Raw genomic sequence first — 114,791 nt, 5'->3', positions numbered from 1 at the left:
GGCCTGCAGCGGTCTGCCGACCGTCATCGGGCTCTCTATGGACGCTCCCGGGGACAGTCGTGAGTAGTCGCCGGAACGCTGTGGCGGACTCGACGATGGACGTCCGATCGCACCGAGGGATGCACGGTCTGGTAGTGGCGTCGTTGGTCGCTTCACTAGCAATCGTCATCGTGCTCAAAGATCAATTAGGAACAAGTGTCCGGGCGGCCTCGGCTGTCGCCGTACTGTGTGGCCTCGGGGCCGTCGGAGCAACTATATCGGTCCGGCGTGGCCGCTTCGTCAATGTTGGTTCCGTCTACGCGTTACTGCTGTTCCTGTTTCATTCCGGCCTATTGATCTTTGTTGCGCTCGGTCTGGAGATTGAGTTCTTCAATGAAGAGGATCAAACTTGGTTCGCCTCGCCAGCGCTGGCGCCCAGTGCAACGAGCATTGCATTGGGGTGTCTTAGCTTTGCTCTGGGCTACGTCACGTGGACAAGCCTGAGGGCCTACAATTCTCCGGCATTGCATGAGCTGTCAGCGAGGCCCTCTCTTTCGCTCGCCGAAGAGGCGGTACCGATTGCGGGCCTGATGGGACTTGTCGCCGGCGTAGTCGCTTTCTATCTCCAGGTTGGCCTGAGTGGGGTGAACCTAGTAGGGGCGAGTTACGGCGCCTACCTTCAAGGCACGCGGGGGCTGACACTGCTTCCGACCGTATACCTCGTGATCGGCCTGAGCTTTGCCTGCGTGGCTTCTGCGCGAACGCCGCGCATCCGCCTCACCGGACTGCTCATCTTTGCTATCTTTGCCATCCCGGCGATGCTGATCGGGCTACGAGGCGAGGTGATCCTGCCGTCCGCGGCGTGGGCAATTGTGGCTGCTAGGAGGCGCGAGATCCGCCCCACGCTCGCCCACGCGGCGGTACTGCTCGGAGTCCTATCCGTGGGCTCGGCGGTTCGGGTCATTCGTCAAGGTGGCGCATCGCTTTCCACGATCTTCGACGTCGCTTTGAGTCCCGTCGCGGGAGTGGTGGAAACAGGCTACAGCATTCGACCGCTCATTATGGTCCACCGGTGGCACGACGCACAACATGAACCTTTTCATGGGTTTGGTTCCTATCTGGACCCATTCGACCGGCTTGTCCGAGGACAGCTTCTGGGATTGCCTGTAACGGACGCCAGCGTGGATGAACGTGCATTCTTGCCGGTCCTTGCTGACCGCGTCGGCCCGATCGGTGGTTCGTCCATCGCGGAGGCCTACTACGCCAGTGGCAGCCTGGGCGTTGTCCTTGTGCTACTCATGCTTGGAATCTTGGCGGCAATCTTGGATGGCGCCCATCGCGGACTGATGCGGGATGCGCTAGTCGGGATGGGCGCCGTTGTCCTCCTGATCTGGCTGCGGAACGACTCCACTCCGATCGCTGGGCAACTGATCATCTTGGCTGCTGTCCTGGTTGCTGCACGCCTCCTCGCCTTCGTGCTCCAAGGACAAACTGCAGCCGCACGCCACCGACCTCGCGGGGTGAACTGACTTGGCTGGTCTGCCGCGGCTTGTGGCGGGCACGACCGTCGCGAGCACGTCGGCGGTGATGCTTGCTGGTGTATCGATGCTGCTGTTCGCTCGCACATTAGGACCCGCCGGGTCGGGCACGATCGCTGTCGCTGTGAGCGTGTCTGCGCTCGCCTCGCTGGTGGCCGGGCTGGGGACGGGAGTCGCCCTACGACTGCTCTCCCGCGGACTAGCGGATCGCACTCTGGTCGCCGGCTACCTGGGCTTCAGCTGCCTGGCAGCCGTCGTCGTCGCCGGAGCGGCGGGTGCGGCCACTGCGCTGCTCGGCGTCGTGGGCTGGCGCGAGTCGATCCTTGTCGCCGCTTATGCGGCCGCCCTCTGCTCTGCGCAACAGTTCGGCGACCTCCTTAATAACCTCGGCAGGACGGTGTCCTCGGCCGGGGGGCTAGCTTTAGGTGCCGCGGCGCAGGCAAGCGGAGCAGGTGTGCTTTTCCTTCAAGGTTCGGGCACCGTTGCCGCCGCTCTCGCGGTGATGGTTGTGGGCAGCGGTGCGCAGTGCGGCTACTACGTCTGGCGGCTGGCGGGTCTGGGGGAGTTGACCCGGCCGGCGTGGGACGGCACGCTAATGCGGCGCCTGGTCCGGACTGGTTACCCTGCCTTGGGGTCGTCTCTCGGTGTGCTCGGTGCCCAGCGTTTCGATCGCGTCGTCCTAGCGCCCATCGCAGGACTCGAGGCCGCGGGAATCTATGCCGTAGCTGCCTCCGTCGCAGAATTATGTCGGCTGATTTTGGGATCAACCGGCCCGGTTCTGTTCTTCCGGGTTTCGCGGCACGGTTGGGATGGCGCGGCCAAGCGGCTCTACGCCTTTGCTGCGATCTGTCTGCCCGCGGCCGGGACCGTGCTGGCCCTAGGCGCGCCGGTGCTGATTCCGCTAGCCTTTGGTGACTCGTTCCGTACTGCTGCCGACGTCGTTCTGTTGCTGCTGGTGGCGGAGATATTCATGGGCATCGCCCTGCTTGAGGTCAGAGTGTTGCTCGCCCTGGAGCAGACCCACTTCGTTGGTCAAGTCGGCGTCATTCTTCTTGTCGCCGCGACAGTCGGCTACGGGCTCGGAGCGCATTGGGGCGGAGCCAGCGGCACGGCGATCGCATCTATCCTGACCTATGCCGCGTTTGCCGCGAGCCTGCTGCTGAGGCGTATGAGGGTGACGCGCCGAATCTTGTCACCGGTCCAGCCAGCTCGGGGTGGCCGCGTCGTCTTATCGACCGAACGAGAGGCGGCAGACGCGTGAGGGGCAGTCGCACACCTTTGGTCATCATCGGTGCGGGAGGGTTCGGGCGTGAGGTCCACGACGTCGTGGAGGCAATCAACGACTCCGTTACGGCGGCCGACCGGACGGAGTACGCCTTCCTCGGCTTCCTCGACGACGGGGAACCGGAACCCGACCTGCTTCGCCAGCGGGGCGCCCCGCACCTCGGACCGACCGAGGCCTTGGTCGGCATGCGGTCGGATGTGCAATACGTCATCGGGATCGGCAACGGTGGTACCCGCCGTCGCATTGACGCGTGGGCCAGCGGACGTGGCCGATCTGCCGCCACTCTGATTCACCCTCGAGCGGTCGTCGGTAAGCGCGCGGTGTCGTTCGGTGCCGGCACCGTCGTGTGCGCGAATGCCGTCGTGACAACCAACGTCCGAGTCGGTCGCCACGTCCACCTCAACCTAGGGGTGACAGTGGGACACGATGCTCAGCTCGGGGACTACGTGACGCTCAACCCGAACTCCTCCATCTCCGGCGAAGTCTTGCTCGAGGACGAGGTCACCATGGGCACGGGTGCTTCGGTGATACAAGGCCGCCGCATCGGTGCACGGGCGACGATCGGGGCCGGCGCTGCCGTCGTCCGCGACATCGACCCGGACGTCGTCGCTGTGGGGGTTCCGGCACGTCCTCTGGCATGAGGCCGACGTGCGAAGCGCAAGGTTGTCGACGCCCCATTGAGCCGCGGCCATTCGACCCGATCCGCGTTCGGTCGTGCGCGGAAGTCGAACGACGATCGAATCACACATGTTGTAGGGAGTATTGGTGTCACACCTCGTCATCACCGGCGGTGCCGGATTCATCGGCTCGAACCTTGCGCGGCGAGCACTGGAGAGTCCGTACATCTCCGATGTCACGGTGCTCGACAACCTGTCGACAGGCTCAGCCGCGAATCTCGAGGGTCTCGATGTGCGCTTCGTGGAGGGGTCGTTACTCGAGGGTGAGCGACTGGCCGAAGCGCTCCACGGTGCCGACGCCGTGGTGCACCTGGGCGCTCTGCCGAGCGTTCCCCGTTCGATCGCGGATCCGTTGGCGGCCCACGCCGCCAACGCAACCGGAACCTTGTTGCTGTTGGAGGAGTGTCGTCGTGCAGGCGTGGGATACGTCTGCGCCGCCTCGTCGAGTTCGGTGTATGGGGCGAATCCGTCGCTGCCCAAGCGCGAACGTGACTGGGTTCGCCCGCTGAGCCCGTACGCGGTGAGCAAGTTGGCGACTGAGCAGTACCTCTTGGCCTACCAGTCTTCCTACGGGCTCGGGACTCTGCCGTTTCGCTTCTTCAACGTCTACGGCCCGGGGCAGCCGGCCGGGCACGCGTACGCCGCGGTGATCCCGGCCTTCGTCGATGCGCTGGTCAAGGGGAACCCGCTCCAAGTCGATGGAGATGGTCGGCAGTCGCGTGACTTCACGTATGTGGGAACCCTTTGCGATGTTCTGCTGGACGCGGTGCGCCGGCAGGTGGTTCACCCCGAACCCGTCAACCTCGCTTTCGGCTCTCGAACGACCCTGTTGGAGCTGATCGGCCATCTGGAGGACGTGTCCGGCCTCCCGGCGACCGTCCAGCACGGCCCAGGTCGCACTGGGGATGTGCCTCACTCGCAGGCAGACAACTCCTCCTTGCGAACCCTTTTCCCGGACGTGGCTCCGGTGGACCTTCGCGTCGGCCTGGCTGACACGGTGACTTGGTTCCGCCAGGAGTTGGCCCAGTGAGCCGTGTCACCGCCGTGGTCGGGCTCGGGTACGTCGGACTGCCCTTGGTGGTCGAGATGGCGAAGCGCGGGCACCGGGTGTTCGGTCTGGACCGCGACGAGGCGGTGGTGACACGGCTCAGCGCCGGCTGCTCGCACGTCGATGACATAGACGACGATGTGCTCCAAGGGATCCTCGGCAGCTTCACTCCGACCACAGACGCTGCATGCATCGCAGAAGCCGACACGGTGGTCGTCTGTGTGCCCACCCCACTCTCCGGTGACGGCGCGCCTGACCTGGCCGCGGTCCGGTCGGTCGGTCGGATGCTCGGGGAGCGACTGACTTCAGGCACTCTCGTCGTCCTCGAGTCGACGACGTATCCGGGCACCACCGAGGAATTGTTCCAGCCGCTTCTGGAGGCGAGTGGGCTTCGCGTCGGCGAAGACCTTCATCTGGCTTTCTCCCCGGAGAGGGTCGATCCCGGCAACAAGACCTTCGGAATCAGGAACACGCCCAAGGTCGTCGGAGGAGCAACCCGGGAGTGCACCCGGCGCGCCGTGAACTTCTACGCCAGCTTCATCGACACCGTCGTTCCGGCCAAGGGAACCCGTGAGGCGGAGATGGCCAAGCTCCTCGAGAACACCTACCGGCACATCAACATCGCCCTCGTCAACGAGATGGCGCGGTTCTCGCACGAGCTCGGCATCGACCTGTGGAACGTCATCGAGTGCGCCAAGACGAAGCCGTTCGGCTTCCAGGCCTTCTATCCCGGCCCTGGGGTGGGTGGTCACTGCATCCCCATCGACCCCAACTACCTGTCGCACACGGTGCGGGCTCGTCTCGGCTACCCGTTCCGCTTCGTGGAGTTGGCGGAAGAGGTCAATGCCTCGATGCCCACGTACGTCGCTCGGCGCATCCAGGACCGCCTGAATGACGAAGGAAAGGCCATGCGGGGATCCCGAGTGCTGCTGCTTGGAATCACCTACAAGGCCGACATCGCTGACGAGCGCGAGTCCCCGGCTGTGCCGCTCGCCGCCAAGCTGCGGGCCATGGGCGCCGACGTGCGTTTTCACGATCCGCACGTCGAGCTCTGGAACGCCGCGGAAGTCGGCGAGGTCGCGGAGCCTCTCAAGGGCGAGCCGGACCTGCAGCAGGCGATCGCTGAGGCGGACACGGTCGTCCTGCTGCAGGCGCACCGGGAGTACCTGATGGGTCCCCTTGACGGAATCAGCGTCTTCGACACCAGAGGTGTGCTCGACGGTGAGTTGGTCGAACGGCTGTGACCACCGGCTGGCCCAACGTGGGCCAGGAAGCGGCGGGGCGGATGAGGCGCCGGAGCAAAGACCTCGCGGGGCACTCCTGCTCGGAGTCGTCCTGCGGCTAGCGTCGTGCGGACCTTGTTAGGCGGAGGTGGGGGATCGGTGGGTAGGCACGGAGCTGACGAGGCGGCGCATGCCGACGATCGAACGGACGTCGGAACAGGGGCAGGAAGCGACACCTCGCTGGCGCGGCGCAGGCGCCGACTGCGGCGGGCGCTCACCGCGCTCGGTGTCGGTGTCCTGGTGGTCGTCCTGCTGGTGGGCGGTGGCGCCTGGTACATGACCGATCGCTACGCCGGGAACCTGGACCGGGTCGACGCCTTCGCAGGCCTAGACGAGTCGCAGCGGCCGGCCGAGGCCACCGCAGGGCCCGCAGGGCAGGCGCCGCTGACCTTCCTGGTCGTCGGCTCCGACACCCGGTCCGACGTGCCGGAGGGGGTGACGCCCGACGGGCGGTCCGACGTCATGATGCTGGTGCGCTTTGCCGGCGACCGGCAGAACGCCCAGGTCATCTCCCTGCCGCGTGACACGTGGGTGTCCATCCCCGGAACTGGCATGGCCAAGCTCAACGCCGCCTACGCCTACGGCGGCCCGAGCCTCCTCGTGCAGTCGGTTGAGACGCTCACCGGCGTGCGGATCGACCACTACGCCGCCATCGATTTCCAGGGCTTCGTCGAGATGACGGATGCGGTGGGGGGCGTCGACGTCCAGGTCGCCGAGACCATCACCAACGGGCCGTACACCTACGAGGCGGGCAACAACCACCTCGACGGTGAAGAAGCTCTTCACTACGTCCGGCAGCGCTACGGGCTCGAAGGCGGCGACTTCGACCGGGTGCAGCGACAGCAGGAGTACCTGCGGTCGATGTTCGCCAAGGTGTCCGAGCAGAACCTGGGCAACTTCGGCGCGCTCGACAGCTTCCTCGTCGCGCTCACCGACGCCATGTCGGTCGACGAGACCTTGTCGAACACCGCGCTGATGGACATGGCCTACGACCTGCGCTCGCTCCGAGCAGGCGCGGTCACCTTCCTCACCGCACCGGTGGCCGGAACGGGCCGGGAAGGCGCGCAGAGCGTCGTATACCTGGACGAGGCGCGCGCAACGCAGATGTGGGCGTACCTGCGCACGGACTCCCTCACCGAGCACGTCGCAGAGTTCGCGCAGGACACGCTGCCCGCGGTCCCGAACTAGACCGGCAAGGGAACCGGCGGCAGGTGGTCGAGCCGCAGGGTCGGCTGCCCGGTGCTGCGCATCTGTCGGCTCATCGCCACAAGCAGTGTGCGCAGGGCGGCGGCGATCTCGTCGACGACGCGGGTGTGCATGGCGGCCGAGCCGTCCACCGGATCGTCGATGTCCTCCTGGTCAGCGCGCCGGCCGGCCCGGGCCTCGGCGAGGGCGGCGGCGAGGGCACGGCCCCCCTCCCGGGACGGCACTCCCGTGAGCCGATGCGCAGCCAGGTCTCCGCACAGGTCTGCGGCCTCACGCAGCGTGAAAGTCCGACGAAGCGCTCGTGGGTCCAGGGTCAGCACGGCCTCCCGGTGCTGCGCCGTCATCGTCAGCACGATGTCCGCCCAGTCCAGGTCCGCGGCCGACAACCGTCGAGCGACGTGGCTTTCGGCGGTCAGCCCGCGCCGCTCGAGCGCCGCTGCCGTGAACGGGTGGGCCGCCCGGCCCGGCCGGGCGTGCGTGCCGCCGGAGCGGACATCGAAGGTCAGGCCCATGTGCCCAGCGGGCCAGGCCGCCGTGAGCACGTGGGCTGCCGCGGAGCGACAGATGTTCCCCGTGCACACGAACAGCAGCCTCATGGTCATGTGTTCGGCAGCCGCGGAGCGCATCTTGAGCCGCTGCCCTGTCCTCGGATGTGCCGCCCGCCTCGTCGCGTGTCGATGCAGGCAACAGGCCCTGCAGGCAGACTCGAGGCGTGCTCCGTTCCGCTCCCGGCTCTGCCTTCACCGTGCTGGTCGTGTGCACGGGGAACATCTGCCGGTCGGCGTTGGCGGAGCGGCTCGGTCGCGCGTACCTGGACGAGCGGCTCGGGAGCAGCACCGCAGACCTACAGCTGGTCAGCGCCGGCACCCGGGCGGTCTCCGGTTCGGGCATGCACCCGGACAGCGCATTGGTGCTCGCCGGCTACGGGGCAGCGCCGGGTGAGTTCCGCGCCCGCCAGATCGACGGACGTATCGCGTCGAGCGCCGACCTGGTGCTCACCATGACCCGCGCCCACCGCACGGAGGTGCTGCAGCTCGCGCCAGCCGGGTTGCAACGCAGCTTCACCCTCGTCGAGGCCGCCACCATCCTCGACGAGATCGCCGGCGAGCTCCAGGGGGCGGATTTCCCGGAGCGGGCGCGAGCCCTGGTCCACGCGATGGCGGCTGCACGTGGACGCCGCGTCAGTAGTCGCGATGACGACGTGCAGGACCCGATCCGACGGTCGATCGAGGTCCATGAACAGGTGGGGGAACTCATCGCCGCCACGCTGATCCCGATACTGGATCGGCTCGTAGGGCTGCTTCCGGCGGCTCTCGCTGATCGAACGCCCTCCCTGCCCGTGGTCTGAGGCGCTTACCTAGCGCCTCAGTTCGATGGGGGAAGGCTGAGGTGAAATCTTCGTTCCACGACCAGCCCAGTGCCCATCGCACGCGTGGTGTAGTCGACGCCACTCGTCGACCGATGCCCTAGGCGTCAGTCGTCGCCGTTCACCTCGTCGACCGACGCCCTTGAGCACCTCGTGGGGGCATTGCGACGATGCCGCCTGCACTGCTCGCCCAGGGGCCTGCGGCAAATGGCGCAGCCGAACCTTCTTCGAGCGGAAGGGGTGAGGGTGCCGCGCCTGCTTGGCATATGCCGTACCAGGCGGCATCTGCATGGCGCTGACCAAGTCGTCGGAGTCCGAGCCCGCGCGGAAGATGGCGATCCTCGGCGCCGGCATCGAGCTGGCCGCGATCCGCGGGGTCGAGGGCAGCGACAGCATCCTCGCCGAGCCGTACCACGAGGGCCGGCCCGGCAAGCTCATGCAGGCGGCCAAGGCGTGCACTACCCGGCCTCGGCTGGCCGTGCTGGGCGGGCACCGGCGGTGGGGTGCCGTCCCGTCAGAGGCGCTGCTCGCGGTGGGTTCGCTGCTGACTCGGTCTGGGGTCTTCCAGGCGGGCATCGACAGCACCTAGGACTCGAAGTACGTCGTCGCCCCTTAGCGGGAGCGGCTGGCCGCGCGTGAGCCGGGCGAGCCCGGCGACGCCACCGAGGGGCGTTCGGTCACGAGCTGACGACCGGCGTGCGAGTCTCACAGGGTTGCAGCAGGCGACGGGCTTCAGGGGCTGAGCGTCGGCAGTGCACGGCTCAATATGCGCCGGAACCACGAATCACCGCCTTCGCCGTCTTGACGAGGATCATGATGTCGAGTGCCAGGGACCAGTTCTCGACGTACCGGACGTCCATCCGGACCGAATCGTCCCACGAGAGGTCCGAACGGCCGCTTACCTGCCACAACCCGGTCAGCCCCGGCTTCACGAGGAACCGCCGACGCATGTCGGCGCCGTACCTCTCGACCTCGCTCGCCAGCGGGGGGCGTGGCCCGACAAGGGACATGCTGCCACCGAGAACGTTGATCAGCTGCGGCAGTTCGTCCAGGGAGTAACGACGCAGCAGTTTTCCGACCCTCGTGACGCGGGGGTCGTCCTTCATCTTGAACAGGACGCCGTTGCCCTCGTTCTGAGGTGCAAGGTCGCTCACCATCCGATGGGCTCCCTGGACCATGCTGCGGAACTTCAGCATCATGAACGGAGCGCCGCAGTGGCCCACCCGCTCCTGACGGAAGAGGACCGGGCCCGCACTGGTCGCCTTCACCGCGAGTGCGATCCCCGCAAGCAAGGGGAAGAGGATGATCAAGCCCAACGCGGCGGTGGTGCGGTCGAAGACAGCCTTGCTGAGGCGGCGGACACCGGCCAGCTCCGGCCGCTCGAGATGTACCAGCGGAAGCCCGGCCACTGGCCGGATGTGGATGCGAGGGCCGACGACATCAGTGATGGCCGGTGCTACGAGCAACTCGGCATCGGTCCCCTCGAGCTGCCAGCCCAGGCGTCGGAGCGTCGGCCCGTCCAGCTCCTGGCTTGGGAGCACCGCGACGGTGTCCACCTGGAAGCGGTTGACGACCTCGGCGACCTCGTCCACGCCGCCGAGCACCGGCAGGCCGTTGAACGCATCGGCCGAGGCGCTCTGCTGGCTGGCCGGGAGGCAGAGACCGATCACGCGGTAGCCCTGGTGCTTCGAGCGCTGAAGCTGCTCGTCCAAGGCGGCGACAGCCGCCCGGTGACCGACGAGGAGAGTGGTCTGCTGGAAGCGACCGCGACACCGATGGCGGTAGATCCAGTGCCGGTGTGCGAAGCGCTGGGTGAGGGTCAGCACGCTCGCCAGAGGCAAGGCCACCACGACGAAACCTCGTGCGATGTGGGTGTCGAGCACCCAGGCCACGGTGGCCACGGTGGCCAAGAGGCACACCGCCGCGTGGAACACCCGGCGGTACTCCTCGACGCCGACCCACAGGTAGCGCTCCTCATATGTGCGCGCGAGGACCATCGTCGGCAACCACAGGGCAGGCAGCAGGATCGTCGCCCAGGCGGGAGGCCGGGGGGTGTCCGGCATCAGCACGTGGAACCAGAGCAGGAAGCCCAGGGCGGCGGCGGCCGATGCGCACGCTGCGTCGAGGACAGCCGCCCGGCGGACGTACTGCAACCGCCAGGCGCGTCGGGCCTTGGTTCCTTCGCCGCGGAGGTCGACGGCGAAGTTGGCCCAGCCGCCGAAGATGTCCTCTGACGTCTTGATGTCCATATCTGGCGTCGACACGAACACTCCCCGTGATATGTGCGGACCTCCCCCAGAGGTTGAGAGCCTAAGCGGTCTAGGACTCTCCCGAGAGGTGAGTCCCGATAAGAGGCCGACGGTGTCCCAGATTCTCTCCCTCAGCGAGGACTGCGTCTCAACGAGTGATCGAATCTGCGCCGGGCGCCTTTGCGGCACGCCCGGCGGTAGCACTCGAAGTAATTGCGAAACACGTTCTTTCGTAATCCTTGAGGTTTCGGCGGGACGGGTACTGCGCGCAGCTCTCACCTGCGTCTCGCCGCGAGATGTTCTTGATGTCTCGGGGGGAGCTGGCACGCGATGCGGAACAGAGGAGCGCGCGGGGCTACTCTGCCCCCGGTTGCGCCTGACGGAGGGATCGAAAATGGCAGCGCTCAGCAAGGGTGTGGAGTCATCCAGGGCGACAAGCACCTCGTGGATGGCGACTTTGGGCGCAGTCGTTCTGATTGTGACGCCAGCTCTTGCGAAGGTCTGCTTTTACGCCGACTACCCCGGCTCGGACGACGCCTTCATCCACATCGCTGTCGCACAGCACATCCTGGACGGTGAGGGGTGGGGAATCGACTCCAGTGATCGCGTGAACATGTCGTCCAGTCCGGTCTTCACGGTGCTGCTGCTGCCGCTGTTGGCCATGGGGGACATCGGTCTCATCCAGCTGGTGACGCTCGCATTCGCATCAGCCGCTCTAGCCCTGCTCTACGTGACCGCACGCCGGCTCAGCGGTTCTACAGGCATCGCGCTGGTCGCCCTGGCAGTCGGCGCGTTCAACGTTCACCTGTGGCGCTGGTCCGGCACCGTCATGGAGACGTCCCTCGGCTTCCTCGCAGTGGCGTTGATCGTCTGGCTCACCGTCGGCTCCGACCATCGCCTCGAGTCGGACCGCCGGCTCTTCTTAGCCGGTCTGGCTGTCGGTCTAGGCACCCTCGTGCGCTTCGAGATCGGCATCCTCCTGGTGCTCATCGTCGCCACGCTGTTCTTGGGGGGATCGCGGGTTGTTCCCCGAGTGGCGATAATCGTGGCGGGTTTCGCAGGACCGGTGCTGGCGTGGGTCGCCTTCGCGCAGGCGTATTTCGGTGATCCCGTCCCTACGACCTTCAGCGCCAAGGCCAGTTCCTTCCACCTGGTGAACGTCGAGATCACGCGGCAGATCGTCTCGGTCGTCGCGTCCGGCTATCTCGTCTCGCTGGTGGCCGCGGTCGGGTTGAGCGTCATCGCGATCCGTGGGGGGACGCAGCCCGCGGACCTGGCAGGCCTGCGCCGCGACGGGCTCGTGCTCATCGGCTGGCCGCTGGCGCTGTTCGCCTTCTACTACCTGAAGACCGACTTCCTGCAGAGCGCAGCCCGGTACTACCTGCCCGGGATGTACACCTGGCCGCTCGTCTTCGCTCTGCTGCTCTCCCTCCCCGCGGTGCGCCGCGCCGCGGGGTCCCCGGCGCTCATCGCCGTCGGGGCGCTGAGCCTCGCCGCCGCGCTGGTCTTCAACGCCGTACAGGTCGCACCGGTGCTGCAGCAGTTCAACGACGGCTACCGCTCCACCATGGCCGAGGGGGCGGCCTTCCTCCGCGGGGCGTGCCGGCCCGGTGACCGGGCGCTCATCTCGGTCGACATAGGCGTCATGGCCGACGAGGGCATCGGGAACTGCGAACTCCTCGACGGTGGAGGCCTCGCTACTCCGCGGCTGCAGCAGATGGACCTGGATGAGCTCGTCGAGGCGACAACGCCCACCTTCGTGGTTCAGAGCATCGCTGAGGCGAGCGGAGATCTCCTCACCGATCACCCGGAGTGGAGAACGGTACTCACAGTCGAGTACGCCTCGCACGGCGTCTCCACCGCCGGCGCCCGGAACTTTCTGAACATCTACCGAACCGGCGACTGAAGCCGAACACGCTTTCGTGGCGTCATCGAAGCGAGTCGAGCTGCGTCCGGGAATGGAGAGCGACCGGCTCCACGGCGACGATGGTGGCGCCTCGCGGGATCAGGGGTTCCGCATAACCTGTACATTTCCGTCGTGCCACGGCCCGGTGCGCTCCCGCGCCTGACGTCGTTGCGCATCTTCGCTGCCCTCGTCGTCGTGGCCTTCCACCTGAGCGTGTGGCAGGTCCTGTACATCCCCGGGGTCGCGTCACTCGGTTACGTGGGTGTCGGCTTCTTCTTCATGCTGTCGGGCCTCGTGCTGGCATGGGGTACGTCGAAACTCCCGGCCCGCACCTTCTACCGCCGCCGCTTCGCGCGGGTCTGGCCGAGCCACGCGGTGATGCTCGCCATCGTGGCCGTCCTTCCCGTGGTGGCTGTGGGTAGAGGATGGAGCGAGGCGGTTCCGAACCTGCTGCTCGTGCAGACCTGGTGGCAAGACCCGTCGGTCGTCTTCGCGTTCAACGGGGTGTCGTGGTCCTTGGCGTGCGAGGCATTCTTCTACCTCACCTTCCCGTTCGCCATCGCGCTCCTCGAGCGACTGCGGCAGTGCTGGCAGTGGTCACTCGCCTGCCTGGCGCTGGCCGGGGGTGCGGCTTTCGGGCTCGTCACGCCCCTGCTGGGTTATCACCACCCTGTGGCTCGCTACGGGGAGTTCCTCCTCGGCCTCGTCGCCGGGCTGGCACTCCGCTCGGGCTGGTGTCCACGCGTCGCGGGACCGCTCGTCGGCGCTGCGCTCGCCGGGGGCCTCGTCCTGAGCGCCCTCGTCCCTTTCCCGCTGCCGAACATCGTCATGGCCGGCCCCTTTCTGCTCGTCTTCCTCTGGGCCGTCGATCGAGATGTCCGAAGTGTCGGTGGCTGGCTCCGCGCTCCGTTCATGATCTTCGCAGGGGAGGCGTCCTTCGCGCTGTACCTCGTGCACGAGGTAGTGATCCTGAACCTGGGTCGGGTGCTTCATCTGCCGACGTATCTGAACGCCGCGATCATCGTGGTCGTCGCGGGGGTTGCGGCGGTGGCGCTGCATCTCCTGGTGGAGCGACCGGCGAACAGAGCGCTGCGCGGAGGCACCCCGTCGATCGCTCTCGCCGAGCCAGAACGACTCGCGAAGGAAGGCGAAGGAGATGTTCCATCGGCCCTCGACCCATGAGGCGGCCCTCGGCTGAACACGGGCACGCATGTGCTGGCTGGTCGCCGGTCCGGACTCGCGGGAGTCCGCCTACCTGGCAGAGTGCGTCCGGTCCACCCGCCGTCCGGGCCGGCGATCCGCTTGTCCGAATACCTGCCACTGGGGAGTTCATGCCTCGCCTGCTGTTGTACTCGGATGCGGTCGGCTGGGGAGGCGCAGAGCAGGTTCTGCAGACGCTCGCCGCGGGCGTGTCCAGTGAGTGGGACGTCATCGTCCTCGGCCGTTCGGAAGAGGTGTGCGCACGCATCGCGGCCGCCCGGCCAGGCAGCCGCTCGCTCGCTCTGACGACGGGACCTCGATGGGATCCCGTCTCAGTTCTCCGCCTCCGTCGACTGCTCGTTCGCTTGGCGCCGGATGTCGTGCACGTCAACCTCACGTGGCCTCTGGCGTCCTGGCACGCGCAACTGGCACTGCTCTCGTACCGTCGACCAGTGGTGGTCCTCCACGAGCACCTACCTACTTCCTTCCGGTTCCGTTTCTACCGGGTGCTGAAGCAGGTCCTCACCCGCAGAGCCGACCGGCACGTCGTCGTCAGCGCGGTTGCTGCAGATCGGCTGGCGGAAGAGACAGGGCTCGACCGGCGACGTCTCACGGTGGTACCCAACGGCGTCGAGGTGCCGCCGGACCTACCACCCGCGCAACCCGTGCGCGCCCGCCCGGTCGTCGTCAGCGTCGGCCGGTTCACCCCGCAGAAGGGCTTCGACGTGCTCGTCGGTGCACTCGCGCTCCTCCCGGGCGTCGAGCTGCGTGTAGTCGGGGCACGTTCGGTCGATGAGACCGCATGGCTCGAACGGCTGGCCGCCGAGTCGGGCGTGTCGGATCGCGTGCATGTCCAGCCTTGGACTGATCGCCCGCACGACGCGCTGGTGCAGGGGGACGTCGTGGCCGTCGCCTCGCGATCGGAGGCGGCGCAGCTCGTGCTGCTCGAGGCGCTGGCAGCAGGTCTGCCGGTCGTGTCCACCCGCGTGGGTTCGGCCGAGGAGGTGCTCGGGCGTATCGACGACAGGCTGCTGGTGCCCGTCGAGGACCCGCAGCAGCTGGCCAGCGCCCTGCACCTGGTGCTGTCCGATCCTGTTCTCCGCGCCCGGGTAGCCGCTCGCGGGCGGGAACTCGTGCTGACCGAGTACACGACGGACGCGGTCTGCCGACGGTTCGAGGCCATCTACCTCGAGTGCCTAGCGGAGTAGGTCGGCTCCCGCGAGCCCGCTCCGCTTACAGCAGGGGTGGCACTTCGGGGCGCTCTGATCGGATCCCTGCATGGGCGGGCTCCGGCCCGGCCGTAGAGGTCTCACGCGCGGGCCGGTGGGAGGAGGCGGTCGTCAACCCGATCAGGAGGCCGACCAGGACCGAGTTCTCGCCCTCGAACGGTGTGGGGGAGGTGACCATCTGCGCTGCCAGCGCCAGCATGGCGAAGCCCAGCAGGACCGTGGCCGCCGGCGGTCTGCTGCCGCGTCGGGCCAGCGCCACCAGCCAGAGGTACACCAGCCACAGGGCGACGACGGAGCCGAGGACGCCGAGCTTCGTCAGGATCCAGATGTAGCTGCTGTGGATGTAGGTGAGGCCGTCCCGTCCTTGGAAGATCTCACCGGGCAGGATCGGCCGGTAGGGGGCGCCGAACCCGACACCGAGACTCCAGTTCTCCGAGAAGGCCTGCAACGCCTGGTTCGTCTCGCGGAACCGCCACGTCGTGCTCGTATCCGCACTGATGGTGCCCGGCTGGAGACCTGTCAGCACACGGCCGGCAAAGGCCTCCACCGCCCCGTCGACGAACGCCACCAGCGGCTGCGGGAACCACGCCCTGAGATTGCTCACCGCCGTTCCCACCACTGCAATGACGGCGGCGGTGCTAACCGCCCGGATCAGCACCCGACCCCGGAAGGCAGCCGATGCCAGACCGGCCAGGCTGATGACGATGAGGACGACGAAGTAGCCGCGGGTGAAGCTCAGCGCCACGACCACCATGCTCGCCGTCAGGTAAGCGATCCCCAAAGGCAGCCGGACACGGCACGGGTTCCCGCCGACGGTGGCGGACCAGCCCATGAGCAGGCAGGCGACGAGCAGGCCACCGAGCACCCCGGCCAGCACACCCGCGGGCGCGATGACGCGCGTGGACGAGTACACCTGGCTGGCCTGGCCAACGTAAAGCGCCGCGGACTCGGCGCGGAATGCGAAGAGCTGCACCCCCAAAGCGGCGAGCACGACCCCGACCGCTGTCACGGAGACGACGGCACCGGCCCCGTGCACCAGCAGCCGCAGCTGCCGTGGACCGTAACTGCGGTTCACCAGTACGGCGGCGACGGCGAGGTGCAGCAGGCCACGGACATCCCGCCACCAGAACGATGCGTCGGCGTAGTTGAGGAAGCCGACGGTCGTGAACAGCGCGACAGCGGCGAGCCCGATGACGGTCCACATCGCTACCCGTCGTCGGATGACGGCCCGGAACAGCCAATAGGCGATCGCAGCCAGGCAGACGAGGCTGGTCCAGGTGACTGTGTTCCCGGCTACCGAGACCCCGACGGGTACACCCAAGGGCAGGGGCATAAACGTGACCACGAGGAGGACGACGAGGAGCCCCTCGTCCACTGAGAGGCGCGACCTCTCCAAGCCAGCGTGGAGGAAGGGGACAGCGGCCAGCAGGACGAGCGCCAGCAGTACCTGTGTCCAGCCGAACGCGAGGGACAGGCCGGCCGCCGCAGCCGTGACCACTACCCCGATCGTGACCTGTGCGGTTCCCCGGTGCACGCTCGGTCCCCCCGTCGCAGTCAGCTACGGGATCCTACGGCTGGTCCTCCACCGTAAGCGTGTCCCGGTGGGCATGCCGGGCGATGAAGCTCGGCAGCCGCGGCGTGGATCCATGGTCGGGGATTCGACCGGGTTCGGCTGACCAATTCGAGTGCTGTAGCAGCGCCCGCTCGGTTCATGGAGCAATTGCCCCGGATTATGACCGAGTGGCCGACACAGGGCTGATGCAGGCTCGCCGGAAGAACGCCGGCGGTGTGCATTCTCGTCGATCCGGAGCGTCGAGCTGGCAGTGTGCAGCAGTCAACTGCGACGTGCCCGCTCACCACAAGATGTGCGTGGTGGGATCGCCCGTGCAGGATGAGCCAGAGCCGCAAGGGTTCGCGGGGAGGAAGCCGATGAGCACGTCACTTGCGGCGCTCTGGCCCGAGATCGAATTGAAGTCGTCCCGGCCGATGCTGCTCGTCGCGTCGACCGGCGGGCACCTAGCGGAACTGCATGCCTGGGAACAGCGACTCGGACTCTCAGGGCGGAACACGTGGGTGACCTTCGACACTCCGCAGAGTCGCTCCCTCCTCGCCGGCGAGGAGGTCGTGTTCCTGCCGTACATGGGTCCGCGGGATCTCAAGGGCGCCGTGCGGGCGCAGCCCCGGTTCCACGCAGCGCTCGCGGAGCGGCCGGGCGTGGCCGGCGTGATAAGCACGGGGGCCGGCATCGCCCTGCCGGCGTTCCTGGTGGCCCGTCAACGGCGAGTGCCGGCCTTGTACATCGAGAGCATCGCGCGGGTGAGTCGGCCCTCGATGACCGGGCGGCTGGTGCAGGCGTTCCGGCTCGCCGCTCTCCGAGCCCAGTCTCCGGGAATGGCCGTTGGCCGCTGGAAGTACCGGGGTGGACTGCTGGACCAGTTCCAGGTCCAGTCGCGAGCTCGGTCACCGAGACCGCGGCTGCTGGTAACGCTCGGCACCATCAGGCCCTACCGGTTCGACACCCTGGTGGACTCGGTCCTGAGGACGGGACTTGCCGACGAACGGACGGTCTGGCAGCTGGGATCCACGACCAGGCAGGACCTCCCCGGTCGTGTCGTGACTGAACTTGCGCCGGACGACCTGATGCACCACGCCCGGGACGCGGACGTCGTGGTGACGCACGCCGGGGCAGGCACCATTCTCGATTTGCTCCGAGCGGGGATATGTCCTGTCGTCGTCCCTCGTCGCCGGGTCCGAGTCGAACACGTCGACGACCACCAGGCGGAACTCGCAGGTCTCCTTCGTGAGCGAGGACTGGCGCACGTGCGGGAAGCGGATGAGGTGGACGCCGCCACGGTGCTGGAGGCATCGGGCACGATGGTCGCCGCGACAGACGGGAGCGATGAGTGGTCTTCGTGAGCTGGGTGGAGCACGGCAGGAGCCATGGTCTGGCTGCAGCTCTCGGATTGCGCACCGTCGACATCCTGGCCCGGGACCGGCAACGTTCGGCGCTGCGCCGGCATGTGGATCAGGCAGTCCGCACGGTGTCCTTACTGCGGCGTGAGCGGCCCTCCGCCGTGGCCGTCATGCTGCCCCCGCTGCCTGCCCTACTGGCGGCTCTGGTGGGACGACGACGAGGGGCAGCGCTGATCGCGGACCTGCACACAGGGGTGTTCAACGACCCCAAATGGTCATGGGCCTGTCGGCTCACGCTGCGGCTGACCCGTCCTCATGCCGTCATCGTGACCAACCGGCATCTGGCAGAGGTCAGCCGCAGCCTTGGAGTCCGTGCTTACCAACTGCACGACGTCCTGACTCCCGAGCCAGGCCCAGGATCGCCAGGCGAACGCAACATCTTGTGCCCCCTCAGCTTCGCGTCCGACGAGCCGGTCGACGAGATCCTGGGTGCGGCGCGCGCCATGCCCGACACGCAGTGGTGGATCACCGGTCGGGCTCCTGTCGGTCTGGAGATCCCGCCAAACGTCCGGTTGACCGGATACGTATCCGATTCCCGGTTCTGGGACCTCATGGGTAGGGCAAACGTCGTACTCGCTCTCACGACCAGACCGCACACCATGCAACGTGCGGGATACGAGGCCCTCATGCGGCTCAGGCCGCTCGTCACGTCGGACCACCTGGTGCTCCGGGAGTTTCACGGTGACAGTGCTCTCTACACCGCGCCCACGGCGCCCGATATCGCCGCGGCAGTCACCCGGGCGCTGCAGGACGAGACCGACATGGTCCAGCGGTCGGAGCGCGTGCTCTCGCGACGCACGGGGGAGCAGGAGAAGTCTCTGGAGGGCATCAGAGAACACCTGGGACTTACCCACTCGGGGACATGAGCGATCGAACATCCCGCCACGGTGCCTCCGTGGGTGCTCCCGACTCGGGCGCCGGACCGGGTCGACTCCGCAAGAACGTGCTGTTCAACGCCGCCGGAGGTCTGGCCAACATCACCGGTCAGATCGTCGCGCTGCCCCTTGCCCTCGCGGCCGTCGGAGCCGAGAGCTACGGATCATGGGCAGTGTGGATGGCGCTGTTGCAGATCGTGCTCGTGACGGACCTCGGCCTCGGCCCTGCGCTCGTGCAACGGCTGGCGTCTGAGCCGGGCGGGACGTCGCACGCCGACCTCAGCCGCACTGCGCTGTGCGCGTTCCTCGGCTGGGCAGCCCTGGTCGGAAGCACGACCCTCCTCGTCGCCCTTCCCCTCGCTGCCGCGGGAACTTTCGGCGACCACGGCACCGCGCTCGTGCTCGTGGCCGTCTTCGGCGGTCTCCTGCCCGCCCTCGTCGGACGATGGGGGCAGGCGCGGCTCTACGCCGCCCAGCTCTTCGGTCCTGATCGGGCCTTCCAGGTACTTGCCCTGGTGCTGCGCCTCGGAGGACTGGGTGCCGTGCTGGCGCTCGACGGGGGCATCGTCGCGGTCGCGGTCGTGGAGGCCGTGACCTTCGGCCTGCCCGGGATGCTCGCGGTCACCCTCGGTGGGCGATACCCGGGCGTCGCCACCACCGGAGGCGGGCGGGCCTCCCGCGAAGCGCTTGCTTCGCTGCTGCACTTCGGTCTCCGCGCCTTCTCGCTCGGGCTCGTCCTGACGGCGGCCGTGCAGCTGCCGGTGGTCATCGCGGGCGCCGTTGCGGGGAGCACCGCGGCGACGGCCTTCTCTGCGGCGGTGCGAGTGCAGGGGGCGCTGCGTCAGGCGCAGAGCTGGCTCACCGAACCTCTGCTCCCGAACATCGCGGCGGCGACCGATGCCCGGGTTCGTCAGGCGATGAACCGCGCGACCTTGGCGCTCCTGGCGCTCACCATCACGGCGGCGGCATTCGTCACCGCGTTCGCCGAGCCCCTGGTGTCCTTGTGGCTGGGTGAGGATCTCGCCGGTGCCGCTCCGCTCGTGCTCGCCCTGGCCATCGCCACCGCGATCGGCAGCGCGCACACCGCGCCACAGGTGGTCGGCAATGCGCTGGGCGAACCCTGGGTCTACCTGCGACCCTCGATCGTCGCGCTGGCGGCACACTTGATGGGCGTCACCGTCGGATTGCACGCCGCCGGCCTGAAGGGTGCCGCCGTAGGGATCGTCCTCGCCGCCGCTGCTGTAGAGGCGCACTACGTGGTCGTCACCGCACACCGATTCGGAACGAGGGTCGTCCGGCGAATCGTGTCGACAGCAGCGATCCTCGGCACGGTGTGCGCGGTAGCGGCCGGAGCCGCGTTCGTCGTGGCCGGTGGAATGCCGGATGTCCTGGCCGTGGTTCTCGGAGGCGCGGTCTACGGTCTGCTGGCCAGTGCGGGGGGAGTCATGGTTTGGAACCGGCTCATGGAGCTGTCGGGCAATCGCGCATGATTCGACGCCTGTTGCTCTTCTTGGCATCCCTTTCTGGTCCACGGCTCATCCGAGCCCTGCTGCTGCGCGCGGCCGGCGTCCGGACGAAGACGACGAATATCCAGAGCGGTGGGTTCTTCGGCGGCCCGGACATCGAGATCGGAGCCGGAGCCTTCATTAATCGTGAGTGCTTCTTCGACGTGAACGCCCCGATCTCCATCGGCGACGGCGCCCATGTCGGCCCCAGGGTCATGTTCCTCACGTCGGCGCACGTCATGGGTGCGCAGGGCATCATGCCCAACGTGCAGGCTCAACCGATATCGGTGGGCAGGGGAGCCTGGATCGGTGCCGGCGCCTGCCTCCTCCCGGGAACCACGGTCGGTGAGGGGGCGGTGATCGCGGCCGGCGCAGTCGTGCGCGGAGGCGTGCCCGACTTCGAGACCTGGGGTGGGGTGCCCGCGCGGCGGTTGTCCCGCTCGCACGCTGACGAGTAGGACCGAGCCCCGGCCGACGGTGGTCCTAGCGAGGACGGCTGAGCCCCCGTGCCCCGATCGTGTCGTGCTGTGTTGGTGCGGACAACGGTGCCCTAAAGTCGCTCCTCGGAGAGCAGCTGCGGGGGGACCGCTCGACGAAAAGGGATACAGATGGACTCCCGAGCAGTGCGTGCGGCACTTCGAGCGGCCTGGTGGCTCCCGGTGCTGGGAGCGTTGATCGGAGCAGCGGTCGCCGCGACGGCCAGCCTTCTCCAGACACCGCTGTACACGTCGTCGACTCAGCTCTTCGTCTCCACCACCGAATCGGCCACCACTTCGGACGTCTACCAGGGCGGGCAGTTCTCGCAGCAGCGTGTTGCTTCATACGCTCGCCTGCTGACCGGTGAGGAACTGGCCCGGCGGGTCATCGACGAACTGGGCCTGGACCTGAGCCCTGCGGAACTCAGCGCGACGGTCACCGCAACTCCTGTCCCCGAGACGGTCCTCATCGATGTGTCCGTGACGAGCCCCGATCCCGAGCGCGCTCAGGACGTGACCGCTGCGCTGGGTACCGAGTTCCGCGGTCTCGTGGCGGACCTCGAATCGGCACCGGGGACCGAGGCGTCACCGGTGCGTGTTCTCGTGGTGGACAGGCCGGAGCTGCCGATCTCGCCGAGCACGCCGCAGATCCCACGCAATGTGGTTCTCGGTGTCCTTGCAGGCCTCTTCCTGGGCGCAGCGGCGGCCCTTGTCCGCGCCCGGTTGGATCAATCCGTGCGTGACCAGGATGAGACGGCGAAGCTGGCCGCCGCCCCGGTGATCGGCACCATTCCCCGGGATCCGGCGCTCCAGACCACGCATCTCGTGGATCACCGGACCAGCGCCGCCGGCGCCGAAGCGTTCCGGCAACTGCACACCAACATACAGTTCCTGCAGGTGGACGAGCCGCCGCGCGTCATCATGATCTCCAGCTCCATCCCCGGTGAGGGCAAGACCACCTTGGCCGTCAATCTCGCGGTCACCTTGGCGGGCTCCGGGCAGCGCGTCGTCTTGGTGGAGGCGGACCTCCGTCGCCCTCGGGTCACCCGTTATCTCGGTCTGGTGGGCGGAGTGGGGCTGACCAACATCCTGGCCGGCACGGCGACCACCGACGAGGTGCTCCAAATGCACGGGGAGAACCTCGCCGTCCTGGGCGCGGGCCCCACCCCACCTAATCCAGGTCAGCTGTTGGCCTCGGGGCAGATGGCAGCGCTGCTGGAGGAGTTGAGGGACAAGAACGACATCGTGCTGGTGGATGCGCCGCCGCTCCTGCCGGTTGCGGATGCATCGGGGCTGGCCGTCCTGGTGGATGGCACCGTTCTCGTGGTGCGCTATGGCGGCGCAACGACCCGCGAGCAGCTCCGGCAATCCGCAACGACCCTGCAGCGCGTCGGAGCGAAGACCTTGGGCGTCGTCCTGAATTCCGTCCCGCCAAAGACCGCGGTCGCGTCGGCCTACGGATACGAGTACAGCGATCGCTACTCGCCTGACCTGCCCGAGGGCTGATCTCGGACTGGAGCCGCAGGAGGGCAGCAGTCGACGGCCGGGCTCTGAAACGCGGGGGTGATGTCGGGGATTCTGTGCGCCGTCGCGTGACCACGATCGGGACGCCGCATAATTCGGCAGTGCCTCGCCTGCTGCTGATCAACGAAGCCTCGATGGGGGTCGGTCACCTCGGGCACGGTCGGGTGACCGATGTCCTGTCCGCTGTCCTGCCGAGAAGAGGCTGGACCGTCGAGGTTCTCCCCCTCGCTCCCCTCGGACGCCTGGGCCGCCTCGCCACCCGTGGATGGCCGGTCCTGCGGCGATGGGACGCCGATCTTTCGCAGCTGCGGTGGCACCTCGCCTTCGGCTGGGCGGTGAGGCGACAAGCCCTCCATCGGCTGGCGACCGGTCCGGAAGTCGACGCCGTGCTCGTGCACACCCACAGCGTCGCCTTCCTGCTTCCTCGTCAACGAGGCGTGCCGGTCCTCCTCAGCGTCGACGTGGGAACGCGGGCGCTGAGGCAGTACGAGCTTTGGCGGCCGTGGCGGTGGGGGACCAGCGTGTCCCAGTGGATGACCGATCATTGGGAAAGGCGCACCATCGAGCGCCACCGGATCACGTTGCCGTGGACCCACTGGACGCAGGCGGGCCTCCCTACGACCACCAACACCCACGTCTGGCATCCGGGGATCGCCCCCGCGAGCACGTGTAACGGACCCCGCGAGCGACGGCGCTTGCTCTTCGTCGGGGGCCGCTTCGAGGCCAAGGGTGGGCCTTTCCTACTCGAGGTTCTCGGGCCGCTCCTTCGCGCCGGCCGCGTGCAGCTGGACGTCGTCACGCAGGACGACGTCTCCACAGAGCTCCCGAACGTGACTGTGTGGCGGCTGAGCCCCGGGCGGGAGCTGGACGAGCTGTTCGCCCGTGCCGGACTACTCGTGCTGGCCAGCGTCGGAGAGGGGGTGCCGTGGGTCATCCTGGAGGCATTGCGGGCGGGCGTTCCCGTCATGGCGTCGGATGTCGGAGCGAATCGGGAAGTCATCGGTGAGGACTGCGGTTGGGTCCTGGCACTCGGGGATGTCGCGATCTGGCGGGCAGCTGTCGAGGAGTACCTGGATCTCGATGACGCGGAGGGCCGGGCCCTCAGCGACCGCTGTGAGGCGCGGGTGCTCGAGCGATATGACGCCGAGGTCAACGCGGACCGCCTCGACGAGCTCCTGAGGGAGCTGACGAGTCACTGACGCGGCGCCGCGCTGGGGCATCCCCCACCTCGGCAGCTGATCTCGCCGCGGGTGACCGTGGGGTGTGGCCACGGCTCTCCGCGGGTCAAGACCATACTGACCTGGGAGCATCAGGTCGTGTCTCGCCACCGGACGCCCGAACCGGTCTTCCGGGTTCTGGTGGTCTGCACGGGGAACGTGTGCCGATCAGCTCTCGCTGAACGCCTCGGTCGGGCATACCTGGCCGAGGCGGCCGGGAAGGACGCGGAGGCCATTCGCCTGACGAGCGCGGGCGTGCGGGCCGTCGCTGGGTCTGCCATGCATCCCGACAGTGCCCTGGTGCTCCGCGGCCTCGGGGGAAACCCCGCTGGCTTCCTGGCCCGCCAGTTCCACGCGGACATGGCCATCGATTCCGACCTGATCCTCACCATGACGCGTCAGCACCGGAGTCACGTCCTGAGGAGTGCACCTCGTGCGCTGAATCGGACGTTCACACTTCGAGAGGCTGCTGGACTGATCACGTCGTTGTCAGCGGAGGAAGATCTCGCGGGAGCTGGCCTGGCTGATCGGTCCCGTGCGCTCGTCCAGCGGATGTCAGCCACCCGATCGAGTCGGCACGGGAGCCCAGCGGACGACGTTCCTGATCCGATCGGACGGCCGGTCGAGGTGCACGAACAGGTCGGGGGTGCGATCGCGGCGGCTCTCCTCCCGGTCCTTGCGCGCATCATCTCCCTGCATCCGCAGGCGAGGGACGCAACCCGAAGACCTGTTGCGTCAGACCATGGACGGACTCGGAAGTCGCGCTCGAACACTCGTGAAGAGCACGTCGGTGAGCGGCCGTAGAGAGGTGGCTATGACACCGGCCACCTCTTCGTGGACAGCTGGCCGACGTCCAATCGGGTCGGCGACATCGTCCATGTCGGTGCTCGCGCGCCATGCGCGAGCGGCATGCAGCCGATCGGCGAGCTCACCGACCCGGGCCGGGAGGGACTGGAGCGAAAGGCCCGTCAGATCGGCGTTCTGCAACAGATCGGCGGCCTCTCGCAGGGTGAACGTCCGACGCAGGCCTCGTGGCGTCGATTCGAGTACCGCGCGGCGATGTCTTCGAGTCATGGTCAAAACCAGATCGGCGCGCTCGCCCATGTCGGGTGTGTAGATCCGCGAGGCGAACGCGACGGGATCACCTCCAAGGGCGACCAGGGCGGCTGCCGCTCGACGGTCCATCGGCAGATCGGGTGTCGCGAGCAGACCTGCGCTGTCGATCTGCAGTTCGTGCGACTCCGGGCTGCCGTCCAGGGCTTCCCGGGCCCAGGAGGCGGCGAGACGTTCAGCCATTGGTGAGCGGCAGATGTTGCCCGTGCAGACGAAGAGAATGCGCACGAAGAGCAACGTATGCAATGCGTTCGCTGATCCGAGCGTGAGCGGGGCGGCGCGTAACTCGTGCGAGTGAGCGGGTCGCCCAGACGTCGGTGGCCCAAGGCGTCACCTGTGCGGGCCGTCGCTGTGACACGGCGGGCCGTAGTCCGTACGGTCAGCGCTCATGACCTGGTTGATCACTGGGGGAGCTGGCTACATCGGTGCTCACGTCGTCGCGACCATGCGCACCGCGGGAGAAGACGTCGTCGTCCTCGACGACCTCTCGACCGGCGACGAACGGCGTGTGGCCGGCGTGCCACTCGTCGTGGGGTCCACGCTCGACCGAGATGTGATCAGCCGAGCCCTACATGACTACCGGGTACGCGGGGTGGTGCACCTCGCCGCCAAGAAGGCGGTGGCCGAGTCGGTCCGGGATCCGCTGCTGTACTACAGCGAAAATGTCGAGGGCCTTCGTGTCCTCCTGGAGGCAGTGACCGTCGAGGGCGTCGAGGCTTTCGTCTTCTCATCGAGCGCAGCTGTGTACGGTGCGCCCGAAGTCGAACAAGTGCGCGAGGACTACCTCTGCCGACCGGTCAACCCATACGGGCGGACAAAGCTAATCGGCGAGCAGCTCGTGACGGACGTCGCCGCCGCCACCGGCCTCCGCCACGCCAGCCTCCGCTACTTCAACGTCGCGGGTTGCGCGCACCCGACTCTCTCCGACCGAGGAGTGTCCAACCTCGTGCCGATGGTGTTCCGGCGACTTGACGACCGGGAGGCGCCGGCGATCTTCGGGGGCGACTACCCGACGCCGGACGGTACCTGCGTGCGCGACTTCGTCCATGTCCAGGACATCGCTTCCGCGCACGTCGCGGCCGCCGCAGCCCTCTCCGATGGCCGGGTCGACCAGCTCGTGGCGAATATCGGACGTGGAGAAGGAGTCTCGGTGCGGGAGATGATTGAGACCATCCTTGACGTCACAGGGGCTCGGAAAGAGGACTGGGCGCAGCCGGTGGTGCTCGAACGCCGAACAGGAGACCCGCCGCGCGTCGTGGCCTCCGCCGACACGATCGAGCGCGTGCTGGGATGGCGGGCGCGACTGGATGTCAGGGACATGGTGGAGTCCGCCTGGGCGGGGTGGCGGCTCGCCTGAGGTGTCGAGAAGTGTGTGACGACACCTGCCTGAACCGCTCACGCCGCTGCTCGCGAGTGGAAAGCGATCGACACGCGCCTTCTCGAGGAGCCCGGGTCGACGGTGGCTGACCGGGTTCGCCCCTGAGGTGCAGACGCTGGTGCCGCTGTGCGTTCTTGGGGCGACCGTGGACGTCGGAGGATTCCGCGGGACGTCGGCCAGCCGAAGGTCAGCGCGGGACGTCGGGCAGCGCCTGGTCGCGGAAGGCGCCGGCGTTCTGCGCCAGCGAGTCGTTGCGGAGGTAGGCCCACATCCGCTCGGCCGCGGTGCCGTCGAGGTAGACGACGCTGGCCGGGCCCTCCATCCCGGTGCCGAGCACCGGTGCCGTGAAGAAGTCGACCTCGTCGGGGCGCAGGTCGCGCATCGACAGCGCGAGCCGGACCAGGTCGGCGTTGGACAGCGTGTCGTCGACGCTGACCGCGCTGGTGACCGCGCGCAGCGCGCCGTCCAGCCGGCCGGGATCGGTGAACGTGTCGGAGCTGAAGAGCTTGCCGAACATCGCCTGCAGGTACTGCTGCTGCCGGCGGACCCGGTCGAAGTCGCCGCCGGGCAGCCCGTAGCGCTGGCCGAGGTACCAGCGCGCCTGATCGCCGTCGAGGTGGTTCTCCCCGGCGGGGAAGGTGTAGGGGCCGTTGCTCGTCGTCTCCGCGACGACCACGTCCACCCCGCCGAGGTCGTCGGTGACCTGGATCAGCCCGTCGAAGTCGATGGCGACGTAGTGGTCGATGCGCACCTGGGTGAGTTCCTCGACCGTCTGGATGAGCAGCGTCGGGCCGCCGAACGCGTAGGCGGCGTTGATCTTGTCCAACCCACGCCCCGGGATGTTCACCCAGGAGTCGCGGGGGATGGAGATCAGCTGGGCATGCCGCCGGTCGCCGGCGAGCCGGGCGATCATGATCGCGTCCGAGCGGCCGGAAGGGTCCTCGCCCTCCTCGGCGGCGACCCGGGTGTCCGACCCGACGAGCAGGAAGGTCACCGGGTCCTCGGAGGTCTCCGCGGCCGGGGTGGCCGGGGCCGGGCGTTCCTCCTCGTCCAGGTCGGCGAAGACGTCGGCGACCCGGTCGACGTTGCCGGCGTAGCGCTCGGTCAAGTACCAGGCGCCACCCCCCGCGATCAGGCCGACCACCAGCGCGAGGATCCCGAGCGCGATCAGCACCCGTCGCAGCGTCCGGCCCCGGCGCTCGCCGCGGTCGGCGACGGCGTCGTCCTCCCGCTGCTCGTCGGTGCCGGTGCCGGCAGCGTCGGGCGCGGCCTCGTCGGCGTCCGTCCCGGACGCGTCGTGCTCGTCGGCGCTCACTGCGACCCCCGTCTGCGGACTGACCCGGCCGAGGTTACGGCGGCACCGGCCCGCTCGGGGGCCTGGTCACCCCGCGGAGGGGGGTCGGCGCCGCGCCTCCCTCGACGTGCGCCGCACCCCGGTGCGTGATCGACTTCCGGGTGGCGCAACCAGGCGCCCGGCCGCACGGGAGGTGGGCGTGCGCATCTCGGTCATCGGGTGCGGTTATCTCGGGGCCGTGCACGCGGCCTCGCTGGTCGAGCTCGGCCATGACGTCGTCGGCATCGACGTCGACGAGCGCAAGGTCCACGCGCTCGGCCAGGCCCGCAGCCCGTTCTACGAGCCCGGGTTCGAGGACCTCCTCCGCTCGTCGGTCGCGACCGGCCGGCTCACCTTCAGCACCGACATCGCCGCCGCCGCGGGCGCCCGCGTCCACTTCGTCTGCGTCGGCACGCCGCAGAAGCACGGCGAGTACGCCGCCGACCTCCGGTTCGTCCAGGCCGCGGCCGAGTCGCTGCTGCAGGTGGTGGAGCCGGGCGACGTCGTCGTCGGCAAGTCCACGGTCCCCGTCGGGACGGCGGCCCGGCTGGCCGCCATGTTCGAGGAGAAGGTGCCCGGCTCGGCGGTGGCGTGGAACCCGGAGTTCCTGCGCGAGGGCTTCGCGGTGCGCGACACCCTGTACCCCGATCGCCTGGTCTACGGGGTGCCCGACGACGGCGAGCGGATCGTCGGCGTCCTCGACGAGGTCTACGCGCGGATCGTCGCCCGCGGCACCCCCAAGGTCGTCACCGACTACGCGACGGCGGAGATGGTGAAGACGGCGGCCAACTCCTTCCTGGCGACGAAGATCTCCTTCATCAACGCCATGGCCGAGCTGTGCGAGGCCACCGGCGCCGACGTGAAGCAGCTCGCCGACGCGATCGGCTACGACGACCGGATCGGCCGCAAGTTCCTCAACGCCGGGCTCGGTTTCGGCGGTGGCTGCCTGCCCAAGGACATCCGCGCCTTCATGGCGCGCGCCGGCGAGCTGGGCGCCGACCAGGCGCTGACCTTCCTCAAGGAGGTGGACAACATCAACATGCGGCGCCGGATCCGCATGGTGGAGCTGGCCCGCGAGGTCTGCGACGGCTCACTGCTCGGCAAGCGGGTGGCGGTGCTGGGTGCGGCGTTCAAGCCCGACAGCGACGACATCCGCGACTCCCCGGCGCTCAACGTCGCCGCGCAGCTGCAGCTGCAGGGCGCGGTCGTGCGGGTGACCGACCCGGCCGCGATCGAGAACAGCCGACGGGAGTGGCCGCAGCTCGACTACGCGGGCACCGCGGAAGAGGCGGCCGAGCGGGCCGACGCCGTTCTCGTGCTCACGGAGTGGCGCCAGTACCGCGAGCTCGACCCCGTCGCCTTCGGGGAGGTGGTCGCCCAGAAGCGGGTGCTCGACGGTCGAAACGCGCTCTACCGGGAGGCGTGGACCGATGCCGGGTGGACCTACCGGGCCCTGGGGCGTCGCGCCGGCTGAGCGGCGGCGCCTCGTTCACCCCATCCGACCCGCCGGTCGCCTCGGGCCCCTGCGGTCGTGTCGGGTGCTCAGGTTTCCCGGAACGAGCGCCGATGGTGAGGGCGTGTGGTGGGTCTGGGTGCTGGGTGCGGTCGCCGTGTGGGCGCTCGCCGCTGTCGTGGTCGGTGTCGTCGTCGGCCGCGGGATCCACCTGGCCGACCAGCGCCGCCCTGGAGCGGCCGGCGTCCTCAGCACGGCCGACGTGCCTGGCCTCGCGGCCGCGCCGCAGCGCGCGGTCGGCACCCGTCGCCGTGCCGTCCCGCTGCCTCCCGTCGGCATCGCGCTGGCCGCGCTGGCCGTGGCGCTCGAGACCATCGGGTTCGTGGTGCGCCTGCGCGGCGAGACCGGACCGGTCGCGCGCGCCCTCTCGATGGACGCCCCGTACTCCGTGCCGCGCACCTTCGTGGCCGTCCTCTTCGCCGTCGCCGCCATCGCGGCCGTGGCCGGTGCCTCGCGCATGCCCGGGCGGCGCACCTGGTGGCTGGGCGTCGGACTGGTCGCCGGCGCGATCGCCACGGTGAAGGTCGGCAGCACCGTCCACGCCGACGCCATCGGCGCGCTCACCGACGCCGTCGGTGACGTGGGCGCCCTCGCGGTCAGCGCCGGCGCGGCCGCCGTCGTCGTCGGCAGCCTCTGGTTCCTCAGCCGCACCGAGCGCCGTGACCGCCGCCGGGTGCTGGGTGTGCTCGCCCTGTACGCCGGCGCCTCCGTCGGTCTGTCCGCGATGTCCAGCGTCGCCGCGAGCAACTTCGCCGCGAACGTGGCGGCCGCGGCGACCTACCTGGAGGAGTCCGGAGAGGCGCTGGCCGGCGTCGCCTTCCTCATGGCCGTCCTCCTCGGGGTCGCGCCGCGCCTGGTGCTGCCCGCCGAGTGGGCGCTGCGCCGCACCGCCGACGCCGAGACCCTGGACGCTCCGGTCACCGAGGCCCGGCAGCGGCCGGTGTCCGGCTGACCCCAACGGGTCAGAAATCACGCACACAGGTGTGCGGGCCTACTAGCGTCGGCATCTGCAGTACGGGCAGCCGACGCGCCCGTCACGCGACAGTGGGGAACGATCCATGCGCATGCTCGTCACCGGAGGCGCCGGCTTCATCGGCGCCAACTTCGTGCACCAGACGCTGCGCGAGCACCCCGAGCACTCGGTCACCGTCCTCGACGCGCTCACCTACGCCGGCAACGAGGCCTCGCTGGCGCCGATCCGCGGCGACATCGAGTTCGTCCACGGCTCGGTCGCCGACGCCGAGCTGGTCGACCAGCTCGTCGCCCGGCACGACGTCGTCGTCCACTTCGCCGCCGAGTCGCACAACGACAACTCGCTGCGCGACCCCTCGCCGTTCCTGCAGACCAACCTGATCGGCACGTTCACGATCCTCGAGGCGGTCCGGAAGCACGGCGTCCGGCTGCACCACATCTCCACCGACGAGGTCTACGGCGACCTCGAGCTCGACGACCCGGCCAAGTTCACCGCCGAGACGCCGTACAACCCGAGCAGCCCCTACTCGTCGACCAAGGCGGGCTCGGACCTGCTGGTGCGCGCATGGGTCCGCTCGTTCGGCATCCACGCCACGATCTCCAACTGCTCCAACAACTACGGGCCCTACCAGCACGTCGAGAAGTTCATCCCGCGGCAGATCACCAACGTGCTCTCCGGCCTGCGGCCCAAGCTCTACGGCGCCGGCGAGAACGTCCGCGACTGGATCCACGTCGACGACCACAACGCCGCCGTCCACCTCATCCTCGACAAGGGCCGGTCGGGGGAGACCTACCTGATCGGCGCCGACGGCGAGAAGAACAACCGCGAGGTGCTCGGCCTGATCCTCGAGCTGACCGGGCAGCCGGCCGACGCCTTCGACTCGGTCACCGACCGCGCCGGCCACGACCTGCGGTACGCCATCGACGCGTCCAAGCTGCGCGACGAGCTGGGCTGGGCCCCGCGCTACACCGAGTTCCGCGACGGCCTGGCCGCCACCGTCGACTGGTACCGCGAGAACGAGGCCTGGTGGCGCCCGCAGAAGGACGGCGTGGAGGCCGCCTACGCCAGGGCCGGCCAGTGAACGCGGTCATCCTGGGCGCCAAGGGGCAGCTCGGCCGCGCCCTGCACGCCCGGTACCCGCAGGCCGTCGCACTCGACCTGGACGAGCTCGACATCGCCGACGCCGAGGCCGTCCGCGCCTACGACTGGTCCGGCGCCGACGTCGTCCTCAACGCCGCCGCCTGGACCGCCGTCGACGCCGCGGAGGACCCGGCCAACCAGGCCGCCGTCCGGGCAGCCAACGTCGACGCCGTCGCCCACCTCGCCGAGGCCGCCGGCAAGCACGGCTTCACCCTCGTGCACGTCTCCACCGAGTACGTCTTCGACGGCCGGCACGACGGGCCGATCCCCGAGGACCTGCCGCCCTCGCCGCTCAGCGTCTACGGCCGCAGCAAGGCCGACGGCGACGCGCACGCCACCTCCGCCGAGCGCCACTACCTGGTCCGGACGACGTGGGTCGTGGGTGCCGGGGGCAACTTCGTGCGCACCATGGCCGGCCTGGCCGACCGCGGCGTCTCGCCGTCGGTCGTCGGCGACCAGATCGGCCGGCTCACCTTCACCGAGGACCTCGCCGCCGGCATCGGGCACCTGGTGGAGACCGGCGCGCCCTTCGGCACCTACAACCTGACCAACGGCGGGGAGCCGGCGTCCTGGGCCGACGTGGCCTCAGCCGTCTTCGCGGCGCGTGGCCGTTCCGCCGGTGACGTCAGGCGGGTCAGCACCGCCGACTACTTCGCCGACAAGCCCGACGCGGCGGCGCGGCCGTTGAACAGCGTGCTGGATCTGAGCCGGGTCACGGCCACCGGCTTCGCGCCGCGCGACTGGCGGGTCGCGCTCGACGAGTACCTGGCCCGGCTCCAGCCGTAGGTCAGGAGCGGGCGGAGGCCTGCTCGCGCAGGAACGCCTCGACGTCGTCGGTGCGGAAGGGCTTGGCGGCGGTGTCGTCCGCCAGCCGGATGCCGCGACCGACGAGCACCGCCACCGGCACGGCGAGCAGGGCCCACGCGCTGCCGAGCGCGATCACGAACGTCATGCGTCATGTCTACGGGCGTGATCGTGATCCTGTGTCACGCAACGCGGGCAGAAAGTGACGAACCGGTCCGCCTGCGCTGGCGGTCAGAACCCGGGCCGGACGTGCCCGCAGCGGCACCGGTAGAGCGAGGCGCTGCTGAACGGGTCGTCGCCGAGCCGGCGGAACCAGTGCACGTGCCAGGGCGTCGCCCGCTGCCCGATCCGCACCTGCTCCCGCACCGCCCCAGACTGCCACGTCCGGAGCGGCGACGGGAGGCCTCGATCAGCGGTGGGCGTCGCGCAGCGGCGCCACGCAGCAGCCGTCGCACGCGTGGGCGGTGACCACGCCGCCGACGGCCTGCCCCCGGACGACGTCGTCCGGGTCGGGGTGCCCGAGCCCGTGCGGGCAGAGGCGGTCGCAGTAGCCCAGCCGCGGGCGCCACACCAGCGGCCAGGACCGCATGTGGTGCCGGCCCGGGTGGGCGCCCGGGCAGCCGGGGATCGCGTGCGGTCCGCGCTCAGGAGGGAGGCCGGTGGCGCCCATCTCCTGCCAGTGTGCGCCTCGCGCCCGGGACGCAGGTGACCGCCCGGGTCACGCGTCCGGAGCAGCAGGTGAACCGCGGCGGGACAGCAGGTGGCCGACGAGGAGGACCGCCGCGGCGCCCCCCACGACGATCCTGGTCAGCTCACCGTCCCAGGTGGGCGCCTCGAACATCTCGGCCTCCAGGCCGGCGGCGGTCAGGGTCCGCCGCAGCTCCTCGGTCACCCCGGTGACCCCGGCGGCCCACCGTCCGGCGTTCATCGCCGGTTCCACCTCGGCGGTGATGATCTCCCCCATGTCCTCGTAGGAGAGAGGGAAGTTGTCGCCGAGCCACCACGAGTACTCGTAGGTCTCCTGCTCGATGGCGACCGCGAGCAGGGCATCGGTCGGGCCCAGCTCCGACCGGCGGGCGGTCGCCTCCGCCCAGTCGACGTCGCCCGTCGGCGCGAACTCCTCGACGACGACGACGTGGAGGTCCACCCCAGTGTCGGCGGCCAGCTCCGCCAGTGCGTCGTCCACGGCCGAGGTGCTCGGGGCCAGCGCACCGACCGCGTCGGTGAGCCGGTCCCCGACGTCCGCCGGGGGCGCGGCCGAGGCGACGCCGGGGGTGAGCAGCAGCAGCACCGGAGCCGCGAGCGTCGCCAGCGCCCGGGCCGCCACGGCCCTCACGCGGACACCGGCGTCGGGAGGGAGCACGTCGCTGTCCGGGAGCCGACGCCGGAGCCGGCGACCGCGAGCACCGCGCCCAGCCGGTGGTCCACCCAGTCGACGACGTGCAGGCCCCGCCACGCGCTCGTCCTGGGCCCGTCGTCCCGGGAGTCGGGTTCGGGGTCGACGGAGGTCAGCGTGTCCAGCGTGGCCAGCCCCGCCTTGACCAGGGACTCCTTGCGGACCCAGTGCCGCAGGAACTCGACGTCCGGCCGCCGGGCGCCCTCGACGCGGACGGTCTCGGCGGGCGTGAGGGCGATGGACATCGCGGCGTCGTCCACCCGCGCGCCGGCGAGCGACTCCACGTCGACCCCCACGGGGCGGAGGTCGGCGGCGGCGACGACCGCGCCCCGCGTGTGCGCCAGGCTGACGTGGACCTCCGGGAGGTCCGCTACCCAGGGCCTCCCGTGCTCGGGGGAGCCGCAGGCGGAGCACCGCTGCACCAGCTGCACGCCGTGCGGGCCGCGACCGGTCAGGTGGGCGACGCACTGCCGGGCGAGCAGGTGGGCCGCCGTGTAGCCGGCGCGGTCCGCCGGGTGGCGCAGGGCCCGGCTCCTCCGCCGCTCGCGCGCGCTCAGCACGTCCGGGTCCCACCGCCCCAGCACGTCGGCGGGGCGCTCGACCAGGACGACCGGACCGGTCGTCCCGGTGACCGCTCGGTGCTGCCGCACGGGGCCTCCTCCGGGTGCTCGGCCGGCCTGCGCGGCCCCGCCACCGGCCCTCGCCTCGTGCGGGACCGGCGCCAACGTAGCGACCCCTGCGGCACCGGACGGACCCCGTCCGCGCGCGGAGCGGCCCTCGGACGGAGCCGGGTGCCGGATCACAGCGCGTCATGACGACCACCTCGCACTTTCGTCACGGAGAGTGAGAACCCGACGTCGGAGGCACACGCGGCGCGCGACAGAGGTGGTCCGGCCGTCCGCCAACCCGTTGACGGTGCGTGGCGAGCCCGACTTCACTGCGGCAGCACCCGAGCCCACGGGGGAGAACCGATGCCCACGCCCGAGGACGACCTGAGCCTGTTCGCTCTCCTCGACGAGCCGCTCACCGAGGAGATCATGGACCCGGCCGCACTGCTGCGCCGCGAGGTCGCCCCCACCTACCGCCTGCACGAGAACGTCGCCGACGAGCTGGGCGGGCGGCCCTCCGGGCTGACCCGGCTGAGCCGCTTCTTCGAGCGGACGTGCGACGCGCGACCGGAGGCGATCGCCCTCGAGTGCGACGGTGCCCGGGTCTCCTACGCGGAGCTCGACCAGCGCGCGAACCGGCTGGCCAACCTGCTCATGCAGCTCGGGGTGGGCGCGGGGACGCGGGTGGGCATCCTGCTCCACCGGTCCCTGGACACCTACGTGGCCCTGCTGGGGATCACGAAGACCGAGGCCACCTTCGTCCCGATCGACCCCGAGGCGCCCGCCGACCGCCTCCAGTACATCGCCGAGGACTCCGCCCTCGAGGTGCTGGTGACCCACTCGTCGTTCGCGGAGACGTGCGCGGGTCTGAGCTGCCTGCCCCTGGCCCTGGACGAGGCGGTCCCCGACCTGGCCGTCCAGTCCAGCGCGCGTCCCGCCGTCGTCAGCGACGGCGACCCGGTCTGCTACATCATCTACACGTCCGGCTCCAGCGGCCGCCCCAAGGGCGTCGAGATCGCGCAGTCCAGCATCTGCAACTTCATCGGCATCGTGCCGCCCCTGTACGGGGTGACGCCGTCGGACCGCGTGTACCAGGGCATGACGATCGCCTTCGACTTCTCCATCGAGGAGATCTGGCCGACCTGGGCCGTCGGCGCGACCCTCGTCGCCGGGCCCACCGACGGCCGGCGGGTCGGCTCCGGGCTCGCGGACTTCCTCGACGAGCACGAGATCACGATGATCTACTGCGTCCCGACCGTCCTGGCGACGCTGGACCGCACCCTGCCGCTGCTGCGCACGATCAACGTCGGCGGCGAGGCGTGCCCCCGCGAGCTGGTCGAGCGGTGGGGGCCGGGGCGCCGGATCCTCAACACCTACGGGCCCACCGAGACCACGGTCACCTGCACCATGGCCGAGCTGCGCCCCGGCAAGCCGGTCACCATCGGGCGGCCCCTGCCCACCTACCGGATCACGCTCCTGGACGACGAGCGCCGCCCGGTGCCCGCGGGCCAGGTGGGGGAGATCTGCGTCGGCGGGCCCGGGGTCGCCCGCGGGTACGTCAACCGGCCCGAGCTGACCGCCGACCGCTTCCTGCCCGACCCCCGCGGCATCCCGGACGAGCGCATCTACCGCACCGGCGACCTGGGCCGCTTCCTGCCCGACGGCGAGCTGGAGTACCTCGGCCGCGCCGACAGCGAGGTGAAGGTCCGCGGCCACCGCGTCGACCTGCAGGAGATCGAGAGCGTGCTGCTTGAGCACGAGCGGGTCACCGGCGCGGTCGTCACGCTCCTGCAGGCGCCCGACACCGGTGGCGAGCTCGCCGGGTACGTCATCCTGCCGGGTGCCGACGACGACGCGGACGTCGACGCGGTGATCGCCGAGCTGCACGAGAAGCTGGCCGGCCAGCTGCCGCCCTACATGGTCCCGGCCTACCTCGAGGTGGTCGGCAGCATCCCGATGCTGCCCAGCGGCAAGGCCGACCGCGGCCGGCTCCCCGAGCCCGTCCGTCCGCGGCTGATGCGCACCTCCGGCGACCACGAGCCGCCGGTGGGCCCGGTCGAGTCCTGGGTGGCGGGCATCTGGGAGGAGCGGCTGCGGCTCCCGGCCGGCGCGGTCTCGGCGTCGGCGAACTTCTTCGAGGAGCTGGGCGGGCACTCGCTGATCGCCGCCAACGTCGTCTCGGTGATGCGGGAGAGCGACCTCGGCTCGGGGCTGTCGATCCTGGACTTCTACCGCCACCCCACGGTCCGCGACCTCGCCGGCTTCCTCGAGGCGGGCGCGGCCGAGGCGGTGGCACCGGTGACGCTGCCGCCCCGTGAGCCCCGGCCCCCGCGGCCCTCGCGCAGACGGGTCCTCGCCGTCGGCTCGGCGCAGCTGGCGGTCCTCTACCTGCTCGTGCTGGTCTTCCTCGTCCCGATCGCCGTCGTCTACGGCCTGGCCGGGGGCGAGCCGTCCTTCACGATGTTCCTGCAGCTGGTCCTCGCCCTGCCCGTGCTCTACCTGAGCTCCCGGTGGGTCCTCCCGCTCGTCGGCTCGCGGCTGCTCTCGCTCGGCCTGCGCCCGGGCACGTACCCGCTGTGGAGCGGCACCCACCTGCGGGTCTGGGCGGTGCAGAAGCTGATGACCGTCTCGCCGCTGACCGTGCTGGCCGGTTCACCCTGGGCGGCGACCTACCTCCGGTTGGCTGGCGCGACCGTCGACGACGAGTGCCACCTGGGCTCGGCCGACGTCTCGCTCCCCGCGTTCCTGCGGGTGGAGCGGGGGGCCACCATCGGCTACGGCACCCAGCTGCACGGCCACCGCGTCGCCGACGGCGTGCTCACCCTGGCGCCCGTCACGGTGCGCCCGGGCGCCGTCGTCGGCTCGGAGTCCGTGCTCGAGTGCGGCACAGAGGTCGGCGAGGGAGCCATCCTCTGCGACCAGACGCTGCTGATGTCCGGCTCCGCGGTGCCCGACGGCGAGACGTGGGCCGGCTCGCCGGCCCGGCCCGCGCCCGACTCGGCGGATCCGGTCGTCGCGGTCATGGCCGCCTGCGCGCAGGCCCCGCGCCGGTGGTCCACCCGGCTGCTGCTCGGCTTCACCGCGGGCATCGTCCTGCTGGAGCTGGTCCCGTTCCTGATCCTCCTGCCCGTCGTCGCCGTCGTCTGGTGGGCGCTGCTGACCTTCGGGTCGACGGCGGCGTTCATCGCCACGGCGCTGTCCGGCCCGCTGTTCGTGCTCGCCTCGTGCTCGGTGCTGCTGGGCATCCGCCGGCTCGTGCTGCCGGAGACGCCGGAGGGGGTGCACCACCTCCGGTCGCAGCGCGGGCTGGAGAAGTGGCTCGGCGACAAGCTCTTCGAGCTGAGCCTGCTGTTCACCAACACGATGTACTCGACGCTCTACACGCCGCTGTGGTTGCGGCTGCTCGGGACGAAGGTCGGCCGGGGCGCCGAGGTGTCGACGATCGCCAACATCGACCCCGACCTGCTCACCCTGGGCGAGGGCAGCTTCGTCGCCGACATGGCCAGCGTGGGCAGCGCCACCTACGCCAACGGGCACGTGGCCTTCCGGCGGACCGAGATCGGCTCGCGCGCCTTCGTGGGCAACGCGGCGTTCATCCCCTCCGGCACCCACATCGGCGACGGGTCGCTCATCGGCGTCCGGTCGATCCCCCCGCCGGGCGGCGTCGCGGACGGCACGTCGTGGCTGGGCTCCCCGCCGTTCTTCCTGCCCCGCCGGGAGATCTTCGAGGAGTTCACCGAGGCCCAGACCTACGCGCCCTCGCGGAGTCAGGTGCGCAACCGGTACGTGATCGAGTTCCTCCGCATCGTGCTGCCGAGCTCGGTGCTGGCCGTCGCGATGTTCGGCACCCTCTACGGCGCCTCCCGCATCGCTGCCGCCTGGGGCACGACCGCGACGGTGCTGCTCGCCCCGCTGGTCGCGCTGACCTCGAGCCTGGGCGTGGTCCTGTTCGTGGCCGCGCTGAAGTGGCTGGTCGTCGGGCGCTACCGGCCGCGGGTCCGCCCGCTGTGGAGCGGTTTCGTCCGGCGGACGGAGTTCGTGACCGGCATCTACGAGGCGGCGGCGGTGCCGGCGCTGCTCGCCTACCTCACCGGCACGCCGCTGCTGGGCCCGCTGCTGCGGCTGTTCGGCACCCGGGTCGGCAAGCGGACGCTGGTCGACACCACCTACCTCACCGAGTTCGACCTGGTCACCATCGGGGACGACGTCTCCGTGGGCGCGAACGCCTCGCTGCAGACCCACCTCTTCGAGGACCGCGTCATGAAGATGGACCGGGTCACGCTGCTCGACCGCGCCAGCATCGGTGACAAGTCCGTGGTGCTCTACGGCTCGGTCGTCGAGGAGGAGGCCTCCCTGGCCGCCCTCTCGCTGGCGATGAAGGGCGAGACCGTGCCGGCCGGCACGACGTGGTGCGGCATCCCGGCGCAGAAGGTCGACCAGGCGCCGGCGCCGCCACCAGGAACGGGCAGGTCGCGGTCGTGGGGCGGGACGATCACGGACGCGGGACGGTGACCCGCACCGTCCAGCCGGCCGCGCTGGCCCACGCCTGCGCGCCCGACGACCCGATCACCGTCGCCGGCCCGCCGCCGGCGCCCGCCCCGGTGCCGCGGAGCCCCGCCCGGCTGATCGGGATCGACGCCGCCCGGGGCGTCGCGCTGATCGGCATGATGGCCGTCCACACGATGGAGCCGCTGACCGACGCCGGAACCCCGTCGCCGGCGTGGACGCTCGCCGCGGGCAAGTCCGCCGCGCTGTTCGCGGTCCTGGCCGGGGTGGGCATCGCGCTGTCCACCGGCGGTCGGCGCCGCCCGACGTTGCGGACGTGGCCGGCCCAGGCCGCCGGGCTGCTCGTCCGGGCGGCCCTCGTCGGAGCCGTCGGGCTGCTCCTCGGGGCGCTGGTCCCGGCCGACTTCGCCTCGGTGATCCTGCCGTACTACGCACTGCTGTTTGTGCTCGCGATCCCGCTGCTCACCCTGTCGCCGCGGGCGCTCGTGGAGCTCGCCGTGCTCATCGGCGTGGGCATGCCGATCCTCAGCCACCTGGTCCGCACCGGCCCCGACGTGCGGCCGACGGTCCCCAACCTGACCTTCCAGGCCGTGGCGGACGACCCGGCGGGCGTGCTGCGCGACCTCGCGCTCACCGGGGCGTACCCGGCGCTGCCCTGGATGGCCTACCTCTGCGCGGGCCTCGCCGTCGGCCGCCTGGCGCTCTCCTCGCGCCGCACGATCGTGCACCTGATCGTGACCGGGGCCGTCCTCGCCGGCGGCGCGCAGCTCCTCTCGTGGTTCCTGCTCGACGGCCTCGGGGGGCGTGCCGAGCTCCGGCTCGCCGCCTCGGACGCGATGTCGGCGTCGGAGTTCGCCGAGCACATGGCCATCGGCTGGTCGGGGACGACGCCGACCGACACCGGCTGGTGGCTCGCCACGGTGGCCCCGCACTCCACGACGCCGCTGGACCTCGCGTTCACGATCGGGCTCTCGCTCGTCGTCCTCGGCGTCGCCGTCCTGCTGGGCCGGGCGGTCCCGGGCTACCTCAAGCCGCTGGCCGCGGCGGGCAGCATGACGCTGACGCTGTACTGCCTGCACCTGGTGATGCTCAGCCATCCCGAGACGCCCGAGGGCCTGGCCGGCTTCGGCCTGCAGGTCGCCGTGGTCGTGCTCTTCGCGCTGGTGTGGCGCCGGTACCACGCCCGCGGGCCGCTGGAGGAGATCGTCGGGCGGGCGGCGTCCGCGGTCCGCCGGCCCCTGCTGCCCGGTGGGAGGCGGCGGGCCCCGGCACCCCCCGGGGCGCCCGCGGTGCCCGGGCCGGAGCCGGACGACGCTCCCGGCCGGCAGGGGGTCCCCGCCGGTGCGACGACTGCGGCGCCCCGGGCCGGAGCACGGCTGCTCGGGGTCGACGCCGCCCGCGGGCTGGCCCTCCTCTTCATCATGGTCGCGCACCTGATCCCGAACATCTCCTTCGACGGCCGGCCGACGGCGTCCTACGTCGTCGGCGGGTACGGGGCGGCGATGTTCGTGCTCCTGGCCGGGGTCGGGATCGCGCTGGCCACGGGCGGGCCGCGGCCGGTCACCGGCCGACGGCGTCGCGAGCAGGTGGTGACGCTCGTGGTGCGGGCGATCGCCATCGCGTCGGTCGGGCTGGCCCTGGGGTACGTGGTCAGCCCCGAGGAGGACGCGATCGTGATCCTCGCGTCCTTCGGCGTCATGTTCCTGCTGGCGGTGCCGCTGCTGGGGCTGACCGCCCGCGGAGCGGCGATCGCGGCGGTGGCGATCGCCGTCGTCGTCCCCGTGCTGGTGCACCTGGCCTGGGACGAGCTGCCGAAGCAGGAGGCGGTCAACCACACCTTCGGGGACCTCGTCGGCGCGCCGGTGGACGTGCTGTCCGAGCTGACGCTGACCGGCACCTACCCGGCGCTGCCCTGGATGGCCTTCGTCTGCGCCGGGATCGCGGTCGGCCGGCTGCGCGACCTGACCTCGGAGCGGACCGCGGCGAAGCTGGTCGTCGTCGGCGTGGCCATGGCGGCGGCGGGCCGGCTCGCGTCCTGGCTCCTGCTCGACCGCTTCGGCGGGCTGGCCGCCCTCGAGCGCAGCGGGGCCGAGGACCTGGTGAACCGGACCACCTGGGGGCCCGGCCCGATCCTGCCGCGGCCGTCCGGGTGGTGGCTCGCCGTCGACGCCTCCTACTCGGGTCTCCCGCTCGACCTCCTGCACAGCACGGGCGTGGCGCTCGCGGTCCTGGGCCTGGTGCTGCTGGTCGCCCGGAGCACCGGATCGCTGCTCCGCCCGCTCGCCGCGGTGGGCAGCATGACCCTCTCCCTGTACGCGGTGCACCTGCTGGGGGTCTCGCTGTGGGCCCCGCCCTGGAGGGACGGCGAGATCCTGCTCGTCCACGTCGCGGTGGCGTTCGTCGTCGCCTGGGCCTGGCTGCGGGCGTTCGGCCGCGGACCGCTCGAGGGGGCCATCGCCGGCCTCGCGTCGTGGGCGGGACGCCAGGTGCTCGGGCCGCCCCCGCCGGGTGGTGGACCGGACACGGGATCCCCTCCTCCGGCGACCGGTCACCTGTCGAGCGCGTGCCCCCGGGCGGAGGGCCGGGCCGAGGCGGCCGGGACCCCGGAGGCCGACCGGCCCGGCTCCTCCCCGCTCGTCGGGCCGCGGGCGCCTGGCGAGGGGTGACCGGGTGCGGTCGCGGCGGGACCTGGCACTGGTGTACCGGGGGCCGGCGTCCACCGAGGGGTGCCCGGAGGCGGTGGCGGCCGCGCTCCGCCGCAGCCGCTGGGACCTCGACGTCCGGTACGTCGGCCCGCGGGAGGAGCTTTCCCTGACCGCGGAGGTGCTCGCGGCCGCCCGGTTGTACGCGCAGCCCGGGGGAGGGGAGCTGGAGCGGGCGCACCGGAAGCTGCGCTCCGCCGCGACCGCCATCCGGGACTTCGTCCGCTCCGGCGGCGGCTATCTCGGTTTCTGCCTGGGCGGCTACCTCGCCGGGAAGACCCCGGGCTTCGGGCTGCTCCCCGGTGACACCGACCGGTACATCGACTCGCCGGGCGCGCAGCCCGACCACGACGGGGACGCCCTGGTGACCGTGAGCTGGGCCGGCCATCCCCGCCGGATCTTCTTCCAGGACGGCCCGTGGTTCGACCTCGACCCCGCCCGCGGCCCGGCCGACGTGCTCGCCACCTACGCCAACGGGCTGCCCGCGGCGGTCGTGGCGCCCTGCGGCCGGGGGGTGGTGGGCGTGGTCGGTCCGCACCCGGAGGCCTCACCCGACTGGTACACCGACAGCGGCCTGCCGGTACCGGGGGACATCGGCGCGGACCTCACCCAGGACCTGGTGGACCGGGTGGTGCTGGCTCAGGCCGGGCGCGTCGGCTGACCGTGGCCGACGCGCCCGGCCTGGGCCGCTACGAGGCGTCGATGATCGCGCCGACGGTGCGGCCGAGCCGGCCGTCCAGCGCGTGGCCCACGCCGGTCGGGTAGTCGTGCGTCGCCACGACCCCGCGGGCGGCGTACCACCGCTCGCCGGCCTGGGCGCCCCACGCGGCTGTCAGCGGGACGGCCGTGTCCGCGGTGCCGGTGAACCAGTGGCCCCTGACCCCGGCCATGCGGGCGGCGGTCACGTTCGCGCCGCCGTCGGCCGGCGGACCGCCGCCGCCGAAGACGACCCAGCCGCCGCCCAGCCGCATGAGCTCCGGGTGCCGCGGGATCAGGAAGCGGGTGATCTCCTGGGCGCCGGAGGAGAAGCCGGACAGCCAGACCTCGTCGACCGGGAAGGCGCCGAGCTGGGTCTCGATGAGCTGGGCGAGGAAGTCCGCGTAGGCCGTGGTGTCCCCGGTGTGCCAGCACTCGCAGGACTGGTTCGGGCTCTCCACCGCGAGGGTGATCATGTTGCGCGCCTTCGCCGTCGCGACCAGGCCCGACGGGCCGCCGAGCGCGTAGGACGAACCGGGGTTGTTCACGCCGTACTCACCGGTGCCGTCGAGGTACACGACGAGCCCGACGGGCCGGGACGCGTCGATGCCGGCGGCGTAGAGCAGGTACTGGCCGACCTGCCCGTTGGCGGCGCGGAACTGCTGACGCGCCTGGTCGGTGTAGGAGCCGCCGGCGCCGGACGAGGCGCTACCCGCAGGGGCAGGGGCAGGGGCCGGAGCGCCCGGTGCAGGTACGGGCGCCGGCGCCGGCGCCGGGGCCGGGGCCGGGCCGGGGGCCCGGCGGCGGGCCGGGCTCGTGGGAGCGGCCTTCGCGGGCTGCGTCGGCACCGGTGCGGTACCCGGAGCGGGCGCGGGCGTGGCAGTGGCCGGCGCGACCGGCGCGAGCGCGGCGGCCTCCCCGGTGCTCGTGGCGCCGGCCGGCGGTGCCGCGGGGGTCCCGGGAACGGGCGCCGGGGGCAGCGGGACCGGCGTGGGCACGGCCGGCGCCTGGGCGCCGGTGGCGCCGGGGGCGGGGGCCGCGTCTCCTGCGAGCGCGCTGCCGTCCAGGGCGGCCGGGTCGCACGCGGTGGTGGCCAGCGACACGAGGACCGCGGCTCCCACCAGGGCGAGGCGGCGTCGGGCGGGGCGGGTGGAGCTGTGCACGAGCTGTTCCTCCGAGCGTCCGTCAGGTCTCTGGTGACGGATGGTGATTGCCGAGTGACGTTTCGATGCTGACAGATCATCTCGGTCACGGGAAGGTCACGGACAGCCAACGAGCCCCACGCGTCACATCCGCCACAGCCGGAACCCACGACCTGCTGAAACGCGGCCATGCCGCTTGTCACGACTTGCCGCCCCGGTGAGACTGGTGCCGCTCGGCCGACCCACCGGCCGCCCCGAGGACGCGTGCGAGGACGGGAATGCGCAGAGCTCGGCCGGCGCGCGTCCTCGTCGTGCTCGGTCTGGTGCTCGCGCTCGGCGGCTCCGCGGTCTCGGCCTCCGGTCCTCAAGTGCCGTGGGCAGACCGGCCCGTCGTGGACCTCCGTTACGAGGTGGCGGCCGACCTCCGTTCGGTGTCCGGCTACGAGCGGATCGAGTTCACCCCCGATCTGGACACCTGCGAGCTGGTGTTCCGGGCCTGGCCGAACAAACCCGCCACGGCGGCCGCGGGCAGCGGGATGGCGGTCGCGCGGGTGCGCGTCGACGGCCGGGACGTCGCGGCCCGCGACCTGCCGGCGGGCGCGCCGGAGGGGGCGCGGGCCGGAACCCTGCTGGAGGTCCCGGTGGCGGGGTGCATCGAGGCGGGGCGGACGGTCACCGTCGAGCTGGACTTCGACCTGGCCCTGGGCGAGCACGTCGACGAGCGGATCGGCATGTCCCCGGAGGCCGGCGTCGCCTGGTTCGCGACCGCCATGCCGCTGCTGGCCTGGGAGCGCGGGCGCGGGTGGGAGCGGGGCGAGGCGGTGCCGGTCAACGGGGAGAGCGCGGTCAGCGAGGACGTCCGGCTGGACCTCAGCGTGATCGCGCCGGCCGGCGCGGCGGTGCTCGGCACCGGGCGGGCCGTGGGCACCGAGGACCGGCCGGACGGCACGACGGTGCACCGCTTCGCGGCTCCCGCGGTGCGCGACGTCGCCGTGGCGGTCGGGGCCTTCGACGTGGTCTCGCGCACCGTCGAGGGCGTGCGCGTGCACCTCGGCCTGGACCCCGCCGTGGACGAGGCCGACGCCGAGGCGTGGCTGGAGGAGCTGGCGGCGTCGCAGCGCCGGTTGGTCGACCTGCTCGGCCCTTTCCCCTACGACGACCTGTGGGTCGCGGTGCTCTCGGCGCAGTCCAGCGGGATCGAGTTCCCGGGGGCGATCCAGTTCGGGGACGTCGACCCGCGGGCGCGGCGTGGGCTGATCACGCACGAGCTGGCGCACATGTGGTTCTACGGACTGGTCGGGAACGACCAGGGGGAGCACCCGTGGCTGGACGAGGCGTTCGCCACCTACGCCCAGACGGTGGCCGACGGCGAGGAGCCGGCCTACGACCACCGGACCTGGTCCGGCGCTCCGCCGGTGGGCGGGCCCATGACGTACTGGGACGACGAGTTCGAGAATTCCAGCGCCCGCTACTACGACACGGTCTACCTCGTCGGGGGCGCCGCTCTCGTGACGGCACGGGAGCGGGCGGGCCGGGACCGGTTCGACGCCGCACTGCGGGACTACCTGCGCACGAACGCCTACTCGGTCGCCGAACCCGACGACGTCGGGCGCGCCTTCGCCGAGCTGCCGGAGGTGCTGGCGGTGCTGCGGGGCGTCGGCGCGCTGAGCTGAACGGTGCCCCACCGGAATGGTCGCGTGACGTTGGGTGACCATTCTGCGGAATGGCGCGGGAGTGGGCGAGAAACGACGCGGGAATGTGGATGGTCGCGTCCAGGAACGGTCACAGGTCGCCGTCCCCCCGGTAATTTCCCGGGCGTGACAGCGGGGGGACCGCAGGCGACGCGACAGGGCACCGACCACCGGTCGCCCGGGCCACGCCCACGCGGTGCGAGCACCCGTCCGAGCCCGCCGGACACCCGATCCAGGAGTACCGCCATGCCCGTCGACGACCGCGCCGCCGTCCCCTCCCCTCCGCCAACGGGGGGCCTCCGGTGAGCGTCACGGCCCCCGGTGGCTTCCGCGCCGCCGGGACGGCAGCCGGGATCCGGTCGAGGGGCGCCCTGGACGTGGCGCTGGTCGTGAACGAGGGGCCGGAGGACGCTGCCGCCGGGGTGTTCACCACGAACCGCTTCGCGGCCCCGCCGGTGCGGTGGAGCCGGCACGTCCTGGCTGACGGGCGGCTGCGCGCCGTCGTCCTGAACTCCGGCGTCGCCAACGCCTGCACCGGGGCCGCCGGCGTCGCCGACACCGCGGCCGCCGTCGAGCACACCGCGGCCGAGCTGGGTCTGGAAGCCGACACCGTCGCGGCCGCGAGCACCGGGCGGATGGGTGTCCGGTTGCCCATGGGCAAGCTCACCGCCGGCATCACCACGGCGGTCAAGGAGCTGTCGGGCGAGGGCGGCCCCGATGCCGCGAGGGCGATCCTGACCACCGACCGGGTGCCCAAGACGACCGTGCAGCACCGCGCCGGGTGGTCGGTCGGGGGCATGGTCAAGGGCGGCGGCATGCTCTCGCCGAGCCTGGCCACGATGATCGCCGTCCTCACCACCGACGCCGTGGTCCCACCGGAGCTCCTCGACCGCGCCCTCCGGCGGGCCGGTGCGGTCACCTTCGAGCGGGTGGACTCCGACGGCTGCCGGTCGACCAACGACACGGTGATCGTCATGGCCAGCGGCGCCAGCCGGGTCACCCCCGAGCCCGAGGACCTCACCGCGGCGCTGACCGCGGCCTGCGCGGACCTGGCCGGCCAGCTGCTCGGCGACGCGGAGGGCTCGACCAAGGACGTCGCGATCACCGTGCGCAACGCGGCCTCCCTCGAGGACGCGCTCAGCGCCGGCCGCGCCTGCGCCGGGAACGTGCTGGTCAAGACCGCGCTGTACGGCAACGACCCCAACTGGGGGCGGGTGCTCGCCGCCATCGGCGCCTCGGACGCGGACTTCGACCCCGACCGGGTCGACGTCACCATCAACGGCGTCACCGTCTGCCGGGGCGGCGGCATCGGCGACCCGCGTTCGCTGGTGGACCTCACCGGCCGGGACGTCGACATCGACATCGATCTCCGGGCCGGCAGCGCCCGGGCGACGATCCGCACCAACGACCTGTCGATGGCCTACGTCCGCGCCGCCTCGGCGTACACGTCATGAGCGCCGACCTCGTCGGGGGCCCGCCGGCGTCCGACGTCCCGGACGGGCCGCGGCCCGCAACGGCCCGTCGCCGCATCGGTGGCAAGCGGGTGATGCGTCGGCACGATCCGCAGGGTGACTCGGTCAAGGCCGCCGTCCTCACCGGCGCGCTCCCGTGGCTGAAGGAGTTCTCCGGCCGCGTGATCGTCGTCAAGTACGGCGGGCACGCCATGGTCGACGAGGAGTGCCGGCGCGCGTTCGCCGAGGACATGGTCTTCCTGCGGACCTGCGGCATCCTGCCCGTGGTCGTCCACGGGGGCGGCCCCCAGGTGAGCTCGATGCTCACCCGGCTCGGCATCCCCTCCGAGTTCCGCGGCGGGCTGCGGGTCACCACCGAGCAGACGATCGGCGTCGTGCGCATGGTCCTGACCGGTCAGGTGGGCCCGGAGCTGGTGAACCTGATCAACGAGCACGGGCACCTGGCCGTCGGGCTCTCCGGTGAGGACGGCGGGTTGTTCACCGCCCGGCGCACCCTGGCCACCGTCGCGGGGGAGCAGGTCGACGTGGGTCTGGTCGGCGACGTCGCCGCCGTGGACCCGACCCCGGTGACGTCCCTGCTGGCGACGGGGTACGTGCCGGTCGTGTCGACCGTGGCACCGGATGCCTCCGGCCAGGTGCATAACCTCAACGCGGACACCGCCGCGGCGGCGCTGGCCGTGGCGCTGGGTGCGGTCAAGCTCGTGGTGCTGACCGACGTCGAGGGGCTCTACGCCGACTGGCCCCGCCCCGAGTCGCTCGTCCAGAAGATCGACACGCGAGAGCTGGCCGGGCTCCTGCCCACGTTGCACGAGGGCATGGTCCCGAAGATGGCGGCCTGCCTGCGGGCTGTCGAGGGAGGGGTGTCCCGGGCCACCGTCATCGACGGGCGCATGCCGCACGCCCTGCTGCTGGAGACCTTCACGTCCGAGGGCACCGGGACGATGGTGCTGCCCGCTGTGGACGTCGCAGCCCCGGAGCCGGACATCGCCGCGCTGCCGGGGCCGCGGACCCGCGCCGTGGAACCGTCGCTCTCCCCCGGCTGAGCCGGCCTGCCGGGCGGCGGTCCCGCCAGCCCGGGATCTGGACTGGCGGGCCCTGGCCGCTACGGCCTCCCGGGACCAGCCGCAGGGCGTGGACCTGCAGTGCCCACCGGCCACCCTCCCGACACGCGTCTTCCGGAACCGGGCGGGCTCGCCGGGGCAGTGGCTCCGGTGGCGCTCCGTCTCCTAGGCTCCGAAGATGACCGGAGATCCGCAGGTCACCGCTTCCGGGCGCTCCCTGGGCGACGTCATGAGCCGGGTGGCCCGCCGCCTCCAGGAGGAGCACGGAGACGTCGAGGGGACGCTGCAGGCGATCACCGCCGCAGCGGTCGCCACCGTGCCGAACGCCGAGGAGTGCAGCATCAGCTACGTGGTCGACCGCCGCAGGGTCGAGCCGCGGGCCTTCACGGGCGAGCTCCCCGAGCGGCTGGACCTGCTGCAGCAGCGCCTCGGGGAGGGCCCCTGCCTCGACGCGGTCTGGCAGTCCGAGGTCGTCCGCATCGACGACATGGCGATCGAGGAGCGGTGGCCCGGCTTCGCGCAGGAGGCGTCCGCCGCCGGCATCGGCAGCATGATGTGCTTCCAGCTGTTCGTGGAGGGCGACCAGCTCGGCGCCATGAACCTGTACGCCCGCACGGCGCACGCCTTCGACGACGAGGGCCCGGAGATCGGCCAGATCTTCGCCGGCCACGCCGCCATCGCGCTGGCCGGCGCGGAGCACGAGGAACACCTGCGCGCCGGCATCGGGAGCCGCGACGTCATCGGGCAGGCCAAGGGCATCCTCATGGAGCGCTACCGGCTCACGGCCGACCAGGCCTTCGCGGCCCTCGCCCGCGTCTCCCAGGAGACGAACCGCAAGCTCGTCGACATCGCCCGCGAGCTGTCCGAGACCGGGGCGCTGCCCCCCACCGAACGCGGGGAGTGACCGCCCGCGGCAGGGTCAGGCCTCGGTCCAGGCCAGCAGGTCGTCGGCGCTGCGAGTGTTGACCACGCGGTCGGGGTGCACGCCGCACTCGATGGCCCGCTCCACGCCGTTGTGCTGCCAGTCCAGCTGGCCGGGGGCGTGCGCGTCGGTGTCGATGGCGAACTCGCAGCCCAGCTCGTTCGCCAGTGTGAGCAGCCGGCGGGGCGGGTCCAGGCGCTCCGGGCGGGAGTTGATCTCGACCGCGGTGCCGAACTCGACGCAGGCGGCGAACACCGCCTCGGCGTCGAACGTGCTCTCCGGGCGCGGCTTCTGCTCGCCGTTGCGCTGCCGGCGGCCGATGACCAGCCGGCCGGTGCAGTGCCCGAGGACGTCGGCGTGCGGGTTGGCGACGGCGGTGAGCATCCGCTCGGTCATGGCCCCCGAGTCCGCGCGCAGGTCGGAGTGCACGCTGGCGACGACGACGTCGAGGCGGCCCAGCAGCTCCTCGGTCTGGTCCAGCGAGCCGTCGACGTTGATGTCGCACTCGATGCCGGTGAGGATCCGGAACGGCCGGAGCTCCTCGTTCAGCGCCGCCACCACGTCCAGCTGCTGCTCCAGGCGCGCGGACGACAGCCCGTTGGCGACGGTCAGCCGTGGCGAGTGGTCGGTCAGCGCCATGTACTCGTGGCCCAGGGCGATGGCGGCCTCGGCCATCTCGCGGATCGGGCTGCCGCCGTCGGACCAGTCCGAGTGCAGGTGCAGGTCGCCCTTCAGCGCGGCCCGGAACTCGGCGACGTCGTCGGCCATCGGGACGAGCTCGGCGAGGTTCTCCTCGAGCTTCGTCAGGTACTCGGGCACCTGCCCCTTGTGCGCCTGCACGATGACCGTCGCGGTCTTCGGGCCCACGCCCTTGAGGTCCTTGAGCGTGCCGGTGCGGATCTTCAGGTCCAGCTGGTCCTCGGGCAGCCCGTCGACCACCGCCGCGGCGGTGCGGAACGCCTGCACGCGGTAGCTGGGCTCGCGGGCGCGCTCCAGGAGGAAGGCGATCCTCCGGAGCGCGGCCGCGGGCGGGAGCGGGCTGGTCAGTGCTCGACCCTGCTCAGCGGTTCTTCTTGAGCTTCTTCTCGGCCTTCTTCTGCGCCTTGGCGGCGCGCTTGGAGGCCTTCTCGAAGCTCTTCTCGGTCGCGGCGGCCGCGGCCCTGGCGCTGCGGCGGGCGCGGTAGCCGACCGACGGCTTGCCCTCGGTGTCGACGGCGGCGAGCAGCAGCCCGCCCAGCAGGCCGGTGTTCTTCAGGAAGTTCGAGATCTGCCCGAACTGCTCGGTGGGGTCGTCGTGCTCCCAGAAGCGGTGGCCGGCCAGCGTCGTCGGCACGATCGAGGCCGACAGCACCAGCGCGGTGAGCCGCGGGAACTTGCCCAGGGCGAACAGCGAGCCCGCGGCCACCTTCACGGCGGCGTCGGCCTGCACCCACTGCTGGACGTCGCGGGGCACCTGCACCGGGAGCTGCTTGTCGGCGGTCTCCGCGATCTTCTCGACGACCGGGGCTGCCCCGGGTACGCGGTCCTGCGGCTTGCGCAGGGTGCTGATGCCGCCGTAGATGAACGGAGCGGCGAGCAGGGGCCGGGCGATCCGGCGGACCAGCATGGTGACCTCTTTCCCTCTGTACCTCGGTGGACGTCGGGTGGTGCTCTGCCCGGCGCGGGGCGCGGGCAATCCCTGGCGACGACGGTAGTGATCACCGCCGCGCCCCGCCCCTCGACGGTGCGCGGCGTCAGTGCGCCGCCGCCCACAGCACGGCCCGGTGCGGCGCGCGGGCGGGTGCGGGAGGGAGCGGCAGGGCCGCGGGTGCGGTCGGCGCCGGCCGAGCCGGCCGGCCGACGAGCCACTCGACCAGGTGCTCGCCCGCGACGTAGCAGAGGCCGCCGCTGCCGGCCGCCCGTTCGGGGAACGGCGCCCAGACCACCACCACGGCCTGCGGCGCCGGAACGGGTCGACGACCGGAAGCGGCGAGCGCGCGTGCGACCGCCGACGCAGCGGGGGGCAGCGATCGGTGCGGGCCGCGGGCGGTCCACGCGGAGCCGGGATCCCGCTCGGGGGTGATCGTCGCGCCCTTCTGGTCCACCGTGACGACACCGTGCCAGGCCTTGCTGACGAGGACGTACACGCCGCTCGGGCCGGCCACGAGGTGGTCGACCGGCTCGATTCCCGGGATCCGGAGGTCGTGGGTCACGTCCCAGCCGGCATCCCGCAACGGGTTCAGCAGGCGCTGCGTGCGCCGGCGGGCCTCGGTGGAGGCAGCCCAGGTGTGCACCCGGGCCGCCGCAGCGGCGACGGCGCGCAGCGGGTCCACGGCCGGGGTCCGGGCCGGGCGGCGGTCACGGCGAGCGGGAACGGTTGTCGGCATGGCGCCAACCCACTTCGACCGGTGATGGGACGAGCGAACTGTAGGGACCCCGATCGGGCCTGCCCATGGGTTCGCGCCGCCACGTTCGGTCACCGCCCCCGCCGCGGTCAGCCCGCGCGGCCGCAGTACACGGTCAGCGGTGCCCGCTTGCCGAACCGGAACGTGGTGGCCGGCTCGCCCATCTCGCCGTCGTAGGCCACCCGCTGCGGCCCCGACCGGGAGGCGACCTCCAGCTCGGTCGCCTGGAACTTGCCGTAGCTGCGGCTGTGCTCGCTGACGCCCAGCAGCGTGGCCAGCACCGCGCGGGTGCGGCCGAAGCGCAGGTCCGCACGCAGGTACTGGACGTCGAGCAGCCCGTCCTCCAGCCGCGGCCGCCAGGCCGGCGAGAGCCCGCGCGGGGTGTAGAGGCAGTTGCCCACGAACAGGATCCAGACCCGCAGCGGCCGCCCGCCCACGACGAGCTCCACCGGCGTCCCGGTGCGCAGCACCTGCGCCGCGGCCACGGTCAGCGCCAGCCACTTGCCGAGCGCCCCGGCCAGCCGGTCGCGGCGACGCACCATCTCCGGGTAGGCGCCGATGCTCGAGGTGTTGAGGAACGGAACCCCGTTCACCTCGGCGACGTCGACGGTCACCGCCTCCCCGGCCAGCACCGCGTCGACGGCGTCCTGCGGGGTCAGCAGGCCGACGTCGCGGGCGAAGTGGTTGAGCGTGCCGGCCGGGATGACCGCCAGCGGAAGGCCGTGCTCCAGCGCCACCGCGGCGGCCGCGGCCACGCTGCCGTCGCCGCCGGCCACGCCCAGGGCGCGGGCGCCGCCCCGTGCCGCCGGCCCCAGGATCTGCTCGACGCCGGCGTGGGCGGTCAGCTCCAGCACCTCGGCGCGGGGGAGCAGCCGGCGGATGTCGGCGGCCGGGTCGTAGTCGTCGGGCCCCGAGCGCGGGTTGACCGCGACCACCAGGCCCTCTCCCTCGGGGAGCGCCGGTGCTGTGGAGGTCGGCCGCACCCGGGCCGGGTCCGTGGGGCGCACCCGCCACCAGTGCTGCGTCGCGGCGGCCACGCCCGCGCCGACGGCGAACCCGGCCACGACGTCGCCGGGGTAGTGGACGCCCACGTGCACCCGCGAGTAGCCGACCGCCAGCCCCACCGGCGCCAGTGCCTCGCCCACGGGCAGCGACTCCATCGCGACGCCGGTGACGAACGCCGCGGCCGAGGCCGCGTGCCCGCTCGGGAAGGACGACGACGTCGGCGAGCGGCGCAGCATCCGCTCGGCGCGCCCGCTGTGCTCGGGGCGCCCGCGCCGGAACACCGTCTTGAGGACGGCGTTGGTCAGCGCGCTGGTGACCGCCATCGAGCCGACGCCCCGCAGTGCCGCGCGGCGCAGGGAGCCGCGGCGCAGCGCCAGCAGCCCGCCGAGGACCAGCCACAGCCGGCCGTGGTTCGCCGAGCGGGTGAGCCGGCGCAGCCAGCGGTCCGCGGGGGAGCTGGGCAGCCCGCCGACGAACGCGTGCAGGCGGGCGTCCAGGTTCCGCGGGGAGGGCACGCCGGGACGCTAGCCCAGCACCGGGCTGATCAGGGCGGCGTCAGTCGCTCTTCCGCCGGGCCCGGTACGCGGCGACGGTCGAGCGGCTGGCGCACGTGTTGGAGCAGTAGCGGCGGCTGGCGTTGCGCGAGGTGTCGACGTAGACGTCGTCGCAGGTCTCCGCCGCGCAGATGCCCAGACGCTGCCAGCCGTGCTGCACGACGACCTGCGACAGGCCCATGGCCACCGTCGTCGTCAGCTGCTCGAGCGCGGGGGAGTCGGGGCGGGCGTAGTGCAGGTGCAGCTCGCCGTCGTGGTCGGTGGCGTAGGGCCGCGGCCGGGCCAGCGCCAGCAGCTCGTTGAGCCGCTCGAGGACGTCGGGCTGCGTGTCGGCCAGGGCGACAGCCCGGACCAGCGAGGCGGTGGCGGCGGCGCGCTGGGCCTCCGCGGGGGTCAGCTCCAGCGAGGTCCCCGGCGTGAACCACTCGTCGTGGGATCCGAGGAAGGCACGCGTCCACTCCGGATCGGTGCGGTCGGTGTTGGCCAGCTCGATGGCCAGCTCCACCGCCGTCGACCCGTAGGTGTCGTAATCCATGTGACTCCCTACCGATCCGTGCTACGGTCGCTGCTCGTAGGTGGTCAACGAGCTTTGACCGCCTACCAATTCCTCTCTTCCCGCAAGTGTGAAACGAGCTCTCCCGTGCGTGCCTACCTCCCCGTCTGGCGGCTCCCGTCCGCGCCCGTCCTGCTGCTCGCCGGCTTCGCCGGCCGGCTGCCGTCGGCCATGGTCCCGCTGGCGCTGCTGCTCATGGTGCAGCAGCAGACCGGCTCCTACGCGGTGGCCGGGCTCGCGGCCGCGACCCTGGGCATCGCCTCGGCGGTCATGGCGCCGATCCTCGGCCGGACCGCCGACCGTCGGGGCCCGCGGCCGGTGCTCCTCGCCCAGGCCGTCGCCTACCCGCTGCTGCTCGCGGTGCTGATCGCCGTCGCCCTGGGCGGGGCGCCCGACCTCGCCGTGATCGCCGCCTCGGCCGGCGCCGGCGCGGCCACCCCGCTGGTCTCGGGCACCGTGCGCGCGCTGTGGTCGCGGGTCGACCCGCGCGTGCGTCCCACCGCCTACGCGCTGGACGCGACCGCCACCGAGCTGGTCTTCGTCGTCGGCCCGTCGCTGGTCGCGGCCCTCGCCGTCCTCACCTCGCCGGCCCTGGCCGTGGGCGTCGCGGGTGTGCTCGCCGTCGTCGGGGCGCTGGGCATCGCGACGTCCGCGGCCACCCGCGCCTACGTGCCCTCGCCGGGGACGAGCGCGGGCATGTTCGCGACCGTCCTGACCCCGGGGATGCCGCGGCTGCTGGTCAGCGGTGCGGCGCTGATGCTCGGGTTCGGCGCGCTCGAGGTCGCCGTCCCCGCGTTCGCCGAGCAGATCGGCGCGCCCGGGCTCTCCGGCGTGCTGCTGGCGCTGTGGGCGCTGGGCTCGGTCATCGGCGGGCTGTGGTTCGGCGCCCGGGTGCTGAGCATGTCGCTGCCCCGCCAGTACCGGCTGCTGCTGCTGGGCGTGACGATCGGGCTGGCGCCGCTGGCCTGGATCTCCAGTCCCTGGGCGCTGGGCGTGCTGCTCTTCCTGGGCGGTACGGCGATCGCCCCGACGCTGACCGTGCAGAACACGCTCGTGGGCTCCATGGCGCCGGTGCACGCCACGACCGAGGCCTTCACCTGGCTGTCCACCATCACCGTCGGCGCCTCCGCGGTCGGCGCGGCCGTGGGCGGTGCGCTGATCGAGGGCCGGTACGGGGTGAGCGGCAGCCTCGCGCTGGCCGCCGCCGGTGCCGCCGTCGCCGTCGGCATCACGCTGGTGCCGGGGCGGCGTCCCGCGGCGGTCGGGACCGACGTCGTCCGCGAGCCCGTCGCCGCCTGACGTCCACGAGATCTGCACACTCGTGCCCTTCGGGCCGCTGGACGGCCCGAGTGTGCAGATCTCGTGGGGGGGCCGGCGCCCGCACGAGGGCGGCTGCCCGGCCCCCTGGGGACGCCGTCCGGGGCGCTGGTAGTCTCTCCGTCGGTGGTTACGAGGCGACTCGGACCCCGGGAGGCTTCGCCTAGTCCGGTCTATGGCGCCGCACTGCTAATGCGGTTTGGGTTAATCCCCATCCCGGGTTCAAATCCCGGAGCCTCCGCGCACGACAACTGAACACACGCACCCGTAGCTCAACGGATAGAGCATCTGACTACGGATCAGAAGGTTAGGGGTTCGAATCCCTTCGGGTGCACGTCTGGTTGAGACACCGAGCGGCCCCGCACTTCGACGGAAGTGCGGGGCCGCTTCGTCGTCCGGCTCAGGGCAGCGGCCCGGAGCCGGACGCGGCGTGCCGCGTGCCGCGGTGCTCGGCCTCGCGCTTGACCGAGGCCAGCGTCGAGCGCAGCAGGAAGGCCACGAACGGCCGCAGCGCCAGCCAGTAGAGGCGGAACCGGCGCCGGGCCTCCTCGTCGGTGGTCACGGTGCGGTTCTCGTAGGTGAGCAGCGTCCGGTCCGCGCCGTGCGGGTGCAGCGAGAAGCCGGCCACCGTCTTGGCGTAGCCGGGCCGGTCGAAGGCGGCGAACTCCTCGGGGCGCAGTCGCACGATCCCGTAGTCGGCCCGCCAGAACCGGCCGACCAGCCCGACGAGGAACTCCACCCCTGGTTCGTCGCGCAGCAGCACCCAGCCGGCCTCCTCCCCGCCGGCGTCGCGCAGGGTGATCCGACGGGGGCGCTCCGCCGGCTGCGTGGCCCGCCGACGCAGCGCGTTGGGCAGGTCGCGGGCCCGCACGAGCAGCCGGGTGACCGGGTTGTCCACGATGTCGGCGCGCAGGAGGGCCCGGTAGGTCTCCTCGGGGCGGGCGTCGACCACGACGTGCTCGACCAGGTGCGCGTCGAAGCGCGGCATGACCTCGTCGATGCGCAGCGGGAGGCCGGTCGCGGCGGGCGTCTCCAGCGCCGTCGCGGGCGCCATCAGCTGGTCCGCATCTCGTCGCCGTGGACGACGATCGCGTAGATCACCAGCACGTCGATCGCGATCACGATGGTCGACCAGATCGGGTACGCCGCGAGGAAGGCCAGGTTGGCGAGCGCGCTGATCCCCGCCATGGCCACCGCGGCGATGCGGGCGGCGAGGTTGCCGACCATCAGCCCCAGGCCGACGAGGACGGCGACGACGCCGATCCCCAGGTGCGCCCAGCCCCAGGTGTCGTAGTCGACGTCGATGACCAGGCCGCTGGGCCGCACCACGAAGAGGCCGTCGTCGAGCAGCGCCACCAGGCCGAGCACGGCCTGGAACGTCCCGGAGAGGATGAGCATCGCACCGCCGAAGACGATCCAGCCGGTCCAGCCGGAGCGCGACGAGGAGCCGGTGACGGGCGCGCGCGGGGACGGTACCGCCTGCCGCGCCGCCGCCCGGGTGTCCTGCTGGTCGCGAGAGGTCTCGGTCATGGGTCTCTCCCTGTCATCCGCGGTCGGCGTGGCGGCGGGACCGCACGCCTCGCCTCGGGCGAGCACGAGCCTCCGCCCGCAGCCGCGGCACGGGCAGGGCCCGACGTCACCCCGACCGGGGCGGGAGGTCCCCGGCGCTGCCGCGCCCCGCCGCCGGTCCCCGCGGCGTGCCGATCAGCGCACGCCCGACCGCACCCGGCGGGTGAGCCGGAGGGCGGTGAGGACCGCTCGTCCGGCCCGGCCGGTGAGCCGGCCGCGGAGGTCGGCGATCGCGGCGTTCCACTGCGGGTCGGCGTAGGTGGGGTAGGGGTGCATCGCCCCGGTGAGGTGGGTGGTGGTCAGCCCCCGGGACACCGCCAGCGTCAGCTCCGCGAGCGCCTCGCCGGCGCGCGGCCCCACGACCGTCGCCCCGCGCAGCCGGTGCCTGCCGTCCACGACGACGCGGGTGAAGCCCTCGGTCGACTGCTCGGCGATCGCGCGGTCGGTCCGGTGCAGCTGCTCGGTGCGCACCCGGCGACCCGGCCGGGGGGTGCCCGTGTCCTCGCCGACCGCCGCGACCTCGGGCCGGGTGAACGTCACCCGGGGCACCGCGGCGAGGTCGATCCGCCGGCGCAGGCCGAGGACGGCGTTCAGGGCGGCGAGGTTGCCGTGGACGCCCGCGACGTGCGTGTAGCCGGGATGGCCGGTGACGTCGCCGGCGGCCCAGATGCGCGGGTTCGACGTGCGCAGCGCCTCGTCGACCTCGACCCGGCCCCGGTCGTCGACCGAGACGCCGGCCGCGTCCAGGCCGAGGCCCGCGGTCCGCGGTTCGCGGCCGACCGCGAGGAGCAGGCGGGTGAACCCCACCGCGGCGCCGTCGGCGAGGTGCAACCGCCCCTCCCGCGTGTCGCCGGTCACCCGCACCGGCCCGCTGCCCGTGCGCACGTCGACGCCGTCCCGGCGCAGGGCGTCCGCGACGACGGCCGCGGCCGCCGGGTCCTCGGCCGGCAGCAGCCGGTCGCCGGCCTCCACCAGGGTCACGCGGACGCCGAGACGGGCGAACGCCTGCGCGAGCTCGCAGCCGCTGGTGCCCCCGCCGAGGACGGCGAGCCGATCGGGCAGATCGGCGAGGTCCCACACCGAGTCGGTGGTCAGCGGGTCGACGTCCCGCAGTCCGGGCAGCCCGGGCAGTGCGGGCGCGGACCCCGTGCACACGAGCGCCTGCCGGAACCGGATCCCCACCCCGTCCACGTCGGCCAGCGTCGGTCCCGTGAACCGGACGGAGCCGTAGGCGGTCTCCGCGCCGGAGAGCCGGACGGCGTCCGGTGCGTCCACCGGCTCGATGGCCGCGATGGCCTCGCGCACGGTGGCGAGGACAGCCGGTCCGTCCACCCGCACCCCGCTGACGTGGACGCCGTACCTCGCCGCCGCCCAGGCATCCGCTGCTGCGTGCGCCGCGGCCAGCAGGGCCTTGGACGGGACACAGCCGGTCCAGAGGCAGTCGCCACCGAAGCGGTCACGCTCGACGAGCAGGACCCGGGCGCCGAGCGAGGCGGCGACCTGCGCGCCGACGAGGCCGGCCGTCCCGGCGCCGACGACGAGCAGGTCCCAGCGGGAACGGGCGAGTGCGGAGCGGGCCATGCCCCACCCTCGCACCGCGGGGGAGAAGAGGGGCGGGGGGCCGGTCCTGGCGGTCTGGCCGCGTTGGTCGGTCCACCCAGCGATGGGTGGCCATTCGTTGCCGGCTGCCCCCGCCCGCACCAACTGTGAGCCAGGCCACACTCGTGAGTCAACCCCTGCCCGGGATGTCGACGACCCCGGGCGGGTCCCCCCAGGTCAGCGAAACGCCGGGGGACACGCCGGGGTGGCGCCGGGATCGCAGTGACGCACTGGCGACGATGCGTGACATCGGCCATCATCGGGGGCAGGAGAGCGCCGGATCCGGGGGGTGTGGGCGCCGATCAGCACCAACCAGTCCGGCAGCACCCGGACAGCACCGGGGTCGCGGGCGGCAGCCTTCGCCGGCCTCCTCGTCGCCCTCGCCGCGGCAGGGCTCGGCACCGCCGCACCCGCGGCCGCCATCGACGACCCCACCCGCCCCGACGCGACGGTCACGCACGGCCCGAGCTGCCGTCCCGGCGGGCTGGTGGTCGAGGTCGTCGCCGGCACGCTGCCCTACTCGGTCCGGCTGGCCACGACCCGGGAGCCGGACGGCGAGGACGAGGCGCTGCTGCAGCCCCACGGGACCGTGGTCCTCAGCACCGGCGACGTCGCCCCCGGCGAGACGATCGACGGGCGCCTCGAGTACGCCGCCCAGGACGGCTCGGGCAGCACGTACGTCGACGAGCTCGACGACTGGACCTTCACCCGGCCCACGCTCGAGGACTGCGACCAGGCGACCGCGCCGCCCGAGCCGCCGGCGCCCGAGCCTCCGGCGACCGAGCCGCCGGCGACGCCGCCCCTCGGGCAGGCACCACCGCCCGACGACCCGACGGGCACGCCGGGCCCCGCACCCGAGCCGCCGTCCGACCCGGCGCCGACGGTCCCGGCTCCCACTGCGCCGGCTCCTCCCGCTCCCGGCCCGGGCGCGCCCGTGCCCGCCGAGCCGCGGCCCACCGGGCCGGCGCCGGCGGACCGGCCGACGACGCCTGCCCCGAGCGCGGCCCCCGCACCCGAGCCGCAGGCCGGCGCCGCGCCCGCAGCCGTCGCCGCCGGCGGGGTCGTGCGCGTCCGGGTCGAGGGCTACCAGCCCGGGGAGCAGGTGAGCATCGCGCTCCACGGCACCGACGAGGTCCTGGCCGAGGCGACCGCCGACGACGACGGCGCGGTGGTCGCCGAGGTGCTCATCCCGGCCTGGACGGCCTCCGGCCCCGCGTCCCTCGACGTCGTGGGCGAGGGTGCGGCCGCCGTCGTCCCGCTGGAGGTCGCCTCGGCCACGGACGGAGCACCCGCCGACCGCACGGCACGGCTCCCGCTGCTGCTCGCCGCGGGCGCGCTGACGGCCACCGCCACCGGCCTGGTGACGACGGCGGCGCGCCGCCGCGCCGCCCGGCGCTGACCCCGGCGCGCCGTCGGTTTCAGCCGCCCCCGATGCGGGGACGACGCCCCCGTGCACCTGTCCGAGGATGCGCTCGCGCCCGAGGTCCCCCGGGACCCCGCCGCTCTTCCCGGAGCCGCTCCCCGCCCCGCCGAGACGTGGCTCCGCATCGTGCAGGTGCACGACCGGATCACCCGGCGGGTCGACTCCGCGCTGCACCGCGAGCACGGCCTCTCGCTGACCGGCTTCGAGGCGCTGCGCCGGATCGCCGCCGCGCCGGGGGACCGGGCGTCGATGGGCGAGGTCGCCGAGGCGCTCGGCCTGTCCCGGCCCGGCGTGACCAGCACGGTCAGCCGGCTGGTGGCCGAGGGCCTGGTGCTGCGCGAGCGCGGCGACGCCGACCGGCGGGTCCTGCACGCCACCCTCACCCCGGCCGGCCGCCGGCGGGTCGACGAGGCGGCGCGCACGCACGACGAGCTCGTCGCGCACCTGCTCGCGATGCTGGGTGACGACGCCGCCGTCGTCACCGACGCCCTGGCGCGGGTCTCCGCCGCCACCCGCACCCGGCCCTGAGCCGGGCACCCGGCTCGGGCAGAGTGGGCGGAGCCGGGCGCGGTGCCCGCACGAGCGGACGGGGAGCCTGTGATCGACAAGAGGGTCGGATCGCTCGCCGAGGCGGTCGCCGACCTGCAGGACGGCGCCACGGTGCTCGTCGGCGGGTTCGGCAACTCCGGCATCCCGGTCGAGCTGTGCCACGCCGTCCTGGACCAGGGCGCCCGCGACCTCGTGCTGGTCACCAACAACGCCGGCAGCGGGGACAGCGACGTCGCCGCGCTGCTCCGCGAGCACCGGGTCCGCAAGATCATCTGCTCCTACCCGCGGACCAGCGGCTCGATCTGGTTCGAGGAGCGCTACCGGGCCGGCGAGATCGAGCTGGAGCTGGTCCCGCAGGGCACGCTCAGCGAGCGGATGCGCGCGGCCGGGGCCGGGCTGGGCGGCTTCTTCACCCCCGCCGGAGCGGACTCGCTGCTCGCGGAGGGCAAGGAGGTGCGGGTCATCAACGGCCGACGGCACGTGTTCGAGGAGCCGCTGCACGGGGACGTCGCCCTGATCAAGGCCCGCGCGGCCGACCGCTGGGGCAACCTCGTCTACTCCACGGCGGCGCGGAACTTCGGCCCGACGATGGCCACCGCGGCCACCACGACCGTCGTCCAGGTGCGCGAGCTGGTCGAGCTGGGCGACCTGGACCCCGAGTGCATCGTGACCCCCGGCATCTTCGTCGACCGGGTCGTGCAGGTGGAGGCACCGTGAGCAGCCCCCGGCTCGCCCTGACCGACATGGCCCGCCGCGTCGCGCGCGACATCCCGAGCGGCTCCTACGTCAACCTCGGCATCGGCATGCCCACGCTCGTCGGCGACGTCGTCTCGCCCGAGAAGGAGATCGTCTACCACTCGGAGAACGGCATCCTCGGGATGGGCCCCGCACCCGCCCCGGGCGAGGGCGACCCCGAGCTGATCAACGCCGGCAAGCAGCTGGTCACGCTGGTGCCCGGCGGCTCGTTCTTCCACCACACCGACTCGTTCATGATGATGCGCGGCGGCCACATCGACGTGACGGTGCTCGGCGCCTTCCAGGTCTCGGGGACGGGCGACCTCGCCAACTGGGCCACCGACGAGGTCGGCCACCCGCCCGCGGTGGGCGGCGCCATGGACCTCGCGGTCGGCGCGAAGCGGGTGCTGGTGCTCATGACGCACACGACCAAGGACGGATCGCCGAAGATCCTGCCCGCGTGCACCTACCCGCTCACCGCGGCCGGCGTCGTCGACCGCATCTACACCGAGCTCGCGGTCATCGACGTGACCGACGAGGGGCTGCTGGTCCGCGAGATCGTCGCCGGGCTGGGCCGCGAGGAGCTGCAGGCCCGCACCGGTGCCCGCCTCTCCTTCGCCGACGACGTCGTCGAGCTGCACCCCGGGGCGGTCTGAACCGGTGCACGGCCGGGTGGACGGCGGAGAAACTTCAAGCCCGTAGCGTTTCTGCCCGATCCGGTCCGGGCAGGACGCGATCATGCTCGCGGAGTGCACCGTCGTCGTGCCGACGATCGGGCGCGCCTCGCTCGATGCGCTCCTCGACGCGCTCGCGGCCGCTCCCGGCCCGCGACCCACGGAACTCGTCCTGGTCGACGACCGGCGCAGCGGCCCGCCGCTGACCCCCGAGCGCCCCGGGTTGCCGCCCGTGCGCGTGGTGCGCACCGGCGGCGGCGGACCCGCGCGGGCCCGCAACCTCGGCTGGCGCAGCGCCCGCACGCCGTGGATCGCCTTCCTCGACGACGACGTCGTCCCGGATCCCGACTGGTACGGGTGCCTGGCCGCGGACCTCGCCGGCCTGCCCGCGGACGTCGCCGGCAGCCAGGGCCGGGTGCGCGTGCCGCTGCCCGAGGACCGGCCGCCCACCGACTGGGAGCGCGGCACCGCCGGGCTGGCCGGCTCCAGCTGGATCACCGCCGACCTCGCCTACCGCCGGGCCGCGCTCGCGACGGTCGGCGGCTTCGACGAGCGCTTCCCCCGTGCCTTCCGGGAGGACTCCGACCTCGCGCTGCGGGTCATGGACACCGGCGCGCGGCTGGTGCGCGGCGAGCGCTGGATCACCCACCCGGTCCGGCCCACCGACCGCTGGACGAGCGTGCGCGTGCAGGCGGGCAACGCCGACGACGTCCTCATGCGGCGGCTGCACGGCCCCGACTGGCGGCAGCGGGCCGACGCCGCGCTCGGCCGGCGGCCGCAGCACACCGCGATCACCGCCGCCGCGGTGGCCGCGGTCGGCCTCGCGCTGGCGAAGCGGCCCGGTGCCGCCGCGCTGGCCGGCGCCGCCTGGCTCGCCGGGACGGCGGAGTTCGCCTGGGCCCGCATCGCGCCCGGCCCGCGCACCCGCGACGAGGTGGCCACGATGCTGGCCACCAGCGCCGCCATCCCCCCGCTGGCGACGTGGCACTGGCTGCGCGGGGTCGTGCAGCACCGGGGCGTGCAGCGCTGGAGGGGCCTGCCCGACCTCGTGCTCTTCGACCGCGACGGCACGCTGGTCCGCGACTACCCCTACAACGGCGACCCGGAGCTGGTGCGGCCCGTGCCCGGCGCCCGCGAGGCGCTGGACGCGCTGCGTGCCCGCGGCGTGCGGGTGGGGGTGGTCAGCAACCAGTCCGGCGTCGCCCGCGGGATCATCACCCGGGAGCAGGTCGACGCCTGCATGACCCGGCTCGAGGAGCTGCTCGGCCCCTTCGACACCCTCCAGGTCTGCCCGCACGGCCCCGAGGACGGCTGCGCCTGCCGCAAGCCCGCCCCCGGCATGGTCCGGACCGCCTGCGCCGAGCTCGGCGTCGACCCCGCCCGGTGCGTGGTCATCGGCGACATCGCCGCCGACGTCGACGCCGCGGCCGCCGCCGGCGCGACCGGGATCATGGTGCCGACGCCGGTCACCCGCGCCTCCGAGGTCACCGCCGCGGCGCACGTCGCACCGACCCTGACCGCCGCGGTCGACGCGGTGCTGGACGGCGAGTGGTGAGCGGCCGCACGGTGCTCGTCGCCCGGCTCGACAACGCCGGCGACGTGCTGCTGCAGGGCCCGCTCGTGCGGGCCGTCGCGCACGGCGCCGACCGGGTGGTGCTCCTCGCCGGCCCCGCCGGTGCCGCGGCCGCCGAGCTGCTGCCCGGCGTCGACGAGGTGTGGACCTGGTCCTGCCCGTGGATCCTCGGCGACCCGCCGCCGGTCGACGCCGCCGACCTGGCGGCACTCACCGAGCGGGTCCGCGCGCTCGCGCCGGACGAGGCGGTGGTCTCGACGTCGTTCCACCAGTCGCCGCTGCCCCTGGCGCTGCTGCTGCGCACCGCCGGCGTGCCACGCATCTCCGCGATCAGCGTCGACTACCCGGGGTCGCTGCTCGACGTCCGCCACTCCGTCGACGATGACCTGCCCGAGCCGGAGCGGGCGCTCTCCCTGGCCCGGGCGGCAGGCTTCGCGCTGCCGCCCGGCGACGACGGCCGGCTGGCCGTGCGCCGCCCGCTCCCGCCGGTGGCGCACGACCCGGGCTACGTGGTCGTGCACCCCGGGGCGTCGGTGCCCGCGCGCGCCTGGCCCGCGGACCGGTGCGCAGAGGCGGTCGAGGCGCTGGCCGACGCCGGCCACCGGGTGCTGGTCACCGGCGGCCCCGGCGAGCGCGAGCTCACCGCGGCGGTCGCCGGCACGCGCGGGGTCGACCTCGGTGGGGCGACGTCGCTCGGCGAGATGGCTGCGCTGCTCGACGGCGCGGCGGTGGTCGTCGTCGGCAACACCGGGCCGGCGCACCTGGCCGCCGCCGTCGGCACGCCGGTGGTGTCGCTGTTCGCGCCGGTGGTCCCGGCGGCGCGCTGGGCGCCCTACGGCGTCCCGACCGTGCTGCTCGGCGACCAGGCCGCACCCTGCGCCGGCACCCGGGCCCGCGAGTGCCCGGTGCCCGGCCACCCCTGCCTGACCTCCGTCACGGCGGCCGACGTCGTCGCCGCCGTCGAGAAGCTGGTGAGCGCATGAAGGTCCTGGTCTGGCACGTGCACGGCTCGTGGACGACGGCGTTCGTCGAGGGGCCGCACGAGTACCTCATCCCCGTCGTGGAGGGGCGCGGCCCGGACGGGCTGGGCCGCGCCCGCACCTGGGACTGGCCGGCGAGCGCCCGGGAGGTCACCCCGGAGCAGCTGCGCGCGGAGCCGCCGGACGTCGTCGTCCTGCAGCGGGTGCGCGACCTGGAGCTGGTGCGCGGGTGGCTGGGGCAGGAGCCCGGCCGCGACCTGCCCGCTGTCTTCCTGGAGCACAACGCCCCCGGGCTGGAGCCCCACGACGGCCCGGTCCCGCACACCCGCCACCCGATGGCCGACCGCGACGACGTCCCGATCGCCCACGTCACGCACTTCAACCGCCTCTTCTACGACAACGGCCGGGCGCCCACGACGGTGATCGAGCACGGCATCGTCGACCCCGGTGAGCGCTGGACCGGGGAGCTCGCCCGCGCCGCCGTCGTCACCAACGAGCCGGTGCGCCGCGGCCGCACCGTCGGCGCCGACCTGCTGCCGGGGCTGGCCGAGGCCGCGCCGTTCGACGTCTTCGGCATGGGGCTGACCGGCCTGCACGAGCGGTACGGCCTGGATCCCGCGCGGGTCGGCCTCTTCGACGACCCGCCGCAGGCGGCGATGCACGCCGAGCTGGCCCGCCGCCGCGTGTACGTGCACCCGGTGCGCTGGACCTCCCTCGGCCTCTCGCTGCTGGAGGCCATGCACCTGGGCATGCCGGTGGTCGCCCTGGCCACCACCGAGGTGGTCGAGGCGGTTCCGCCCGAGGCGGGCGTGATCTCCACCCGGCCCGAGCGGCTCTGGACCGCCGTCGGTGAGTTCCTGCACGACGAGGACGCCGCCCGGCTGGCCGGCAAGGCCGCCCGCGCGGCGGCCCTCGAGCGGTACGGCCTGGCCCGCTTCCTGCGCGACTGGGACGCACTCCTGGACGAGGTGACGCGATGAAGATCGATCTGGTCAGCGAGCACGCCAGCCCGCTCGCCGCCATCGGCGGGGTCGACGCCGGCGGGCAGAACGTGCACGTCGCCGCGCTGGCCGCCGGGCTCGCCCGCCGCGGGCACGACGTCACCGTGCACACCCGCCGGGACGACGCCTCGCTGCCCGAGCGGGTCGTGCTGCAGGACGGCTACGACGTGGTGCACGTGCCGGCCGGCCCGGCGCGGGAGCTGCCCAAGGACGACCTGCTGCGGCACATGCCCGAGTTCGCCGCGAACCTCCGCCGCACCTGGGCACAGCACCCACCGGACCTCGTGCACGCGCACTTCTGGATGAGCGGGCTGGCCTCGGTCGCCGCGGCCGGGTCGGTCCCGGTGCTGCAGACCTTCCACGCCCTCGGCTCGGTGAAGCGCCGGCACCAGGGCGACGCCGACACCTCGCCGCCGAACCGGATCGAGCTCGAGCGCTCGCTGTGCAGCAGCGTCGACCACGTCGTCGCCACCTGCACCGACGAGGTGTTCGAGCTGCGCCGGCTCGGGCTGACCACCGACCGGGTGTCGATCGTGCCGTGCGGCGTCGACACCGACGTCTTCACCCCCGACGGGCCGGTGGCCCCGCGCTCGGAGCGCAAGCGGCTGCTGGTGCTGGGCCGGCTGGTCGAGCGCAAGGGCCAGGACGACGCCGTGCGCGCGCTGCGGGCGGTCCCCGACGCCGAGCTGGTCGTCGTCGGCGGCCCCCCGACCGACGGCATCGACGCCGATCCCGAGGTGCGCCGGCTGCGCGCCGTCGCCGCCGAGGCGGGGGTGGCCGACCGGCTGGTCTTCGCCGGGTCGGTGGCCCGTGCCGACGTGCCGGCCTGGGTGCGCTCGGCCGACGTCGTCCTCGCCGTCCCCTGGTACGAGCCGTTCGGCATCACGCCGCTGGAGGCCATGGCGTGCGGCCGGCCTGTGGTCGCCACCGCCGTCGGCGGCCTGCAGGACAGCGTCGCGGACGGCGTCACCGGCGACCTGGTGCCACCGCGGGACCCGGACCGCCTGGGCGAGGTGCTCGCCGCCCTCCTCGCCGACGACGCCCGCCGCGCGGCCTACGGCCGGGCCGGGGTGGCGCGCGCCCGCGACCGCTACCGGTGGAGCCGCGTCGTGGCCGACACCGAAACCGTCTACCGGCAGGTGCGAACCGGCCGCCGTCTCGTGGAGATCGCCCGATGAGCGTCCAGCCGCACTCCTTCTTCGAGAACGTCGTCGCGCCGGAGCCGGTGCCCGACCCGGCGACGTGCACCCACCTCACCGGCGCCGACCACGTCGCCTCGCTGACCGCCGCGCTCGGCTCGCTGAACGGGCAGCTCGACGTGCTCGACGACTGGGGGCGGCTGCTGGCCGGGGTGCTCTGCGGCGACCAGCGCGGCCGGCTGCTCGCGGCCGGCAACGGGGGCAGCGCCGCGCAGGCCCAGCACCTGACCGCCGAGCTGGTCGGCCGCTACCGGGCCGACCGGCCGCCGTTCTCCGCCATCTGCCTGACCGCGGAGACCTCCTCGCTCACCGCGATCGCCAACGACTACCCCGCCGACGAGCTGTTCGCCCGGCAGGTCGAGGCGCACGGCCGCCCCGGTGACGTCCTGGTGCTGCTCTCCACCTCCGGTCGCTCGCCGAACGCCGTGGCCGCGGCGCGCCGCGCCCGCGAGTGCGGCATCACCACGCTGGCGATGACCGGGCCCGGGCCCAACCCCCTGGCCGCCGCGGCCGACGACGCCGTCTGCATCGACTCGCCGTGGACCGCGACCGTGCAGGAGTGCCACCTGGTCGCGCTGCACCTGGTGTGCGCCGCCTTCGACGCCGCGGTGCTCGCCGAGCCCTCCCGCGTGCCGTCGGGGCCGACGCTGGGGACGGCCCGATGAGCCGGCCGCTGGTGGTCGTCGGCGACGCGCTGCTCGACGTCGACCTGGTCGGCAGCGCCTCGCGGCTGACCCCGGACGCGCCCGTGCCGGTCGTCGAGGACGTCGACCGCCGAGAGCGGCCCGGTGGCGCCGCCCTGGCCGCGGTCATCGCCGCGGCCGCCACCTCGCGCGAGGTCGTGCTCGTGGCTCCCCTGGACTCCGACGACGGCGCCGACCGCTTGCGGACGCTGCTGGACGGCCGGGTGCGGCTGATCGCCATCCCCGCCGGCGGTGGGACCGCGGTCAAGCAGCGCATCCGCGTCGGCGACCACTCCGTCGCCCGGCTGGACAGCGGCGCCCCGGTGGCGACGCTCGGCCCGCTGCCCGGCGAGGCGGCCGAGGCGATCCGGGACGCCGCCGCGGTGCTCGTCGCCGACTACGGCCGCGGGACGACGGCGGCCGAGGACGTCCGGGCCGCGCTGGCCGGCGCCCGCGGGCCGGTGGTCTGGGACCCGCACCCCCGCGGCGCCGACCCCGTGCGCGGCGTCCGGCTGGTCACGCCCAACGGCGCCGAGGCCGCCCGCGTGGTGCCCGACGCGCCCGGCGACGGTCTGGCCGCGGTCGGTGCCCGGGCCGAGGCGCTGATCGAGCGCTGGGGCGTGGGCGCGGTCGCGGTGACCATGGGCGCCCGCGGCGCGCTGCTCTCCTACGGCCCGGGTGCGCCGATGGTCGTGCCGGCCGTCCCGGTGACCGGCGGCGACCCGTGCGGTGCCGGCGACTCCTTCGCCGCGGCCGCCGCCCTCGCGCTGGCCGACGGCGCGGTGACCGGGGAGGCCGTCGCCTCGGCGGTCGCGTTCGCGTCGGCGTTCGTGGGCCGCGGCGGGGCGACGGCGTGGGACTCGGCGCCCGAACCGCCCGAGGCCGCTGCGGAGCCGGGCGCGGAGGCGGTGATCGCCCGGGTGCGGGCCGCCGGCGGCACCGTGGTCGCCACCGGGGGCTGCTTCGACCTGCTGCACCCCGGGCACGTCGCCACGCTGCGGGCCGCCCGCGGGCTGGGTGACTGCCTGGTCGTCTGCATCAACTCCGACGACTCGGTGCGCCGGCTCAAGGGCCCCTCGCGGCCGCTGAACAGCGCGCCGGACCGGGCGCGGGTGCTCGAGGCGCTGGAGTTCGTCGACGCCGTCGTCGTGTTCGACGAGGACACCCCCTCGGCGGTGCTGCAGACGCTGCAGCCGGACGTGTGGGCCAAGGGCGGGGACTACGCCGGCGCCGACCTGCCCGAGGCCGCCGTGCTGCGCACCTGGGGCGGCCAGGCGGTCGTCCTGCCCTACCTGGACGGGCACTCGACCACCGCCCTGGTCGAGCGCTCCCAGGTGTGAGGACCGCCGTCGTCCTGCGGCCGCTCGGGCTGGGGGACCTGCTCACCGGCGTGCCCGCGATCCGCGCGGTGCGGACGGCCGTGCCCGGCCACCGGCTGGTCCTGGCGACGACGGCGGCGCTGGAGCCGCTCGCCCGGCTGATCGACGCCGTCGACGAGGTGCTGCCCGCCCGCGAGCTGGAGCCGCTGGACTGGTCCGGCCCGCCCCCGGAGCTCGCCGTCGACCTGCACGGCAAGGGCCCGGCCTCGCACGTGGTCGTCGCCGACCTCGCCCCGGAGCGGCTGCTCACCTTCGCCAGCCCCGGCTACCCGGGGCCGACCTGGTACCCCGACGAGCACGAGGTCCACCGCTGGTGCCGGCTGGTCAGCGAGGGGCTCGGCGTCGCGGCCGACCCCGACGCGCTCGACCTCGCCGTCCCGTCGGTGCCGCCGCCGGTGCGCGGCGCCGCCGTCGTCCACCCGGGTGCGGCCTTCCCCGGCCGGCGCTGGCCGCCCGACCGGTTCGCCGCCGTCGCCCGCCACCTCGCCGACGCCGGCTGCGACGTGCGGATCACCGGCGGCCCGGGCGAGGTGGAGCTGGCCCGCGCGGTCGCCGACGCCGCCGGGCTCGGGCCGGACGCGGTGCTGGCCGGCCGCACGACCTCGGTGGAGCTGGCCGCCGTGGTCGCGGCCGCCCGCGTCGTGGTCTGCGGTGACACCGGCGTGGCCCACCTGGCGACCGCCTACCGCCGTCCCTCGGTGGTGCTGTTCGGGCCCGTGTCGCCGGCGCTGTGGGGTCCGCCGCCGCGGGAGCAGCACGTCGTCCTCTGGCACGGCGACGGCACCGGCGACCCCTGGGGCACCGAGCTCGACCCCGCGCTGGCGCGGATCACCGTCGACGAGGTGCTCGTCGCCCTCGCCGCCCTCCCTGCTTCTCCGCGGTAGAGCAGGGCGCTTTTCCGCGGAAGAGCAGGGCGCTTTTCCGCGGAAGAGCAGGGGAAGGTCCGTCAGCCGCGCTGGCGGAGGGCGTCGAACAGCACCGTCTGCAGGTCGTTCTCGTCGACCGCGGAGTACGCGTCGCCGCCGGTCGCCTCGCCGATGCGCTCCAGGGCGCTGAGGTCGGCGTCCGGGCCGAGCGCGATGCCGATCACCTGCACCGGGCGGCCGGGGTCGGCCTCCGAGGCGAGGGTCTGCAGCAGCGCGTCCAGGCCGACGCTGCCCTCGTCCTCGTCCTGCCCGTCGGTGATGACGACGACGGTGTTCACCGCGGTCGGGTCGAAGTCGACCCGTGCCTTGCGCACGGCCGCCAGGGTCGTGTCGTACAGCCCGGTACCGCCCGGGGAGAGCCGGCTCGGGAAGGTGTCGGCCTGCTCCTGGAGGACGTCGCGCTGGGTGCGCCCGTCGACCTCGGTGTCCAGCGTCCGGGTCGGGACCAGCTCCTGCCAGTCCGTCCCGGGGGTCAGCTCGCGGGCGAACACCCACAGGCCGATCGCCGAGCGGCCAGGGATGAGCGCGAGCGCGCTCTTCGCGGCGTCCCGCGCGAGGGTGGCGCGGGTGCCGCCGTTGACCGGTGCCTCCATCGACGCCGAGACGTCGACGACGGCCAGCAGCCGGGAGGGGGCGGCGAGCGCGGCCAGCCGGGCGAAGAGCGCCTGCACCTCGGTCGGCTCCAGCTCGATGGTCGCCGGCGCCTCCTCGCGGATGCCGCTCTCCGGACCGGCCGCCGGGGGAGCGGCCCCGTCGGCGTCGCGGAACCCGGCCTCGGCGGCGGCGGTGCGCGCGTCCTCGGAGGTCAGCACGGCCACGACGGCGTCGACCGCGCGGCTCTGGTCGCCGGTCGGGGAACCGACGCGGGTCACGGGGTAGTCGAGCACCGGGGAGCCCTCGGAGGGGTAGACGGCGACGATGGACGAGGTGGCGTCCGCCGCGCGGGCCGCGTAGACGGCCTGCTCGGTCACCGGCACGAGGGGGGCCTCGGTGCTGTTCTGCCCGGCGGCCTCGAGCGCCCCGGAGGCGCCACCCGCGCCGCGGTCGGCGGCCAGCACCGCCTCGACGACGGCGGTGTCGCCCGTCTCGTCGTCGCCGACCGAGCTGCGCAGCGACGCGAGGGCGGCCAGCGCCTCGGCGCTCGCGGCGATGTCGGGCATCGCGACCGGCTGGTCGCCGGTCAGCGCGCCCGGCCACGACGGGGGCGTCTCGGCCCAGCCCTGCGCGTCGGCCACGGCGGTGCTGGTGGAGAGCACCACGGGGGAGGTCGCCATCGACGCCCCGGGCGAGATCTCGGCGTCGCCGGCGCGGGGGAACCACAGGGACGAGTCGGGGACCCACACGTCGGGCAGCGCGTCGCCGCCCAGGGCGCTGAGGTCACCGGCGGTCTGCAGCGGCGGCTGGGCGGTCACCTCCGCCGTCACGCAGCCGTCGGCGCCGAGCGCATCGGGATCGGAGAGCAGGCCTTCGGCCAGGTCGGTCAGCTCGGGCGCGACCGTCACGGCGACGGTCGAGCGCGTCGCGCACTCCTCGCCGTCGCTGCCGGCGGCCAGCCACCACACCAGGCCCCCGGCGAGGAGCACGATGACGGCGCCCGCCGCGATCAGGAGCGTGGGGAACTGGCGGCGGGTGGCAGTGGGATCAGCGTGTCGGCCCATGCTCGCTCTCTGTCATCGGCTCGAAGACGGGCGCGGCCCCCCGGCCCGCACCGGACAGCCTAGAGGGGACGGCGGCCCGGCCGCCCGGGCCGCCACCGACGTGCCGCTGACCTGGCGGTTCAGCCGGCGCGGGCCTCCCGGGCGGCGCGCTGCGCGGCGAACCAGTCGACGGTGCGGCGCAGACCGACGGCGGAGGGCACCTGCGGCCGCCAGTCGAGCAGCTGCTCGGCCCGGGTCGTGTCGGGACGCCGGACCTTCGGGTCGTCCACGGGCAGGTCGACGAACTCGACGGGCGAGTCCGAGCCGGTGAGCTCGACGACCCACTCGGCCAGCCGCAGCATCGACAGCTCGTCGGGGTTCCCGATGTTCACCGGGCCGGCGTGGCCCGAGAACGCCATCGCGAGGATGCCGGTGACGGTGTCGTCGACGTAGCAGATCGAGCGCGTCTGGGAGCCGTCGCCGGCCACCGTCAGCGGGCGGCCGGCCAGCGCCTGGCCGACGAAGGCCGGGATCGCGCGCCCGTCGTCGGCGCGCATCCGCGGGCCGTAGGTGTTGAAGATCCGGACGATGCCGGTGTCGGTGCCCTTGGCGGTCCGGTAGGCCGTGGTCAGCGCCTCGCTGAACCGCTTGGCCTCGTCGTAGACCCCACGCGGGCCGACCGGGTTGACGTTCCCCCAGTACTCCTCGGGCTGCGGGTGCACGAGCGGGTCGCCGTAGACCTCCGAGGTCGAGGCCAGCACGTAGCGGGCACCCTTCTCGTGGGCCAGGCCCAGCGTGTGCAGGGTGCCCAGGCTGCCGACCTTGAGCGTCTCGATGGGCATCTTCAGGTAGTCCAGCGGGCTCGCGGGCGAGGCGAAGTGCAGCACCAGGTCGACCGGGCCGGGCACGTGCACGAAGTCGGTAACGTCGCAGCGGACCAGCCGGAAGCCGGGGTGCTCCAGGAGGTGCGCGACGTTCTCCGGCGAGCCGGTGAGGAAGTTGTCCAGGCAGACCACCTCGACGCCGCGGTCGAGCAGCTGCTCGCACAGGTGCGAGCCGAGGAAGCCGGCGCCGCCGGTCACCACCGCCCGCCGGATGGTCCGCGCTGCCCGCACCGGCTGCCCCATGACTGCTCCCTCGCTCGCCCCGGGCGCACGCCTCCGGCGGTCCCGCACCGCGGCGTCGTACCCGCCTCCCGCCAGCACACACTTCGGCGTCGAAGTGTTCGCTGGTCGGGGGCCGTTCGGGTGAGCGGACCGCCGGCGACGATTCGGTCACAAGTCCGGGTGGTGCAGGCGGCTGCTCGTGGCTGTGGTCACAATGGGCGCACCGCACAGTGTTGGCCGTGACGGGTTGTGCTGTACGTCACGCCGGAGGAGGAGATCGAGTGCTGGCGTTCGACCCCGAGGTCTCGTCGTGTCTGGTCGACCTCGCCCCGCTGCTCCTCGGGCAGCTGGACGCCATGACCGATCGGGTGCTCGACGTGCTCGCGCGGACCGAGCCCGCCTACCGCGACTTCCTCGCCGGGACCGCGGGGTCCGAGGACGAGCTCCGGCGCACCACGCGGGACAACCTCGAGCACGGGCTCCTGGCCCTGGTCGGCGCCCCGGTGCCCGACCGGCCCTTCCTGCACGGCGCCCGGGAGACCGGCCGGCGGCGGGCCGAGCAGGGTGTCCCGCTCGAGGCGGTGCTGCGCGCCTACCGGCTCGGCGGGCAGGTCACCTGGGAGGCGCTGCTGGCGGTGTCCGCGCAGGCGGGCGGCCGGCACGACACCCTGCTGCTGCAGGTCGCCGGCACGATCTGGCGGGCCAACGACGTCGAGTGCGCCGCCCTCGCCGAGGGCTACCGCGAGGAGCAGCGCCGCCTCGCCGGCATCGGCGACGAGGAGCGCCGGCGAGTGCTCGACGGCCTGCTCGACGGCCGCGGGGCCGACCCGTCGTTCGTGCGCACTGCCGCCGACGTCCTTGCCATGCCGCTCGACGGCCGGCTCATGGCCGTCGTCGCGCTGTCCGCGGGCGACGAGGTCCCCGCGCTGGACGGCGTCGGGCCGGAGCTGCTCCGGCACGGGGTGCGCTCGGCGTGGGGCACCCGCTCCGGCGCGCAGGTCGGCGTCGTCGCGCTGGGCGCGGCCGGCGCCGCCGAGATCCGCGGCCGCCTGCAGGCCCTGACCACCGGCCCGGTCGGCGTCTCCGCCCCGGTCGACGGCGCGGCGGCGGTGGGCTCGGCCTACCGGCTGGCCGAGACCGCCGCCCGGACGCTGCCGCGCGGCACCCGCCGGGTGGTCACGATCGACGAGCGGCTGCCCGAGGCGTTGCTGAGCAACTCCCCGGAGATCAGCTCGCGGCTCGTGGGCCAGACGCTGGGCGAGCTGCTCGCGCTGCCGGAGGAGGAGCGCGAGGTGCTCCTGGACACGCTCACCGCGTTCCTCGCCTCCGACGGCTCGCCGACCCGTGCGGCCGACGAGCTGTACTGCCACCGCAACACGGTCATGCACCGGCTGCGGCGGATCGAGCAGGTCACCGGCCGCAAGGTCGCCGACCCCCGCGCCCGCCTGCAGTGGCAGCTGGCCCTGCTCGGCGCGCAGCAGGGCCGGCCGGCCCGGCGCTCGGCCTGAGCCGCTACTGGAGGTAGCTCTCCACCTGCGACTCCGGGCGGACCTGGGCCTCGTCGGGGTCCTCGTCGTACTGGCGCTTGGCCCGCCGTTGCCGCAGCAGGTCCCAGCACTGGTCGAGGTCGGCCTCGAGCTTGCTCATGCGGGAGCGCGTCTCGTCGGTGTGCTCGGCGCTGTCGCGGAGCGTGTGCTCCTCCTCGACCAGCGCGTGGATGCGGCTGAGGATGTCGGTCTCGTCCATGCCCCGAGCGGTGCCCGCACGCGGCGGCACGAAACGGTCAGCCCGGCTGTGCCGTTCGGCCCGGCTCCGCGCCCCGGTCCGCTCCTCGCTCGTCCCTCGCTGCGATGCTCCCGGAGCTGTCGCCGGGCGTCGGCACCCAGCCCTCGACGAACGCCGCCAGCCGCCGGGTGACCGCGCCGCCGGACCGGCCCAGCGCCAGCAGTGCGGCCCGCTCCAGGGGAACCCGGACGGTGCGCCGGGCGTCCTCCCGGCCGACGGCGGCGTGCCCAGCGGCGACCAGGTCGGGCCACGGGCGCTCCAGCTGCGCGCGCACCCGGTCCAGCGCCGCGCCGGTCGGCCCGGCGTTGCCCTCGACCATCGCCGTGACGAAGGCCGGGTCGCTGCCGATGACCCGCGTGCCCGAGCGGAAGCTGCCGGCGGCCAGCGCGAGCGCGAGCGGCCCGGCCTCCGCGGCGGCCGCGGCGAGGGCGGCGGCGAGCAGGTGCGGCACGTGGCTGATCGCCGCGACGGCGTCGTCGTGCTCGGCGGCCGTGACGGGGACGACCTCGGCGCCGGCTGCGAGCGCGACCTCCGCGACCCGCAGCCAGCGCGGCAGCTCGGTGTCCGGCTCCAGGCAGAGCGCCCAGCGGGCCCCGGCGAACAGCGACGGGTCGGTGGCGGCGTGCCCCGACCGCTCGGTCCCGGCCATCGGGTGCCCGCCGACGAACCGCGTGCCCAGCGCCGGCGCGAGCGCGCGCAGGACGGGGACCTTGACCGACCCGAGGTCGGTGACCGTCGCGTCGGGGGCGACGGTCAGCCCGTCCAGCGCCGTCGCCATCGCCGGCAGCGGGACGGCCAGGACGACGACGCCCTCCAGCTCCCGGGTGATCGTGACGCCGCGCGCCGCGGCGGCCTCGCGGGCGGCGGGGTCGACGTCCCAGCCCGCGACCGGCCGCCCGGCAGCGACCAGCGCCGCGGCCAGCGAGCCGCCGAGCTGCCCCAGCCCGACGACGGCGACAGGCGGCGCGGGCAGGGTCGGCACCGGGAACGACGGCGTCGCACCGGCAGCGGGGGACCCGGCGTTCTCGGCATCGGCCATGATCAGAGGCTATGACCCCCGAGCCGCACGAATCCGCGACACCCGACGGGCCGGCCAGCTTCGCGGTGCGGGTGTCGCGGGCGGGCGCGCGGTGGCGGGTGGAGCTGCTGGCGGGCGACGCCGGTGACGAGCTGCCGGTGCTCGAACGGGCGCTCGGCCGGTTCGACGCGAGCGCCTGGCCGCCCCCGTTCGTCGTGGTGGTCGACTCCCGGCTGTACTTCCTGGTGCTGCGGCACGGGCCCGGCGGCATGGTCCGGGCGCTGATCTCCGACGCGACGATGCTCGAATGGGTGCTCGCCGCCGAGGTGGTGGAGCGGTACGGGATCGGCGTCGACACCGACGGCGCCTTCGACGACGACGAGAGCGGCTGGCCGGGTGGGGACATGGACGTCTTCGCCGACGACGGCCTGCCCGCCGAGGAGCTGAGGACGATCGTGACAGCCGACGACCTGTGGGCCGACGAGATGGTGCAGCGGATCGCCGCCCGCCTCGGGTTCGCCGACGAGCTCGCCGCGGCGGTGACCGCATGAGCGGCACCGTGACGGCGGTCGTCTTCGACCTCGGCGGGGTGATCACCGAGAGCCCGATGACCGCGTTCGCCGCCTACGAGCGCGAGATCGGCGTGCCCGACGGCCTCATCCGGCAGCTGAACTCGACCGACCCCGACACCAACGCGTGGGCGCGCTTCGAGCGCAACGAGCTCGACGTCGCCGGCTTCTCGGCCGCGTTCGAGGCCGAGGCCGCGGCGCTCGGCCACCGGCTGGACGCCGGCCGGGTGCTCGAGGCGCTGCGGGGTGAGGTGCGGCCGGCCATGGTCGAGGCCATCCGCCGGCTCAAGGCGGCCGGCCTGCCGCTGGGGATGGTGTCGAACAACGTCTCCCCGATGGAGCGCGGCGGCCGGATGGACGACGTCCTCGATCTGTTCGACGTCATCGTGGAGTCGTCGGTCGAGGGCGTGCGCAAGCCCGAGCCGGAGATCTACCGGCGCGCGCTGGAGCGGTTGTCCGGGGCCGTCGGCCGGCGCATCGAGGCGACCGACTGCGCCTACCTCGACGACCTGGGCATCAACCTCAAGCCGGCACGGGCGCTGGGCTTCTCGACGATCAAGGTGGTCGACCCGGCCGTCGCGATCGCGGAGCTGGAGGCGCTGGTCGGCTTCCCGCTGGGCGACGCCGCGCCGTGAGCACGTCGTGACCGACGTCGACGCCGCGATGGGCCGGGCGCTGGAGCTCGCGGCCGCGGCGCAGGAGTGGGGCGACACCCCGATCGGCGCCGTCGTCCTCGGGCCGGACGGCGCGGTGCTCGCCGAGGCGGCCAACGAGCGGGAGAAGCGCGGCGACCCCACCGCGCACGCCGAGGTGCTGGCGCTGCGGTCGGCCGCGGAGGTGCACGGGGACGGCTGGCGGCTGACCGGCTGCACGCTGGTGGTCACCCTCGAGCCGTGCACGATGTGCGCCGGTGCGAGCGTGCTCTCGCGGGTCGACCGGGTGGTCTACGGCGCCGACGACCCGAAGGCCGGGGCGGCGGGCTCGCTGTGGGACGTCGTCCGGGACCGGCGGCTCAACCACCGCCCCGAGGTCACGGCGGGCGTCCGGGCCGAGGAGTCGGCCACGCTGCTACGTGCGTTCTTCCGCGCTCAGCGGGGCCTGTAGTCTCTTCGGCGGTGGCGTGTCCGAGCGGCCGAAGGAGCACGCCTCGAAAGCGTGTGAGGTGCAAGCCTCCGTGGGTTCAAATCCCACCGCCACCGCAGATCGACGGCGGCGTCCCCTCCCGGGGGCGCCGCCGTCGTCGTTCGCGGGCTACCGCGCCTCGTCCCGGTCGAGCAGCAGCCGGCCGTCCTCGCCGGTCTCGAACCGCAGCTCGTGCGACTCGGTCTCGGTGGTGCCGTCGGGGCGCACGTAGGTGATGTCGGCGGTGGCGCGGTCGTCGCCCTGGGCCCGGACGTTGCTCACCCGGACGTCGGTGAAGTCGTCCCAGAAGCCCGAGAAGCGGCTCAGCGGGAACTCCGCCTGGAACGAGGGGCTGGTGAGCTGGTGTGCCGCGGCGAGGTCGCCGGGGACGAGCGCGAAGAAGGCGTTCACCGCGCTGACCGGGTCGTCGGCCGGGGCCGTGACCTCCTCGGGCGGGGGCGTCGGCCGGGGCGTCGTCGGCCCGCTGCCGGTGCCCGTGCCGGTATCGCTCGGCTGGTCAGCCGTGGTGTCGTCGGCCGGCGGGTCCGTCGACGGCGGCGCCGACGACGTCGGTGCGTCGGACGCCTCGGCCTCGGCGCTGCTGCCGTCGGGGTCGTCCCGGCCGAGCGCCCAGAAGCCGACCAGCGCGGCGAGCGCCACGAGGACGAGCGCGGCGGCCAGCCACGCCCCGCGCTTCCGGCCGGACCGCCGTGGCGCGGGCACCACCCGCGGCGGTGGCGTCGTCGACGCCGGGGGCCGGACCGGGGGAGCGGGGGAGGGTGCGGCTGCGGCCACCGGCGGCACCGGTGCGGCCGCCCGCGGCGGGGGGTCCGCGGGCAGCACCGCGGTGTTCGACGGCGAGCGCAGGTCGGTCCGGGCCAGCAGCACGGTGGTGGTGTCACCGCTGCGGCCCGCGGCCAGCTTCGCCAGCTCGTCGCGGACCTGGACCATCGTCGGCCGGTCGGCCGGGTCGGCCGACAGCATCCGCATCAGGGGCGCGGTGAGCGAGCCGGCCCGCTGCGGCGGCACGACGGCCCCGCCGGCCACCTTGTGCAGCATCGCCAGCGCGTTCTCCTCCATGCCGAAGGGCGGCTGTCCCTCGAGGCAGGTGTAGAGCGTCGCGCCGAGGGAGAAGACGTCGCTCGCCTCGCCCATCTCGGCGCCCTGGGCGACCTCGGGGGCCAGGAAGGCCGGCGTCCCGGTGATCTGCCCGGTCTGGGTCAGCGTGACGTCGCCGTGGGCGTGCGAGATGCCGAAGTCGGTGATCTTGACCAGGCCCTCGATCCGCTCACCCCGGCCGATCAGCACGTTCGCGGGCTTCACGTCCCGGTGCACGATGCCGGCGGCGTGCGTGGCGGCCAGGGCGTCGGCCACCTGCGCGCCGATCTGGGCCACCTGGTCCACCCGCAGCAGCCCGTCGGCGGTCACCACCTCGGCCAGGCTGCGCGAGGGCAGGTACTCCATCACCAGCCACGGCGTCCCGCCCTCCTGCGCGACGTCGTAGACCGAGATGGCGTGCGGGTGGCTCAGCCGCGCGGCGATGCGGCCCTCGCGCAGGGCGCGCTGGCGCTGCTGCTCGGCGAGCGTCTCGTCGGTCGCCGAGACGAGGACCTGCTTGACCGCGACCTGCCGGCCGAGGAGCTCGTCGCGCGCCAACCAGACGGCGCCCATGCCGCCGCCGCCGATCTGCGACTGCAACCGGTAGCGCCCGGCGACCAGGCGTCCGGGATCGGTGAGGGGTCGGGACACAGGAGGCCGGCGGGTCAGGCGCCCGAGGGCTCCCCGTACCGGCGCACGTACTCCTCCCGCGCGCCTTCGGGCAGGGCGTCGAAGAGCTCGCCGAGCTCGGTGTGCACCGCGGGGTCGAGGTCGTCGAAGATCTGCGCCCACGTGGGGGGCTCGTCGTAGCTGCGGGTGACCAGCAGCTCCCAGGCCTGGGACTGGCGGTCCCGCTTGGCGCGGTCGGCCACGAAGTCCGACAGGTAGGAGTCCTTGGCGGCCGCCTTCTCCGCATCGGTGGCGCCCTCGGGCAGCGCCGCGGCGTCCCCGCCCTTGAGGACGCCGACGATCGCTTCGACCACGTCCGGCCGCACCTGCGTGTCCTCGGCCATGTCCGCCTCCTCCTCCGGTCGCCCCGCGGGCGCGTCGGCTACGTATCCGCACGGGCATGCCCGCGGGTCGGGGCACTCAACCACCTCGACCCGGCGCACGTCACCGAGAGCCGTGCCCGGAGCGCCGAGGGCGCCCGGTAGCATCGGGTCCGCACGTGGAGGATTCGCCTAGTGGCCTATGGCGCTCGCTTGGAAAGCGGGTTGGGGGCAACCCCTCGGGAGTTCGAATCTCCCATCCTCCGCAGCACCGGGCCCGCCCCGTCCACCCGGACGCGGCGGGCCCGCCTCGTCCCGGGTCGCGCGGCGCGGTGCTCTACAGTGGAGCCCGACCCCTCGTGCGGCGTCACCCTGTGAACCTCCCCAGGGCCGGAAGGCAGCAAGGATAAGCGGGCTCTGGCGGGTGCGCGGGGGGTCCTCTTCTTCCCCGGTCGCCGCGGACGCGTGACCTGCTTCACAGCCTCCTGACAGGTTCGTGCGCTTCGATGCATGAACCGTCAAGCAGAGGAGTGGCCATGCGCCGGCGCACCTGGTGGATCCTCGGGGGCGGCCTCGCCCTCGTCGTGCTGGCCCTCGTGGCCGGGCCGCTGATCTACGCGGCGCTGGACGAGGACGCGCCGCCCGCCCCGACGGTGCAGGCGCAGCCCGAGGATGCGCAGCTCTCGGCGGAGACCGCGGGCACCTGGACGGTCGCGCCCGGCTCGAGCGCCGGGTACCGCGTCGACGAGGTGCTCAACGGCGTCGACAACACCGTCGCCGGCACCACCGACCAGGTCAGCGGCTCCGTCGTGGTCGACGAGAGCGGGGCGCTCGCGTCCGCCGAGGTCGTCGTCGACATCGCCAGCGTGGCCACCGACAACGGGCGCCGCGACGGCTACTTCCGCGACAACGTCATGGACGTCGGGCAGTTCCCCACCGCCACCTTCGCCGTCACCGGGCCGGTCGACCTGCCCGAGCTCACCGGGACGCCGGTGACCATCCCGGTGACCGGTGAGCTGACGGTCAAGGGGACGACGCGCGAGGTGACGGCCGAGCTCTCCGCCGTCCGCACGCCGGAGGGGGTCGACGTCTCGGGATCGGTCCCGGTGACCTTCGCCGACCACGGCGTCGACCCGCCGAACCTGGGCTTCGTCCGCGTCGAGGACACGGGCGCCGTCGAGTTCCTGCTGCGCCTGACCCGCTGACGCCCGCGCCGACCTCCGCAGCACCCGGCGACGTGCCCGGAGCGTCGGAGGGGCTGGGTAACCTCGCCCCGTGGCCCTGGCTCTGTACCGGAAGTACCGCCCGGCGACCTTCGCCGAGGTGGTGGGCCAGGAGCACGTGACCGCCCCGCTGGTGAACGCCGTGGACGGCGGCCGGATCAACCACGCCTACCTCTTCAGCGGCCCGCGCGGCTGCGGCAAGACCTCCTCGGCGCGGATCCTGGCCCGCTCGCTGAACTGCGCGCAGGGCCCGACGTCCACGCCGTGCGGGGTCTGCGAGTCCTGCGTGGCGCTCGCCCCCGACGGTCCCGGCTCGCTCGACGTCATCGAGATCGACGCGGCCAGCCACGGTGGTGTCGACGACGCCCGCGACCTGCGCGAGCGGGCGTTCTTCGCGCCGGTCAGCAGCCGCTACAAGGTCTACATCGTCGACGAGGCGCACATGGTGACCACGCAGGGCTTCAACGCCCTGCTCAAGGTGGTCGAGGAGCCGCCGGAGTTCCTGGTCTTCGTCTTCGCGACGACGGAGCCGGACAAGGTCCTGCCCACCATCCGCTCGCGCACCCACCACTACCCGTTCCGGCTCGTCCCGCCGACGACGCTGCGCGGGCTGCTGGAGAAGACCTGCCAGGCCGAGGGCGTCGCCGTCGAGCCGACGGTGTTCCCGCTCGTCGTGCGCGCCGGTGGCGGCTCGGTCCGCGACTCGCTGTCGATCCTCGACCAGCTGCTCGCCGGTGCCGGGCCCGAGGGCGTCACCTACCGGAGCGCGGTGGGCCTGTTGGGGGTCACCGACGACGCGCTGCTCGACGAGACGATCGACGCGCTGGCCGCGCACGACGCGGCGGGGGTGTTCCGCGCCGTCGACCGCGTGGTCGAGGCCGGGCACGACCCGCGGCGCTTCGCCACGGACCTGCTCGACCGGCTGCGCGACCTGATCGTGCTCGACGCGGTGCCCGACGCCGGGGGCAACGGCCTGCTCGACTCGCCGACCGACCGGCTGGACCTGATGAGCCAGCAGGCGCAGGCCCTGGGCTCGGCCACCCTGTCGCGGATGGCCGACACCGTGCACGAAGGCCTGACCGAGATGCGGGGGACGACGGCGCCCCGGCTGCTGCTCGAGCTCGTCTGCGCCCGCATGATGCTGCCGGGCACCGACGGCTCGGCCGTGGCCACGCTGCAGCGGCTCGAGCGCCTCGAGCGGCGGATGTCGATCGCCGGCGAGCACGCCGGCCGGCCGCAGGCCGCCGAGCCCGCCCGTGCCGCCGAGGCCCGGCCGGCGCCGGTGCGTGAGCAGGCCCCCGACCGCGAGCCGGCCCGGACCGCCGCGCCCGAGCCGGCCCGCCCGGCGCGGGCCGACGAGACCCCGGCCGCGCCGTCCGCGGCCGCCCCCTCCCCGGCGGCGGCCGCGGCCAAGGAGTACGTCCGTCCCTCCCAGCGGAGGACCGCGCCCGCACCGGCGCCCGTGCCGGCCGCGCCGGCGGCCGCCGCTCCGGCCGCGGACGACTGGCCGGAGACCGTGCGGCCCGGTTCCGGCTCCCGGTCCGGTGCGGCCGCGGCGAGCGCGCCCGCGCCCACCCCGCCGAGCGCGCCCGCCGCGCCGCCGACGCCGCCGACCCGGGACCTGCGGGTGGCCACCGGCGAGCCGGACATCCCGCTGCCTCCCGAGCCCACCGACGACGAGGACTGGCCGCACCCGGCGCAGCCGGCGGCCCAGCGCGCCGCCGCCGCCCGGGTGGAGGAGCCGCGGCCGCCGGCCGAGCCCCGCCCGGCGGCCGAGTCCTCGCCCGTCCCGCGGGGCGGGGAGCCGTCGCCGGTCGTCTCGGCCAACCCGCCGGAGGCCGCGGACACGCTCAACACCAGCGACGTCCGCCGCGTGTGGCCCGAGCTGCTCAAGGTGGTCCGCGGGCACAAGCGGACCACCGAGGCGCTGCTCAAGAGCGCGCAGGTGCACGACCTGGCCGGCGACGTCCTCACGCTGGCCGCGACCTCGCCGGCGCTGGCCAAGATGCTGGGCGACGACCTGAACAAGGACGTCATCCGCACGTCGCTGCAGGAGCTGCTCGGTGTGCGCTGGCGGGTCCAGGTCGTCGTCGAGGGCGCCTCGGTGCCCGGCCCGACGGTGAGCCGGGAGGACGCCCGCGAGGCGGCCCGCGCCGCGGAGGCGGCCGAGGCCCGCGAGCTGATGGCCGAGCGCGCCGCCGAGGCCTCCCGGCCCGAGGCCGAGCGGGAGCCCGCCGTCGACCCGGAGCAGGCCGCGCTGCAGCTGCTCAAGGCGCAGCTCGGTGCGCAACCCATCGACGGCTGAGCCCCACCCGTCCCGCGCGTGCGCGGCCGGCCGGTGGCGGTCGTACCCGCGGCCTACTCTCGGGGCATGTTCCCCGGAGGTGGCCAGCCCGACCTGAGCCAGCTGATGAAGCAGGCGCAGCAGATGCAGCAGCAGCTCGTCGCCGCGCAGGAGGAGCTCGCCACGCGCGAGGTCACCGGCACCGCCGGCGGCGGGCTGGTCTCGGCGACGATGACCGGCAGCGGCGAGCTGACCGCGCTCACCATCGCACCGGCCGCCGTCGACCCGGAGGACCTGGAGACGTTGCAGGACCTCGTCGTCGCCGCCGTCCGCGACGCCAAGCGCGCCGTGGACCAGCTGGCCGCCGACACGATGGGCCCGCTGGCCGGCGGGCTCGGCGGCCCCGGGGGCGGCCTGGGCCTACCGGGCTTCTGACCGTGTACGAGGGTGCCGTCCAGGACCTCATCGACGAGCTCGGCCGCCTCCCCGGCGTCGGGCCGAAGAGCGCGCAGCGGATCGCGTTCCACCTGCTGGCGTCGGAGTCCGCCGACGTCGGCCGGCTGGTCGCCGCGCTGAACCGGGTGCAGGCCGAGGTTCGCTTCTGCGTGACCTGCTACAACGTCGCCGAGGCCGAGCAGTGCCGGATCTGCCGCGATCCGCGCCGCTCCGAGGACGTGCTCTGCGTCGTCGAGGAGCCCAAGGACGTCGTCGCCATCGAGCGCACCCGGGAGTTCCGCGGCCGGTACCACGTGCTGGGCGGCGCGATCAGCCCGATCGACGGCGTCGGCCCCGACGACCTGCGGGTCAAGGAGCTGATGACCCGGCTGATGAACGGCACGGTCACCGAGCTGATCATCGCCACCGACCCCAACCTCGAGGGCGAGGCGACCGCGGCCTACCTGGCCCGGCTGGTCGGGCCGATGGGGTTGACCGTGAGCCGGCTGGCCAGCGGGCTGCCGGTGGGTGGCGACCTCGAGTACGCCGACGAGGTCACCCTCGGCCGGGCCTTCGAGGGCCGCCGCCGCATCACCGCGTAGTAGTTGAGACTTGTCACATCTGCTCGTGCGCGTGGCCTCCCGGACCCGGGGCAGGGGATGATCGACCGGTGCTGGGTGGCGGTGTGCTGACGCGTCGGCGCGCCATCGACCTCATGCGCACGGCCAGCCGGCTCTAGCTCCGGACTCTCCGCGCCCGCCCGGGGTACCCCCCGCACCGGCGCCCGTCCCGTGCCGCACCGCCGAGCCCCTGCCGAGGCCCCCGTGATCGAACTGACCGACGTCCGCAAGGTCTTCCCCGCCCGCCGCGGGGCGGCCGAGGTGACCGCCGTCGACGGCGTCACGCTGTCGGTCGCCGACGGCGAGTTCGCCGGCGTCGTCGGCCCGAGCGGCTCGGGCAAGAGCACCCTCGCCCGGCTGGTCAACCTGCTCGAGCGGCCCACCTCGGGGCGGGTCGCCGTCGACGGGCAGGTGCTGACCGACCTCGACGACGACGGCGTCCGGCAGGCCCGCCGCACCGTCGGCATGGTGTTCCAGCACTTCAACCTGCTCGACTCGCGCACCGCGGCAGGCAACGTGGAGCACCCGCTGGAGCTGGCCGGCGTCGGCCGGGCCGAACGCCGCGCGCGGGTGGCCGACCTGCTCGACCTCGTCGGGCTCGGCGACCGGCACGCCTCCCGGCCGGCGCAGCTGTCCGGCGGGCAGAAGCAGCGCGTCGCGATCGCCCGCGCCCTGGCCGCGCGGCCCAAGGTGCTGCTCTGCGACGAGGCGACCAGCGCGCTGGACCCCGCCAGCACCGCCGGCGTGCTCGACCTGCTGCGCCAGGTGCGCGCCGAGCTCGGCCTGACCGTCCTGCTCATCACGCACGAGATGGCCGTCGTGCGCGCGGTCTGCGACAGCGCCGTGCTGCTCGACCGGGGGCGGGTCGTCGACGGCGGCCCGCTCGCCGAGGTGCTCACCAGGCCGCACTCCGCCCTGGCCGCGCAGCTGCTGCCCGCGCCCGCGGTGGCCGGCGCCTCCGGTGACCTGGTGCGGGTCACGGTCACCGGGAGCGCCCCGGAGGGCCGGGTGCTGCGCACGCTGGCCGGCGAGCTGGGGCTGGACGTGGAGGTCGTCGGCGGCTCGGTGGAGACCGTGGCCGGCCGGCGCTTCGGCCGGCTGCTGCTCTCCGTCACCGGCGACGACGGCCGGCTGGACGCCGCGCTGCAGCGGCTCCGCGCCGGCGGCTCGCTGGTCGAGCGCGCGCTGCCCGGCGACGAGCCGGTGCCGGTGGACCTCACCGAGCCGGAGCCCGCGCCCGACGCCGGCAGCGACGCGCCGGCCTTCGCCCGCCTCCTCGACTCCCCGGACGTGCAGCGGTGAACGACTGGTCCCGGATCGCACCCCAGCTGGCCGAGGCCACCTGGGACACCCTCTACATGGTCGGCGTCTCCACGGTGCTCACCGTGCTGATCGGGGTGCCGCTCGGCGTGCTGCTCACCATCACCGCGCCCGGCGCGCTCTCCCCGCGGCCGGTGGTGCACCGGGTGCTCGGCCTGGTGGTCAACCTCGGCCGCTCGCTGCCCTTCATCATCCTGCTGGTGCTGGTCGCCCCGGTGACCCGCGGCATCGTCGGCACCACCATCGGCTCGACCGCGACGATCGTGCCGCTCACCATCGGCGCCGTCCCGTTCCTCGCCCGGCTCGTGGAGACCAGCCTGCGCGAGGTGAGCCCCGGCAAGGTCGAGGCGACGCTGTCCATGGGCGCCCGCCGGCGCGACGTCGTCCGCACGGTGCTGCTGCCCGAGGCGCTCCCGTCGCTGGTCGCCGGCGTGACCGTGACGGTCGTGGCGCTGATCAGCTACTCCGCCATGGCCGGCGCCATCGGCGGCGGTGGCCTGGGCGACTTCGCGATCCGCTACGGCTACCAGCAGTTCCGCACCGACATCACCGTGATCACCGTCGTCCTGCTGCTGGTCGTCGTCCAACTGCTGCAGTGGGCCGGCGACCGCTGGGCCCGCCGGCTCGCGCACGTCTGACCACCCGCACCACCCCCCCCCCCCACCGCACGAGGAGAACCGCCATGCACCGCCCCCGTAGGACCGCCCTCGCCGCCGTCGCGGCCGCCGCGCTGCTCGGCCTGACCGCGTGCGGAGGTGGCGACGCCGAGCTGTCCGGTTCGGACGAGCCGTTGCGCGTGGGCGCCTCGCCGGTGCCGCACGCCGAGATCCTGCGCTTCATCGACGAGGAGCTGGCCGACGACGCCGGCCTGGAGCTCGAGATCGTCGAGTTCACCGACTACGTGCAGCCCAACGTCGCCCTCGACGACGGCTCCCTGGACGCCAACTACTTCCAGACGGTGCCCTACCTGGAGGAGCAGGAGACCAACGCCGGCTACGACTTCACCGCTCTCGAGCCGGTGCACATCGAGCCTCTGGGCCTCTACTCCGAGACGCTGACCGACGTCGCCGACCTGCCCGACGGCGCGACGGTGGCGATCCCGAACGACCCGACCAACGCCGCCCGTGCGCTGCGGCTGCTCGAGGCCAACGACCTGCTCACGCTGGCCGACACCGGCGACGCCGCGCCCACCGCGCTGGACATCCAGGTCAACCCGAAGGACCTGGAGATCCAGGAGGTGGAGGCCGCGCAGCTGCCCCGCTCGCTGGCCGACGTCGACGCCGCGGTGATCAACGGCAACTACGCCATCGACGCCGACCTCAACCCGGCCGAGGACGCCCTCGTGCTCGAGGAGGCCGAGGGCAACCCCAACGCCAACCTCGTCGTGGTCCGCAGCGGTGACGAGGACGACGAGCGGATCCAGCAGCTGGAGGAGCTGCTGCACTCCGACGAGGTCCGGCAGTTCATCGAGGACACCTACTCGGGGGCCGTGCTCCCGGCGTTCTGACCCGCGGCACGGGAGCAGCGTTTGCGGCGTCCGCACGGTCGGGCCGCAGTCACGACGCGATAACGGTGTTCTCGCAGGATTCATTGCGGCGGGTACCGGGTGTTAGATCTGCTTCATCCACTGAACTCCGGCGGTCCGCGGCTGCGTGAACGCAGCCGCGGACCGCTGTTCGACGAAGACGAGGTGACGGATGATCTCCGGATCGAGCAGCCGGCGGCGCGTGGTCGCCACGGCGGGCGTCGCGGTGACGGCCCTGCTGCTGAGCGCCTGCGGTGGCGACGACGGTGACGGCGGCGGGTCCGGCGGCGGCGGCGGTGGCGGCGCGCTGACCATCGGCACGACGGACAAGATCACCTTCCTCGACCCGGCCGGTTCGTACGACAACGGCTCGTTCGCGGTCATGAACCAGGTGTTCCCCTTCCTGCTGAACACCCCGTACGGCAGCCCCGACGTCGAGCCCGACATCGCGGAGTCGGCGGAGTTCACCTCCCCCACTCAGTACACGGTCACCCTCAAGCCGGACCTGAAGTGGGCCAACGGCAACGACCTGACCAGCTCCGACGTCAAGTTCACGTTCGACCGCCAGCTGGCGATCGCCGACGAGAACGGCCCGTCGTCGCTGCTGTACAACCTCGACAGCGTCGAGACGCCGGACGAGACCACGGTCGTGTTCAACCTGAAGAGCGAGAACGACCAGGTCTTCCCGCAGATCCTGTCCAGCCCGGCCGGCCCGATCGTGGACGAGGACGTCTTCTCGCCCGACGAGGTCACCCCGGACCAGGAGATCGTCGACGGCGAGGCCTTCCACGGCCAGTACGTCATCACGAACTACGACCAGAACAACCTGATCTCCTACGAGGCCTACCCCGACTACCAGGGTGTGCTGGGCGCGGCGAAGACCGAGCAGGTCAACGTCAAGTACTACGCCGAGGCCTCGAACCTGAAGCTGGACATCCAGGAGGGGAACATCGACGTCGCGTGGCGCAGCCTGACCGCCACGGACATCGAGGACCTGCGCGGCAACGACGGGGTCCAGGTCGTCGACGGCCCCGGCGGCGAGATCCGCTACATCACGTTCAACTTCAACACCCAGCCGTTCGGCACGACCACGTCCGAGGCCGACCCGGCCAAGGCGCAGGCCGTCCGGCAGGCCGCGGCCGACCTGCTCGACCGCGAGGAGATCGCCGAGCAGGTCTACAAGGGCACCTACACCCCGCTGTACTCCCACGTCCCCGAGGGTCTGACCGGCGCGGTCGAGCCGCTCCGCGAGAAGTACGGCGACGGCTCCGGTGGCCCGGACGCCGCCGCGGCCAAGGCGCGCCTGGACGCCGCCGGCGTGACCACCCCGGTCGAGCTGAACCTGCAGTACTCGAACGACCACTACGGCCCGTCCTCGGCCGACGAGTACGCGCTGATCAAGGACCAGCTCGAGGCCGACGGCCTGTTCACCGTCAACCTGCAGACCACCGAGTGGACGCAGTACTCCGAGCAGCGCACCGCCGACGCCTACCCGGCCTACCAGCTGGGTTGGTTCCCGGACTACTCGGACGCGGACAACTACCTGACGCCGTTCTTCCTCACGGAGAACTTCCTCAGCAACCACTACGAGAACCAGCAGGTGAACGACATGATCCTGGCCCAGGCCAGCACGGCCGACCCGGCCGAGCGGCAGGGCATGATCGAGCAGATCCAGGACCTCGTCGCTGACGACCTGTCCACGCTGCCCTACCTGCAGGGTGCTCAGGTCGCCGTCGTCGGTTCCGGCGTCGAGGGCACGGAGGACACGCTCGACGCGTCCTTCAAGTTCCGCTACGGAGCCCTCAGCAAGGGCTGATCCCACCAGCTGGGAGACTGCAGTCGACACGGCCCCGGGTGACCCGCCGCGCGCGGATCACCCGGGGTCTGCCGTGCGAGGGCCCGACCACGAGTGGGAGAGATGACCACCACCACGACCGAGCTCACCGGGGCCGGCGCCGCTCCGGAGGCCGCGCCCACCGCGGCCCGGCAGCGCCGCAGCGGTGGGCTGGGCAGCTACCTGCTGATCCGCTTCCTGCTGATCTTCCCGACCGTGTTCATCCTGGTGACGACGGTCTTCGTGCTCATGCGGCTCACCGGCGACCCGATCACCGCCGCCCAGGGCGGCCGGCTGCCGGCCGACGAGCTGGCCCGGCGGATCGCCGAGGCCGGGTACGACCGGCCGGTCCTCGTCCAGTACTGGGAGTACCTGGGGCAGATCGTCCGCGGCGACTTCGGGACGGCGATCAGCGACGGCCGCGAGGTCAGCGACATGCTGACCACCTTCGGCGCCGCCACCCTCGAGCTCGCCTTCTACGCCCTGGTCGTGGCGTTCGTCGTCGGCATCCCGCTCGGCCGCCTCGCCGCCTACCTGCGTGACCGCTGGCCCGACGCCGTCCTGCGCATCTTCGCGATCCTCTGCTACGCCACCCCGGTCTTCTTCGCGGGCCTGCTCCTCAAGCTCGTGTTCGCGGTGAACCTGGGCTGGCTGCCCGTCGCGGGGCGCGCGTCGACGGGTGCGGAGATCCAGCTGCAGTCCCAGGACGGCAGCACCGGCATCTACCTGATCGACGCGCTGAGGCTCGGCGACGGCGAGGTGATCTCCGACGTCCTCGAGCACGCCGTCCTGCCGGCCATCGCGCTCGGTCTGCTGACCGCCGGGGTCTTCCTCCGGCTGGTGCGCACGAACGTGATCGGCACCCTTGGCAGCGGGTACGTCGAGGCGGCCCGGTCCCGCGGGGTCGCCGAGCGGCGGCTGCTGCGCAAGCACGCCTACCGGCCGGCCCTCATCCCGATCGTCACGGTCATCGGCCTGCAGATCGCCCTGCTGCTCGGCGGCGCGGTGCTCACCGAGACCACCTTCGAGTGGAAGGGCCTGGGCTTCCAGCTGGTCGAGTACCTGCAGGCCCGTGACTTCGTCGCCGTCCAGGGCATCGTCGTCCTGGCGGCGGTCATCGTGGCGCTGGTCAACTTCGTCGTCGACGTCATCGCCGCGCTGATCGACCCCCGGGTGAGGTACTGAGATGGCCACCGCCTCCACCACCACCGCGTCGGGCGTCGCCGCCGACGTCCCCGCGCCCGGCCGCCGGCCCCGCGGCTGGCGCGGCCTGCCGGTGGTCCGCCAGCTGCGGCAGAGCGTCGGCCTGCAGCGCGGCATGCTCGTCGCCGGGCTGGTCCTGACCGGCGTCTTCCTGCTGACGGCGGTCTTCGCGCCGCTGTTGGCGCCCTACGAGTTCAACCAGCTGCGCGACGCGACGGGTCCGTTCGGCGCGCAGCAGGAGCCCTCGGCGGAGCACTGGCTCGGGACGACCGTCGGCGGGTACGACGTGCTGTCCCGGGTCATCTGGGGCACCCGGACGGCGCTGTTCGTCATCGTCGCCGCCGTCCTGATGTCGATCGTGCTCGGCGTGCTGCTCGGTCTGGTCGCCGGCTACTTCGGCGGCTGGCTGGACCGGGTCCTGGTCGTCGTCGCCGACGCGATCTACGCCTTCCCGTCCCTGCTGCTGGCCATCGTCGTCGGCATCGTGCTCAACGGCGGCGAGTCCAGCCTGATGGGCGGCGTCATGGCCGCGTCGATCGCGATCACGGTCATCTTCGTGCCGCAGTACCTGCGGGTGGTGCGGGCGGAGACCGTGCGGATCAAGGCCGAGGCCTACGTGGAGTCCGCGCGGGTCATCGGCGCCTCGCACTGGCGGATCATGGCGCGGCACATCTTCCGCAACGCCACCCGCACGCTGCCGCTGATCCTCACGCTGAACGCCTCCGAGGCGATCCTCACGCTGGCCGGCCTGGGCTTCCTCGGCTTCGGGATCGAGCCCACGGCCGCCGCGGAGTGGGGCTACGACCTGCAGAAGTCGCTGTCCGACGTCACCAGCGGCATCTGGTGGACCTCGCTGTTCCCGGGCCTGGCGATCGTGCTGGTTGTCCTCGGGCTCACGCTCGTCGGCGAGAGCCTCAACGACCTGGCCGACCCGCGGCTGCGCACCCGCCGGCGGGGCCCGATCACGCCGGCCGACGTCGCCGAGACCTCCGTCGTCCCCGGCAGCCCGGCCGCGGACACCGACGACCTGGACGGGAAGGGACCCCTGTGACCACGGCATCCGGGCGCGACGTCGTCGGCATCGAGAACCTGTCGGTCAGCTTCGCCACCGACTCCGGCGACGTCGCCGCCGTGCGGCACGTCAGCCTGCAGGTCCGCGCCGGCGAGGTGCTGGCCATCGTGGGGGAGAGCGGCAGCGGGAAGACCGTCACCGCCCGCTCCATCCTGGGCCTGCTGCCGGAGACCGCCACCACCCGCGGCGCGGTGCTGCTGACGAGCAAGGACGGCGGCAGCACGTCCGACGTCGTCACGCTGTCGCGCAGCCGGCTCGGCGAGGTCCGCGGCCGGGACGCCGCGATGGTGTTCCAGGAGCCCTCGACCGCGCTCAACCCGGTCTACCCGGTCGGCTGGCAGATCGCCGAGGGGCTGCGGGCGCACGGCTCGTACGGGAAGAAGGAGGCGCGGGCCAAGGCGATCGACGTCCTGCGCCGGGTCGGCATCCCCGACCCGGAGACGCGCGTCGACCACTACCCGCACCAGTTCTCCGGCGGGCAGAAGCAGCGGATCGTCATCGCCCAGGCGCTCGCGCTCGACCCCGGTGTGATCATCGCCGACGAGCCGACCACCGCGCTCGACGTCACAGTGCAGGCGGAGATCCTGGACCTGCTGCGCCGGTGCCGCGACGAGTTCGGCGCCGCGATCGTACTGATCACCCACAACATGGGCGTGGTCGCCGACCTCGCCGACCGGGTCGCGGTCATGTACCAGGGCCGGATCGTCGAGTCCGCCGACGTCCGCACGCTGTTCTCCGCGCCGCAGGACGGCTACACCCGGCAGCTGCTGGCCTCGGTGCCCCGGCTGGGCGAGGGACGCGCCCGCACCGCCGACCGCGCCGCTGCCCGCCCGGCCGGCTGGCAGCAGGCGACCCCGGTCGTGGAGGCCCGCGACCTGCGCATCGTCTACCCCGGCCGGTTCCGGCAGCCGGACTTCGTCGCCGTGGACGGCGTCAGCTTCAGCATCCGCCCGGGCGAGGTGCTCGGGCTGGTCGGTGAGAGCGGCAGCGGCAAGACCACGATCGGCCGGGCCATCGCGGGGCTGACCAAGGTCACCGGCGGCTCGCTGCAGGTGCACGGCACCGAGATGAACGGCCTCCGGGAGCGGGCGTTCCGGCCGCTGCGCGAGCGCATCGGGTTCGTGTTCCAGGACCCGGCGTCCAGCTTCAACCCGCTGCTGACCATCGCCGACGCCGTCGCCGAGCCGCTGCTGGTGCACCGGCGAGCGAAGGACGGCCACGACGCCCGCGGGCGCGTGGACGAGCTGCTCGAGGCGGTGCAGCTGCCCCGGAGCTTCGGTGACCGCTTCCCGCACGAGCTCTCCGGCGGCCAGCGGCAGCGGGCCAGCCTCGCGCGGGCGCTGGCGCTGGACCCGGAGCTGCTGATCGCCGACGAGCCGACCTCCGCGTTGGACGTCTCGGTGCAGGCCCGGGTGCTCGAGCTGTTCGACGAGCTGCAGCGGCGGTTGGGCTTCGCCTGCCTGTTCATCAGCCACGACCTGGCCGTCGTCGACCTGCTCGCCGACCGGATCGCGGTGCTCTACAAGGGCGAGCTGGTCGAGGAGGGCACCGGCGAGCAGGTGCTCGGGGCGCCGCAGCACCCCTACACCCAGCGGCTCCTGGCCTCGCTCCCCGTGCCCGACCCGGACGCGCAGTCCACCCGCCGTGCGGAGTGGGAGCGCCTGCGCGCCTGACGCGTCCCGAGCCTCAGTCCTCCAGCACGACGTCCTCGCCGGACCGGCGGGCGCGGCGCACCCGCAGCCGGACCACCGAGCCGAGCAGCCGGACCAGCTGGGTGTAGCCCGGCGTCGGCCCGTGGTAGCCGAGGAAGCCGCGCGGGCCCTCGACCATCTCGCCGGTGCGGACGTCGTAGCGGCTCTGGTGCCACGGGCAGACCAGGCAGCCCTCGGCGTCCACGCTGCCCCCGGAGAGGTCTGCCAGCTGGTGGCGGCAGCGGCGGGAGACGGCGAAGAAGCGGTCCTCGCCGTCCGGCCCGGGCCCGCGGTTGCCCACCGCCCAGTCGCCGGCGCGGCGGACGGCGCCCGGGGGCAGCTCGGCGGCGGGGATCCGGTCGTGGTCGGGCACGGGCGCTCCAGTGATCGGGGGGGTCGGTACGCGCCCCCTACCCGTCGGGCGGGCGCCGGACCCCTCGCGCGTCGGTAGGGTCGATCACCAGTACCGACTCGCTCCGGAGGTGGCCGTGCGCCGGCTGTTCGTGGTCCTGGGCGCGTCCGCCCTGCTCGGCGTCGTCGCCGGTCCCGCGCTGGCGGAGGAGCCGTTCCGGCTCGAGGACCGGATCGTCGACGAGGCCGGCGTCCTCGGGGACGAGTCCGAGGTCGAGACGGCGCTGGACGAGCTCCAGACCGAGGACGGCATCCAGCTGTTCGTCGTCTTCGTGGACGACTTCGGCGGGCTGTCCAGCGACCAGTGGATGAGCGAGACGCAGCAGCTCTCCGCGCTGGGCGGCGCGGACGCGATGCTCGCCGTCGCCGTGGACCCGGGCGAGTTCGGGATCGACGTGCCCGACGGCGCCGACGTCACGCTGTCCGAGGCCCAGCGGCTGGCCAACCAGGCGATGGTCCCGGAGTTCCGGGAGGGCAACTGGGAGGCGGGTGTCGTCGCGTACGCCGACATCCTGCGCACCGGTGAGGCCCCCGGGGACGGCTCCGGCGGGGGCGACGCGCTGCTGCTGCTGGGCGGGATCGCCGTCCTCGGCGGCGGGGGGTACCTCGTGATGCGCAACCGCCGGAAGAAGCGGGAGGACGCGCCGCCGCCGGTCACCCGGCTGGAGAAGCCCGACCCCCACGCGGGCGAGACGACCGAGCAGCTGCAGTTCCGTGCCAGCTCGGCCCTGCTGGAGCTGGACGAGGCGGTGAAGACCTCGCAGCTGGACCTGGACTACGCGCGCTCCCAGTACGGCGAGGAGGCGGTGACCGGGTTCGACCGGGCACTGGCGGCGTCGCGCGACGAGCTCTCCCGCGCGTTCACGCTGCGCCAGCAGCTGGACGACGACGTCCCGGAGGACGAGCCGACCACGCGGCGGATGCTGGCGGAGATGCTGGGCCTCACGGAGGCCGCAGGAGCCCGGCTGGACGAGCAAGCCGAGTCCTTCGCCCGGCTGCGCGACCTGGCGAACACCGCGCCGCAGGTGCTCGACGCGCTGGCGCCGCGGATCGCCGAGCTGCACGCCCGCATCCCGCAGGAGGAGCAGCGGCTGGCCGGCCTCCAGCAGCGCTTCGCCGCCTCGGCGGTCGCGCCGGTCGCCGCGAACGTGACCGAGGCGCGGGCCCGGCTGGCCGCAGCCGAGCAGGAGGTGCAGGAAGCCCGGACGGCGCTGGCGTCCGCCGAGCCCGGCACCGCCGTCGGCGACATCCGCGCGGCCGAGGACGCGGTGGCGCAGACCGCCACGCTGCTGGACGCCGTCGGGCGGCTCGGTGCCGACCTCGACGCCGCCGGCGGGCGGGTCGCGGCGGTGCGGGCGGAGACCGAGGAGGACCTCGCCGAGGCGCGGGCGCTCGTCGCGTCGGGCGACAGCGCCGGGCTCCGGCCGCAGATCGGCCGGGCCGAGGCGGCGCTGGCCGCCGCCGACCAGCAGCTCGCCGGCGACCGCCCCGATCCGCTGGCCGCGCTGCGGCAGCTGGAGGAGGCCGACATCGCGCTGGAGCAGGCGCTGGCCGTCGCCCGCGACGCGCAGACCCAGGCCCGCCGGGCGGCAGCGGCGCTGGAGTCCGCGGTCATGACCGCGCAGTCGGAGATCGCCGCGGCCCGCGACTTCATCGCCACCCGCCGCGGCGCCGTCGGGCCCGAGGCCCGCACCCGGCTGGCCGAGGCGCAGCGGCACCTGGACGCCGCCGTCGGTCGCGGGCGCGACGAGCCGGTGGCAGCGCTGCAGCAGGCGCACCAGGCGACCTCGCTGGCGCGGTCGGCGCTGGACCGGGCGCAGGACGACGTGCAGGGCTGGGGCGGCGGCTACGGCGGCGGCCCCGGCGGGTTCGGCGCCGGCTACGGGCCCGGTTACCGGCGCGGTGGCGTGGACCTCGGCAGCCTCGTGCTCGGCGGCATCCTCGCCGGTGGCGGGCGCGGCGGGTTCGGCGGCGGCTTCGGTGGGGGCTTCGGCGGCGGTGGCGGCGGCTTCGGCGGTGGGGGTGGCGGCCGCGGAGGAGGCGGCGGCGGGATGGGCGGCGGTCGGTTCTGACCGAGCACGCCCGTACTCCTGGGAACTGTCGGACCCCGGTGGGACGGTGTTCCTCCCCGCAGACGGAGGAGGAGCGAGATGCCAGAACGAGACACCGCCTGGCCGGCCGGCACCCCCTGCTGGATCGACTACGGCGCATCCGACATCGACGGCGCGAAGGCGTTCTACGGCGACCTGTTCGGTTGGACGTGGACCGGCGGCGACCCGGAGTACGGCGGCTACCTGAACGCCGCGAAGGACGAGCGCCAGGTTGCCGGCATGGGGCCGCTGATGGGCGAGGGCGACCTGCCCTCGTGGACGACGTACTTCGCCACCGAGGACGCCGCGGCCACGGCGGACCGGATCCGCGAGGCCGGCGGGACCGTGGTCGTGGAGCCCATGGAGGTCGGGCCGGTGGGCACGATGGTCATCGCGCTCGACGCGCAGGGGCACGCGTTCGGCCTCTGGCAGGCGGGCGAGCACACCGGCGTCCAGCGGTACAACGAGCCCGGTTCGCTGGTGTGGAACGAGTCGGCCGTCGAGGACCCGGAGGCGGCCCGGGCCTTCTACACCGCGGTGTTCGGGTTCGAGTGGGAGCCGATCGAGGGCATGGAGCCCTACGCCACCTTCGGTACCGGCGGCGGGCCGCTCGGTGGGCTCAGCGGGGTGGAACCGGGGCTGCCGCGCGGCTGGACGGTCTGCTTCGCGGTGTCCTCCACGGACGAGGCCGTCGCCACGGTCGAGGCAGGTGGCGGCAAGGTCCTGCACCCCGCCGAGGACACGCCGTTCGGCCGGTTCGCGGTGGTCGAGGACCGCTGGGGAGCCCCGTTCTCGGTGATGGAGGTCCGCGCCGAGGGCTGAGCCCGCGGAACGGCTCCGGTGGCCACCGTTGCCACCGGAGCCGTCAGCAGTCAGGCGTCAGGTGCGGACTCGCCCCGGACCTCGCCGTGCGGGACCGCGTCCCGGCGCCCGTACGTGGCCGGGATCGAGCCGAGCCGGCCCTTCTGGAAGTCCTCGAACGCGTCGACGACCTCCTGCCGGCTGTTCATGACGAAGGGGCCGGCCATGGCGATCGGCTCGCGGATGGGCGCCCCGCCCAGCACGACGACGTCGAGCGCCGGGGTGCGCGACTCCTGGTTCACCGCCCCGGTGACCGTCACGGTGTCCCCGGGGCCGAGCACCGCCAGCTGGCCGGTGCGCACGGGGGCGCCGTCGATGCCGACGGACCCCGCGCCGGAGAGGACGTAGACCAGCGCGTTGAAGTCCGGACGCCAGGGCAGGTCGAGGTTCGCGCCCGGGGCGACGGTGGCGTGCACCATGGCCATCGGGGTGTAGGTGGACCCCGGGCCGGTGTAGCCCGCGACGTCCCCGGCGATGACCCGCAGCAGCGCCCCGGCGTCGGCGCTGGCCAGCAGCACGGACTCCTGCGCGCGGAGGTCCTGGTAGCGCGGCTCGACCCACTTCTGGGCGCGTGGCAGGTTCACCCACAGCTGCAGGCCGTGGAACAGGCCGCCGCTGACGACGAGGTGCTCCGGCGGGCGCTCGATGTGCAGGACGCCGCCCCCCGCGGTCATCCACTGGGTGTCGCCGTTGCTGATCGTGCCCCCGCCGCCGTGCGAGTCGGCGTGCTCGAAGGTGCCGTCGATGATGTAGGTGACGGTCTCGAAGCCGCGGTGCGGGTGCCAGGAGGTGCCCTTGGGCTCACCGGGCGCGTACTCGACCTCGCCCATCTGGTCCATGTGGAGGAAGGGGTCCAGGTCGCGGAGGTCCACGCCGGCGAAGGCCCGCCGGACGGGGAAGCCCTCGCCCTCGTACCCCGCCGGCGCGGTGGTGACCGAGCGGGTCCGCCGGCGGACGGTCCTCGGCGCGGGGAGCGGGACGCGGGGCAGCGTGGTGGTGTCCTCGACGGTGACGGCGGGCATGCCGACCTCCTGGGTTGAGGGTTCAACTACGTGGCTCCGGTAACCGTCGACCCCCCGGTTCTCTTCCCCGGGGGAGGGGCCGGCTCAGGAGGCGCGGGCGGCGAGCTCCCCGCTGCCGAGAGCGCCCTGCGCCACCTCGGCGTCGTCGAAGTGGACCGCGCTGCGCGGATCGAGGCCGTCCTGCAGCAGCGTCTCGTGGCCGCGGCCGGTGATCAGCACGACGTCCCCCTCGTCGGCCGCGGACACCGCCGCGGTGATCGCCGCGTGCCGGTCGAGCACCGTGCGCACGGTGGCCGTCGTGCCGAGCAGGCCCAGCCGCAGCTCGGCGACGATGGCTGCCGGGTCCTCGCCGTGGCTGCCCTCGTTGGTCAGCCACACCTCGTCGGCCGCGCGCGCTGACGTCCCGAGACCCTGGCGCTTGTAGCGGTCCCGTCGGCCACGGGCGCCCAGGACCAGGTGCAGCCGCCCGCCGGGGGCGACCAGCCCGCGCGCCGTCTCGAGCGCGAGGTCCAGCGCCCCGGGCGTGTGCGCGTAGTCGACGACCACCACCGGGCCGGTCGGGGAGCGCAGCACGGTGGTGCGCCCCGGCGGCGGGGTCACCGCGGCGAGGCCGGCGACCGCGTCGCGCACCGGCACGCCGAGCAGGCGGCCGGCGGCCCAGGCGGCGGCGATGTTGGGAACGTGCATCCGCCCGACCAGCGCGCTGTGCACCAGGTGCACGCCGTCGGCCTCACCGAGCAGCACGTCGGTGCCGTCCGCGCCGCTGCGCCAGTCGAGCACCCGCACGTCCGCGCCCGGGGACGAGCCGACGCGGGTCACCGGGATGCGGGCCTGGTCGGCCAGCCGACGCCCCCACGGGTCGTCGACGACGACCACCCCGGCGGCGGCGCGATGGGGTTCGAACAGCCGGGCCTTGCTCGCCCAGTAGTGCTCGAGCGTGCCGTGGTGGTCGAGGTGGTCCTCCTCGAACCCGGTGAAGACCGCGACCTCGAACGCCAGCCCGTCCAGCCGGCCCATGTCCAGCGCGATGGACGACGCCTCGACGACCGCGCTGCCGGCGCCCCGGTCGAGCATCCAGCGCAACGTCGCCTGGAGCTCGGGTGCCTCCGGCGTGGTCAGCGCGGTCCCGCGGACGTCGTCCCCGATGCTCGCGCCGACGGTGGTCACCAGCCCGGCCCGGCGGCCGGCGGCGTCGAGGACGCCGCGGATCAGGGTGCTGGTGGTCGTCTTGCCGTTGCTCCCGGTGACCGCGACCAGCTGCAGCTCGTCCGACGGGTCGCCGGCCAGCAGCGCACCCACCGGCCCGAGGACGGCGCGGACCGAGGGCACCACCAGCTGCGGCAGCGGGACGGGGACGGGGTGCTCGACGAGCAGCGCGGCCGCTCCCGCCGCGGCGGCCGTCGCGGCGAAGCGGTGGCCGTCGGCGGTCGCGCCCGGCACGCAGGCGAACAGGCACCCGGGCTGCACGGCGCGGGAGTCGCCGACCAGACCGCGCAGCCGCAGCGCACCGCTCCCGGTCCTCGACACGGGTCCGGACGCGACGGCCCGCGCCCGCTGCTCGACCGCGGACCACGCGACCCACGGTGGTGGCACGCGTCGACGGTAGGTTGTGCGCGACGATTCCGCTGGGTGAGCGCGTCGCCCCGCAGCGCGGCCGCGTTTCACCGGCGGGCGCGCGGGCACGGCTGCACCGTGCCCGACCTCCTGCCACCCCGGCTGGGCTGCCCCAAGCGGATGGTGTTCGGGCCGTGCGGCGGCGTCCGCGCCGACGGGCGCTGCGAGGTGGCCGAGCACCGCTGCGTCTTCCTCGACGAGCCGGCGCCGGCCTGGCCGGACGAGCCCGTCCCGCCCGCCCGGGCCAGCCACCTGCTGCAGGCCGCGACCGAGGGGCCCGTGGTCCTCGCCGATCTGACGACCGTGCCCTACGACGGCGACTCCGTGCGCCGGGTGGTCGAGGTGCTGGCACCGGTGTGCGACGCGGTCCTGGCCGGCGAGCACGCCAACCGGCCCGACGTCCCCCCGACGATGCTGGCCGCCCGCGTGCACGGCGCCGGCGGCCGGCTCTGGACGACGCTGGCCTGCCGCGACCGCAACCGGGTGGTGCTCGAGCAGGAGCTGACCGGGCTCGCGGGGCTCGGCGTGGACGGGGTGCTCTGCGTGACCGGTGACGCCCGCGGCCCCGGTGTGGCGGCGGAGGCGACCCAGGTGTTCGACCTCGACGGCCCGCGGCTGGCGGCGCTCGCCACGGCGACGGGGCTGCCGGTGGCCGTGCCCGAGTCGCCCGAGGCGCCACCGGTGGCCTCCCGGCCGGCCCGCGTCGCGGTCAAGCAGCGCGCCGGGGCGCAGCTGTGCGTGCTCAACCACGTGCGCAGCCCCGCCCGCGTCGCCGGGTTCGTCGCCGCGGCACGGGAGGCCGGCGCGACGCTGCCGTTCCTCGCCGGGGTCGCCGTCTACACCGACGAGCGCTCGGCGCGGGTGCTGCAGCGCTTCCCCGGGCTGCACCTCGACGACGAGCGCGTCGAGCAGGTGCTGGCCGCGCCGGACCCTCGGGCTGCCGGCATCGAGGCCGCCGTCGAGGAGGCGCGGGCGCTGCTGGCCGTCGACGGCGTCGTGGGGGTGAACCTGTCCGGGATGGGCTCGGAGCGGGGCGTGGACGACGGCGCGCGGATCAAGGCCGCCGTCGCGGCGGAGCTGAGAGGGAGTTCGTGAACGAGCTGGCGAGCGAGGCGATGGAGGCGGAGTTCGACACCGTCGCCGGCTGGACCGAGGAGGCCGTGCGCGCGCTCGGCGCGGACCACGCGATCCCGGCCGGCTGCCGGGGGAGCGGCAGCGAGGGCGCGCTGCGCTGGCTTGCCGACCGGCTGGAGCTGCGGACCGGCAGGCGGGTGCTGGACTCCGGGGCAGGGGTCGGCGGGCCGGCGGCGTGGCTGGCGGCCGAGCGGGGGGTCGCGCCGGTCTGCGCCGAGCCGATGGAGGCCGCGGTGCGGGCGTCGCGGCGGCTGTTCGGCCTGCGCTCGGTCGTCGCGATGGGGCAGCAGCTGCCGTTCGCCGACGCCTCCTTCGACGCCGCGGAGTGCCTCGGCGTGCTGGACACGACGCCGGACAAGGCCGGTGCGCTCGCCGAGCTGCGCCGCGTGCTGGCCGACGGCGGGCGGCTGGGCCTGCTGGTGTTCGTCGCCGACGGCGAGCTGACCTCACCGGCGCCCGAGGGCAACGAGTTCCCGTCCGAGGCGGGGACGCGCGAGCTGCTGGCGGCGGCCGGGTTCGAGGTGGTGGAGGCCGGGGAGGCCGACCTCTCCGACAGCCCCGGGGAGTGGACCCGCGCGGCCGACGCCGTCGAGGCCGAGATCGCCCGGCGGCACGGCGGGGACCCGGCGTTCCGGCAGGCCGAGGAGAACTCCGGCCGGGTGGGCGCGCTGCTCTCCGACGGCTCGCTGCGCCCCTGGCTCGCCGTCGCCGTCGCCACCCCCCGCTGACCCGGGTGCGGGTTCGCGGCTCCGAAACGCGCGGGACACATCCCCGAACTAGGTTCTCGGCCATGGCGGACCTCTTCGACGGCTACGTCCTGGGGCAGCAGTGGGACGAGATGTTCGGGGACGTCGGGGACCCGCGGCCGGCGTACGCGGGGCTGCACGCCTCGCTCCAGCCGATCGACGGCGAGGAGCTCGCCGCCCGCGCCGACCTGCTCAGCCAGACCTACCGCGACGCCGGCGTCACCTTCGCGCACGCGGGGGAGGAGCAGCCCTTCCCGCTCGACATCGTGCCGCGGGTCATCGGCGCCGACGAGTGGGACGTCATCGAGCGCGGTGTCGCCCAGCGGGTGCTGGCGCTCGAGGCCTTCCTCGCCGACGTCTACGGCGCGGGCCAGGTCTTCACCGACCGGGTCGTCCCGCGCAGCGTCGTCACCACCAGCGCGCACTTCCACCGGCAGGCGCACGGGCTGGTCCCGCCCAACGGGGTGCGGGTGCACGTCAGCGGCATCGACCTGGTCCGCGACGAGGCCGGCGACTTCCGGGTGCTCGAGGACAACCTGCGCTCGCCGTCGGGCGTCTCCTACGTCATCACCAACCGGGCCGCGATGAGCCAGGTGCTGCCCGAGCTGTTCGCCGACCACCGCATCCAGCCCGTCGACGACTACCCGACCCGGCTGCTGGCCGCGCTCAAGGCGTCCGCGCCCTCGAACGTCGCCGACCCGACGGTCGTCGTCCTCACGCCGGGGGTCTACAACTCCGCCTACTTCGAGCACGCGCTGCTGGCCCGCCAGATGGGCGTCGAGCTGGTCGAGGGGCGCGACCTGGTGTGCGCCGGCAACCAGGTCAGCATGCGGACGACGGACGGCCAGCGGCGCGTCGACGTCATCTACCGCCGCATCGACGACGAGTTCCTCGACCCGGTGCACTTCCGGCCGGACTCGGTGATCGGCTGCGCGGGCGTGCTCAACGCGGCCCGGGCCGGCCGGGTGACGATCGCCAACGCGGTCGGCAACGGCGTCGCCGACGACAAGCTGCTCTACACCTGGGTGCCCGACCTGGTCCGCTACTACCTGGGTGAGGAGCCGGTGCTGCAGAACGCGGAGACCCACCGCCTCGACGACCGCGACACCGTGGAGTGGGTGCTGGAGTCGCTGGACCAGCTGGTGCTCAAGCCGGTCGACGGCTCCGGCGGCAAGGGCATCGTCATCGGCCCGCGCGCCGACGAGAGGACGCTGGAGGAGCTCGCGGTCAAGGTGCGGGCCAGGCCGCGGGACTGGATCGCGCAGAAGCCGATCGGGCTGTCCACCTGCCCGACGCTGGTGGGCGGCCGGATCGCGCCGCGGCACGTCGACCTGCGGCCGTTCGCCGTCAACGACGGCGACGAGGTGTGGGTGCTGCCCGGCGGGCTGACCCGCGTCGCGCTGCCCGAGGGCGAGCTGGTGGTGAACTCCAGCCAGGGCGGCGGGTCCAAGGACACCTGGGTGCTCAGCCGCCCGCGGCCGGTGGAGGACGGCGTCGAGGACCCGGCCCGCGACCTCACCACCATCGAGTTCACCGCCGCCGACCTGCCCGACGAGCCGCCCGCGCAGGACCCCGGCCCGCCGAACGACAACGCGCTGGCCCAGTCCCAGCAGCAGCAGCAGCAGGGGCGGGGGGCGTCGTGCTGAGCCGGATCGCGGAGTCGCTGTTCTGGATCGGCCGCTACGTCGAGCGCGCCGACGACACCGCCCGCATCCTCGACGTGCACACCCAGCGGCTGGTCGAGGACCCGTGGATCGACGAGCGGCGCGCCTGCGCGAACCTGCTCGCGCTCATGGGCACCCCGGTCCCGGACGAGGAGGCCGACACCGAGCGGGTGCTCGCGGCGCTGGCGTTCGACCGGTCCAGCCCCAGCTCGATCGTCGGCGCGCTGTCCGCGGCCCGCGAGAACGCCCGTGGCGCCCGCGAGGTGCTCAGCGCCGAGATCTGGGAGTCGCTCAACGTCACGCACAACGCGCTGCCGCAGCAGCGCACGATGGCCCGCCGGTACGGCCCGCACTCGCTGTTCCGGTTCGTGCGCGAGCGCTCGGCGATGGTGTTCGGCCTGGCCGACGCCACCATGAGCCGCGACGAGAGCTGGCTGTTCCTCATCCTCGGCCGGTCCCTGGAGCGGGTGGACATGACCGCGCGGATGCTCTCCACCCGCGTGCTCGCCGGCGACGCCGCGCCGTCCTGGACCCTGGTGCTGCGCTCCACCGGCGCCTACGAGCCCTACCTGCGCACCTACCGCGGCGTCGTCGACTCCAGCCGGGCCGCGGAGTTCCTGCTGCTCGACCGGCTCTTCCCGCGCTCGGTGTTCGCCTCGCTGGAGCAGGCCGAGGCCTGCCTCGCCGAGCTGGAGCGCTCGACGGTGCGCGACGCCGCCCGGGTGGGGGTCGCCGGCGAGGCGCACCGCATCGTCGGCCGGGCGCGCACGATGCTGGAGTTCATGAGCACCCCGGACCTGCTCGCGCAGCTGCCGACCAGGCTGGAGGAGCTGCAGCGCACCTGCTCGGCGGCGAGCGCGGCGGTCACCCACCGGTTCTTCACCGAGCAGGCCCCGCAGGTGTGGGTGCCGGAGGAGGCAGGGTGACCCAGTTCCAGACGCAGGCCCCGGCCGCCCGCGCGCCCGGCTCGCGGTGGCGGCTGCAGATCGTGCACCGCACCCGGTTCCACTACAGCGGGCCGGTCCGCTCCTCGTACAACGAGGCCCGGCTGACCCCGGAGAGCAGCGCCCGGCAGACGACGCTGCGCTCGCGGGTGGAGATCGAGCCGGCGGCCAGCGCGTCGGCCTACCGCGACTACTGGGGCTCCACGGTCACCGCCTTCGACCTGCACACCCCGCACGCCGAGCTCGTCGTCACCGGGACCTCGATCGTCGAGGCCGGCGCCGACCTGGCCGCGCACGACCGGCTGGGCTGGAGCGCGCTGGCCGGGCGCGAGGTGCGCGAGCAGTTCGGCGAGCTCCTGGCGCCGACGCCGCTCACCGCCATCGACGACGACGTCGTCGCCGCCGCCCGGGACGCCGTCGGCGACGCCCACCCGCGTGACGCCGGCCGGCTCGTGTGCGACTTCGTGCACGACCACATGGAGTACCTGTCCGGCTCGACGAACGTGAAGACCAACGCCATGCAGGCCTGGACGTCGGGCAAGGGCGTCTGCCAGGACATCTCGCACGTCACCGTGGGCGTCCTGCGCGCGCTGGGCCTGCCCGCCCGGTACGTGTCGGGCTACCTGCACCCGCGGCCCGACGGCGAGATCGGCGCCGCGGTGACCGGCGAGAGCCACGCCTGGGTGGAGTGGTGGGACGGCGGCTGGAACGGTTTCGACCCGACCAACTCCGTCCCGATCGGCAACCGGCACGTCACCCTCGGCCGGGGCCGCGACTACGGCGACGTCCCGCCGTTCAAGGGCCTGTTCTCCGGGCCGCGCAGCGAGGGGCACACGGTCACCGTCGAGGTCACCCGGCTCGCCTGAAGAAGGACCCCCTGCCCCCCGTCACTCGCAGGCTCGCGACGGGCCCCTGCAGGGGGCCGCGGCGCGCTGGGCCCTCTCGACCGCGCCGGGCTGCCAGGATGCCGCCGTGTCGATGCGGCGTCGGTGGTCGGTCCTGGGTGCGGCGGCGTGCGTGCTGGTGGCCGCGGGGTGCACGAGCGGGTCCGAGGAGCCGGCGGCCGAGCCCGCCGCCGACGCCGCCGTCGAGGGCGAGGGCTGGACGGTGCTCGTCTACTCGATCGCCGACACCGACCTCGAGCCCTACCTGCTCGCCGACCTCGAGGAGTTCGCCGAGGTCGGGTCCGGCGAGAACCTGCAGGTCGCCGCCATGGTCGACCGCGCCGAGGACTACAGCTCCGACCCGCTGCTGGGGCTGGAGGACTGGGTCGGCGCCAAGTACGTCTCCCTGGGGCAGGGCCGCGCCGAGGAGCTCGACGACCTGGGGGACGTCGACACCGGCGACCCCGGGCCGCTGGCGGACTTCCTCGCCCAGGGCATCGCCGACCACCCGGCCGAGCACTACGCGCTGGTCATCAGCGACCACGGCGCCTCCTGGCCCGGCGTCGGCGGCGACGAGGGCTCGGGCATGAGCACGCTGACCCTCGAGGAGCTGCGCGACGGCATCACCGACGGCCTGGACCGGGCCGGGCTGGACCGGCTCGACCTGCTCGGCTTCGACGCCTGCCTGATGGCCACCTACGAGACGGCGAGCACCCTCGCGCCGGTGGCGGACCGGATGATCGCCAGCCAGGAGCTCGAGCCGGGCCACGGCTGGGACTACGGCGCCTTCCAGGTGGCCGCCGACGACCCGGACGTCGACGTCGACACGCTCAGCGCCGCGATCGTCGACGGCTTCGCCGCCCAGGCACAGGCCGAGGGCACCGCGGCCGACATCACCCTGTCCGTGGTCGACCTGGACCGCATGGCCGCGGTGGACGACGCGCTGGCGGAGTTCAGCGACGCGCTGGGCTCGCGGGCCGCCGACGTCGCCCCCGTCGTCGGCCGGGAGCGCGCCGAGGTGCTCTCCTTCGGCCGCGACCCCGACCCGGAGGTCGACACCCACATGGCCGACCTCGGGCTGCTGGCCGCGGAGATCGGCGTGGACGCCCTCGACGTCTCCGACGAGGCCGACGCGCTGATCCGGGCGATCGGAGACGCGGTCACCTACGAGGTCGCCGGCCCGGCGGCCGTGGGGGCCAGCGGCCTGTCCATCTACTTCCCGCCCACCGAGGACCTGCTCGACGAGGACTACGCCTCGGTGGAGAGCGCGCAGGCGTGGAGCGGCTTCCTCGACAGCTACTTCGAGGCGGGCTCGGCGATCCCGGCCGACCGTCAGCCCGTCTTCACCGCCGACGGTGCGGAGACGTTCTTCGACCAGGACGGGCTCAACCTGTTCGGGACCTTCGACGCCGCGGCCGCCGACAACGTCGTCTGGTCCTCCATCAGCTACGGGCAGGTCGGGGACGACGGTTCCGTCACGTTCTTCGGAGAGGAGCAGGCGGAGGTCGCCGACGACGGTTCCGGGGACGTGCTGGGCATCTACGACCTCACGGTCATGACGATCAGCGACGGCATCGACACCTCCTACGCCTACCTGACGCTGGGCTACGACGACGAGGCCGAGATCGCCACCATCGACGTGCCGCTGGCCTACTACGAGCCCGGCGAGGCCGAGGAGTACCGGGACGTCACGCTGACCATCACCTTCGACCCGGCGACCGGCGACGTCCTCAACGAGACCTACTACGGGTACACGGCGGCGGGCACCTACGGGGAGCTCAGCGCGGACCCCGAGGGGATCGTGGTGCCCAAGCTGCTGGTGGTCGCGGCCGACGGCACGGCGTCGTGGGAGCCGGCCACCGACGTCGGCCTGTACGCGGACCTGCCCGCCCTGCAGTACGACTTCGAGCCGCTGGAGAGCGGCACCCCGCTGTACGCGGAGCTCTCCGTCACCGACTTCGGCGGCAACAGCGACTCGGTGTCCGCGGAGGTCGTCGTCCCCTGATCCGCGGAGCGGGGATACTGGGCGGCGATGAGCGCACCCCTGAACCTGGTCAACCTCGAGCGGGTGCACAAGGCGCACGGCACGACCGTGATCCTCGACGACGTCTCCCTGGGCGTCGCCGCAGGGGAGCGGATCGGCGTCGTCGGCCGCAACGGCGGTGGGAAGTCGACGCTGCTGTCCCTGCTGACCGGCACCGACGAGCCCGACTCCGGCCGGGTCACCCGCCGCGGCGACCTCGCCCTCGGCGTCCTCGACCAGTTGGGCACCCTCCCCGAGGGGACGACGATCCGCGACGTCGTGCTGCCGACGACGATGTTCGCCAACGAGCACGAGTGGGCCGCCGACCCGGCGGTGCGCAGCGTGCTGGCCGGGCTGGAGCTCGACCGGATGGGCCTGGACGCCCCGGTCGCCCCGATGTCCGGCGGCGAGCGGCGGCGGGTGGCGCTGGCCGCCCAGCTGATCCGCCCGCTGGACCTGCTGGTCCTCGACGAGCCGACCAACCACCTCGACGTCGAGGGCGTCGCCTGGCTGGCCGAGTACGTCAACCAGCGCGCCGGCGGCCTGGTGGTCGTCACCCACGACCGCTGGTTCCTCGACGAGGTGTGCACGACCACGTGGGAGGTCGCCGACGGCAGCGTGCACGCCTACGACGGCGGCTACTCGGCCTACACGCTCGCCCGCGCGGAGCGGGCGCGGATCTCGGCGGTCACCGAGGAGCGCCGGCTGAACCTGGTCCGCAAGGAGCTGGCCTGGCTGCGCCGCGGCCCGCCGGCCCGCACCAGCAAGCCGAAGTTCCGCATCGAGGCGGCGCAGGCGCTGATCGCCGACGAGCCCCCGGCCCGCGACTCGCTGGCCCTCAAGGGCTTCGCCGCCCGGCGGCTCGGCAAGACCGTCTACGAGCTGGAGGACGTCGACTACGCCGTCCCCACCGACGACGGGCCGCGCACGCTGTTCCGCGACCTGACCTGGAACGTCGGCCCGGGCGACCGGATCGGCATCGTCGGCGTCAACGGCGCGGGCAAGACCTCGCTGCTCAAGCTGCTGGTCGGGGAGACGCAGCCGGACGCCGGCACCGTCGTCGTCGGCCAGACCGTGGCCCCGGCGTACCTGTCCCAGCACGTCACCGAGCTGCCGCCGAAGGCGCGGGTGCTCGAGGCGGTGCAGGACGTCGCCCGGCTGGCCCGGATCGGCAACCAGGAGATCAGCGCCTCCTCGCTGGCCGAGCGCTTCGGCTTCGCCGCGAACCGTCAGTGGACGCCGGTCGGCGACCTCTCCGGTGGTGAGCGCCGGCGGTTGCAGCTGCTGCGGCTGCTCATGGCCGAGCCGAACGTGCTGGTGCTCGACGAGCCGACCAACGACCTGGACATCGACACCCTGACCGCGCTCGAGGACCTGCTCGACGGCTTCCCCGGCACGGTGCTGGTGGTCAGCCACGACCGGTACTTCGTCGACCGGGTGTGCGACAAGGTGGTCGCGCTGCTCGGGGACGGCTCGCTGGCCGAGCTGCCCGGCGGGGTGGACGAGTACCTGCGGCGCCGGGCGGCCGGCGGAGCCCCGCTCACCACGGCGGCCGGCGGCGGGGGGACGCGGCCGGTGGGCAGCCCGTCCACCGCGGCCCCGGCGGTCTCCGCCGCCGAGGCGCGGGCGGCGAAGAAGGAGGTCGGCCGGCTCGAGCGCCGGATGCTCAAGCTCGACGCCGACGAGAAGAAGCTGCACGAGCAGCTCGCCGCCGCCGCGGCCGACTACGCGAAGGCCGCCGAGCTCGACGCCCGCCTCCGCGAGCTGCAGCAGGAGAAGGACGAGGTCGAGGAGGCCTGGCTGGTCGCCTCGGAGCTCGCCGAGGGCTGAGCGGCCGGCGACCGCCTCCTCCCTCACCGCAGAGCGTCCTCCCTCACCGTGCACCGTGAGGGAGGACGCTCGATGATCAGGTGACCTGATCGTGGCGGAGGGGCGGGGCGGTCAGGAGGCGGCCGCCGCCTCGGCCCGGTTGCGCTGGATCATGCGGAGCCCGATCACCACGGCGGGGACCGCGCCGACCACGGCGTAGCCGGCGAAGAGGAGCGGGCTGAACGGCGTCGCCATGGAGGCCACCAGAGCGGCGACCGCCGGGACGAGCAGCCACCAGCTGATCACGCCGGCCCGGGCGAGCCCGGAGAAACCGACCAGCGGGCCGAGCAGCCCCAGCAGCGTCAGCGTGCCCGCCACCGCGACCCCGACGGACCCGTTCACCGTCTCGAACAGGCTCACGGCGGTGGCCTGGTCGAGCTCGCGCCCGATCGCGCCGGTCCAGTAGTCGTACATGACCATGCCGGTCACGCTGACCAGCCCGACCGCCGACAGCAGGGCGCCGACGATCGTGGTGGTGCTGCCGCGGCGGCCGCGGACGAGGGCCGGCACCGCCAGCCAGGCCAGGGCCAACGCCAGGTTGCCGTAGTGCAGGAGCATCGCCGAGAGAGCGGTGCGGCCCTCGTCCCGGGCGAGGGAGGCGATGTAGTCGGCGTCGGACATCGAGTCCGCCGGGGGCGAGGCCGCCATGCCGGTCACGTAGAGCAGGGAGCCGGCGATCAGGGCGCCGCCCGCGATCGGCAGGAGGCGCGACCCGGCGGAGCGGGCGGGCCGCTCCCCGGTGGTCGAGGTGGACGGGGTCATCAGGTCGGTCGTCATGGCCGGAAAAGCTAGGGACGACGGGGGGTCGCCGGCGTCCGCCGGGACGCACCGACCCGCGTCCGCCGCGCGGGGGAACCGGAGGCGCCCCGGTTCGGCCGCGAGGGGGATGTGCGCAGGTCCGCGCGGCCCCTAGCGTGCTCGCATGCCGCGCTGGATCGCCTCCGTCCCCCACCGCAGCCGCCTGGTCTGGGCGGCCGTCGGGCTCGCGCTGGGCGGCATGTCCGTCGTCGAGACCGCGACCGACAGCGTCTACGACTACGGCATGGCGACGGCGCTGCCCGGCGTCGGCGTCGGCGTGCTGCTGGCGCTCAGCCCGCGGTGGCCGGCCGCGACCGCGCTGGCCGGTGCGTTCTCCGTGCTCGGCAACTACGCGCTGGACACCCCGGGCCCCGGCGGCGCCCAGCTCATCGGCATGGGCGTGCTCATCGGGCACGCGGCCGCCGTCCTCCCGCCCCGGCGCGGCGCGCTGACGGCGGCGGTCGCGGCGCTGGTCGTCGTCGGCTCGGGGTTCTTCGCCATCCCCTCGCCCTGGGAGGGGCTGTTCTACCTGCTGGTCGCCGGTGCCGCCTGGGGTGTCGGCGCGCTCGTGCGCCAGGTGCAGACGCGGTCCCGGGAGCTGCAGGTGCTGGCGGCCCGCCTGGCCGAGCAGCAGGAGGCGGTGGCCGCGTCCGCGGTGGTCGCCGAGCGGTCCCGGATCGCCCGCGAGGTGCACGACTCCGTGGCGCACTCGGTCAGCGTGATGGTCCTGCAGATGGGCGGGCTGCGCCGGCTGCTGCCCGACCACCCGGAGGCGCAGGACGTGCTGCTGGGCCTGGAGCGGCTGGGCCGCGAGGCGGTCGACGAGATGCGCCGGGTGGTCGGCATCCTGCGAGAGGGGCCGGACGGCGACCCGGCGCCCCAGCCCTCGCTCTCCCGGCTGGACGCCGTGCTCGACGAGCTGCGCGCCGGCGGCATGCCGGTCGAGCTGGTCGTCACCGGGGAGCCGGTGGAGCTGCCGCAGCTGGTCGACGTGAGCGCCGTGCGGGTCGTGCAGGAGGCGTTGTCCAACGTCGTCCGGCACGCCGGCGCCGCCGCCACGCGGGTCGAGGTGGCCTGGACCAGGGGCCAGGTCGCCGTCTCGGTCTGCGACGACGGGCGGCCGCGGGTGCCCGCCCCGCGGAGCGGGAGCGGCAGCTCCGGCGGGCACGGCCAGCTGCACATGCGCGAACGCGTGTCGGTCTCCGGCGGCACGCTGGAGGTCGGGCCGGTGCGCGGTGGCGGGTACCGGGTGCGCGCCACGTTCCCGGTGCCCGCGGACGTGCCGGCGGTGCGCGCGTGACCATCCGGGTGGTGCTCGTCGACGACCAGGCGATGGTGCGCACCGGCCTGCGCATGGTGCTCGCCGCGGAGTCCGGCATCGAGGTGGTCGGCGAGGCGGCGGACGGCGAGGCCGGCGTCCGCGTGGTCACCGAGCTGCGGCCCGACGTCGTCCTGCTCGACGTGCGGATGCCGGGCGTGGACGGGCTCGAGGCGGCCCGGCGCATCCTGGCCGCCGGCCTGCCCACCCGCGTCGTCGTCCTCACGACCTTCGACGAGGACGACTACGTGACCGCGGCCCTGCGCGCCGGGGTGAGCGGCTTCCTGCTCAAGGTGGCCCCGCCCGAGGACCTCGTCAGTGCCGTCCGGACCGTCGCCGCGGGGCAGGGCCTGCTCGACCCGGCGGTCACGCTGCGGGTGATCGAGAGCTACGCGGCCGCCCCGGCGCCGGATCCGGCCCGGGCTGCGGCGCTGGCGGGGCTGACCGAGCGGGAGACCGACGTCCTCGCCCTGGTCGCGGCGGGGTTGTCCAACGCCGAGATCGCCGCGCGGCTGTACCTCGGTGAGGCGACGGTCAAGACGCACGTCAGCCGGCTGCTGCTCAAGCTCGGCCTGCGCGACCGCGTGCAGGCCGTCGCCTTCGCCTACGAGAGCGGCCTGGTCACGCCGGGCAGCAGGTGAGCACGGTCCGGTAACCTGTGGATACCGCCGGTGTCCCGCGACGTCTGTGGTCCCCCGAGCCCCTCGAGACTCCCGGAGACCCGTGCTCGCTCTGCTGCTCCTCCACCTGATCGCCGCGACGGCCGCGCCGCTGCTGGTGCGCTGGTGGGGACGGCAGGCATTCCTCGCGCTCGCGCTCGTCCCCGCCGCCGCCTTCGCCTGGACGATGGCGCAGCTCGGCACCGTCACCGACGGCGGCGAGGTGCGGGAGACGGTGCAGTGGGTGCCGACGCTGGACCTGGAGCTGGCGTTCCGGCTGGACGCGCTGTCGCTGACGCTGGCGGCGCTGGTCACCGGCGTCGGCGCGCTGGTGCTGCTGTACTGCGCCCGCTACTTCGAGCCCGACGACGAGGGCACCGGCCGGTTCGCCGGCGTGCTGACCGCCTTCGCGGGCTCGATGCTCGGGCTCGTCCTGGCCGACGACCTGCTCCTGCTCTACGTGTTCTGGGAGCTCACCACCGTCTTCTCCTACCTGCTCATCGGTGGGTCCGGCGCCCGACTGGCGGCGCGCCGCGCGGCCAGCCAGGCGCTGGTGCTCACCACCGCGGGCGGCCTGGCGATGCTGGTCGGGCTGATCATGATCGGCGAGACCAGCGGCAGCTACCTGCTCTCCGAGGTGGTCGCGGACCCGGGCGACGGGCCGTTCCTGGTCGCCGGCACCGTGCTGGTGCTCGTCGGGGCGATCACCAAGTCGGCGATGGTCCCGTTCCACTTCTGGCTGCCCGCGGCCATGGAGGCGCCGACACCGGTCAGCGCCTACCTGCACGCCGCGGCCATGGTGAAGGCCGGCATCTACCTGGTCGCCCGGCTCGCGCCCGGCTACGCCGACGTGCCCGGCTGGCGGCCGATCGTGCTCGGGCTGGGCCTGGCCACGATGCTCGTCGGCGGCTACCGGGCGATCCGGCAGAACGACCTGAAGCTGCTGCTGGCCTTCGGCACCGTCAGCCAGCTCGGCTTCCTCATGGTGCTCGTGGGCGCCGGCAGCCAGGAGATGGCCGCCGCCGGGCTGGCGATGGTCGTCGCGCACGCGCTGTTCAAGTCCACGCTCTTCCTCACCGTCGGCGTCGTCGACCACGCCACCGGCACCCGCGACCTGCGGGTCCTGTCCGGGCTGGGCCGCCGGCTGCCGGTGCCGGCCGTCGTCGGCGGGCTCGCGGGCGCCTCGATGGCCGGGGTCCCGCCGCTGCTGGGCTTCGTCGGCAAGGAGGCGGCGTTCACCGCGCTGCTGGACGGCGGCCTGCCCGACCGCACCGCCGCGCTGCTCGAGCTGACCGGCCTGGTGCTCGGCTCGGTGATCACCGCGGCCTACACGTTCCGCTTCCTGTGGGGCGCCTTCGCGCGCAAGCCCGGCTGCGAGGACACCGAGCCGGTCCACCCGCCGTCGCCGCTGTTCCTGGCCGCGCCCGCGCTGCTCGCGCTGGCCGGCCTGGCCCTGGGCCCGGCCAGCCCGCTGCTCGAGCCGCTGGCCGCGGGCTACGCCGAGGAGCTGCCGCTCATCGCGCCCGAGGCGGAGAAGCTGGCGCTCTGGCACGGCCTGCAGCCGGCGCTCGCGCTCTCGGCGCTCACCCTGCTCGGCGGGTACGCGATCTTCGCCTTCCGCGTCCCGGTCAACCGGTTCCAGCGGCGGGTCGCCGTCGGGGCGTCGGCCGACGAGGGCTACTGGAACACCCTGCAGGTGCTCGACCGCCTCGCCGTCCTCGTCACCGGGACGACGCAGCGCGGCTCGCTGCCGGCCTACCTCGGCACCATCCTCGTCGTCGTGCTGGCCCTGCCGGGGGCGGTGCTGCTCTTCCGCGCGCCCTGGCCGGACGAGTGGCGGGCCTGGGACAGCCCCATCCAGGCGCTGGTCGGCGCGGTCGCGCTGATCGCCGCCGTGCTCGCGCTGCGGATCCGCCAGCGCCTGTCCGCGGTGCTGGTCGTCGGCGTCACCGGCTACGCGCTCGCCGTCCTCTTCGCCCTGCAGGGGGCACCGGACCTGGCGCTCACCCAGTTCCTGGTCGAGACGCTGACCCTCGTCGTCTTCGTGCTCGTGCTGCGCAAGCTGCCGAAGGACATCACCGACCGGCACCGGCCCCGCGAGCGGGCCGGCCGGGGCGTCATCGCGATCGCGGTCGGGGCGCTGATGGCCGCGGCCGGTGCGGTGGCGATGAGCGCGCGGACCGCGACGCCGGTGTCGGTGGACTACCCGGAGGAGGCCTACGAGTTCGGCGGCGGCCAGAACATCGTCAACGTGACCCTGGTCGACATCCGCGCCTGGGACACCCTCGGCGAGATCTCGCTCCTGGTCGTGGCCGCGACCGGTGTGGCCAGCCTGGTGTTCCTCCGCCGTCGCACCGGCACCGTCGACCGCCTCGACCCGGTCCAGCTCGCCCGGCAGGAGCGCTCGTCCCGGCGCGCGCCGCGCGGTCAGTGGCTGGCGGCGACGGCCGCGCTGGCGCCCGAACGGCGCTCGGTGATCCTCGAGGTGATCACCAGGATCCTGTTCCACACCATCCTGGTGTTCTCGTTGTTCCTGCTCTTCAGCGGCCACAACGAGCCCGGCGGCGGGTTCGCCGGCGGGCTGGTGGCGGGGCTGGCGCTGGTGCTCCGCTACCTGGCGGGCGGCCGGTACGAGCTGGGCGAGGCCGCGCCCGTCGACCCGGGCTTGCTGCTCGGCGTCGGACTGCTCTTCGCCGGCGGCACCGGCGTCGTCGGCCTGATGGCCGGGGCCGAGGTGCTGCAGACGGCGATCCTGGAGACCACGCTCCCCGTGCTCGGCGACGTCAAGCTCGTCACCTCGCTGTTCTTCGACATCGGCGTCTACTCGATCGTCGTCGGGCTGGTCCTGGACATCCTGCGCAGCCTCGGCGCCGAGCTGGACCGCCAGGCCGACGAGGACGACCCGATCGACGTCGCACCCGGAGAGGTGATCGCCCGATGACCCCCACCGTCGTCCTGCCGGTGATCATCGGCGGCCTCTACGCGGCCGGCGTCTACCTGCTGCTCGACCGCAGCCTGACCCGCGTGCTGCTGGGCTTCCTGCTCCTGGGCAACGCGACCAACCTGCTGCTGCTCTCCTCGGGCGGGCCCTCGGGCCGGGCGCCGATCCTCGGATACGGCGACCCGGAGGACATGAGCGACCCGCTGCCGCAGGCGCTGATCCTCACCGCCATCGTCATCACCTTCGGCATCGCGGCCTTCCTGCTGGCGCTGATCTACCGGTCGTGGCGGCTGGTCCGCCAGGAGGTCGTCGGCGTGGACGAGGAGGACCGGCGGATCGCCCGCCGGTCGGCGACCGACGCCGACGAGATCGACCCCGACGACCTGGCGCCGGAGGACCGGCCCGCCATGCACGCCGACACGCTGTCGGCCGACGACGAGGCGGAGGCCGCCCTGGCCCGGAACTACGCGGGCATCCCGTCCGACGACGTCGACCTGCCCCAGGTCCGGGGGGAGCAGCCGTGATCAGCGTGCTCACGCCCCTGCCGGTGCTGCTGCCGCTGCTCGGCGCCGCCGCGGCCCTGCTCGTCGGCGGCCGGCACCCGCGGACGCAGCGCACGCTGAGCATCCTGGTGCTCGCGGCGGTCCTCGTGGTGTCGGTCGTGCTCCTCGTCCTCGCGGACTCCGACGGCGCCGAGGCGGTCTCCGTCGGCGGCTGGCGGGTCCCGCTGGGCATCGTGCTGGTCGTCGACCGGCTGTCGGCGCTGATGCTCGTGGTCGCGGCCACGGTGGCGCTGGGCGTGCTCGTGTTCGCCGTCGGCCAGGGTGCGGCGGACGGCGACGAGGAGACGCCGATCTCGATCTTCCACCCCACGTTCCTGGTGCTCATCGCGGGTGTGGCCAACGCCTTCCTGGCCGGCGACCTGTTCAACCTCTACGTCGGCTTCGAGATCCTGCTGACCGCGAGCTACGTGCTGCTGACCCTCGGCGGGTCCGCGCCGCGCATCCGCGCGGGCATCACCTACATCGTGGTCAGCCTGCTGAGCTCGCTGATCTTCCTCGCCGCGATCGCGCTGGTGTACTCGGCGACCGGCACGGTGAACATGGCGCAGCTCGCCGTCCGGCTGCAGGAGCTGCCCGACGGCACGCAGCTGCTGCTGCAGTCGATGCTGCTGATCGCGTTCTGCATCAAGGCGGCGGTGTTCCCGCTGTCGGCCTGGCTGCCGGACAGCTACCCGACCGCCCCCGCGCCGGTCACCGCGGTGTTCGCCGGCCTGCTCACCAAGGTGGGCGTCTACGCGATCATCCGCACCCAGACGCTGCTGTTCCCCGGCGGGGCGCTGGACGAGGTGCTCATGTGGGCGGCGCTGGCCACGATGGTGATCGGCATCCTCGGCGCCGTCGCGCAGACCGACATCCGCCGGATCCTGTCCTTCACGCTGGTCAGCCACATCGGCTACATGGTGTTCGGCATCTCGCTGGCCTCCCAGGCGGGGCTGGCCGGCGCGATCTTCTACGTGGTGCACCACATCGCGATCCAGACGACGCTGTTCCTGGTCGCCGGGCTCGTCGAGCGCCAGGGCGGCTCCACGTCGGTGGACCGGCTGGGCGGGCTGGCCCTCGGCTCCCCGGTGCTGGCGATCCTCTACTTCGTGCCGGCGATGAACCTCGCGGGGATCCCGCCGTTCTCCGGCTTCATCGGCAAGCTCGGCCTGCTCCAGGCCGGTATCGCGGACGGCGGCTGGCTGCCGGTCGTCCTCGTGGCCGGCGGCGCCGTGACCAGCCTGCTCACCCTGCTGGCCGTCTCCCGGGTGTGGAACCGCGCCTTCTGGCGTCCCTCGGCCCAGTCACCGGAGGGCGACACCGCCGAGGCGGCCGCGGCGGACGCCGGGCCGGAGATCCAGCCGGCCGCGGTCGACGCCGACGCGCCGGGTGCGGCGGGCACCGGGGACGCGGACGACGGCGCGGACGAGGAGGACCTGGACCCGGCCCTGGTCGGGGCCACCGCCGCCTCCGGCGGGGGCCGGCAGGCCGCGCGTCGGGCGGCGTGGGTGCGGCACACCGCCGTCGCCACCGCGTCCACGCCCGCCACGGACGGCCTGGGCAAGGAGAAGGGCCGGGAGCGGCCGCTGGAGCCGCTGCCCCGGGTGATGGTCGGGGCGACCGCGGCCATGGTCGTGGTGACCGTCGGGCTCACCGCCGTGGCCGGCCCGCTGTACGGCGTGGCCCAGCGCGCGGCCGGTGACCTGTACGAGCGGACGCCCTACATCTCGGCGGTCTTCGGCGCGGAGGACGTGGAGTGAGCGCGCCCGTGGCCTCCGGCGCCGCCCACCGGTTCCGGCACCAGCTGCCGCTGCTGCTGTGGCTCGTGCTGGTCTGGAACCTGCTGTGGGGGACGTGGTCCTGGGCGAACCTGCTCAGCGGCGTCCTCGTCGCGCTCGGCGTCACCCTGCTGCTGCCGCTGCCCCCGGTCATCGGCGGCGCGACCGTGCGCCCCGTCGCGCTGCTGCGCTTCCTCGGGCACTTCGTGGTCGACCTGGTCAGCTCCGGCGCGCTGGTGGCGTGGCAGACGGTGCGGCCCCGCGGGATCGACCGGAGCGCGATCATCTCGGTGCAGCTGCGCACCGACTCGGACCTGCTGCTCACGATCCTGGCCGAGTCGTTGACGCTGGTGCCCGGCTCGATGGTGCTCGACCTGGACCGGGAGCGGCGCACCATCGCGCTGCACATCCTGCACGTCCGCGACCGGGGCGACGTGGAGCGCCAGCGGGCCGGGGTGCTGGCCGAGGAGGAGCGCGTGGTGCGGGCGTTCGGTTCGCCCGAGGAGCTCGCGGCGCTCGGTGTCGCGACGCCGGAACCCGGCGTCCCGCGCTCGGGGAGGAGGACGCCGTGACCGTGGTCTTCTGGCTCGCCTACGGCTTGCTGGGGGTGGGGGCCCTGCTCGCCCTCGTCCGGCTGGGCCGGGGCCCGTCCCTGCTGGACCGCGTGGTCGCCACCGACACGCTGCTGGTCATCATCGCGGCCGGGCTCGCCGTCCACGCCGGGCTGCAGCGGGACCCGACCGTCGTCCCGGTGCTCGTGGTGGTGTCGCTGCTCGCCTTCGTCGGCTCGGTGTCGGTGGCCCGCTACATCGGCGGCATGCTGATCGGGTCCGCGAGCGACGGCCAGGACGTCGGCCTCCCCGAGGCCGCCGA

Annotated in this window: 103 protein-coding genes, 4 tRNA genes and 1 other RNA gene (2 of these 108 only partly in view); 79 read left to right on the top strand and 29 right to left on the bottom strand. The window is 73.4% G+C overall.

The genetic code is table 11. The features are described from left to right. The 7 genes from ACI79H_RS03400 to ACI79H_RS03370 all read left to right on the top strand — a co-directional run. On the top strand, positions 1-63 hold the 3' portion of the coding sequence (locus ACI79H_RS03400) for a glycosyltransferase (RefSeq protein ID WP_456552957.1). The gene continues 1,989 nt to the left of window position 1, outside the view; the window shows 63 of its 2,052 coding nt (coding positions 1,990-2,052); the start codon falls outside the window, past its left edge; its stop codon occupies positions 61-63. Positions 64-134: 71 nt separating this feature from the next. Then, positions 135-1,508 (top strand): O-antigen polysaccharide polymerase Wzy, encoded by a 1,374-nt coding sequence (gene wzy, locus ACI79H_RS03395; protein WP_456552956.1) that lies wholly within the window; start codon positions 135-137, stop codon positions 1,506-1,508. 1 nt (position 1,509) lies between these two features. Then, positions 1,510-2,778, top strand: a complete 1,269-nt coding sequence (locus tag ACI79H_RS03390) for a lipopolysaccharide biosynthesis protein (protein ID WP_456552955.1) — start codon at positions 1,510-1,512, stop codon at positions 2,776-2,778. Continuing rightward, the gene (locus ACI79H_RS03385; protein WP_456552954.1) at positions 2,775-3,443 is read left to right on the top strand and encodes an acetyltransferase; all 669 of its coding nucleotides are present in this window, start codon (positions 2,775-2,777) and stop codon (positions 3,441-3,443) included. The genes ACI79H_RS03390 and ACI79H_RS03385 overlap by 4 nt, the downstream gene beginning before the upstream one ends. Positions 3,444-3,567: 124 nt before the next feature. Then, entirely contained in the window at positions 3,568-4,509 is a 942-nt protein-coding gene (locus ACI79H_RS03380; protein WP_456552953.1) for an NAD-dependent epimerase/dehydratase family protein, read from the top strand. After that, positions 4,506-5,771, top strand: a complete 1,266-nt coding sequence (locus ACI79H_RS03375) for a nucleotide sugar dehydrogenase (RefSeq protein ID WP_456552952.1) — start codon at positions 4,506-4,508, stop codon at positions 5,769-5,771. Before ACI79H_RS03380 ends, ACI79H_RS03375 begins: the two co-directional genes overlap by 4 nt. A gap of 279 nt (positions 5,772-6,050) precedes the next feature. Continuing rightward, the gene (locus ACI79H_RS03370) at positions 6,051-6,998 is read left to right on the top strand and encodes an LCP family protein (protein WP_456552951.1); all 948 of its coding nucleotides are present in this window, start codon (positions 6,051-6,053) and stop codon (positions 6,996-6,998) included. Here ACI79H_RS03370 and ACI79H_RS03365 read toward each other — a convergent pair. Then, on the bottom strand, positions 6,995-7,612 hold the full coding sequence (locus tag ACI79H_RS03365) for an arsenate reductase/protein-tyrosine-phosphatase family protein (RefSeq protein ID WP_456552950.1): 618 nt from the start codon (positions 7,610-7,612) through the stop codon (positions 6,995-6,997). The genes ACI79H_RS03370 and ACI79H_RS03365 overlap by 4 nt on opposite strands. Before the next feature lie 116 nt (positions 7,613-7,728). Between ACI79H_RS03365 and ACI79H_RS03360 the strand changes: the two genes are divergently transcribed. Together ACI79H_RS03360 and ACI79H_RS03355 are read left to right on the top strand one after the other, a co-directional pair. Further along, positions 7,729-8,364: an arsenate reductase/protein-tyrosine-phosphatase family protein gene (locus ACI79H_RS03360; RefSeq protein WP_456552949.1), complete on the top strand. Its 636-nt coding sequence runs from the start codon at positions 7,729-7,731 to the stop codon at positions 8,362-8,364. 307 nt (positions 8,365-8,671) lie between these two features. Next, complete coding sequence (locus ACI79H_RS03355) at positions 8,672-8,971, top strand: hypothetical protein (protein ID WP_456552948.1); 300 nt, start codon at positions 8,672-8,674, stop codon at positions 8,969-8,971. Positions 8,972-9,143: 172 nt separating this feature from the next. On the opposite strand, the gene ACI79H_RS03350 is transcribed toward ACI79H_RS03355, so the two are convergent. Then, entirely contained in the window at positions 9,144-10,646 is a 1,503-nt protein-coding gene (locus ACI79H_RS03350; RefSeq protein ID WP_456552947.1) for a sugar transferase, read from the bottom strand. 379 nt (positions 10,647-11,025) lie between these two features. Here ACI79H_RS03350 and ACI79H_RS03345 point away from each other — a divergent pair, with 379 nt between their 5' ends. The 3 genes from ACI79H_RS03345 (at position 11,026) to ACI79H_RS03335 (ending at position 14,945) form a co-directional block, all read left to right on the top strand. After that, positions 11,026-12,537, top strand: coding sequence for a hypothetical protein (locus ACI79H_RS03345; protein WP_456552946.1), 1,512 nt, complete (start codon positions 11,026-11,028; stop codon positions 12,535-12,537). 132 nt (positions 12,538-12,669) lie between these two features. Continuing rightward, positions 12,670-13,719, top strand: a complete 1,050-nt coding sequence (locus ACI79H_RS03340) for an acyltransferase family protein (RefSeq protein WP_456552945.1) — start codon at positions 12,670-12,672, stop codon at positions 13,717-13,719. A 149-nt stretch (positions 13,720-13,868) separates the two neighbouring features. Continuing rightward, positions 13,869-14,945, top strand: coding sequence for a glycosyltransferase (locus ACI79H_RS03335; RefSeq protein WP_456552944.1), 1,077 nt, complete (start codon positions 13,869-13,871; stop codon positions 14,943-14,945). 25 nt (positions 14,946-14,970) lie between these two features. Here ACI79H_RS03335 and ACI79H_RS03330 read toward each other — a convergent pair whose 3' ends face one another. Next, on the bottom strand, positions 14,971-16,464 hold the full coding sequence (locus tag ACI79H_RS03330; RefSeq protein ID WP_456552943.1) for an O-antigen ligase family protein: 1,494 nt from the start codon (positions 16,462-16,464) through the stop codon (positions 14,971-14,973). Between the two features lie 374 nt (positions 16,465-16,838). Here ACI79H_RS03330 and ACI79H_RS03325 point away from each other — a divergent pair, with 374 nt between their 5' ends. The 7 genes from ACI79H_RS03325 to ACI79H_RS03295 all read left to right on the top strand — a co-directional run bounded on the left by ACI79H_RS03325 (position 16,839) and on the right by ACI79H_RS03295 (position 24,340). Next, positions 16,839-17,882 carry a glycosyltransferase gene (locus ACI79H_RS03325; protein WP_456552942.1) on the top strand — a complete coding sequence of 348 codons (1,044 nt, stop codon included), beginning with the start codon at positions 16,839-16,841 and terminating at the stop codon, positions 17,880-17,882. Beyond that, entirely contained in the window at positions 17,870-18,805 is a 936-nt protein-coding gene (locus ACI79H_RS03320) for a hypothetical protein (RefSeq protein WP_456552941.1), read from the top strand. Before ACI79H_RS03325 ends, ACI79H_RS03320 begins: the two co-directional genes overlap by 13 nt. A 29-nt stretch (positions 18,806-18,834) precedes the next feature. After that, a complete protein-coding gene (locus ACI79H_RS03315; RefSeq protein ID WP_456552940.1) occupies positions 18,835-20,304 on the top strand; it encodes a lipopolysaccharide biosynthesis protein in 1,470 nt (489 codons plus the stop codon). Next, a complete protein-coding gene (locus ACI79H_RS03310; protein ID WP_456552939.1) occupies positions 20,301-20,777 on the top strand; it encodes an acyltransferase in 477 nt (158 codons plus the stop codon). The genes ACI79H_RS03315 and ACI79H_RS03310 overlap by 4 nt, the downstream gene beginning before the upstream one ends. A 150-nt stretch (positions 20,778-20,927) precedes the next feature. After that, the gene (locus ACI79H_RS03305; RefSeq protein WP_456552938.1) at positions 20,928-22,301 is read left to right on the top strand and encodes a polysaccharide biosynthesis tyrosine autokinase; all 1,374 of its coding nucleotides are present in this window, start codon (positions 20,928-20,930) and stop codon (positions 22,299-22,301) included. 119 nt (positions 22,302-22,420) lie between these two features. Continuing rightward, positions 22,421-23,518 carry a glycosyltransferase family 4 protein gene (locus tag ACI79H_RS03300; protein WP_456552937.1) on the top strand — a complete coding sequence of 366 codons (1,098 nt, stop codon included), beginning with the start codon at positions 22,421-22,423 and terminating at the stop codon, positions 23,516-23,518. 51 nt (positions 23,519-23,569) lie between these two features. After that, positions 23,570-24,340, top strand: a complete 771-nt coding sequence (locus ACI79H_RS03295) for an arsenate reductase/protein-tyrosine-phosphatase family protein (RefSeq protein WP_456552936.1) — start codon at positions 23,570-23,572, stop codon at positions 24,338-24,340. Here the strand turns inward: ACI79H_RS03295 and ACI79H_RS03290 are convergent. Continuing rightward, positions 24,272-24,877, bottom strand: coding sequence for an arsenate reductase/protein-tyrosine-phosphatase family protein (locus tag ACI79H_RS03290; protein ID WP_456552935.1), 606 nt, complete (start codon positions 24,875-24,877; stop codon positions 24,272-24,274). The two genes, ACI79H_RS03295 and ACI79H_RS03290, sit on opposite strands and share 69 nt — an antisense overlap. Positions 24,878-25,037: 160 nt before the next feature. Between ACI79H_RS03290 and galE the strand changes: the two genes are divergently transcribed. Beyond that, positions 25,038-26,006, top strand: a complete 969-nt coding sequence (gene galE / locus ACI79H_RS03285; protein ID WP_456552934.1) for a UDP-glucose 4-epimerase GalE — start codon at positions 25,038-25,040, stop codon at positions 26,004-26,006. A 208-nt stretch (positions 26,007-26,214) separates the two neighbouring features. On the opposite strand, the gene ACI79H_RS03280 is transcribed toward galE, so the two are convergent. Next, complete coding sequence (locus ACI79H_RS03280) at positions 26,215-27,342, bottom strand: LCP family protein (protein ID WP_456552933.1); 1,128 nt, start codon at positions 27,340-27,342, stop codon at positions 26,215-26,217. 178 nt (positions 27,343-27,520) lie between these two features. On the opposite strand from ACI79H_RS03280, the gene ACI79H_RS03275 reads away from it, so the two are divergent. From ACI79H_RS03275 to ACI79H_RS03260, 4 genes are all read left to right on the top strand, one after another. Beyond that, complete coding sequence (locus ACI79H_RS03275) at positions 27,521-28,834, top strand: UDP-glucose dehydrogenase family protein (protein ID WP_456552932.1); 1,314 nt, start codon at positions 27,521-27,523, stop codon at positions 28,832-28,834. Positions 28,835-28,937: 103 nt separating this feature from the next. Continuing rightward, positions 28,938-29,825, top strand: coding sequence for a hypothetical protein (locus tag ACI79H_RS03270; protein WP_456552931.1), 888 nt, complete (start codon positions 28,938-28,940; stop codon positions 29,823-29,825). Between the two features lie 106 nt (positions 29,826-29,931). Continuing rightward, positions 29,932-30,927, top strand: coding sequence for a dTDP-glucose 4,6-dehydratase (gene rfbB / locus ACI79H_RS03265; RefSeq protein ID WP_456552930.1), 996 nt, complete (start codon positions 29,932-29,934; stop codon positions 30,925-30,927). After that, on the top strand, positions 30,924-31,772 hold the full coding sequence (locus tag ACI79H_RS03260) for an SDR family oxidoreductase (protein WP_456552929.1): 849 nt from the start codon (positions 30,924-30,926) through the stop codon (positions 31,770-31,772). Before rfbB ends, ACI79H_RS03260 begins: the two co-directional genes overlap by 4 nt. Position 31,773: 1 nt before the next feature. Here ACI79H_RS03260 and ACI79H_RS03255 read toward each other — a convergent pair whose 3' ends face one another. The 5 genes from ACI79H_RS03255 to ACI79H_RS03235 all read right to left on the bottom strand — a co-directional run bounded on the left by ACI79H_RS03255 (position 31,774) and on the right by ACI79H_RS03235 (position 33,836). After that, positions 31,774-31,938: a hypothetical protein gene (locus ACI79H_RS03255; protein WP_456552928.1), complete on the bottom strand. Its 165-nt coding sequence runs from the start codon at positions 31,936-31,938 to the stop codon at positions 31,774-31,776. An 83-nt stretch (positions 31,939-32,021) separates the two neighbouring features. Continuing rightward, entirely contained in the window at positions 32,022-32,156 is a 135-nt protein-coding gene (locus ACI79H_RS03250) for a hypothetical protein (RefSeq protein WP_456552927.1), read from the bottom strand. Positions 32,157-32,199: 43 nt separating this feature from the next. Further along, entirely contained in the window at positions 32,200-32,460 is a 261-nt protein-coding gene (locus tag ACI79H_RS03245) for a hypothetical protein (RefSeq protein WP_456552926.1), read from the bottom strand. 48 nt (positions 32,461-32,508) lie between these two features. After that, positions 32,509-33,126 carry a TPM domain-containing protein gene (locus ACI79H_RS03240; protein ID WP_456552925.1) on the bottom strand — a complete coding sequence of 206 codons (618 nt, stop codon included), beginning with the start codon at positions 33,124-33,126 and terminating at the stop codon, positions 32,509-32,511. Then, complete coding sequence (locus ACI79H_RS03235; protein ID WP_456552924.1) at positions 33,123-33,836, bottom strand: 4'-phosphopantetheinyl transferase family protein; 714 nt, start codon at positions 33,834-33,836, stop codon at positions 33,123-33,125. Before ACI79H_RS03235 ends, ACI79H_RS03240 begins: the two co-directional genes overlap by 4 nt. A gap of 321 nt (positions 33,837-34,157) precedes the next feature. Between ACI79H_RS03235 and ACI79H_RS03230 the strand changes: the two genes are divergently transcribed. Genes ACI79H_RS03230 through ACI79H_RS03220 form a run of 3 tightly spaced genes read left to right on the top strand, consistent with a single transcriptional unit; the run spans position 34,158 to position 41,663 of the window. Beyond that, entirely contained in the window at positions 34,158-38,306 is a 4,149-nt protein-coding gene (locus ACI79H_RS03230) for a Pls/PosA family non-ribosomal peptide synthetase (protein ID WP_456552923.1), read from the top strand. Further along, on the top strand, positions 38,303-40,966 hold the full coding sequence (locus tag ACI79H_RS03225) for a heparan-alpha-glucosaminide N-acetyltransferase domain-containing protein (RefSeq protein ID WP_456552922.1): 2,664 nt from the start codon (positions 38,303-38,305) through the stop codon (positions 40,964-40,966). The genes ACI79H_RS03230 and ACI79H_RS03225 overlap by 4 nt, the downstream gene beginning before the upstream one ends. A gap of 4 nt (positions 40,967-40,970) precedes the next feature. Further along, complete coding sequence (locus ACI79H_RS03220; protein WP_456552921.1) at positions 40,971-41,663, top strand: BPL-N domain-containing protein; 693 nt, start codon at positions 40,971-40,973, stop codon at positions 41,661-41,663. Positions 41,664-41,691: 28 nt separating this feature from the next. Here ACI79H_RS03220 and ACI79H_RS03215 read toward each other — a convergent pair whose 3' ends face one another. Then, positions 41,692-42,861, bottom strand: a complete 1,170-nt coding sequence (locus ACI79H_RS03215; RefSeq protein WP_456552920.1) for a hypothetical protein — start codon at positions 42,859-42,861, stop codon at positions 41,692-41,694. Positions 42,862-43,118: 257 nt separating this feature from the next. Between ACI79H_RS03215 and ACI79H_RS03210 the strand changes: the two genes are divergently transcribed. From ACI79H_RS03210 to ACI79H_RS03195, 4 genes are all read left to right on the top strand, one after another. Continuing rightward, positions 43,119-44,513, top strand: a complete 1,395-nt coding sequence (locus ACI79H_RS03210; RefSeq protein ID WP_456552919.1) for a M1 family aminopeptidase — start codon at positions 43,119-43,121, stop codon at positions 44,511-44,513. 320 nt (positions 44,514-44,833) lie between these two features. Beyond that, entirely contained in the window at positions 44,834-45,985 is a 1,152-nt protein-coding gene (gene argJ, locus ACI79H_RS03205) for a bifunctional glutamate N-acetyltransferase/amino-acid acetyltransferase ArgJ (RefSeq protein WP_456552918.1), read from the top strand. Beyond that, on the top strand, positions 45,982-47,046 hold the full coding sequence (gene argB, locus ACI79H_RS03200; RefSeq protein WP_456552917.1) for an acetylglutamate kinase: 1,065 nt from the start codon (positions 45,982-45,984) through the stop codon (positions 47,044-47,046). Before argJ ends, argB begins: the two co-directional genes overlap by 4 nt. 196 nt (positions 47,047-47,242) lie before the next feature. Continuing rightward, on the top strand, positions 47,243-47,968 hold the full coding sequence (locus ACI79H_RS03195; protein ID WP_456552916.1) for a GAF and ANTAR domain-containing protein: 726 nt from the start codon (positions 47,243-47,245) through the stop codon (positions 47,966-47,968). Between the two features lie 15 nt (positions 47,969-47,983). On the opposite strand, the gene ACI79H_RS03190 is transcribed toward ACI79H_RS03195, so the two are convergent. The 5 genes from ACI79H_RS03190 to ACI79H_RS03170 form a co-directional block, all read right to left on the bottom strand. Next, positions 47,984-49,033 (bottom strand): PHP domain-containing protein, encoded by a 1,050-nt coding sequence (locus tag ACI79H_RS03190; protein ID WP_456553107.1) that lies wholly within the window; start codon positions 49,031-49,033, stop codon positions 47,984-47,986. A gap of 13 nt (positions 49,034-49,046) precedes the next feature. Next, positions 49,047-49,592 (bottom strand): DoxX family protein, encoded by a 546-nt coding sequence (locus ACI79H_RS03185; protein WP_456552915.1) that lies wholly within the window; start codon positions 49,590-49,592, stop codon positions 49,047-49,049. Positions 49,593-49,719: 127 nt separating this feature from the next. Next, positions 49,720-50,298, bottom strand: coding sequence for a nuclease-related domain-containing protein (locus ACI79H_RS03180; protein ID WP_456552914.1), 579 nt, complete (start codon positions 50,296-50,298; stop codon positions 49,720-49,722). Between the two features lie 161 nt (positions 50,299-50,459). Then, entirely contained in the window at positions 50,460-51,890 is a 1,431-nt protein-coding gene (locus tag ACI79H_RS03175) for a phosphatase PAP2 family protein (RefSeq protein WP_456552913.1), read from the bottom strand. 40 nt (positions 51,891-51,930) lie between these two features. After that, on the bottom strand, positions 51,931-52,464 hold the full coding sequence (locus ACI79H_RS03170; RefSeq protein WP_456552912.1) for a CGNR zinc finger domain-containing protein: 534 nt from the start codon (positions 52,462-52,464) through the stop codon (positions 51,931-51,933). A gap of 105 nt (positions 52,465-52,569) precedes the next feature. Here ACI79H_RS03170 and ACI79H_RS03165 point away from each other — a divergent pair, with 105 nt between their 5' ends. The 3 genes from ACI79H_RS03165 to ACI79H_RS03155 all read left to right on the top strand — a co-directional run bounded on the left by ACI79H_RS03165 (position 52,570) and on the right by ACI79H_RS03155 (position 54,133). After that, the gene (locus ACI79H_RS03165; RefSeq protein WP_456552911.1) at positions 52,570-53,781 is read left to right on the top strand and encodes an MFS transporter; all 1,212 of its coding nucleotides are present in this window, start codon (positions 52,570-52,572) and stop codon (positions 53,779-53,781) included. Positions 53,782-53,951: 170 nt separating this feature from the next. Beyond that, positions 53,952-54,040: transfer RNA gene (locus tag ACI79H_RS03160), tRNA-Ser, on the top strand. A gap of 20 nt (positions 54,041-54,060) precedes the next feature. After that, positions 54,061-54,133 (top strand) — tRNA-Arg (locus ACI79H_RS03155). A gap of 66 nt (positions 54,134-54,199) precedes the next feature. On the opposite strand, the gene ACI79H_RS03150 is transcribed toward ACI79H_RS03155, so the two are convergent. The 3 genes from ACI79H_RS03150 to ACI79H_RS03140 form a co-directional block, all read right to left on the bottom strand. Then, positions 54,200-54,853 carry a hypothetical protein gene (locus ACI79H_RS03150; RefSeq protein WP_456552910.1) on the bottom strand — a complete coding sequence of 218 codons (654 nt, stop codon included), beginning with the start codon at positions 54,851-54,853 and terminating at the stop codon, positions 54,200-54,202. After that, entirely contained in the window at positions 54,853-55,329 is a 477-nt protein-coding gene (locus ACI79H_RS03145; RefSeq protein ID WP_456552909.1) for a DUF7144 family membrane protein, read from the bottom strand. The genes ACI79H_RS03150 and ACI79H_RS03145 overlap by 1 nt, the downstream gene beginning before the upstream one ends. A 174-nt stretch (positions 55,330-55,503) precedes the next feature. After that, positions 55,504-56,949: a dihydrolipoyl dehydrogenase family protein gene (locus ACI79H_RS03140; RefSeq protein WP_456552908.1), complete on the bottom strand. Its 1,446-nt coding sequence runs from the start codon at positions 56,947-56,949 to the stop codon at positions 55,504-55,506. Positions 56,950-57,256: 307 nt separating this feature from the next. On the opposite strand from ACI79H_RS03140, the gene ACI79H_RS03135 reads away from it, so the two are divergent. The 11 genes from ACI79H_RS03135 (at position 57,257) to ACI79H_RS03085 (ending at position 68,047) form a co-directional block, all read left to right on the top strand. After that, positions 57,257-58,366 carry a hypothetical protein gene (locus ACI79H_RS03135; RefSeq protein ID WP_456552907.1) on the top strand — a complete coding sequence of 370 codons (1,110 nt, stop codon included), beginning with the start codon at positions 57,257-57,259 and terminating at the stop codon, positions 58,364-58,366. Between the two features lie 51 nt (positions 58,367-58,417). Continuing rightward, complete coding sequence (locus ACI79H_RS03130) at positions 58,418-58,918, top strand: MarR family winged helix-turn-helix transcriptional regulator (RefSeq protein ID WP_456552906.1); 501 nt, start codon at positions 58,418-58,420, stop codon at positions 58,916-58,918. A gap of 69 nt (positions 58,919-58,987) precedes the next feature. After that, positions 58,988-59,656 (top strand): 3-oxoacid CoA-transferase subunit A, encoded by a 669-nt coding sequence (locus ACI79H_RS03125; RefSeq protein ID WP_456552905.1) that lies wholly within the window; start codon positions 58,988-58,990, stop codon positions 59,654-59,656. Continuing rightward, the gene (locus tag ACI79H_RS03120) at positions 59,653-60,330 is read left to right on the top strand and encodes a 3-oxoacid CoA-transferase subunit B (protein WP_456552904.1); all 678 of its coding nucleotides are present in this window, start codon (positions 59,653-59,655) and stop codon (positions 60,328-60,330) included. Before ACI79H_RS03125 ends, ACI79H_RS03120 begins: the two co-directional genes overlap by 4 nt. 82 nt (positions 60,331-60,412) lie before the next feature. Continuing rightward, positions 60,413-61,903 carry an HAD-IIIA family hydrolase gene (locus tag ACI79H_RS03115; RefSeq protein WP_456552903.1) on the top strand — a complete coding sequence of 497 codons (1,491 nt, stop codon included), beginning with the start codon at positions 60,413-60,415 and terminating at the stop codon, positions 61,901-61,903. Then, a complete protein-coding gene (locus tag ACI79H_RS03110; RefSeq protein ID WP_456552902.1) occupies positions 61,900-62,904 on the top strand; it encodes a glycosyltransferase family 9 protein in 1,005 nt (334 codons plus the stop codon). Before ACI79H_RS03115 ends, ACI79H_RS03110 begins: the two co-directional genes overlap by 4 nt. Next, entirely contained in the window at positions 62,901-63,881 is a 981-nt protein-coding gene (locus ACI79H_RS03105; RefSeq protein ID WP_456552901.1) for a glycosyltransferase, read from the top strand. The genes ACI79H_RS03110 and ACI79H_RS03105 overlap by 4 nt, the downstream gene beginning before the upstream one ends. Continuing rightward, entirely contained in the window at positions 63,878-65,080 is a 1,203-nt protein-coding gene (locus tag ACI79H_RS03100) for a glycosyltransferase (protein ID WP_456552900.1), read from the top strand. Before ACI79H_RS03105 ends, ACI79H_RS03100 begins: the two co-directional genes overlap by 4 nt. Continuing rightward, on the top strand, positions 65,077-65,766 hold the full coding sequence (locus ACI79H_RS03095) for a D-sedoheptulose-7-phosphate isomerase (RefSeq protein ID WP_456552899.1): 690 nt from the start codon (positions 65,077-65,079) through the stop codon (positions 65,764-65,766). The genes ACI79H_RS03100 and ACI79H_RS03095 overlap by 4 nt, the downstream gene beginning before the upstream one ends. Next, positions 65,763-67,124 carry a D-glycero-beta-D-manno-heptose 1-phosphate adenylyltransferase gene (gene rfaE2 / locus ACI79H_RS03090; RefSeq protein ID WP_456552898.1) on the top strand — a complete coding sequence of 454 codons (1,362 nt, stop codon included), beginning with the start codon at positions 65,763-65,765 and terminating at the stop codon, positions 67,122-67,124. Before ACI79H_RS03095 ends, rfaE2 begins: the two co-directional genes overlap by 4 nt. Further along, entirely contained in the window at positions 67,121-68,047 is a 927-nt protein-coding gene (locus ACI79H_RS03085) for a glycosyltransferase family 9 protein (RefSeq protein ID WP_456552897.1), read from the top strand. Before rfaE2 ends, ACI79H_RS03085 begins: the two co-directional genes overlap by 4 nt. A gap of 62 nt (positions 68,048-68,109) precedes the next feature. Here ACI79H_RS03085 and ACI79H_RS03080 read toward each other — a convergent pair whose 3' ends face one another. Together ACI79H_RS03080 and ACI79H_RS03075 are read right to left on the bottom strand one after the other, a co-directional pair. Beyond that, on the bottom strand, positions 68,110-69,747 hold the full coding sequence (locus tag ACI79H_RS03080) for a VWA domain-containing protein (RefSeq protein WP_456552896.1): 1,638 nt from the start codon (positions 69,745-69,747) through the stop codon (positions 68,110-68,112). 119 nt (positions 69,748-69,866) lie between these two features. Then, positions 69,867-70,853, bottom strand: coding sequence for a UDP-glucuronic acid decarboxylase family protein (locus tag ACI79H_RS03075; protein ID WP_456552895.1), 987 nt, complete (start codon positions 70,851-70,853; stop codon positions 69,867-69,869). 260 nt (positions 70,854-71,113) lie between these two features. On the opposite strand from ACI79H_RS03075, the gene ACI79H_RS03070 reads away from it, so the two are divergent. Next, a complete protein-coding gene (locus ACI79H_RS03070; protein ID WP_456552894.1) occupies positions 71,114-72,340 on the top strand; it encodes a PucR family transcriptional regulator in 1,227 nt (408 codons plus the stop codon). A gap of 4 nt (positions 72,341-72,344) precedes the next feature. On the opposite strand, the gene ACI79H_RS03065 is transcribed toward ACI79H_RS03070, so the two are convergent. Next, a complete protein-coding gene (locus ACI79H_RS03065; RefSeq protein WP_456552893.1) occupies positions 72,345-72,578 on the bottom strand; it encodes a DUF2630 family protein in 234 nt (77 codons plus the stop codon). A gap of 37 nt (positions 72,579-72,615) precedes the next feature. Then, the gene (locus tag ACI79H_RS03060) at positions 72,616-73,656 is read right to left on the bottom strand and encodes a prephenate dehydrogenase (protein WP_456552892.1); all 1,041 of its coding nucleotides are present in this window, start codon (positions 73,654-73,656) and stop codon (positions 72,616-72,618) included. Between the two features lie 11 nt (positions 73,657-73,667). Here ACI79H_RS03060 and ACI79H_RS03055 point away from each other — a divergent pair, with 11 nt between their 5' ends. The 4 genes from ACI79H_RS03055 to ACI79H_RS03040 all read left to right on the top strand — a co-directional run bounded on the left by ACI79H_RS03055 (position 73,668) and on the right by ACI79H_RS03040 (position 75,403). Further along, positions 73,668-74,186 carry a tRNA adenosine deaminase-associated protein gene (locus ACI79H_RS03055; RefSeq protein ID WP_456552891.1) on the top strand — a complete coding sequence of 173 codons (519 nt, stop codon included), beginning with the start codon at positions 73,668-73,670 and terminating at the stop codon, positions 74,184-74,186. Then, positions 74,183-74,839 (top strand): HAD-IA family hydrolase, encoded by a 657-nt coding sequence (locus tag ACI79H_RS03050; protein ID WP_456552890.1) that lies wholly within the window; start codon positions 74,183-74,185, stop codon positions 74,837-74,839. Before ACI79H_RS03055 ends, ACI79H_RS03050 begins: the two co-directional genes overlap by 4 nt. A 7-nt stretch (positions 74,840-74,846) precedes the next feature. Next, complete coding sequence (gene tadA, locus ACI79H_RS03045; protein WP_456552889.1) at positions 74,847-75,308, top strand: tRNA adenosine(34) deaminase TadA; 462 nt, start codon at positions 74,847-74,849, stop codon at positions 75,306-75,308. A gap of 10 nt (positions 75,309-75,318) precedes the next feature. Then, positions 75,319-75,403, top strand: a tRNA-Ser gene (locus ACI79H_RS03040). Between the two features lie 52 nt (positions 75,404-75,455). Here ACI79H_RS03040 and ACI79H_RS03035 read toward each other — a convergent pair. Beyond that, complete coding sequence (locus ACI79H_RS03035; protein ID WP_456552888.1) at positions 75,456-77,075, bottom strand: serine/threonine-protein kinase; 1,620 nt, start codon at positions 77,073-77,075, stop codon at positions 75,456-75,458. Between the two features lie 14 nt (positions 77,076-77,089). Then, a complete protein-coding gene (locus ACI79H_RS03030; protein WP_456552887.1) occupies positions 77,090-77,437 on the bottom strand; it encodes a hypothetical protein in 348 nt (115 codons plus the stop codon). Positions 77,438-77,594: 157 nt separating this feature from the next. On the opposite strand from ACI79H_RS03030, the gene ACI79H_RS03025 reads away from it, so the two are divergent. The 13 genes from ACI79H_RS03025 to ACI79H_RS02965 all read left to right on the top strand — a co-directional run bounded on the left by ACI79H_RS03025 (position 77,595) and on the right by ACI79H_RS02965 (position 90,602). After that, positions 77,595-77,679: transfer RNA gene (locus ACI79H_RS03025), tRNA-Ser, on the top strand. A gap of 82 nt (positions 77,680-77,761) precedes the next feature. Further along, positions 77,762-77,857: signal recognition particle sRNA small type (ffs, locus tag ACI79H_RS03020), an RNA gene on the top strand. Positions 77,858-77,949: 92 nt separating this feature from the next. Next, a complete protein-coding gene (locus tag ACI79H_RS03015) occupies positions 77,950-78,618 on the top strand; it encodes a YceI family protein (protein WP_456552886.1) in 669 nt (222 codons plus the stop codon). A 70-nt stretch (positions 78,619-78,688) separates the two neighbouring features. Beyond that, entirely contained in the window at positions 78,689-80,941 is a 2,253-nt protein-coding gene (locus ACI79H_RS03010; RefSeq protein ID WP_456552885.1) for a DNA polymerase III subunit gamma and tau, read from the top strand. A gap of 66 nt (positions 80,942-81,007) precedes the next feature. Continuing rightward, positions 81,008-81,355 (top strand): YbaB/EbfC family nucleoid-associated protein, encoded by a 348-nt coding sequence (locus tag ACI79H_RS03005; protein WP_456552884.1) that lies wholly within the window; start codon positions 81,008-81,010, stop codon positions 81,353-81,355. Positions 81,356-81,357: 2 nt separating this feature from the next. Continuing rightward, positions 81,358-81,957 (top strand): recombination mediator RecR, encoded by a 600-nt coding sequence (gene recR / locus ACI79H_RS03000; RefSeq protein WP_456552883.1) that lies wholly within the window; start codon positions 81,358-81,360, stop codon positions 81,955-81,957. Positions 81,958-82,179: 222 nt separating this feature from the next. Beyond that, the gene (locus ACI79H_RS02995) at positions 82,180-83,277 is read left to right on the top strand and encodes a methionine ABC transporter ATP-binding protein (protein ID WP_456552882.1); all 1,098 of its coding nucleotides are present in this window, start codon (positions 82,180-82,182) and stop codon (positions 83,275-83,277) included. Continuing rightward, positions 83,274-83,933 (top strand): methionine ABC transporter permease, encoded by a 660-nt coding sequence (locus ACI79H_RS02990; RefSeq protein WP_456552881.1) that lies wholly within the window; start codon positions 83,274-83,276, stop codon positions 83,931-83,933. The genes ACI79H_RS02995 and ACI79H_RS02990 overlap by 4 nt, the downstream gene beginning before the upstream one ends. A 44-nt stretch (positions 83,934-83,977) precedes the next feature. Next, positions 83,978-84,802 carry a MetQ/NlpA family ABC transporter substrate-binding protein gene (locus ACI79H_RS02985; RefSeq protein ID WP_456552880.1) on the top strand — a complete coding sequence of 275 codons (825 nt, stop codon included), beginning with the start codon at positions 83,978-83,980 and terminating at the stop codon, positions 84,800-84,802. 190 nt (positions 84,803-84,992) lie between these two features. After that, positions 84,993-86,636: an ABC transporter substrate-binding protein gene (locus ACI79H_RS02980; RefSeq protein WP_456552879.1), complete on the top strand. Its 1,644-nt coding sequence runs from the start codon at positions 84,993-84,995 to the stop codon at positions 86,634-86,636. A gap of 102 nt (positions 86,637-86,738) precedes the next feature. Further along, on the top strand, positions 86,739-87,839 hold the full coding sequence (locus ACI79H_RS02975) for an ABC transporter permease (RefSeq protein ID WP_456552878.1): 1,101 nt from the start codon (positions 86,739-86,741) through the stop codon (positions 87,837-87,839). 1 nt (position 87,840) lies between these two features. After that, a complete protein-coding gene (locus tag ACI79H_RS02970; protein ID WP_456552877.1) occupies positions 87,841-88,908 on the top strand; it encodes an ABC transporter permease in 1,068 nt (355 codons plus the stop codon). After that, entirely contained in the window at positions 88,905-90,602 is a 1,698-nt protein-coding gene (locus ACI79H_RS02965; RefSeq protein ID WP_456552876.1) for an ABC transporter ATP-binding protein, read from the top strand. Before ACI79H_RS02970 ends, ACI79H_RS02965 begins: the two co-directional genes overlap by 4 nt. A 13-nt stretch (positions 90,603-90,615) precedes the next feature. Here ACI79H_RS02965 and ACI79H_RS02960 read toward each other — a convergent pair whose 3' ends face one another. Then, a complete protein-coding gene (locus ACI79H_RS02960) occupies positions 90,616-90,993 on the bottom strand; it encodes a Rieske (2Fe-2S) protein (RefSeq protein ID WP_456552875.1) in 378 nt (125 codons plus the stop codon). A 115-nt stretch (positions 90,994-91,108) separates the two neighbouring features. Between ACI79H_RS02960 and ACI79H_RS02955 the strand changes: the two genes are divergently transcribed. Both ACI79H_RS02955 and ACI79H_RS02950 read left to right on the top strand, forming a co-directional pair. Further along, positions 91,109-93,103 carry a TPM domain-containing protein gene (locus ACI79H_RS02955; protein WP_456552874.1) on the top strand — a complete coding sequence of 665 codons (1,995 nt, stop codon included), beginning with the start codon at positions 91,109-91,111 and terminating at the stop codon, positions 93,101-93,103. A gap of 78 nt (positions 93,104-93,181) precedes the next feature. Further along, positions 93,182-93,943 (top strand): VOC family protein, encoded by a 762-nt coding sequence (locus ACI79H_RS02950; RefSeq protein ID WP_456552873.1) that lies wholly within the window; start codon positions 93,182-93,184, stop codon positions 93,941-93,943. Between the two features lie 50 nt (positions 93,944-93,993). Here the strand turns inward: ACI79H_RS02950 and ACI79H_RS02945 are convergent, their stop codons facing one another. Together ACI79H_RS02945 and ACI79H_RS02940 are read right to left on the bottom strand one after the other, a co-directional pair. After that, positions 93,994-95,004: a pirin family protein gene (locus ACI79H_RS02945; protein WP_456552872.1), complete on the bottom strand. Its 1,011-nt coding sequence runs from the start codon at positions 95,002-95,004 to the stop codon at positions 93,994-93,996. Positions 95,005-95,088: 84 nt separating this feature from the next. Beyond that, entirely contained in the window at positions 95,089-96,597 is a 1,509-nt protein-coding gene (locus ACI79H_RS02940; RefSeq protein ID WP_456552871.1) for a Mur ligase family protein, read from the bottom strand. A 99-nt stretch (positions 96,598-96,696) separates the two neighbouring features. On the opposite strand from ACI79H_RS02940, the gene ACI79H_RS02935 reads away from it, so the two are divergent. The 7 genes from ACI79H_RS02935 (at position 96,697) to ACI79H_RS02905 (ending at position 105,843) form a co-directional block, all read left to right on the top strand. After that, the gene (locus ACI79H_RS02935; RefSeq protein ID WP_456552870.1) at positions 96,697-97,713 is read left to right on the top strand and encodes a methylenetetrahydrofolate reductase C-terminal domain-containing protein; all 1,017 of its coding nucleotides are present in this window, start codon (positions 96,697-96,699) and stop codon (positions 97,711-97,713) included. Continuing rightward, positions 97,710-98,480, top strand: a complete 771-nt coding sequence (locus tag ACI79H_RS02930) for a class I SAM-dependent methyltransferase (protein WP_456552869.1) — start codon at positions 97,710-97,712, stop codon at positions 98,478-98,480. Before ACI79H_RS02935 ends, ACI79H_RS02930 begins: the two co-directional genes overlap by 4 nt. 62 nt (positions 98,481-98,542) lie before the next feature. Continuing rightward, complete coding sequence (locus ACI79H_RS02925; protein WP_456552868.1) at positions 98,543-100,144, top strand: circularly permuted type 2 ATP-grasp protein; 1,602 nt, start codon at positions 98,543-98,545, stop codon at positions 100,142-100,144. Then, positions 100,138-101,088, top strand: a complete 951-nt coding sequence (locus ACI79H_RS02920) for an alpha-E domain-containing protein (protein ID WP_456552867.1) — start codon at positions 100,138-100,140, stop codon at positions 101,086-101,088. Before ACI79H_RS02925 ends, ACI79H_RS02920 begins: the two co-directional genes overlap by 7 nt. Beyond that, positions 101,085-101,972 carry a transglutaminase family protein gene (locus tag ACI79H_RS02915; protein ID WP_456552866.1) on the top strand — a complete coding sequence of 296 codons (888 nt, stop codon included), beginning with the start codon at positions 101,085-101,087 and terminating at the stop codon, positions 101,970-101,972. Before ACI79H_RS02920 ends, ACI79H_RS02915 begins: the two co-directional genes overlap by 4 nt. 112 nt (positions 101,973-102,084) lie before the next feature. After that, positions 102,085-103,995, top strand: a complete 1,911-nt coding sequence (locus ACI79H_RS02910) for a clostripain-related cysteine peptidase (protein ID WP_456553106.1) — start codon at positions 102,085-102,087, stop codon at positions 103,993-103,995. A 27-nt stretch (positions 103,996-104,022) separates the two neighbouring features. Further along, positions 104,023-105,843, top strand: a complete 1,821-nt coding sequence (locus ACI79H_RS02905; RefSeq protein ID WP_456552865.1) for an ABC-F family ATP-binding cassette domain-containing protein — start codon at positions 104,023-104,025, stop codon at positions 105,841-105,843. 111 nt (positions 105,844-105,954) lie between these two features. On the opposite strand, the gene ACI79H_RS02900 is transcribed toward ACI79H_RS02905, so the two are convergent. After that, positions 105,955-106,659, bottom strand: coding sequence for a hypothetical protein (locus tag ACI79H_RS02900; RefSeq protein WP_456552864.1), 705 nt, complete (start codon positions 106,657-106,659; stop codon positions 105,955-105,957). Between the two features lie 145 nt (positions 106,660-106,804). Between ACI79H_RS02900 and ACI79H_RS02895 the strand changes: the two genes are divergently transcribed. From ACI79H_RS02895 to ACI79H_RS02865, 7 genes are all read left to right on the top strand, one after another. Then, positions 106,805-107,980 carry a sensor histidine kinase gene (locus tag ACI79H_RS02895; RefSeq protein WP_456552863.1) on the top strand — a complete coding sequence of 392 codons (1,176 nt, stop codon included), beginning with the start codon at positions 106,805-106,807 and terminating at the stop codon, positions 107,978-107,980. Continuing rightward, entirely contained in the window at positions 107,977-108,639 is a 663-nt protein-coding gene (locus ACI79H_RS02890; RefSeq protein WP_456552862.1) for a response regulator, read from the top strand. The genes ACI79H_RS02895 and ACI79H_RS02890 overlap by 4 nt, the downstream gene beginning before the upstream one ends. Before the next feature lie 82 nt (positions 108,640-108,721). Next, positions 108,722-111,598 (top strand): Na+/H+ antiporter subunit A, encoded by a 2,877-nt coding sequence (locus ACI79H_RS02885; protein WP_456552861.1) that lies wholly within the window; start codon positions 108,722-108,724, stop codon positions 111,596-111,598. Further along, positions 111,595-112,122, top strand: a complete 528-nt coding sequence (locus ACI79H_RS02880; protein ID WP_456552860.1) for a Na(+)/H(+) antiporter subunit C — start codon at positions 111,595-111,597, stop codon at positions 112,120-112,122. Before ACI79H_RS02885 ends, ACI79H_RS02880 begins: the two co-directional genes overlap by 4 nt. Continuing rightward, positions 112,119-113,900, top strand: a complete 1,782-nt coding sequence (locus tag ACI79H_RS02875) for a Na+/H+ antiporter subunit D (protein WP_456552859.1) — start codon at positions 112,119-112,121, stop codon at positions 113,898-113,900. The genes ACI79H_RS02880 and ACI79H_RS02875 overlap by 4 nt, the downstream gene beginning before the upstream one ends. Further along, positions 113,897-114,490: a Na+/H+ antiporter subunit E gene (locus ACI79H_RS02870; RefSeq protein WP_456552858.1), complete on the top strand. Its 594-nt coding sequence runs from the start codon at positions 113,897-113,899 to the stop codon at positions 114,488-114,490. Before ACI79H_RS02875 ends, ACI79H_RS02870 begins: the two co-directional genes overlap by 4 nt. Further along, positions 114,487-114,791, top strand: the 5' portion of a protein-coding gene (locus tag ACI79H_RS02865) for a monovalent cation/H+ antiporter complex subunit F (protein WP_456552857.1). The gene runs 37 nt beyond the window's last position; only the first 305 of its 342 coding nucleotides appear in the window; its start codon is at positions 114,487-114,489; the stop codon falls past the right edge of the window. The genes ACI79H_RS02870 and ACI79H_RS02865 overlap by 4 nt, the downstream gene beginning before the upstream one ends.

The organism is Blastococcus sp. SYSU D01042 (assembly GCF_054050515.1).
Note: the sequence above shows the minus strand (reverse complement) of the source record. Positions and strands in the feature narration are given on the sequence as shown.

Coding starts and splice junctions, on each gene's coding strand:
- ACI79H_RS03365 (WP_456552950.1), bottom strand. CDS start 7,612: ATGAGGCTGCTGTTCGTGTGCACGGGGAACATCTGTCGCTCCGCGGCA.
- ACI79H_RS03355 (WP_456552948.1), top strand. CDS start 8,672: ATGGCGCTGACCAAGTCGTCGGAGTCCGAGCCCGCGCGGAAGATGGCG.
- ACI79H_RS03345 (WP_456552946.1), top strand. CDS start 11,026: ATGGCAGCGCTCAGCAAGGGTGTGGAGTCATCCAGGGCGACAAGCACC.
- ACI79H_RS03335 (WP_456552944.1), top strand. CDS start 13,869: ATGCCTCGCCTGCTGTTGTACTCGGATGCGGTCGGCTGGGGAGGCGCA.
- ACI79H_RS03310 (WP_456552939.1), top strand. CDS start 20,301: ATGATTCGACGCCTGTTGCTCTTCTTGGCATCCCTTTCTGGTCCACGG.
- ACI79H_RS03305 (WP_456552938.1), top strand. CDS start 20,928: ATGGACTCCCGAGCAGTGCGTGCGGCACTTCGAGCGGCCTGGTGGCTC.
- galE (WP_456552934.1), top strand. CDS start 25,038: ATGACCTGGTTGATCACTGGGGGAGCTGGCTACATCGGTGCTCACGTC.
- rfbB (WP_456552930.1), top strand. CDS start 29,932: ATGCGCATGCTCGTCACCGGAGGCGCCGGCTTCATCGGCGCCAACTTC.
- ACI79H_RS03255 (WP_456552928.1), bottom strand. CDS start 31,938: ATGACGTTCGTGATCGCGCTCGGCAGCGCGTGGGCCCTGCTCGCCGTG.
- ACI79H_RS03245 (WP_456552926.1), bottom strand. CDS start 32,460: ATGGGCGCCACCGGCCTCCCTCCTGAGCGCGGACCGCACGCGATCCCC.
- ACI79H_RS03230 (WP_456552923.1), top strand. CDS start 34,158: ATGCCCACGCCCGAGGACGACCTGAGCCTGTTCGCTCTCCTCGACGAG.
- ACI79H_RS03210 (WP_456552919.1), top strand. CDS start 43,119: ATGCGCAGAGCTCGGCCGGCGCGCGTCCTCGTCGTGCTCGGTCTGGTG.
- argB (WP_456552917.1), top strand. CDS start 45,982: ATGAGCGCCGACCTCGTCGGGGGCCCGCCGGCGTCCGACGTCCCGGAC.
- ACI79H_RS03195 (WP_456552916.1), top strand. CDS start 47,243: ATGACCGGAGATCCGCAGGTCACCGCTTCCGGGCGCTCCCTGGGCGAC.
- ACI79H_RS03185 (WP_456552915.1), bottom strand. CDS start 49,592: ATGCTGGTCCGCCGGATCGCCCGGCCCCTGCTCGCCGCTCCGTTCATC.
- ACI79H_RS03170 (WP_456552912.1), bottom strand. CDS start 52,464: ATGGATTACGACACCTACGGGTCGACGGCGGTGGAGCTGGCCATCGAG.
- ACI79H_RS03150 (WP_456552910.1), bottom strand. CDS start 54,853: ATGGCGCCCGCGACGGCGCTGGAGACGCCCGCCGCGACCGGCCTCCCG.
- ACI79H_RS03145 (WP_456552909.1), bottom strand. CDS start 55,329: ATGACCGAGACCTCTCGCGACCAGCAGGACACCCGGGCGGCGGCGCGG.
- ACI79H_RS03140 (WP_456552908.1), bottom strand. CDS start 56,949: ATGGCCCGCTCCGCACTCGCCCGTTCCCGCTGGGACCTGCTCGTCGTC.
- ACI79H_RS03115 (WP_456552903.1), top strand. CDS start 60,413: ATGCTCGCGGAGTGCACCGTCGTCGTGCCGACGATCGGGCGCGCCTCG.
- ACI79H_RS03105 (WP_456552901.1), top strand. CDS start 62,901: ATGAAGGTCCTGGTCTGGCACGTGCACGGCTCGTGGACGACGGCGTTC.
- ACI79H_RS03100 (WP_456552900.1), top strand. CDS start 63,878: ATGAAGATCGATCTGGTCAGCGAGCACGCCAGCCCGCTCGCCGCCATC.
- ACI79H_RS03095 (WP_456552899.1), top strand. CDS start 65,077: ATGAGCGTCCAGCCGCACTCCTTCTTCGAGAACGTCGTCGCGCCGGAG.
- rfaE2 (WP_456552898.1), top strand. CDS start 65,763: ATGAGCCGGCCGCTGGTGGTCGTCGGCGACGCGCTGCTCGACGTCGAC.
- ACI79H_RS03080 (WP_456552896.1), bottom strand. CDS start 69,747: ATGGGCCGACACGCTGATCCCACTGCCACCCGCCGCCAGTTCCCCACG.
- ACI79H_RS03075 (WP_456552895.1), bottom strand. CDS start 70,853: ATGGGGCAGCCGGTGCGGGCAGCGCGGACCATCCGGCGGGCGGTGGTG.
- ACI79H_RS03065 (WP_456552893.1), bottom strand. CDS start 72,578: ATGGACGAGACCGACATCCTCAGCCGCATCCACGCGCTGGTCGAGGAG.
- ACI79H_RS03060 (WP_456552892.1), bottom strand. CDS start 73,656: ATGGCCGATGCCGAGAACGCCGGGTCCCCCGCTGCCGGTGCGACGCCG.
- ACI79H_RS03055 (WP_456552891.1), top strand. CDS start 73,668: ATGACCCCCGAGCCGCACGAATCCGCGACACCCGACGGGCCGGCCAGC.
- ACI79H_RS03050 (WP_456552890.1), top strand. CDS start 74,183: ATGAGCGGCACCGTGACGGCGGTCGTCTTCGACCTCGGCGGGGTGATC.
- ACI79H_RS03030 (WP_456552887.1), bottom strand. CDS start 77,437: ATGGCCGAGGACACGCAGGTGCGGCCGGACGTGGTCGAAGCGATCGTC.
- ACI79H_RS03015 (WP_456552886.1), top strand. CDS start 77,950: ATGCGCCGGCGCACCTGGTGGATCCTCGGGGGCGGCCTCGCCCTCGTC.
- ACI79H_RS03005 (WP_456552884.1), top strand. CDS start 81,008: ATGTTCCCCGGAGGTGGCCAGCCCGACCTGAGCCAGCTGATGAAGCAG.
- ACI79H_RS02985 (WP_456552880.1), top strand. CDS start 83,978: ATGCACCGCCCCCGTAGGACCGCCCTCGCCGCCGTCGCGGCCGCCGCG.
- ACI79H_RS02980 (WP_456552879.1), top strand. CDS start 84,993: ATGATCTCCGGATCGAGCAGCCGGCGGCGCGTGGTCGCCACGGCGGGC.
- ACI79H_RS02975 (WP_456552878.1), top strand. CDS start 86,739: ATGACCACCACCACGACCGAGCTCACCGGGGCCGGCGCCGCTCCGGAG.
- ACI79H_RS02970 (WP_456552877.1), top strand. CDS start 87,841: ATGGCCACCGCCTCCACCACCACCGCGTCGGGCGTCGCCGCCGACGTC.
- ACI79H_RS02950 (WP_456552873.1), top strand. CDS start 93,182: ATGCCAGAACGAGACACCGCCTGGCCGGCCGGCACCCCCTGCTGGATC.
- ACI79H_RS02945 (WP_456552872.1), bottom strand. CDS start 95,004: ATGCCCGCCGTCACCGTCGAGGACACCACCACGCTGCCCCGCGTCCCG.
- ACI79H_RS02925 (WP_456552868.1), top strand. CDS start 98,543: ATGGCGGACCTCTTCGACGGCTACGTCCTGGGGCAGCAGTGGGACGAG.
- ACI79H_RS02910 (WP_456553106.1), top strand. CDS start 102,085: ATGCGGCGTCGGTGGTCGGTCCTGGGTGCGGCGGCGTGCGTGCTGGTG.
- ACI79H_RS02905 (WP_456552865.1), top strand. CDS start 104,023: ATGAGCGCACCCCTGAACCTGGTCAACCTCGAGCGGGTGCACAAGGCG.
- ACI79H_RS02900 (WP_456552864.1), bottom strand. CDS start 106,659: ATGACGACCGACCTGATGACCCCGTCCACCTCGACCACCGGGGAGCGG.
- ACI79H_RS02895 (WP_456552863.1), top strand. CDS start 106,805: ATGCCGCGCTGGATCGCCTCCGTCCCCCACCGCAGCCGCCTGGTCTGG.
- ACI79H_RS02880 (WP_456552860.1), top strand. CDS start 111,595: ATGACCCCCACCGTCGTCCTGCCGGTGATCATCGGCGGCCTCTACGCG.